This window comes from Streptomyces sp. BA2, from assembly GCF_009769735.1.
Classification (GTDB): domain Bacteria; phylum Actinomycetota; class Actinomycetes; order Streptomycetales; family Streptomycetaceae; genus Streptomyces.
This window is the reverse complement of record NZ_WSRO01000002.1, coordinates 4,087,013-4,201,675: the sequence shown is the minus strand read 5'-3', so window position 1 is coordinate 4,201,675 and position 114,663 is coordinate 4,087,013. Positions and strand designations below refer to the sequence as shown.

The window sequence follows — 114,663 nt, the reverse complement described above, 5'->3', positions numbered from 1 at the left end:
CGGAGCGGTAGGCGAAGCGGAGGCGTTCCTGGCCCGCCGCCGCAGACGCCATCACCGTCAGCGTCTCGGGCGCGATGCTCGCCCCGTCCCCGCTGGTCAGGGGGGTGGTGGCGACCTGGAGGGTCTGGACACGGTGCCGCAGGCGCGAGGGGAGGACCTGTTCGAGTTTCGCCAGGGCTCGGACCGACGCCTCCTCCACGCCCTCCACCGCATGGCCCGCCCCGGCCCGCAGCCCCACCGCGATCGCCACCGCCTCCTCGTCGTCAAGGACGAGCGGCGGCATCGCCTTGCCCGCGACCAGGCGGTAGCCACCGGTCGCGCCCTGGCTCGCCTGCACCGGATAGCCGAGATCCCGCAGCCGGTCGATGTCGCGCCGCACCGTCCGGCGGCTGACGCCGAGCCGCTCCGAGAGCTCCCCGCCGGGCCACTCGCGCGGAGTCTGGAGGAGGGAGAGGAGCTGGAGCAGCCGAGCCGGAGTGTCCGTACCGCCGCCGCTTCTTTCCGAAGCCGTATCCGAAGCCGTACCGGAAGTCGATGTCATGTCTTCAAGCATGCCGCGCATCTAGGACATGTACTGGCCTATATGGCTTCTAGTCTCCTCTCATGACTTTCAGCAACCCCGCCCCAGCACCGACCGGAACGGACCCCGCCGCCGCCGACCGGCGCCGCTGGTTCGCCCTCGCCATCGTGATGACCGCGGCCTTCATGGACCTCGTCGACGTCACCATCGTCAACATCGCGATCCCGTCCATCCAGGAGGACGCAGGCGCCTCGTACAGCCAGATCCAGTGGATCACCGCGGGCTACGCGCTCGCGTTCGCGGCCGGGCTCATCACCGGCGGGCGGCTCGGTGACATCCATGGGCGCAAGCGGATGTTCCTCATAGGCATCGGCGGCTTCACGCTCGCCTCGGCGCTCTGCGGCTTCGCCGCCAACCCGGAGATGCTGGTCGCATCGCGGATCCTGCAGGGCGGTATGGCCGCGATGATGGTGCCGCAGGTCCTTTCGATCGTGCACGCCACCTTCCCCGCGCACGAGCGCGGCAAGGTCTTCGGGCTCTTCGGGATGATCGTGGGGCTCGGCGCCGTATCGGGGCCGCTGCTCGGCGCGCTGCTGACCCAGTGGAACCTGTTCGGGCTCGAATGGCGCCCGATCTTCCTCATCAATCTGCCCGTCGGGATCGCGGGTCTGATCCTGGGCAGCAAGTTCATCACCGAGTCCAAGGCGCCGAAGGCACTCAAGCTCGACCTCGTCGGCGTCGTCCTCGTCACGCTCGGCCTGCTGATGGTGCTCTACCCGCTCACTCGTGGGCAGGAGCTGGACTGGCCGCTGTGGGGTTACGCCATGATGGCGGGCGGATTCGTCGTCTTCGGCGCGCTCGTCGCGTACGAGAAGGCGAAGGCGGCCAAGGACGGTTCGCCGCTCGTGGAGCTGTCCCTGTTCAAGGTGAAGAGCTTCGCAGCGGGCATCGCGGTGCAGACGGTGTTCGGTGTCTCGATGGGCATCTTCTTCCTGGTCTGGACGCTGTACATGCAGGAGGGCCTCGGCTGGAGCGCGCTGCGGGCGGGCACGACCGGGGTGCCGTTCTCGATCGCCGTCTCGGTGGCGGCGGGTATGTCCGTGCAGAAGCTCGTGCCGCGGTTCGGACGCAAGGTGCTGCAGGGCGGCGCGCTCGTCATGGCCACCGGGGTGCTGCTCTACATCTGGGAGGCGGACCGGTACGGCGCGGGCATCGCGTCCTGGCAGATGGCGCTGCCGCTTGCGGTGATGGGTGCGGGGATGGGGTTCATCGTCGCGCCCCTCACGGACGCCATCCTGTCCGACGTGCCGCGTGAGCACTCAGGGTCCGCGTCCGGGCTGCTCAACACCGTGCAGCAGATGGGTACGGCGCTCGGACTCGGCCTGGTCTCCGTGGTGTTCTTCGGTGTGATCGACGAGAAGGCGGCGCGGAGCGAGGTGCCCATGGAGATCGTGGGCGCGTTCCAGAACTCGCTGTGGTGGGTCGTCGGCGTGCTCGTCGTCATCTTCCTGCTGATGTTCGCCCTGCCGAGCAAGCCGCGCCAGCACGTCGAGGGCGGCCGCGAGGACGGCGGCGAGGACGCGGCCGGCGAGGCCGCCGGTGACGAACTCCCCGAGCGGGAGCCCGCGTTGACCTCCTGAGCGCGGGAGGGGCGGGGCGCGGCCCGGGTGGAGCCTAGAGCTCCGCCTGGGCCGCCGTCGTGTCCAGGGATTCGAGTACGGCACCGGGGTTGCCGCCCTTGGTGACGGCGGCCCCGATCTCCTTGCGGATGGCGGCACGGACCGTCGGCCACGAGCGCAGGTTCACCGGCTGGAACTGCGCCTGCGGCATCTGGTCGATGAACCTCCACAGCGGGCGCTGGGCCGCGTCCGCGCGCAGCGCCGCCGACGCGGAGCTGGTCACCGGGAGCGCGGCCTGGCCTCCGCCGTACGCCTTCGCCGACTTGTGGCCGTAGAGATAGCTGAGGAACCTGCCGCACGCGTCGCCGTGGCCGTTCTGCTTGAACGCCATCAGCCAGTCGCTCAGGCCCACCGGCGCCGCGGCCCCGCCCTGCCGGGTCGGGAACGCGGCATGCGCGTAAGGGAACTTGACCTTGTCGGCGGCGCCCATGAGCACCGGGTGCGCGATCAGCATCCCGATGTGTCCGCGCATGAACTGCTCGTACGCGGCCGTCCTGTTGAGCCCCGCCGGGTCCGCGCCCGCGAGCCCCTTGGCCACGAGTTCGTCCCGCAGCCAGGTCAGCGTCCGGACGTTGTTCGCGGTGTGGAAGTCGTAGCCCGCCAGGCCCGCGTAACCGCCTTCGTCCGAGAGCAGCCAGGACAGGGTCTCGTCCTCGGCGGCCTCGGGGCCCAACTGCAGCCCGTACGGCGTCTTCACGCCGATCCCCTTCAGTGCCTGGGCCGCCGATCGCAGCTCGTCCCAGGAGGTGGGGGCGCCGGTGATGCGGGCCTGCTCGAAGAGGGCCTTGTTGTAGAAGAGGCGCGGGGTGCTGGCGAGGAAGGGGATGCCGTACTGGATGTGCTTGACCGACCCCGCCTCGGCGTACGAGCGGGTGAAGTCGGCCTCCGTGCGGATGTCGAAGAGCTCGGAGGCGCCGTAGAGCTGGTCGTCCTCCGCGTAGGGGGCGAAGACGTTCGACTGGGCGATGTCGGGGGCGTTGCCGTCCTTCACCCGGCGGGCGAGTGTCCGGTCCAGCTTGTCGAAGGGGACGCGTTCCAGGGCGATCTTGACGGTGGGGTGCGCCTTCTCGAAGGCGGTGACGAGGCCGCCCCACTGGTCGCCGATGGAGGAGCCGACGCTTTTGTCGTAGCTGGCGACGAGGACCTTGAGGGTGGTGGTGTCGCTGCCGCCGGCCGAGCAGGCGCCGAGGGTGCTCAGGCCTACGCCGAGGCCGGCGGAGTTGGTCAGGAACTGTCGACGACGCACCGGGCTTGCCACCTTCTCGAACGCGCTTGATCTGACTGGGCTCGCTGGTGGCAGATTCTGCCATAGAGGCATGGAGTGCCTTATGTGGGCGGCGCGGCCTGCGCAGCCGGCTGCCCGTAACCTGCAGCGCATGCCCGCAAGTTCACGAAAAGACGCGCCCGATTCGCACGGCTCACCCGATTCGCACGGTTCCTGCGGATCTCTCGGCTCCCTCGGCTCGCTCACCGAGCGCCGCAAGGCGGAGACACGCCTGGACATCGCCCGTACCGCGGCCGCGCTCTTCGTCGAGAACGGGCTGCGGGCCACGCGCGCGGAGGACATCGCCCGCGCTGCGGGCGTCGCGCCGCGCACCTTCTACCGCTACTTCGCGACGAAGGAGGAGGCCGTGGCGCCGCTGTTCACCGCGGGCGCGCAGCAGTGGGCCGAGGCGGTGCGGGGCGCGCCCGCGGGGCTCTCGGTGCGGGACGCGCTGCGGCATGCGGCGGGCAGGGCGCTGGTCCCTGACGCTGACGCTGACGCGGAGGCGCTGGAGTGGGTGCGGGCGCTGCTGCGGATGACGGGGGAGAGTGCGGCTCTGCGGGCAGTGTGGTCGGACGCCTGCCACGCCTCGGAGCGGACGCTGCTCGCCGTCCTGGCGGAACGGGAGGGCCGCCGCGAGGCGGGGGCGCCCTCGCTGGAGCTGCGGCTGGTGGCGGGTGTGGCGAGCGCGGCGGTGCGGGTGGCGGTGGAGACGTGGGCCACCGGCGACGCCCCGGCCGGGGGCACGGGCGGCCCCGCGGCATTGGCGACCCGCTGCATCGAAGCCTTGGAGGGCTTCCGCTGGCCGTAGGGCGGGGCGGGTGCGGCTGTGGGTGCGGGGCCGCGCCGGTATGTCCGTCCTCGCTATCGTCCGGTGGCTGCCGGGTCACTTCGGCACCGGAGCGCCGCGAACCGTGCTCCGGGCAGACATACCGGCACGCCCCCTCGCGTGGGCTGCCGTGTGCGGCTATTCGCTGATCGCTGCGGGGCAATCGGGCGGGTGGGCGGGAAAGCTTGTTCGTTCAGGGGAAGCCGCGGGGCAATCGGGAGGTCCTTGGGCCCGGCAGGGCAGGGGCGGAAGTCCGTTTGTGCCCGGGTCAGGCCCGAGCCTGTTTACTTCGGGGCAACGCAGCCCGTACTCTGCGAGGGAAACAACAGGTTCGGGCATTACTCGGAGGCTGACGGACATGTACGCACCGGAGCGGCAGCAGGAGATCCTGCGGCTCGCACGCGACGGCGGCCGCGTAGACGTCCTGTCGCTGGCCGAGGAGTTCAAGGTCACCGCCGAGACCATCCGGCGCGACCTGAAGGCCCTCGACCGGGCAGGCCTCGTACGCCGCGTGCACGGCGGTGCCATACCGGCCGGACGCCTCGACTTCGAGCCCGACCTCGCGGAGCGGGAAGGCACGTCCGCCGACGAGAAGGACCGCATCGCACGCGCCGCCCTCGCCGAACTCCCGGCGGAAGGAAGCGTCATCCTCGACGCCGGGTCGACCGTCGCACGCCTCGCCGCATCCCTCCCGCTGGAATCGACCTTCACCGTCGTCACCCACGGCCTCCCCACCGCCGCCCGCCTCGCCGACCACCCCGGCATCCAGCTCCACCTCATCGGGGGCCGCGTCCGCAGCCGTACGCGCGCCGCCGTCGACGCGTGGGCGCTGCGGGCGTACGGAGAGATCCGCGCCGACGTCCTCTTCGTCGCGGCGAACGGCTTCTCCGCTCAAGCCGGGCTCACCACCCCCGACCTCGCCGAAGCCGCTGTCAAGCGCGCGGCCATCGGCGCGGCCCGCCGCGTGGTGCTCCTCGCCGACTCCACCAAGCACGGCCAGGAGCACTTCGCCCGCTTCGGCGGCCTCGACGACGTGGACCTGCTGATCACCGACACCGGACTCAGCCCCGAGGACGCCGCGGCGATCGAGAGCGGCGGCACGGAGGTGATCCGGGCATGAGCGAAACCGGCACGGACACGCACGCGGACGCGGCAACACACAGCTCGGCAACGAAACGGTACGTACGCGCATGATCCTCACCGTCACCCCCAACCCCTCCCTCGACCGCACCTACGAGGTCCCCTCGCTGGACCGCGGCGAGGTCATCCGGGCCACCGGTGACCGGATGGACCCGGGCGGCAAGGGCGTCAACGTATCGAGGGCGGTCGCGGCTGCGGGCGCGGCGACGCTCGCCGTCCTGCCGCTCGGCGGCGCCCCCGGCGCGCTCGTCGCCGAGCTCCTCGACGAGCAGGGCATCAAGGTCGCCCCGGTGTGGGTCGCGGGCCAGACCCGCTCCAACATCGCCGTGGCCGAACCGGACGGCACCCTCACCAAAATCAACGCGACCGGACCCGAACTGACGCAGGCGGAGGCCGAGTTGTTGCTCTCTGCCGTGCGCGAGCGTTCCACCGGCGCCGACTGGATCGCCTGCTGCGGCAGCCTGCCCCGGGGGCTCGCCCCTTCCTGGTACGCCGACCTGGTGGCCCGCGCGCACGCCGCCGGCGCCCGCATCGCCCTCGACACCTCGGGCCCGGCCCTGCTCGCCGCCCTCGCCGAACGCCCCGACGTCGTCAAGCCGAACGCCGAGGAGCTCGCCGAAGCGGTGGGCCGCCCCCTGGCGACGGTCGGCGACGCGGTCAAGGCCGCCGAAGAACTGCGGCAGTTGGGCGCGCGGGCCGTGCTCGCCAGCCTCGGCGCGGACGGCCAGCTCCTGGTGGACGACTCGGGCACGTACTTCGCCAGCGCACCGGTCGACGCCGTACGCAGCAACGTCGGCGCCGGTGACTCCTCCCTGGCCGGTTTCCTCATCGCGGGCGGCACCGGCGCCACCGCCCTCGCCTCGGCCGTGGCGCACGGCGCGGCAGCGGTCCAGCTCCCCGGCAGCGCGATGCCGACCCCCTCGGACCTCGCGCCCGACGCGGTCACCGTCACGTCGGAGGCCCCCCTGGACCGCGTACTGACGGAGCCCGCCCCATGAGTTCCCACACCCACCCACATCCCCACGCCCCCGTCCCCACCCCCGCCCTCCGGGCGATACGCGTGCGAAGGAGCCCGCGATGAGCGAGATGATCACCGCGGAACTGGTCGACCTCGAAATCGACCGGTCCGCCGGAACCAAGGAATCGGCGGCCCGTGCCCTCGCCGAGCGCATGGTGGCCCTGGGCCGGGTGACCGATCTGGACGGGTTCCTCGCCGACGTGGCGGCCCGCGAGGCGCAGATGCCGACCGGCCTCGACGGCGGCATCGGCATCCCGCACTGCCGCAGCGCCCACGTCACCGAGCCGACCCTGGCCTTCGGCCGCTCGGCCGACGGCATCGACTTCGGGGCGCCGGACGGGCCCGCCGACCTGATCTTCCTGATCGCCGCTCCGGCCGGTGCGGATGACGCCCACCTGACGATCCTGTCCTCGCTGGCACGGCAGTTGATGGACGAGGAGTTCACGAGCGCGCTGCGGGGTGCCACGGACGCGGAAACGGCAGCGGACTTGATCCGGGGCAACGGACGGGCGGGCGGGGAGAAGTCAGAAACCCCCACCGACCAGCAGCCGGAAAACGACCCCACCCCGGCGGAGCCGTTCCGCATAGTCGCCGTAACGTCCTGCCCCACGGGCATCGCGCACACGTACATGGCCGCGGAGTCCCTCGAAAACGCGGCCCGCGAGGCAGACGTAGAGCTCACGGTCGAGACCCAGGGGTCAGCAGGCTTCACCCGCCTCGACCCGGCGGTCATAGCCTCCGCGGACGCGGTCATCTTCGCCCACGACGTCCCCGTACGGGACAAGGACCGCTTCGCCGGGAAGCCCACGGTCGACGTGGGCGTCAAGGCGGGAATCAACCGCCCCGCGGAACTCATCGCGGAGGTCCGGGCGAAGGCGGCCCGCCGTGAGATCACCTCGGGGGCCAAGGCGAGCCCGGTGGACGACGCGGGCGAGAGCGGTGACGGCTACGGCACCAAGCTGCGCAAGTGGCTGATGTCCGGCGTCAGTTACATGGTCCCCTTCGTCGCCGCCGGCGGCCTCCTCATCGCACTCGGCTTCGCCATCGGCGGCTGGAAGATCGACAAGGCCCCGTCCGTCGCCGAGCACTTCGTGTGGACGGACACCACCAGCTGGGCCGCGCTCCTCTTCCAGATCGGCGGGCTCGCCTTCGCCTTCCTGGTGCCGGTCCTCGCGGGCTACATCGCGTACGGGATGGCCGACCGGCCAGGACTCGTCCCCGGATTCGTCGGCGGCTCCGTCGCCGTCACGATCAACGCGGGCTTCCTGGGCGGTCTCGCGGCGGGTCTGATCGCGGGTGCGGTCGTCATGGGCATCCAGCGCGTGAAGATCCCGGCTGTGCTGCGCGGCATCATGCCCGTGGTCGTGATCCCGCTGATCTCGTCCGCGATCGTCGGCTTCCTGATGTTCCTCGTCATCGGAAAGCCCATCGCGGAGCTGCAGAGCGCGCTCACCGACTGGCTCGAGGGCCTGTCCGGCGCCAACGCCATCATTCTCGGCGTCATCCTCGGCCTGATGATGTGCTTCGACCTCGGTGGCCCGCTGAACAAGGTCGCGTACGCCTTCGCCGTCGGCGGCATCGCCAACCCGACCGAGGGCAGCCTCAAGGTCATGGCCGCGGTGATGGCGGCCGGCATGGTCCCGCCGCTCGCCATGGCCCTCGCCACCACGATCCGCGGCCGCCTCTTCACCAAGACGGAGCGGGAGAACGGCAAGGCGGCCTGGTTCCTGGGCGCCTCCTTCATCACGGAGGGCGCGATCCCGTTCGCCGCGGCCGACCCGCTGCGGGTGATTCCCGCGTCGATGGCGGGCGGCGCGGTCACCGGCGCTCTGTCGATGGCCTTCGGCTGCACGCTGCGGGCCCCGCACGGCGGCATCTTCGTGGTGCCGCTCATCGGGCAGCCGCTGCTTTACCTGGTCGCGATCGTCGCCGGTGTCGGTGTGTCCACCCTGGCGGTCATCCTGCTCAAGGGCGCCCGGAAGACGGCCCCTTCGGAGCGCGGCGCCACGGACGGGGAAGCCGTGACGGAGAAGCGGGTGCCGGCGGCCGTCTGAGTCCGGCCGGGGGTTCGGCCCCTATGAGGGGGGTTGTGCGACATGCGTCACTTCAGGACGTAAGTCCCACAACCCCCCTGTCGTAAGGCCTGGGTCGTGTTGTCTACTGTGCGGCATGTTCCAGAATGTCTCGATCCTCCAGCAGGCAGGCGTGGCCGTCCTGGCCGCGGCGACCGTCGCCTGGGCCGTGGGCCTGGTGCGGGTGATGCGGCGTGATCAGGTCGACGTGGACGTCTGGCGCCGGTCCCAGGCGCTGCGCGCGCTGCCCGCGCAGGCGGGCCCGCCGCGCACGGAGACGGTCGAGCTGACGGCGGACGAGCGGGCCGCCTTCGCGGGCCTCGTGCGACAGTTCGGCGACGGCCGCCGCTGAGGCGGCGCGGCCATCGCCGGCTCTGTACCTACTTCGTACGCCACCTACTTCGTACGCTGCTGCGGAATGCTCCTCGCGCGCTGCTCCATCGCCGCGCGGGCCGCTTCCTCGGTGACGTACACCTCGCAGCGGTGCCGCTTGTCGGGTGTGACCGTGTGCTCGACCTCCCAGAGGCTGAGCTCGCTGCCGTCGAAGAGCAGGAACGCGTGCTCGTAGAGCGAGAAGCAGAGGCGCGCCTCGCCCGCCAGGCAGGGGCGGCCGAAGGCCTGGGTGATCTGGTGCGCGAACGCCGAGCGCAGTAACCGCTCCAGGTCCTCGCCGGGACGGCCCTCGCTCACCGAGTTCTCCGCGCGGCGCAGCAGCCGGCGGCCGTGATCCGCGGAGTCGTCCGGGACGTACGTATGGCGGGGCTCGTGGGTGACCGGGAGCTGGAGCACGACGGGCTGCTCGCAGACGCCGGCAGGGGTGTCGGGTGGGAGCGGCAGGCGCGAGGTGGCGACGCCGGCCTCCTCCTCGTCCGCGTACAGCTCGTACTGGGGGTGGCTGCCGGGGCCGGTGTTGTGCACGAGCTCCCAGAGGGTGAGCGCACCGGCGTCGGCGAGCAGCCACGTGTGCCGGTAGGTCTCGCGGTGCAGGCCCGCGCTGTGGTGCGCGGAGTGCAGCGAACTGTCGTACGCCAGAGCCGAGTCCAGGCGCCCTATCGTCTCGTCCGGCAGGTCGAAGGAGTTCATGGCGCGGCGAAGAAGCCGCTCGAGATGCTCCTGCGGAGAGTGCGAAGACTTCTGCTCGGCGGACTGTGGCTCGCACGCCGTCTCGTACTCGTACGGAACGCTCAAGGTCTCTCCCGGCGTTGCTGCATGTCACCTTGTGAGTGCATACCGTAGCCCCTGGGTCGGACATCATGCCCGGGAACCGGAAAACGTACGAGCCGCACGGCAAGTTCCCGTGCGGCTCGCGGTGTTGGGCCTGGTGAGTGGCCTGGTGAGAGGGTCAGGAGGGTCGGGAAGGGCGGCTGGGATCAGCCCGCGCTGCCGGTAGATCAGCCCGCGCTGCCCGCCGTCCACTCGCTCCAGGACATGTTCCAGCCGTTGAGGCCGTTGTCCGGGGCGATGGTCTCGTCCGGGGAGCCCTTGACCGTCACGATGTCCCCGATGAGGGAGTTGTCGTAGAACCACGCGCCCGGCGTGCTGGAGTCGCCCGCGCCCTGCGCGTCCTGAAGGCCGACGCAGCCGTGGCTGGTGTTGGCGCTGCCGAAGATCGAGGGCGAGCCCCAGTAGTTGCCGTGGATGAAGGTGCCGGAGGACGACAGGCGCATCGCGTGCGGGACGTCCTTGATGTCGTACTCACCGCCGAAGCCGACCGTGTCGCCGTTCATACGGGTCTGCGTGAACTTCTCGGAGATCACCATTTTCCCGTTGTACGTGGGGTTCTCCGGGCTGCCCGCGGAGATCGGGATGGTCTTGATGACCTTGCCGTCGCGCTCGACCGTCATCTTCTTGGCGTTCACGTCGACCGTGGAGACCTGCGCGCGGCCGACGGTGAAGGTGACCGTCTTGTTCTGTACGCCGGTGGCGCCGTCCGCGCCCTTCACGCCCTCCAGGTCGATCTTCATCGTGACCTTGGAGCCGGCCTTCCAGTACTCCTCGGGCCTGAAGTCGAGGCGCTGGTTGCCGAACCAGTGGCCCACGACCTTCTGGCCGCTGTCGGAGGTGACCTTGATGTGCGACTGGACGGACTGCTTCTCGGTGATCGCCTTGTCGAAGTTGAAGGAGACCGGCATGCCGACGCCGACCTTCGTGCCGCCGTCGGGGGTGTAACTGCCGATGAAGCTGTTGGCCTTCGAGACGGTGGTGAAGATCGAGTTCTCGGTGGCTTCCTTGCCCTTGCCGTCCTTGGCGTTGGCCTCGATCTTGTACTTCATGCCGCGCTCCAGCTGGGCCTTGGGCTTCCAGTTGGTGCCGTCGGCGGAGAGCGTGCCGTCGACCGCCGCCCCGGTGGAGACCAGGGTCATCTTCACCTCGGTCAGCTTGCCGCCCTCGACCTTGACGCCGGTGGCGTTGATGGAGGCGCCGGTGGAGCCGTCCTTCGCCGAGATGGTGATGTCGGCGCCCTGGGTCTTGGTCTTGCCGTCCTTGCCGTCGCTGTCGCCGTTCGCGTCGCCGCCGCAGGCCGTGAGGGAGAGCGCACCCACGGCGGCGAGCGCGGTGGCCGGCAGGAGGGTGCGCCGCCGGGGCTTGGCTATGTGCGACGTTGTCACGGGCTGCTCCATCGTTGTGTTTTTGTGCGAAGTGCGTGTTCTGGTCCAGTAAGGGTTAAGAGCGGCCTGCAGGCGGAAAGGTTCCGTCCGCTTGATGTGAGGGCGGGCACATGGACATGGCCCGTCGGCGGCCCAACGGGCTGTGTCCTGGGGCTATTTGTAGCTGTTCTTTCTGGGAATTCCCTTAGGGGTTCCTTTAGGGGCTATTCGTTGTTGGGGAGCTATTTGTTGTAGAGATCGCGGTACGAGGGGAAGCTGCCGCCCGGCGTCTGGACGGACTCCGCGGCCAGGAGCGCCCGGACGATCGCCGCCGTCACCATGTCCGCGCCCGCCGCGAGGATCTCGTTCAGGGCGAGAGGGTTCTGCCCGGCCCCCGGCAGCGGGCGCTCACCGGTCGCGAGGGCGAAGACGGTGTCCCCGTCGTTGAGGAGGTGGACGGGGCGCACGGCGCGTGCCATGCCGTCGTGCGATGTGCCGGCGAGCTTCTGCGCCTGCGCCTTGGTGAGTTCGGCGTCCGTGGCGACCACGGCCAGGGTGGTGTTCAGCGGGGGAGGCCCGTTCCCGGCGGCGGCGGCGGCTTCGGCGAGGCGGCGCGTGGCCTCCTCATGTACCTCGGGGTCGGGGTAGGTCACCCGCCGTCCCTCGAAGTACCGCCCGTACAGGGCGCCCGTCTGCGCATCGACCCCCGAACCCGCCGCGTTCGCCACGACCAGGGCGGCGACCGTGACGCCCGACTCCAGCCTGACGCTCGCGCTGCCGATACCGCCCTTGACCTTGCCGACCACGGCTCCGGTGCCCGCGCCCACGTTCCCCTCCTCGACGGGGGTGAACGGCTCGCTGCCCGCGGCGGCCTCCACCGCGGCACGCCCCGTCGAGGCGTCGGGGCGTGCCGTGAAGTCGCCGCCGCGGCCCAGGTCGAAGACGCAGGCTGCCGGGACCACGGGAACGACGTGGGAGGGATCGGGGCCGACCCGCACGCCGCGGCCCTGCTCCTCCAGCCACGCCATCACGCCGGTCGCGGAGTCCAGGCCGTACGCGCTGCCGCCGGTCAGCACGACGGCCTCGACGCGCTGCACCAGATTGCGGGGGTCGAGGGCGTCGGTCTCACGGGTGCCGGGGCCGCCGCCGCGCACATCCACGGCCGCGACGGCGCCGCCCGCCGGGGCGAGCACGACGGTGGTGCCGGTGAGGTGGCCTTCGTGGGTGAGGGTCGTGTGGCCTACGCGGAGGCCCGATACGTCGGTGAGGGAGTGGGAGGTCATGCCGACTTGCGTATCACGAGGGGGAGTTGCGCGGCTGTCGCCCGGCGCCCATCCGGCTGGTAAGTGTCATGCGCGGCGTCCCATCCGGCTGGTGAGCGTCACGCCGGTCGCGACGGTGGCCGTCGCCACGAGCCCCGCGACCAGGACGGCCCAGCGCCCGGCGAACGTACTCGCCAGGGTCGCCAACGCACTGGCGGGCAGCACGAGTTGCTGCGCGAGGCCCACCTTGTAGTAACGGGAGTGCAGCAGCCAGACGGTGAGGAGATACAACGCCATCGGCACGGTCACGGCCGCGGACGCGGCGAGCGTCGAGATGTGCGCCTTGCCGACGGCCTCCTCGACGGCGACCTCCAGCCCGGCGCCGATCGCGGCGGCCGCGCCGAGGATGACGTAGTGCCCGTATCCCCACAGGAACGCCTGGCGGTTGCTGCGCAGGCGGCCGTGGATGGGGACGACGAAGTAGATCCACCACGCGGCGAAGACCATCAGGAGGCCGCCCGCCGCGATGGGCAGAAGTTCGCCGAGCGCGTCGTTCTCCTCGATGCCGGACTTCACGGCGATGGTCGCCGCCGCGATCGTCTCGCCGAGCACGATGATCGTGAACAGGCCGTACCGCTCCGAGATGTGGTGCGGATGCCAGGCCGTGGTGTAGACGCGCTCCGCGAACACGGGCACGCACATCTCCGCGATGGCCATCACGAGGAACAGCCAGGGGCGTGCGCCCTCGGGCAGGAACAGCAGTCCCGACCAGCCGACCTGACAGAGCAGCACTCCGCCCGCGTACCGCAGAGCCGTGGTGCGCTCGGCGCCCGTGGCCGACTTGGCGACACGCAGCCACTGGGTGGTGAGCGCGACCCGCATGATCAGGTACCCGAGCCAGATCAGCAGGAAGTCGTGCTCCTGGAACCCCTTGGAGACCCCCGCGGCGAACACGAGCACACCGGCGATCTGTACGAGCGTGACGACGCGGTAGAGGACGTCGTCGTTGTCGTACGCCGACGCGAACCACGAGAAGTTGACCCACGCCCAGAACAGCGCGAAGAACACCATCGCGTAATTGAGCACGCCCTCGCCCGGGTGCGCCTCGGCCACGGCGTGCACGAGCTCCACCCCGGCCTGCGCGACCGCCACGACGAAACAGAGGTCGAAGAAGAGCTCCAGCGGAGTCGCGGCCCGATGAGCTTCCTCGCGCCCGCGTGCGCGAAGGGGCCGCACAGTGGCGGATGGGGGAGGTGGTGCTGGTGTCGGCCCGGGGGCCGGTGTGGACGTCATGCGGCCAGCACAGCAGAGGCTTGCGCCGAACCGGGTCCGAAGGCCCTCTGACCTTCGTGTCTTTGGGCTGGACGGCTGATGCCCTACGACTCTGCTCGCCAAGAGCCGCGCACGGGACCGTGGAAATGTCAGGCCCCGGAGCAAGGTCGGGACCCGTAGCGAACTGGGAACCAACATGACATCGCCTGCCGCCCAAGAAACGCGGACCGCGCCAGCGAGCAGTACGTACGACCCCGCGCAGTACCGCCCCGGCAAGACCATCACCGACTGGGAGCCGGAGAACGAGCTCTTCTGGAAGTCCATCGGCAAGAAGGTCGCCGCCCGCAACCTGTGGATCGCCGTCCCCGCGCTCCTGGTCGCGTTCGTCGTCTGGCAGGTGTGGTCGGTCACGGCGACCAACCTCAAGGACGTCGGCTTCGGTTTCTCCACCTCGCAGCTGTTCTGGCTGACGGCCGTCCCCGGCCTCACGGGCGGCACGGCGCGCGTCTTCTACACCTTCCTCGGCCCGATGATCGGCCAGCGCCGCTTCACCGCGCACTCCACGGTCGTCCTGGTCATCCCGCTGATCTGGCTCGGCATCGCGGTGCAGGACCCGAACACCTCGTACGGCGTGATGATCGCCATCGCGGCCCTCTGCGGTGTCGGCGGCGCGAACTTCGCCTCGTCCCTGGCCAACATCGGCTTCTTCTTCCCCAAGCGCGACAAGGGCAACGCCACCGGCATCAACGGCGGCCTCGGCAACCTCGGTGTCTCCGTCGTCCAGCTGGTCACCCCGATCGTCATCACCAGCTCGGTCCTCGCGGTCGGCTCGGCCCAGCACAAGGCGGACGGCACGCCCGTGTGGCTGCAGAACGCCGCGTTCCTGTGGGTGCCCGTCCTGGTGATCCTGGCCGCCGTCGCGTGGTTCGGCCAGAACGACCTGAAGGTCGCGTCGACCCCCTTCAGCCAGCAGAAGATCATCTTCAAGCGCAAGCACAACTGGCTGATGACCTGGCTCTACGTCGGCACGTTCGGTTCCTTCATCGGCTTCGCGGCAGCTCTGCCGATGCTCATCAAGACCACGTTCACGCCGATCGACGCGGCCTACTCCGCGGCCACGTACGCGTGGATGGGCCCGGCCGTGGGCGCGCTCGCCCGCTGGGCAGGCGGCTGGATCGCCGACAAGATCGGCGGCGCCAGGGTCACCATCATCTCGTTCGTCGGCATGGCGCTCTCGATCATCGGCGTCATCAACTTCCTCCCCTCCGGAGGCGACAACGGCAACTTCTGGGGCTTCTTCATCTGCTTCCTGTGCGCGTTCTTCTTCTCGGGCATCGGCAACGGCTCGACGTTCCGCCAGATCCCGGTGATCTTCCGCTCCCAGCACCTGAAGGGCCTGACGGAGGGCACCCCCGCCTACACGAAGGCGCTGAAGCAGTCCGAGATGGAAGCGGGCGCTGTCACCGGCTTCACCTCCGCTATCGCGGCCTACGGCTTCTTCTTCATCCCGGCGATGTTCGCCAACTTCGCGGTCACCAGCGCGATGTGGGGCTTCGTGGCCTTCTACGCCAGCTGTATCGCGGTCTGCTGGTGGTTCTACGCCCGCAAGGGCGCGGAATCCCCGAGCTGACGCCTCGGGCGGCGTGAGCGGTGTGGTCCGGGTGGGCCGAGTGTGGGAGCACTCGGTCCACCCTCCTTTTCCGGTCCCGGCGCTTGTGTGTGGCCATCGCCGCGAAGAAGAGGGACTTTCAGCCCTCGATCCAGGACCATTGCGGGCCTCCTGATCGATCAAACCGGAGTGGAATGGAGGCATAGCGACGAAGCGACACGAAAGGTGCGGGCCATGACTGCCACTCCTGCGGAAGCAACAGTGCACGGCGAGGCATGGGACGGCTTCAAGGGCGGCCTGTGGCGGGACGCCATCGACGTCCGCGACTTCGTGCAGCAGAACTACACCCCGTACGAGGGCGACGACTCCTTTTTGGCAGGGCCGACCGAACGCACCACCCAGGCCTGGCAGAGGCTCCTGTCGATGTTCCCCGCGGAGAACGAGCGCGGCATCCACGACGTCGACGTGAAGACCCCGTCCCGCATCGACGCCTTCGGCCCCGGCTACGTCGACGGAACCGCCGCCGACCACGCGGACCTGATCGTCGGCCTCCAGACAGACGCCCCGCTCAAGCGCGCCATCATGCCGGCCGGCGGCTGGCGGATGGTCGAAAGCGCACTCAACGCCTACGGCTACGAGGCCGACCCCCAGGTCAAGGAGGTCTACACGCACCTCCGCAAGACCCACAACGAAGGTGTCTTCGACGCCTACACGCCCGAGATCCGCGCCTGCCGCTCCTCCGGCATCATCACCGGCCTGCCCGACGCCTACGGCCGAGGCCGCATCATCGGCGACTACCGCCGCGTCGCGCTCTACGGAGTCGACCGCCTCATCGCCGCGAAGGAGGCCGACAAGGCCCAGCTGGGCGAGGAGTGGGCCACCGAGGAGGTCATCCGCGCCCGCGAGGAGACCTCCGAGCAGATCAAGGCCCTGGGCGAGCTGAAAGCCATGGCGATGTCGTACGGCTACGACATCTCGGGCCCCGCCACCACCGGCCGCGAGGCCGTCCAGTGGCTGTACTTCGCCTACCTGGCCGCCGTGAAGGAGCAGAACGGCGCGGCCATGTCGATCGGCCGCATCGACAACTTCCTCGACATCTACCTCCAGCGCGACATCGAGTCCGGCCGCATCACCGAGGCCGAGGCCCAGGAGTTCATCGACGACTTCGTCACCAAGCTCCGCATCGTCCGCTTCCTGCGCACCCCGGAGTACAACGAAGGCTTCTCCGGCGACCCGACCTGGGTCACCTGGTCGATGGCCGGCATCGGCGAGGACGGTCGCCCGCTGGTCTCCCGCACCACGTTCCGCGCCCTGCAGACCCTCTACAACCTGGGCCCCGCCCCCGAGCCGAACCTGACGGTCTTCTGGGCACGCGAACTGCCCAAGGGCTTCAAGGACTTCGCCGCCAAGGTCGCCATCGACACCTCGGCCATCCAGTTCGAGTCCGACGACCTGATGCGACCCAAGTACGGCGACGACACCGCGATCGCCTGCTGTGTGTCGGCGATGGCCGTCGGCAAGCAGATGCAGTTCTTCGGAGCCCGCGTCAACGTCGCCAAGGCCCTGCTCTACGCGATCAACGGCGGCCGCGACGAGAAGACCGGTAAGCGCGTCGTCGAGGGCTTCGAGCCCATCGAGGGCGACTACCTGGACTACGGCACCGTCGTCGAGCGCTACGACGCGATGCTCGGCTGGCTCGGCAAGACGTACGTCCACGCGCTGAACGTCATCCACTACATGCACGACAAGTACGCCTACGAGCGCCTGGAGATGGCGCTGCACGACCAGGAGATCCTGCGCACGATGGCGTGCGGCATCGCGGGCCTGTCCGTGGCCGCCGACTCGCTCTCCGCCATCAAGCACGCCAAGGTCAAGGTCATCCGCGACGAGACGGGCCTCGCCGTCGACTACGAGATCGAGGGCGACTACCCCGCCTACGGCAACAACGACGACCGTGCCGACCACATCGCCCAGCGCATCGTCTCGGACTTCATGGGCAAGATCCGGCAGCACCCGACCTACCGGAACGCGGTGCACACCCAGTCCGTCCTGACGATCACCTCGAACGTCGTCTACGGCAAGAAGACCGGCAACACCCCCGACGGCCGCCGCGCGGGCGAGCCGTTCGCCCCCGGCGCCAACCCGATGAACGGCCGTGACGAGCACGGCTACATCGCCTCCGCGCTGTCGGTCGCCAAGCTCGACTACGACGACGCCGAGGACGGCATCTCGCTCACCAACACGATCACGCCGGACGCCCTGGGCCGCACCCCCGGCGAGAGGATCCAGAACCTCTCCGGAGTCCTCGACGGCTTCATGGCCAGCGACGGCTTCCACATGAACGTCAACGTGCTCGACAAGGCGACCCTTCAGGAGGCCATGGAGCACCCGGAGAACTACCCGCAGCTGACCATCCGGGTCTCCGGCTACGCGGTCAACTTCATCCGCCTGACCCGCGACCAGCAGCTCGACGTCATCAACCGCACCTTCCACGGCTCCCTCTGAGCCCACCAGTTCGGGAGTTCTGCCATGGCTGTCCTGCTCGACACGGTGACCCCGGCGGCCGCGGTCACCCGGCGCCCCGTCACCGGATCCCTCCACTCCTGGGACCTGTCCACCGGCGTCGACGGCCCCGGCACCCGCTTCGTCACGTTCCTCTCGGGGTGCCCGCTGACCTGTCTGTACTGCCACAACCCCGACACCTGGCGGATACGGGACGGCAAGCGGACCACCGCCGACGACGTGATCGCGGAGGCCGCCAAGTACACCAAGTTCATCTCGGCGGCAGGCGGCGGAGCCACCGTCAGCGGCGGCGAACCTCTCCTGCAGCCCGTCTTCACCGGCGAACTGCTGCACCGCCTGAAGCACGAGCTGGGTCTGCACACCGCCCTCGACACCTCCGGCTTCCTCGGCGTGCGCGCCACCGAGGCCCTGCTCCGTGATGTCGACCTCGTGCTCCTCGACATCAAGTCCTGGGACCGCGAGACGTACAAGAAGGTCACCGGGCGTCCGCTGCGGCCCACCCTCGACTTCGCCCGCCGCCTCGCAGGCCTCGGCAAGGACGTCTGGGTGCGCTTCGTCCTCGTCCCCGGCCTCACCGACGACCCGGAGAACGTCGAGGGCGTCGCCCGCTTCGCCGCCTCGCTCGGCAACGTCTCGCGCGTCGACGTGCTGCCCTTCCACAAGCTGGGCGAGGCGAAGTGGGACGCCATCGGCAAGGACTTCACCCTGCGCGACACCACCTCGCCCACCCCCGGACAGGTGGCCGCCGCCAAGGAGATCTTCGCAGCTCAGGGGCTCACGGCTGTCTGACCGCCGCAGCGGCGCCCCACGGACGTACCCTGGATACATGAGCACCGCCCCCGCCCCCGAACCGCGCGATCCGAAGGAATCGGAGACCCCGAAGGGCTCCGAGGCGCCGAAGAAGCCGAAGAGCGCCCTGGTTTTCGACGACCCCCTGTCGCAGCAGTCTTCGGACGACACGGACCGCGGGTGGGGTGAGCGGCCTCCGGTCGGCGGCGACAGCGCCGCCGACCTGGCGCGCTTCCTCGACGAGAAGCCGCCCCACCACTTCTGAGCCCGCTCTACCGCTCGTCGTGCTCGTCGTGCCCCGAGCCGCGCTGCTGAGCAACCAGGGCGTCGCGGATCTCCTTGAGGACCTCCAGCTCCGAGATCTCGATGACCTCCTGCGTGCCCTCCTTCGCGGCCTTCCGCGCGGCCTGCCTCGCCAGATACTTGGCCATGGGCAGCACCATCAGGAAGTAGACGACGGCCGCGGTGATCACGAAGCTGAGGGTCGCGCTGAGGACCGTGCCCCACATGATCGGGATGCCGCTGGTGACCTCCCCCGCGTCGTTCATCTGGCACGGGGCTTTCAGGCACGAGCTGTAGTGATCGAGATCCTTCGTACCGAAGGCACCGACCAGCGGGTTGATGACACCCTTCACCACGGAGTTCACGATGTTCGTGAACGCGGCTCCGATGACCACCGCGACCGCCAGGTCGACGACATTGCCGCGCATCAGGAAGGCCTTGAAGCCCTCCCAGAGACTCGGGTCGTTCTTCTCGCTCACCACGAGGCCTTTCGTTGCAAATGCAGTTCGTGAAACAGACAGCTTCGCAAACTACGTCAGGGCCTGGTAGGACTGTCCAATTGGGTAGCTCGAATGAGCGACTTGACAGGAAGTCAGTGCAGTCGCACACATTGTGAATCAGCACAGCGTCACCGCCAGACGCATGCTCGCACCGGCTCCGGCGAGCCGCGCCGCCGTCGCTCTCGGCACGGAGAGCACGACCAACGCCCCTGCCTCGGCTGCGCTTTCGGCCGTGTCCTCCTGAGGCTCGGGCACCTCGGTCACCCTGGCCCCGGCCGCCACCACCCGCGACGCGGAGCCGTCGGAGGCGACCACATCGACCCGGTCGCCCCGGTGCAGCAGGCGCACGGTTTCCGCGTCCGCGATCCGCACCGGCGCCGTCACGTGTGTGGCGGTCCGACGCTCCCGCTCAGATTCCCGCGAGGGTGCGGCAGCGGCCGCCGGATGCCCCTGCGGCCGCACCCGTTCGGCATCCCGCGGCCCCGCGGCCACCAGCGCGGCCGCGGTCACCGCGAGCCCCGCGGCCATGGCCCGCCGTCTGTGCCGCAGCAGCCTTCGCAGGCGGTGCCGCCCGCCGCGTACCAGTACGGGGGAGAAGTGCGGCACGGGGCACGGCGGGGGAGGAGAAGGGGAGGAGATGTCTGAGGGAACATGCGCCACGGCGGCCACCACCTGCGGAGTCGAGAGAGCTGCGGATCTTGCCTTCCGCTCTCACGATGCAGGCCCGCGCCGAATCCCGCTGGGCCCCGTGCACTACTCCCGAGTTGTGGACAACTCCCTCACCCGAAGGGAAAGTTCCGCCCCTCCCGGCCCCCTCTCGACCCCGGCCCCGCCCCACCTCACGGCAGCCGAATCCCCGGATCCATCCCGCCAAGCGCCCCCGCACACAGACAGTCCCGCTCACCCTCCGCCGGCAGCCCCGCCACCGCGTCGAACAGCACCGTCCGCAGCCGGTCCACATTCGCCGCGAACACCTGGAGCACCTCCTCGTGTGAGACGCCCTCGCCGCTCTCCGCACCCGCGTCCAGGTCCGTGACCAGCGTCAACGACGTGTAGCAGAGCTCCAGTTCACGGGCGAGCACGGCCTCGGGATGGCCGGTCATGCCCACCACCGACCAGCCCTGCGCCGCATGCCAGAGCGATTCGGCACGGGTCGAGAACCGCGGCCCCTCGATCACCACGAGCGTCCCGCCGTCCACCGGCTCCCACTCCCGCCCGCGGGCCGCCTTCAGCGCGGCGCCGCGCCCGGCGGGGCAGTACGGGTCCGCGAGCGACACGTGCACGACGTTCGGAATGCTGCCGTCCGGCAGCGGAAGCCCGTCGAAGTACGTCTGCGTACGCGCCTTCGTGCGGTCCACGAGCTGATCGGGCACCAGCAGCGTCCCGGGCCCGAACTCGGGCCGTAGTCCGCCCACCGCACACGGCCCGAGCACCTGCCGTACGCCCACGGAGCGCAACGCCCACAGGTTGGCGCGGTAGTTGATGCGATGCGGTGGCAGATGGTGTCCGCGGCCGTGCCGGGGCAGGAACGCGACCCGTCGCCCGGCGATGTCACCGACGAAGAGGGAGTCGCTCGGCGCTCCGTAGGGGGTGTCGACCTGGAGCTCGGTCACGTTGTCGAGGAAGGAGTAGAAGCCGGAGCCGCCGATGACACCGATCTCGGCCCGCGTCGCGTTCGCCGTGTTCGCCATGCCGAGCACAGTAGCCGGGCCCGGGAACGCCGAAGACCCCGCTGTCGGAGGACAGCGGGGACCTGGAAGAAAGCGTGTGCGGGGCGGTGCGTCCTAGGCGGCCGACGAGCTCGAAGAGCTGGACGAGCCGGCCGACGACCCGGAGGAGGAGCTGGCCGACTTCGAGTCCGACGACGAGGACGACGAAGCGCCCGCGGAGGACTTGGAGTCCGACGACTTGGCGTCCGAGGACTTCGACGCGTTCGCCGTCGACGGCGTGCTGCTCGACGACGAGCCGCGGCTGTCGTTGCGGTAGAAGCCGGAGCCCTTGAAGACGATGCCGACGGCCGAGAACACCTTCTTGAGGCGTCCGTCGCAGCCGGGGCACACGGTCAAGGCGTCATCGGTGAACTTCTGCACCGCCTCGAGGCCCTCGCCGCATTCGGTGCACTGGTACTGGTACGTCGGCACTTGCTTCCTCCTGGCACTCTCACTCGTTGAGTGCTAACGACGGTCCATAGTGACGTATTCCGCGAGATCAGTCCACCGTGACCGGCTCGCGGTGACCGACGCCACGTGCCACGGTGCGTCCGACGGACCGCGGCACGAGCCGCGAGCGCAGGGTCACGAGCACCGCGAGGGCCAGCGCCGTACCGCCCAGCGGCACCAGGAATCCGGCGCCGTCCCAGAAGTGGTCCTCCAACTGTCCGGCGACCGTGACGGCGGCGGCCTGGCCGAGCGCGACGGCGCCGGTGAGCCAGGTGAACGCCTCGGTCCGGGCTGACGGGTCCACGAGACGGTCGACCAGGGTGTAGCCGGTGATCAGCGCGGGTGCGATGCAGACGCCGACCAGGAGACCGAGTCCGGCGAGCAGCACCACGGAGTGCGCGGCCCACAGCCCGGAGGCCATCAGGGTCAGTGCCGCGTACCCGACGAGGAGGCGGCGCTGCGGGGCGATCTTCCAGGCGATGGCGCCGCAGGCGAGTCCGGAGAGCATGTTGCCCGCCGCGAAGGTGCCGTACAGAACGCCGTTCAGACCGGGTTCGCCGATGGACTCGGTGAAGGCGGCCAGCGAGACCTGCATGCCGCCGAAGACTGCGCCGATGCCCAGGAAGGTCACGATCAGGACCCGCACACCGGGGATGCGCAGCGCCGAGACGTGCTCCACGCGCGCGTGCTCCTCGCGGGAGGCGGGCTTGGGCTGGGTGCTCTTCTGCGCGGCGAACAGCAGGCCGCCGACCAGCGTGAGTCCGGCCTCCGTGAAGAGCCCGGCCGCCGGGTCGATGGTCGTGCACAGCGCGGTCGCGAAGAGCGGGCCGAGGACGAACGTCAGCTCGTCCGTGACCGACTCGAACGCGGCAGCCGTGCCGGCGAGCGGGGAGTCCTGGAGCTTGACGCCCCAGCGGGCCCGCACCATGGGGCTGATCTGCGGCTGCGAGGCGCCGGTGGGCACCGCGGCGACGAAGAGCGCCCACAAGGGGGCGTCCGAGAGCGCGAGCATCGTCAGGGAGAGCACCGACACCGTGTGGATGAGTACGCCCGGCACCAGTACGGCCCGCTGGCCGAACCGGTCGGCGAGCTTGCCGCCGAAGGGGGCGAACACCGCCATGGAGACACCGGTGACGGCCGACACGGCGCCGGCGACGCCGTACGAGCCGGTGGTGTGCTGCACGAGCAGCACGATGGAGATGGTCAGCATCGCGAAGGGCTGTCGTGCCGCGAAGCCGGGCAGGAGAAACGTCCAGGCGCCGCGGGTGCGCAGCAGCTGTCCGTATCCGGGGCGGGAGGTGACCGTGGATGCCACGGCCCGTGCCTTTCTGCCGCCTGGTAGCGCGGCCCCCTTTTTCAGGGCGGCGGCGCCGAGAGCTGTCCTCTTGCGCGGAACTGCGGTAGATGCCGGTTGCCCACTGCGAGGACACGCGGCCGCCATACGGTCGGCGCCAGCTCTGCGTCAGACAGAGTTGGTTCGATCAGTTGGTACAGAAGAAGTGTGCCTTCATCGTACAGGGAACGGAACCCTCAGGCCTGTGAATAACGGAGAATGAGGCACCCGTCACCTGTGATTGCCTCGCTCTTCCGCGTCCTGACCAGCAGTTCCCAGCCATCCAGCCAGCTTTCCGCCCTGTCCGACCGCACGCAGTCGCTTCTCCGCCGCGTCGCGCACCGGGTCGGTCGCGACCACCAGGAGCTCGTCCTCGCGCTGCAGGACGGTCGTGGGCTGCGGCACGAAGGATTCGCCATTGCGAACGATGAGCGTGACCGCCGCCCCCGCGGGCATCCGCAGTTCGCCCACCTCGACGCCGTGCATCCGCGACCCCTTCGGGATCGCCACCGAGAGCAGGTGGCCGCGCAGACGCTCCAGCGGGGCCGACTCGATGCCCAGGTCGGCGGCGCCCGAAGAGTCGCCCAGGTGCAGCGTCCTGGCCAGCCACGGCAGCGTAGGACCCTGGATGAGGGTGTAGACGACGACCAGGACGAAGACGATGTTGAAGATCCGCTCGCTGTCGTCGACGCCGTTCACCATCGGGATCGTGGCCAAGATGATGGGCACGGCTCCGCGCAGTCCGGCCCAGGACATCAGGGCCTTCTCCTGCCAGGGCAGGCGGAACGGCACGAGGCTGATGACGACCCCCAGGGGTCTGGCCACCACGGTCAGGATCAAGCCGATGATGATCGCGGGCCACATGTCGTCGAGCAGGTCGTGCGGGGTGACCAGGAGGCCGAGCAGGACGAACATGCCGATCTGCGCGATCCAGCCGAGCCCTTCGGCGAAGCCCCGGGTGGCGGGCCAGTGCGGCAGCTTCGCGTTGCCGAGGACCATCGAGGCGAGGTAGACGGCGAGGAATCCACTGCCGTGCGCCATGGCTCCGGCCGCGTAGGCGGCGACCGCGATGGCCATCACGGCGATGGGGTAGAGACCCGAAGCGGGCAGCGCCACGTGCCGCAGGCCGTAGGCGCCGAGCCAGCCGACCGCGATGCCGATCGCGGCACCGATCGCAAGCTCCAGGGCGATCTCGCCGATGAGGACGTACCAGTGCTCCACCGGGCCCGCCATGGAGAAGGCCACGACCAGGATCACCACAGGGGCGTCGTTGAACCCCGACTCAGCTTCCAGGATGCCCGTCACGCGCGGCGGCAGCGGCACCTTCCGCAGCACGGAGAAGACCGCCGCCGCGTCCGTCGACGAGACCACCGCGCCGATGATGAGCGCCTGCCGCCACTCGAGGCCGACCAGGTAGTGGGCACCGGCAGCCGTCACGCCGACGCTCACCGCGATGCCGGCGAGCGACAGGACGGCGGCAGCGGGGAGCGCGGGTTTGATCTCTTTCCACTTCGTGCCGAGACCGCCCTCGGCCAGGATCACGACGAGCGCCGCGTAGCCGATGACCTGCGTCAACTCGGCATTGTTGAACGTGACGTTGCCGATGCCGTCCTGGCCGATGGCAACGCCGATGCCGAGGTAGAGGAGCAGGCTGGGGAGCCCACTGCGCGACGAGATGCGGACCGCCGCGACCGCGACGAGCAGGACGAGCGAGCAGATGAGCAGAAGCTGGTTGAGGTCGTGGACAGTCAGGGGCCGTTCCTTCCCGCGCGAGCCAAGTACTTCGTTACCTTACCTAATTGTTAACGCTTCCTTGACGCCTTCGAACACTCATGCGATGCGTCGCGATGCTGTTCCCGACTCCGCGTCCGGGGCCGCGGTGCCCTGCGCCTATGGTTGCTCCAGCGCTCCCACCACCGCCCAGCCAGCCCTGCCGCTCGCGTAAGGACAGCAAGGACAGCGATGCCCTCGAATACCACCGCCTCTTCCGGTCATAAGTCCGGCAAGAAGAAGGGGCGCCGAGCCCGCCTCATCGTGATCGTCCTGGTCCTGGCCATCGTGGCGGGCATCGGTTACGGGGCGTACTGGAGCGTCAGTACGGTGCGTGCCTCCTTCCCGCAGACCAAGGGGACGATCAAGCTCGACGGCCTCTCCGGCCCCGTCGACGTGAAGCGCGACGGCAACGGCATCCCGCAGATCTACGCCGAGTCCGACGCCGATCTGTTCATGGCCCAGGGCTTCGTCCAGGCACAGGACCGGTTCTGGGAGATGGACGTCCGCCGCCATATGACCTCCGGCCGCCTCTCCGAGATGTTCGGCAAGGGTCAAGTAAAGACCGATGAGTTCCTGCGGACGCTCGGTTGGCACCGCGTGGCGCAGAAGGAGTACGACACCAAGCTCTCGCCCGCGACGAAGAAGTACCTCCAGGCGTACTCCAAGGGAGTCAACGCCTACCTGAAGGACAAGAGCGGCAAGGACATCTCCCTGGAGTACGCCGCTCTCGGCTTCACCAACGACTACGAGCCCCAGGAGTGGACCCCCGTCGACTCCGTGGCGTGGCTCAAGGCCATGGCCTGGGACCTGCGCGGCAACATGCAGGACGAGATCGACCGGTCCCTGATGACCAGCCGCCTCGGCCCGTCCCAGATCAAGGACCTGTACCCGGAGTACCCGTACGCCCGGAACAAGCCCATCGTCCAGGAGGGCGCCTACAACAGCGTCACCAAGGAGTACGAGGGCAAGGGCAGCGCGAACAGCCAGTCGCAGACCGGCGGCGCGGCGGGCACGGGCCTCGCGGGCAACGCCCAGGCCCCCGACGGCCTCCAGTCCCAGATGTCGGGCCTCTCCGACATCCTGGACAGCGTCCCGGACGCGGGCCTCGGCCCGAACGGCAACGGCATCGGATCCAACTCCTGGGTGGTCTCCGGCGACCACACGATCTCCGGGAAACCACTGCTCGCCAATGACCCGCACCTGTCACCACAGCTGCCGTCCGTCTGGTACCAGATGGGCCTGCACTGCCGGTCGGTCTCCAAGGACTGCCAGTACGACGTCTCCGGCTACACCTTCGCCGGCATGCCGGGCGTGGTGATCGGCCACAACAAGCAGATCGCCTGGGGCATGACGAACCTGGGCGCGGACGTCACCGACCTCTACCTCGAGAAGTTCGAGGGCGACGGCTACGAGTACGACGACAAGGTGCTGCCCTTCAAGTCGCGCGTGGAGACCATCAAGGTCGCAGGCGGCAAGTCCAAGAAGATCACCGTGCGGGAGACCGGCAACGGACCCCTGCTGTCCGACCGCGACGACGAACTGGTGAAGGTCGGCAAGAAGGCCACCGTCGACAGCGCGGCCCCCGACCGGGGCGACGGCTACGGAGTCTCGCTGCGCTGGACCGCGCTGCAGCCGGGCAAGTCGATGGACGCCGTCTTCGAGCTGAACAAGGCGAAGGACTTCTCCGACTTCCGCAAGGCGGCCTCTTCTTTTGAAGTGCCCTCGCAGAACCTGATCTACGCGGACACCAAGGGCCACATCGGCTACCAGGCACCGGGCAAGATCCCGGTCCGCGGCAAGGGCGACGGCGCGCTTCCCGCGCCCGGCTGGGACTCCGACTACCGCTGGACCGGCTACATCCCGCAGGCCGCGCTGCCCTACGAGTACGACCCGAAGCGCGGTTACATCGTGACCGCCAACCAGGCCGTCATCGACGACAAGTACCCGTACAAGCTCACGTCGGACTGGGGCTACGGTGCGCGCAGCCAGCGCATCACCGACCTGATCCAGTCGAAGATCAAGAACGGTGGGAAGGTCTCCACCGAGGACATGCGCACGATGCAGATGGACAACAGCAGCGAGATCGCCAAGCTGCTCGTGCCCAAGCTGCTCAAGATCGACGTCAAGGACAGCTACGTCCGTGAGGCGCAGAAGCTCCTCGAGGGCTGGGACTACACCCAGGACGCCGACTCGGCGGCAGCCGCGTACTTCAACTCGGTCTGGCGCAACATCCTCAAGCTCTCCATCGGCAACAAGCTGCCCAAGGAGCTGCGGGTCAAGGGCCAGTGCCTGAGCGTCGAGCCGGCCGGGAACACCGGTCCCGCCGACGAGGCCGAGCCGGTGCGTGAGTGCGGCCAGCGGGACTCGGAAACCGCGCAGCCCGACGGCGGCGACCGCTACTACGAAGTGATCCGGTCGATCCTCGACGACGAGGACAACGACTGGTGGAAGTCGCCGAAGACCCGCACGGACGCCGAGACCAAGACCCGTGACCAGCTGTTCGGGCGGGCCATGGAGGACGCGCGCTGGGACCTGACGGCCAAGCTCGGCAAGGACGTCGACACCTGGAGCTGGGGCCGTCTGCACCGGCTGACCCTGAAGAACCAGACCCTGGGCGTCGAAGGCCCCGGCTGGCTCCAGTTCATGCTCAACCGCGGCCCGTTCAAGCTGGGCGGCGGCGAGGCGGCGGTCAACGCCACCGGCTGGAACGCGGCGGGCGGCTACGGAGTGCAGTGGGTGCCGTCGATGCGCATGGTGGTGAACCTCGACGACCTCGACAAGTCGAAGTGGATCAACCTCACCGGTGCTTCGGGGCACGCCTACAACGCGCACTACACCGACCAGACCAGCAAGTGGGTCAAGGGCGAGCTGCTGCCGTGGTCCTTCTCGGAGAACGCCGTGAAGAAGAGCACGAACGACACCCTGGTGCTGCGGCCCTGAGCCGCGTCTGACCAGTACGGAACAGTGAAAGGGCCCTCCACGCGCGCGTGGAGGGCCCTTTCACATACGGATTCACATGCGGAGAGGGTCAGCGGAAGCGGCGTACTCCCGACGGGGTGACGACGGCGTGCACCGGCTTGTCGTGCGCTTCCCGGGGGACGTGCGCGACGACCTCCGTGTCGTACAGGAGCACCACCAGGGCCGGATCGGCCCCGGCCCTCCCGAGCCGGGCCAGCACCCTGTCGTACGACCCGCCGCCGCGTCCAAGGCGCATCCCGCGCGCGTCCACGGCAAGGCCCGGAAGCAGCACGACGTCGGCCGCCAGGACGGCGTCGGGCCCGAGCCGCGCCCCCGAGGGCTCCAAGAGCTGGATCTTTCCCGGGTGTTGGACGTGGGCGAGCGAGCCCTCGCCCTCGTAGGCCGCCCAGTCCAGGTCGTTGTCCTCGAGGAGCACCGGCAGCAGGACCCGCGTCCCGCGCGCGCGGAGGACGTCAAGGAGGGCGTGTGTCCCCGGTTCGCTCCCCACGGAGACGTACGCCGCGACCGTGCGCGCCCCGGCGAGCTCCGGAAGCTCCAATGCGCGGTCGGCGAGAACCGCCGCGGCCTTCTGCGCGTCATCCCTAGTCAACCGGCTTCTCACCGCGAGGAATTCTCCGCGCAACGTGCGCTTGGTTGGCTGATCGGGCGGCTGGTCCGAGCCGGTTTCCTGCATGGTGCGCTCACAAACCCTTCCAGGTGCGCTCATATGAGAACAAAATGTCCGGAGCCACAGATTCCGCACATACTCACCGGTTATGGTTACGGACATGACTGAGTCTCACCCCCCAAGGATCAGCAAGGCTGTCATTCCCGCAGCTGGCCTCGGCACCCGGTTCCTGCCGGCCACCAAGGCCACTCCCAAGGAGATGCTGCCGGTCGTCGACAAGCCGGCGATCCAGTACGTGGTCGAGGAGGCCGCTTCCGCCGGCCTCGACGACGTCCTCATGATCACGGGCCGCAACAAGCGCCCCCTGGAGGACCACTTCGACCGCAACTACGAGCTGGAGTCAGCCCTTCTGAAGAAGGGCGACGAGGCGAGACTGGCGAAGGTCCAGGAGTCCAGTGACCTCGCGACCATGCACTACGTCCGCCAGGGCGATCCCAAGGGACTCGGTCACGCCGTCCTGTGCGCAGCCCCCCACGTCGGCAACGAACCCTTCGCGGTACTCCTCGGCGACGACCTGATCGACCCGCGTGACCCCCTCCTCGCCCGCATGGTCGAGGTCCAGGAGCGGCACGGCGGCAGCGTCATCGCCCTCATGGAGGTCTCCCCGGAGCAGATCCACCTCTACGGCTGCGCGGCCGTGGACGCCACGGACGAGGGCGACGTCGTCAAGGTGACCGGCCTGGTCGAGAAGCCCGACGCGGCGGACGCCCCCAGCAACTACGCCATCATCGGCCGCTATGTCCTTGACCCCCATGTCTTCGACATACTGCGCAAGACCGAGCCGGGCCGCGGCGGCGAGATCCAGCTCACCGACGCACTCCAGCAGCTCGCCGTGGACGAGAAGGTCGGCGGCCCTGTGCACGGCGTCGTCTTCAAGGGCCGCCGCTATGACACCGGCGACCGGGGCGACTATCTGCGTGCCATTGTCAGACTCGCGTGCGAACGTGAAGACCTGGGCCCGGACTTCCAGGCCTGGCTTCGCAGTTACGTGTCCGAGGAGATGTAGCACTTTGAGCAGCAGCGCGACGACCGAAGCCACCGGCCAGGAACACGTCTGGTCGGTGAGCGAGCACCTGGACGACATCCTCGGATCCGTCCGCCCCCTGGAGCCCATCGAGCTCCAACTCCTCGACGCCCAGGGCTGCGTCCTCGTCGAGGACGTCACGGTGCCCGTCTCGCTGCCGCCCTTCGACAACAGCTCCATGGACGGTTACGCGGTCCGGGTCGCCGACATCACGGGCGCGAGCGAGGAGTTCCCCGCCGTCCTGACAGTCATCGGTGACGTGGCCGCGGGCCAGGGCGAGCAGCCCACCGTCGGCGCCGGCCAGGCCGCCCGCATCATGACCGGCGCCCCGCTGCCGCCCGGCGCCGAGGCCGTCGTCCCCGTGGAATGGACCGACGGAGGCCTCGGCGAAGGCCCCGTCTCCGGGATGCGCGCGCACAGCGCCGCCCCCGAAGGAGCCTTCGGTGAGGTCCGCGTGCACCGCCCCGCCGAAGCACGCGCGCACGTGCGGGCGCGTGGCAGCGACGTCCGGGCCGGCGACCGCGCGCTGACCGCGGGCACGGTCCTCGGCGCCCCGCAGATCGCCCTGCTCGCCGCGATCGGCCGCGGCACGGTCACGGTGCGCCCACGCCCCCGCGTGGTCGTCATGTCCACCGGCAGCGAACTGATCCAGCCCGGCGAGGAGTTGGCCAAGGGCCAGATCTACGACTCCAACAGCTTCGCCCTGACCGCCGCGGCCCGGGACGCCGGAGCGATCGCCTACCGCGTGGGCGCGGTCGCCGACGACGCCGAGACACTGCGCTCCACCATCGAGGACCAGCTGATCCGCGCCGACCTCATCGTCACCACGGGCGGCGTCAGCGTCGGCGCGTACGACGTCGTGAAGGAAGCCCTCGAATCCGTGGGATCCGCCGAGGACGGGGTCGAGGACGGCAGCGGCATCGAGTTCCGCAAGCTCGCCATGCAGCCGGGCAAGCCGCAGGGCTTCGGCTCCATCGGCCCCGACCACACCCCGCTGCTCGCACTGCCGGGCAATCCGGTGTCGTCGTACGTCTCCTTCGAGATCTTCGTGCGGCCCGCGGTGCGTGCCCTGATGGGCCTCCCGGATGTCCACCGGCCCACGGCGCGCGCGGAGCTCACCGCCGACAAGGCGCTGACCTCACCCGCGGGGAAGCGGCAGTTCCTGCGCGGGCAGTACGACGCCGACACCGGCAGCGTGCGCCCCGTCGGCGGCGCGGGCTCCCACCTCGTCGCGGCCCTCGCGCACGCGAACGCGCTGATCGTCGTCCCGGAGGACACCGCATCGGTGGAGCCGGGCACCGACGTCGAAGTGGTCCTGCTCGGCTGAAAGGCGCGTCCGCGCGGTACGGTGTCGCGCACATAAACCCCCTCGCGCCGCACCGCGGGAGGGCCCGGACCGGGAGCGCCACAGCACATGAGTAGCCAGCAGCGACTGACGCACATCGATGAGGCGGGCGCCGCCCGCATGGTCGACGTATCCGCGAAGGACGTGACGGCGCGCACCGCCCGCGCCAGTGGCCGCGTCCTGGTCTCGCCCCGCGTGATCGAGCTGTTGCGCGGGGAGGGCGTCCCCAAGGGCGACGCCCTGGCCACCGCGCGGATCGCGGGCATCATGGGCGCCAAGCGCACGCCCGACCTGATCCCGCTCTGCCATCCGCTGGCCGTCTCCGGAGTGAAACTCGACCTCTCCGTGGCGGACGACGCCGTCGAGATCCTCGCCACGGTGAAGACGACGGACCGTACGGGCGTCGAGATGGAGGCGCTCACCGCGGTGACCGTCGCCGCCCTCACGGTGATCGACATGGTCAAGGCCGTCGACAAGGGCGCGGTCATCACGGACGTACGCGTCGAGGAGAAGACCGGCGGCAAGTCCGGGGACTGGAGCCGCGAAGGAGCCGGAGCATGACCGCCTACCGTGCACTCGTCGTCACGGCCTCCAACCGCGCCGCCGCCGGGGTCTACGCCGACCGGGGCGGGCCGATCATCGCCGATGCCCTTGCCGCGCTCGGCTTCGAGGTCGAAGGCCCTCAGGTCGTCCCCGACGGCGACCCCGTCGAGCAGGCCCTGCGCGCCGGAGCCGACGCCGGATTCGACGTGATCCTCACCACAGGCGGCACCGGCATCTCGCCCACCGACCGCACCCCCGAGGCCACCCGCGCCGTCATCGACCACGAGGTGCCGGGCATCCCGGAGGCGATTCGCGCGTATGGCAGGGAGAAGATCCCCACGGCCGTGCTGTCCCGCGGTCTCGCCGGAGTCGCCGGGCGCACGCTCATCGTGAACCTGCCGGGCTCCACCGGCGGAGTACGGGACGGCATCGCCGTCCTTGAGCCCCTCCTTGCGCACGCCGTCGAGCAGCTCCGGGGTGGCGACCACCCAAGACCCCCAGGTGGTGCGAGCTGAACAGCCCTTCCTGGCCCGTCGAGCTGACGGACGGCGACGTCGCCCTCCGTCCGATAAAGATGCGCGACCAGCGGCCCTGGCGTGAGGTCAACCGGCGCAACCGGGACTGGCTGCGCCCCTGGGAGGCGACCATCCCGCCGCCCACGCCCAGCGGCCCGATCGTGCACCGCCCGACGTACCGTCAGATGGTCCGGCATCTGCGCGCCGAGGCGCACGCCGGGCGCATGCTGCCCTTCGTGATCGAGTACCAGGGGCGGCTCGTGGGGCAGTTGACGGTCGCCGGGATCACCTGGGGATCGATGTGCTCGGGCCATGTCGGCTACTGGGTCGACCAGTCGGTCGCGGGCCGCGGCGTGATGCCGACCGCCGTCGCCCTCGCGGTCGACCATTGCTTCCGGTCGGTCGGGCTGCACCGTATCGAGGTCTGTATTCGCCCCGAGAACGGGCCAAGCCGCAGGGTCGTGGAGAAACTCGGATTCCGCGAGGAGGGGCTTCGTCCACGCTATCTCCACATCGACGGCGCCTGGCGTGACCATCTTGTCTTCGCGCTCACCGCGGAAGAGGTACCGGAAGGGTTGCTGCGGCGCTGGCACCAGGCACGACCTCGGAACACCGCGTAAATAGAATAAGTGTTTGAATTTGATCGGTGATCGACCGTCTGGGGCCCGACTTGGTCCCTCCGAGGCATTAATTTCACGGTCCCGGTGGCCTGTTGATCGCATCAGTCACAAAAAAAGTTCGAGATATCAGCCAGATCGTGCGACACACCGGCTCAATTGGCAGATGGCCTCAAGCAAACCCCTCTACCGTGTGAGGCGTGAGCAGCAGCGGCCTCATCTACGCAGTCATCGTCGGGGCCTGGGCCGCCTACTTGGTGCCGATGTGGCTCCGTAGGCAGGACGAGCTCAATGAAGCCCGTCCGACGGAACGCTTCAGCACCGCCATCCGGCTCCTGTCCGGACGTGCGGGGATGGAGCGCCGGTACGCCAAGGACCTGCAAGCGCGCTCGCCTGAAGAGGAGGAGTCGCGCGACCCGGACAACGCCACCGGCTCGGTGGACGTCCGGGCCTTCGTCGCGCCCCCGCATCGACAGGGCGGCCAGGACGAGCGGCCCGAGCCGCAGGGCAAGGCGCAGGTCAAACCCCAGGCGCAGCACCCCCCGGCGAGGCCGCAGGCGCCGCAGCCTCCGGCACGGTCCCAGGCGCAGCCCGCGGCGAAGCCCCCGGCCAAGCCCTCCGTCAAGGCCCAGGTGAACCCCCCGGTCCCGGGCCCGGCGCAGACCCCGACCCCGGCCCCGACCCCGGCGCCGACCCCGGCGCCGTCCGCGGCGCGGTCCCAGCAGTCGCACGCCCGGCGGGCCGCATCGGCGGAAGCCGCCGCGCGCGCCCGGCGCACGAAGGTGCTCGCGCGCCGACGGCGTACGACGGTGATGCTGTTCGTCGCCTTCACGGTCGGCACGGTCGTCGCCGCCGTCGGAGGGCTCGCGTTCCTCTGGGCGCCCGCGGCGCCGGCCGCGCTCCTGAGCGCGTACATCGTGTATCTGCGCGGCCAGGAGCGGCGCCGCTTCACCTACACCATGGACCGGCGCAGGGCCGAGGTCGCCGCGCAGCGGCTGCGGGAACGTCAGCCGCGCAGGCGCGCGCCGGGCGGCGCGGACGCGGTCGCCGACGACGCGGAGGAAGGACCGGGCCCCGAGACGGAGACCGGGCTCTCCGCACTCGCCGCCGACCGCCGCGCCCTGGTTGAGCAGACCGACCACGCGGAGTGGGTGGACCAGCAGCGTGAGCGGCAGCGCCGCCCCGGGCACGGCGACAGCTGGGACCCGGTGCCGGTGCCCCTGCCGACGTACGTGACCGCGCCGGTCGCCCCGCGGGCCACCGGTGACGTCGACTTGGGCGCACCCGACGCCTGGAGCTCGGCGCGGTCGAGCTCCGTCGGGTCCACCGCCGACGAGGCGCGGGGCGAGACGGACGGCAGCGAGTACACCGACTACGCCGACTACGCCGAGGGCACGGAAGGTGCCGAGGGCGCCGATGGTGTGGACGGAGGCGGTGGCCGCAGTGACGCACGGCGGGCCGCTTCCGCGCGCCGGGCGCGCGAACGCGGACGTACGCCCCTCTTCGATCAGTACGAGGACGGGGAGCGGCCGCGGGCCGCCAACGAGTGAGGCCTGACCAGCGAGGGACCGGTCAGGAACGGATTTCCAAGCACCCGGATCGGGATGCTAGAGTTTCACTCGTTGCAAGGGCCTGTGGCGCAGTCTGGTAGCGCACCTCGTTCGCATCGAGGGGGTCTGGGGTTCAAATCCCCACAGGTCCACTGCACATGAGATCCCGTCCAGTTCATCGAACTGGGCGGGATCTTTGCTGTGCCTCAGAATGAAGCATTGGAGGGCTACAGGGCTTTCACGTAGCAGCGGCTCAGGTCCTCGAAGCGGTAGTGGCCGAACTTCGCGGGGGCCGGGGTGTAGCCGGTCGACGTGTAGAGGGCTATGGCCTCCGGCTGCTTCGTGCCCGTCTCCAGGACCATGCGCGTCCGTCCCGCCGCCCTCGCGTCGTCCTCCAGGGCCGCCAGTATGCGGCGGGCCAGGCCGAGGCCGCGGGCCTCCGGGGTGACGTACATGCGCTTGATCTCGGCGTCGCCGTGCGCGTAACCCTCGTCGTTCTCCTCGTGACCGCGCCAGCCGCCGGTGGCCACCGGGGTGCCGTTCTCGTCGTACGCGACGAGGTAGAAACCGCGCGGTGCCGCGAACATGGCCGGGTCGAGGGGTGTGACGTCGCCCTCGTCGCCGTACCGCTCCGCGTACTCGAGCTGGACGCGGTCGTTGAGCTTGACCGCGTCGGGGTGGTCGAAGGAGGTGGGGCGCAGCTCGATGGCTGCCCGCTGCGATCGCTGCGACGGCGACTGGACACTCGACTGGATACTCATGCGAATCATCGTACTTCTATGCGTAGGTGTGCCGGTATCCATTAAGTGTGCCGGTATCGTTCCGGGATGCTCCAAGTGACCAGTGTGAATGTGAACGGGCTGCGCGCCGCCGCCAAGAAGGGCTTCGTCGAGTGGCTCGCCGAGACCTCGTCCGACGTGCTCTGCCTCCAGGAGGTGCGGGCCGAGCCCCAGCAGCTGCCGGAGGAGGTGCGGGCCCCCGAGGGGTGGCACGTCACACACGCGCCGGCCGCCGCCAAGGGGCGCGCGGGCGTCTCCCTCTATACGCGCCGTGAGCCGGATCGCGTGCAGGTCGGATTCGGGTCGGAGGAGTTCGACGGCAGCGGGCGCTACGTCGAGGCCGATCTGCCCGGCGTCACGGTCGCGAGCCTGTATCTGCCCTCGGGCGAGGTCGGCACGGAGCGGCAGGACGAGAAGGTCCGCTTCATGGGGGAGTTCCTCACGTACCTGAAGGAGCTCAAGCAGCGGGCCGCCGCCGAGGGGCGCCAGGTCGTGGTCTGCGGCGACTGGAACATCGCCCATCAGGAGGCCGACCTCAAGAACTGGAAGGGCAACAAGAAGAACTCGGGCTTCCTGCCCGAGGAGCGTGCCTGGCTCAGTGAGGTCTTCGAGGGGGATGCCGGTTACGTCGACGTGGTGCGGGCGCTGCATCCCGACGTCGAGGGCCCCTACTCCTGGTGGTCCTACCGGGGGCGTGCCTTCGACAACGACACGGGCTGGCGGATCGACTACCACGTGGCGACGCCGGGCCTCGCCGAGCGCGCGGTCAAGGGCTTCGTGGAGCGGGCGGCCGCTCATGATCAGCGGTGGTCGGACCATGCACCCGTCACGGTGGTCTACGACATGTGATGCCGCGCGGCGCCATGGCATGTTGCGAGCGCGTACCTGACAATGTCTCAACTGTCAGCCGTGTGGGGGTAACTTCATGTCCGGTATGTCGAGACCGTCTCGTCGAGGTGTGCTGCTCGGGGCTCTGGGCGCGGGAATCGGGGCGGGGCTGCCGATGGCGGCCGCGCCACCGGCCGGAGCTGCCGGTGGCGCCGGAGCTGCCGGTCCCGCCGGAGGGGTTCCCCGGGGGACGCCGCCCGTGCTCCTCACCGAGCAGGCGACCCAGCAGATCCTCGTACTCGATCCGAAGCGCAGGGTCTGGGACCCGCGGGAGAAACCGTCCGTCGTGCGGTGGGCGTTCTCGCCTCGGGAGCGTGAGGGGTACGAGGATCTCCGGCCCGATGACAGCTTCGTGTATCCGAGTGAGTCGAAGGTGCGCAGACACAAGAAGCGTACGTACGTCCTGACCACCGCGTCCTTCGGCTTCGTGGCCGTCGTCGACTACCCGTCGGGGAAGCGGTATTGGGGTGCGGCGATCGGGGCCGGCGACGACCTCTTCAATCCGCACAGCGCGGAGATCCTGCCGGACGGCAATGTCGCGGTGGCGTGCAGCACGGGCGCGATGGTCAGGCTGTACGCGGCGTCCCAGGGGCCGCGTGCGTCGCGGTACGCGGAGGTGGAGCTGAAGGGGGCGCACGGGCTGCACTGGGACGGTGCGCGTGAGGTGCTGTGGGCCATCGGTGACGATGAGTTGGTGACGTATGAGGTGGGCGGCACGCGGGCCAGGCCCACGCTGCGGCTCCGTTCCTCGGTCGGGCTCCCGGTCGGTACGCCGGGCAAGACCCCTGGCGGCCATGACCTCTTCCCCGTGGCCGGGCGCCCCGGGCGGCTCTGGGTGACGACGAACGCGGCCGTCTTCCAGTACGACATCCGGGGCGGGGCCTTCGTGCAGGACTTCGCAGGGGCCGGGGACATCTCCCGTAAGTCGGTGAAGGGGGTCGGCAATGATCCGCGTACGGGGCAGGTCATCTCCACCGTGCCGGAAGGTGGTCTTGAGGAGACCTGGTGGACCACGAGGGTGAGCGTCCATCGGCCCGCCGGGGAGTATGAGCTGGTCAACGGCGGGATCTATAAGGCCCGTTGGTTCCTGCCGAGGTAGGGCGGGCGGGTGCGTGGGGGCTGAGGTCGTGCCTCCGGCGGTTTCTTCCCCGATCCCGACCCTTCCCGAAACTGGGGCTCCGCCCCAGACCCCGTACAAGATGTCCTCAAACGCCGGACGGGCTGCATGCTCCCAGCCGGGCTAAATATCCTCAGGCTTCTCCGAAGCCAAGCGGCGGTCAAGCGCCATCGACAGTTCCGCCTCCACCACGCTCTTCGCGAGCGGGCGCAGGCGGTCGATGCTGACGTCGCCCGCCTCGGCGGGTGTGTGCGTGCGGATGATCGTGATGAACAACTCGGCCAGTGCGTCCGCGTGTTCGCGTACGCGCTGGCCCGCCTCCAGGACCGCGGACAGGGGGATGCCCTCGCGGACCAGGGCCGATGAGACGTCCAGGAGGCGGCGGCTCACGTGGACGATCTCGTCGCCGTCCGTGCCGAGGTAGCCGAGGTCCAGGGCCGCGGCGAGGTTCTCGGGGGTGACCTCGCCCGCGAAGCGGTCGGCCAGTTCCTCTGGGGTCAGGCGGACCGGGGTCTCCTCGGTGGGTTCGCCGATGCCGAGGAGTTCGCCGACGTCGCGGCCGTTCTCGAAGGCCTCCGCGAGTTCCGCGATGCCGCTCAGGGTGTGGCCGCGCTCCAGGAGCGCGGCGATCGTCCGCAGCCTGGCCAGATGATGGTCGTCGTACCAGGCGATGCGGCCCTCGCGGCGGGGCGGCGGGATCAGGCCGCGCTCACGGTAGAAGCGCACGGTGCGCACCGTGATGCCGGCCGCCTTGGCCAGCTCCTCCATGCGGTACTCGCGTGTCTCTGCCACGGCAGCAGCCTATGTGCTGCCGGATCGTGCGGGCGTTCGCGGTGTTCGCTCTGTCCTACCGGCGGTAACTCCGTACGCCGAACCCCTACCCATCAGTACGCGGCTGTTCTACTCTCCCAATTGCGCCAGTGGTCACTGGCAGAGTCGTGAAGCAGTTCGGGAGGCGGCGGCATGGCCGAGGACGAGCGCCAGCAGGAGCGCGAGCGGGGGCGCGAGCGGAGGCGCGAGCGGAGGCGCGAGCAAGGCGGCGAGCGCGAGGGTGGACGCGAACACGTGCGGGTGGCGGTGATCGGGTCCGGGTTCGGCGGGCTCGGCGCCGCGGTCCGGCTGCGACGGGAAGGCGTCACCGACTTCGTCGTCCTGGAGCGGGCCGGTGCCGTGGGCGGCACCTGGCGGGACAACAGCTATCCGGGCTGCGCGTGCGACGTGCCCTCGCATCTGTACTCGTTCTCCTTCGCCCCCAACCCCGACTGGCCGCGCACCTTCTCGGGCCAGGAGAAGATCCAGGAGTACCTGGAGGAGGTCGCCGACACTTTCCGCCTCCGCTCGCACATCCGCCTCAACACCGAGGTGAAGCTGATGCGTTGGGACGCGGACGAGCTGTGGTGGGAGATCGAGACCAGCAACGGCACCCTCACCGCCGACATCGTCGTCTCCGCCACCGGACCGCTCTCCGACCCCAAGCTCCCGGACATCCCCGGCCTCGACACCTTCGAGGGCAAGGTCTTCCACTCCGCACGCTGGGACCACGACTACGACCTGCGCGGCAAGCGCGTCGCGATGATCGGCACCGGCGCCTCCGCCATCCAGATCGTGCCCGCGATCCAGCGCGAGGTCGGCAAGCTGACCCTCTTCCAGCGCACCCCGCCCTGGGTGATGCCGCGCATGGACCGCGCCATCAGCAAGGCCGAGCGCTGGGTGCACCGCCAGCTGCCGTTCACCACGCACGCCCGGCGCGGAATCCTTTGGGGCATACGGGAGTTGCAGGTCCAGGCGTTCACCAAGCGGCCCAACGAGCTGGGCGCGGTCGAACTGCTCGCCAAGCGGAACATCGCGCGCGCCATCAAGGATCCGGCGCTGCGGGCCAAGCTGACACCGTCGTACCGCATCGGCTGCAAGCGGATCCTGCTCTCCAACACCTACTACCCGGCGCTCGCGCAGCCCAATGTCGACGTCGTCGCGAGCGGGCTCAGCGGGGTGCGCGGCAACACCGTGATCGCCGCGGACGGCACCGAGACCGAGGTCGACGCGATCATCTTCGGTACGGGATTCCATGTGACGGACATGCCGATCGCCGAACGCGTGGTGGGCGCCGACGGCGTGACGATGATGGAGACCTGGAAGGACGGCATGAAGTCGCTGCGCGGCGCGACCGCCGCCGGATTCCCCAATTTCATGACGGTCATCGGCCCGAACACGGGTCTCGGGAACTCCTCGATGATCCTGATGATCGAGTCCCAGCTGAACTATCTCGCCGACTATGTACGGCAGTTGGACGTTCTCGGCGGCCGGGCCGCGCTCGCCGTGCGGACGAGCGCCGTGCACGCCTGGAACGACAAGGTGCAGGAGCGCATGAAGCGCACTGTGTGGAACACCGGCGGCTGCAACAGCTGGTACCTCGACGAGAACGGCGTGAACACGACGATCTGGCCGGGCACGACGTCCGAGTTCCGCAACGCCACGCGGCGGGTCGATCTCGCCGAGTACGAGGTGGTGCGGCCGCCCAAGGCGCGTGTGGACGAGGCGGCACCGAAGTCCCGTAAGACGAAGAAGGCCGAGGCAGCGGCATGAGCAGGCTGACGCATGTGACGACCGGGCCGTTCGCGCCGCCCGCGGCCGCGCGGGAGCTGACCGTCGTGTCGGCGGACGGCGCGCGGCTGCACGCCGAGGTGCACGGTCCCGATGGGGCGCCCGCGGTGGTGCTCGCGCACGGGTGGACGTGCTCGACCGCCTTCTGGGCGGCGCAGATACGTGACCTGGCCGTCGACCACCGGGTGATCGCGTACGACCAGCGGGGCCACGGGCGCAGTGTCGCGCCGGCGGGGGCGGAGGGGTACAGCACGACTGCCCTCGCCGATGACTTGGAGGCGGTGCTCGCGGCGACCCTTGAGCCCGGGGAGAGGGCCGTGGTCGCCGGGCACTCCATGGGCGGCATGACGATCATGGCGGCGAGTACGCGTCCGGGGTTCCGGGAGCACGCGGCCGCCGTCCTGCTGTGCAGCACCGGGAGTGCGGGGCTCGTCGCCGCGTCGACCGTGGTGCCGCTGCGGGCCGGGCGGATCCGGACGCGGCTGACGCGGTCGGTGCTCGGGGCGAAGGCGCCGCTCGGGCCGGTCACGCCTATGGCCCGCCGGGCCCTCAAGTACGCCACGATGGGCCCGGGTTCGCCCCCGGAGCGGGTCGAGGTGTGCGCGCGGATCGTGCACGGCTGCCCGAGGGTGGTGCGTTACCGCTGGTCGCACGTCCTCGACGAGCTCGCACTCGACGCGGGCGTCCTGGAGCTGAACGTGCCGACCGCGATCATCGCGGGCACCGCCGACCGGATGACGCCCGTCACGCTCGCGCGGCGCCTGGCCCAGATGCTGCCGGACTCGCTCGGCCTCACCGAGCTGCCCGGGATCGGTCACATGACGCCGGTCGAGGCGCCGGAGACGGTCACCGAGGGGATCAGGAACCTCGTGCAGAAGTACGTACGCGTGGACGATCAGCAGGTCCAGGGGCTCGAAGGGAGCAGCGCATGAGCAAGGTCAGCCTTGAGGGTCAGGTCGCGGTCGTCACCGGGGCGGCGCGGGGCGTGGGGGAACTGCTCGCGCGGAAGCTGTCGGCGCGGGGCGCCAAGGTCGCCCTTGTCGGCCTGGAGCCGGACGAGTTGAAGCAGGTGGCGGGGCGGCTGCACACCGAGGCCGAGGCCTGGCATGCGGACGTCACGGATCACGTCGCGATGGCCCGGGTGGCCCAGGAGGTCAAGGAGCGGTTCGGGAAGGTCGACATCGTCGTCGCCAACGCGGGCGTCGCCAACGGCGGTCCTTTCGTCGAGTCCGACCCCGAGGCGTGGCGCCGGGTGATCGAGGTCAACCTCATCGGCAGCGCGGTGACGGGGCGGGCGTTCCTGCCGGTCCTGATGGAGAGCCGTGGCTATCTCCTGCAGATCGCCTCGCTCGCGGCGATCACGCCGGCGCCGATGATGACGGCGTACTGCGCTTCGAAGTCGGGCGTCGAGGCGTACGCGCACTGTCTGCGGGCCGAGGTCGGCTACAAGGGCGTGAAGGTGGGCGTCGGTTACCTGTCGTGGACGGATACGGACATGGTGCGGGGCGCGGACCAGGACGACGTGATGCGGGAGTTGCGGCAGCGCCTGCCGTGGCCGTCCAACAAGACGTACCCGCTGGGTCCTGCCGTCGACCGGATCGTCGCCGGGATCGAGAGGCGGTCGAGTCACGTGTACGCGCAGTGGTGGCTGCGGGGTATGCAGGGCATCCGGGGCTACCTGCCGGGGATCATCGGCTCGGTCGGGCAGCGCGAGATGCGGAGGTTCGAACCCCGGCTGGGGTCGGTCTCCACGGGGCTGGTGGGGGCGGGGGGCTCCGCCGACGAACAGGCCCGTACCCGGGGGTAGTTGCCACCTGGCGGTGGGGGCCTGCCGGGGGGGCGTCTGCCCCACCGTGGGGCGGCCCCTGTCCCGCTGCTCCGCGACGGATCTTTCCCACCCACCCACCCGATTGCCCTGCGGTGTGAGGGGTTGGTGGGGGGGCTGGTTGTCCCGCGAGGTAATGGGCGGGTGGGTGGGAGTGATCCGCCGCGACGGACGCACCGGCCGGGTCCGGTGAATCTTGACCGTTTGCCTTTGAAGTTGAATCAGGGGGGCTGTGGTTCATCAGAGTCATAGCCAGATGTCTCCCGCTTCTTGATCGTGCATGCCTCGTTGGCATGTCCGGTGACTGAGCTGCTCCTGGGTCGCTCAGTCCGTCCACGGCAGCGTTGGCTTCCCCACGCCGCTGACGAGAAAAAGGAGACCTTGCCATGCGTCGGATCCACTCCCTCGCCGTCGCCGCGGCCGCCTTGGCCTCGGCTCTCGGGGCGGTACCCGCAGCGACCGCCACCCCCGCCGCGACCGAAGCCCCCACGGTGATCAGCAGCCGCGCGGCCTACGACTGCACCCCCGGACACTTCTGTATCTACAGTGAGCCGAATGGCGAGGGGATGCTCTGTCAGTGGTCGCAGCCCAGTACGGCGGAGACCGCTGCCAACTGTCCCTTCATTAATTGGGGACAGAACGTCGGCTCGGTCCGGAACGCAACCGGGCACCTCGTGCAGTACTACAAGCAGGCCAACTACCGCACACCCGCCGGGCCCATCCCACACGGTGCGGGCGGCAATCTGGAAGGCAGCTACCAGATCCGTTCCTTCAAGCCTCTGTAGGACCCAAAGGGTGCTCGAACGCGGTCTGATCTGGGCTGGTCTTGCGGAACCGGCGCGGTGTTAAGCCTTTGGTGGCGGTGGAGTTTCCGAGCTGTGGAGCTGTCGTTAGCCACGGTGCAGTGAGACCCAGGTGCCTGATGTCTGGACATCGGATTGCTCCCTGGGTGACCGTGTGTTGCCGAAGAATGGAAACCCCCGTATGAAGCATCTGAAGGTTGCAGCCGCCCTCGTCGGTACCCTCGCGGTAGCTGCTGCTGTGGCTCCCGCCGTCGCTGCGGAGCCGCGGCCGCCACTCGACGGGCTCGTCCAGTCGGCGAGCCCGACGGACGGTGCCAACCCCTTCGGCGACCTGGCCGACTCGGGCGGCATGCCGTCCACCGGCGCTGTGCTCGGCATGCTGCCCACCTCTTAAGAGCCTGTCTTTGCACCCCTGCCTGCGTCCCGACGTCCTGTAGGGCGCCGACGGTACGGCGGAGCCCCGGCCGTCATCTCGGCGGCCGGGGCTCCGCCGAACATCAGACGGTGTCCTCCATGTAGTAGAAGTCGTCGCCGTGGTTGTTGGTGATTTCACAGAAGGGGTGGGGGGTGCACTCGGCGGCGGGCTTGGCCTGGGTCGCGGTGGCTACGGTGTGGCTGGTGGCGAAGGCCGCCGTGGGGGCGGCCACGGTCAGGGCGGCGGCGGACAGAGCCGCTGCCACGATGGCGGTGCGTACACGCTGGAACCTCCAGGTGGAGTCGTGGTAGGGACGCTCACAGCCGTTTCCCCTCAGCCAGTTCACTACCGGAAATGCATCCAAAAGGCCTGGGACACCACGTAGCGAGCGGGCGGGCGTGCCGGATACCGGGGTTAAAACAACTGCATTGGCCCACGCAGCCCCCCGGCGCCCCCCGCCCCACGCAAAAGTGGAGCCCCCGGCGTCCCAGGGGCCCCACTGGTCAAAGCTCAGCGCAGCGTCAGGCGTCGTAGTCCTGGTTGAACTTGTCCTGCTGCTCCTGCGCCGCCCGCTGTGCCTCGTCGGGGGACTTCGCGGAACGCTCCCGCGACTCCTCCTGGGCCTGCTGGCCGCGCTCCCGCGCGTCGTCACGGGCCTGCGAGGCGCGCTCGCTCGCCTCGTCCTTCTCGCTGCCCATGGCGCCCTTCGCCTTGCCGGCGAGGTCGTTGGCCTTGTCCTGGAACTGGTCCTTGATGCCCATGCGGGTTCACTCCTAGAGGGTGAGGTTGGAAGGGCCTCGACCAGACTTACATGAGGGCACATTCCTCGCATTTCGATCAATGACGGCCAGTGACGGACCCCGAAAGGGCCCGCGCTACTAGCCCCGCGCCGCTAGCCCCGCCCCGCTACCCCCGCGGCGGCAGCTTCGGCCGATGGCGGTCCGGGACGGCATCCAGGCCCGGTGGTTCCGCCGCCGGCTGCCGTTCCAGGAGGTCGAGCGCCACCCCCACCGCGTCGTCGAGCTGGGCGTGCCGCCCCTCCGCCCAGTCCAGGGGCGTGCGGAGCACCTCCAGGTCCGGGGTCACGCCGTGGTTCTCCACGGACCAGCCGTACTCGTCGAACCACCCCGCGTTCATCGGCACCGTGATGACCGTCCCGTCACCAAGGACGTGCCGCCCGGTCATCCCCACCACGCCGCCCCACGTGCGCTGGCCCACCACGGGGCCGAGGCCGAGCAGCTTGAAGGCCGCCGTGATCATGTCGCCGTCCGAGGACGTCGCCTCGTCGGCGAGGGCCACCACCGGGCCCCGGGGCGCGTTCGACGCGTACGACACCGGCTGGGCGTTCCGCGTCAGGTCCCAGCCCAGGATCTTGCGCGTCAGCTTCTCGACCACCAGCTCGCTGATGTGCCCGCCCGCGTTGCCGCGTACGTCCACGAGCAGGGCCGGGAGCGAGACCTCCAGGCGCAGGTCGCGGTTGAACTGCGCCCATCCCGAGCCTCCCATGTCGGGGATGTGCAGGTAGCCGCACTTGCCCCCGCTCAACTCCCGTACCACCTCCCGGCGTTTGGCCACCCAGTCCTGGTAGCGCAGGGGGCGTTCATTGATGAGGGGGACGATCGCCACCCTCCTCGGTCTGCCTTCCCCCTCCGCCGGCTGGAACGTCAGCTCCACCGTCGTGCCGCCCGCGGCCGCCAGCAGCGGGAAGGGGCCCGTCACCGGGTCCACGGGGCGGCCGTCGATGTGGGTGAGGACCGCGCCCTCGCGGATGCCCGCGCCCGCCAGCGGTGAGCGTGCCTTGGAGTCGGACGAGTCGCCGGGAAGGATCCGCTTGACCATCCAACTGCCGTCCCGGCAGACGAGGTTGGCGCCGAGCAGGCCCATCGCCCGCTGGTAGTGCGGTGGCCCTTCGTTGCGGCGGGCGGCGGAGACGTACGCGTGGGACGTGCCCAGTTCGCCGAGGACCTCGCGGAGCAGGTCCGCGAACTCGTCGGGGGACGCGACCCGTTCCACCAGCGGCCGGTACTGGTCCAGGATCGCGGGCCAGTCGATGCCGCACATGTGCGGCTCCCAGAAGTAGGCCCGGATGAGGCGGCCCGCCTCGTCGTAGGACTGGCGCCACTCGGCCGCCGGGTCGACCTCGTGCAGGATGCGGCGCAGGTCGATCCAGGTGGTCGTGTCGCCGTCGCCGGACTCCGTCGAGGGCACCGCGCGCAGGTCGCCCTCGTCGACCACCACGAGCCGCGAGCCGTCGCCGCTGATCGCGAACCAGTCGAGGTGGTCGACCAGTTCGGACTTCTTGCCCTTGGTGATGTTGAAGTACTCCAGGGTGGGGCGTCCCGAGGTGTCCGCCGGGTTGGCGAACGTCTCGCCGAGCGCGCCCGAGATCGGCCAGCGCATCCAGACAAGGCCGCCGCCGCTGACCGGGTGGAGGGCCGAGTACTTGGACGCCGAGACCGGGAAGGGCGTCACCCTGCTCTCCAGGCCCTCCACCTCGACGATGGCGGAGCCGGCCGGTGAGAGGCCGTCGGCCGGGTCGAGGCCGCCCGCCGCCGGGCGGCCGTCGGGGGAGAGGGCGAAGGGGGACGGGGTCGCCGACGACAGGGGGACGAGGTAGGGGCGGCAGCCGAGCGGGAAGGACAGGTCGCCGGTGTGCACGTCGTAGACCGGGTCGAAGCCGCGCCAGGAGAGGAAGGCGAGATAGCGGCCGTCGCTGGTGAAGACCGGGTTCTCGTCCTCGAAGCGGCCGTTGGTGACGTCGACGATGATGCGGCAGGCGGGCCCCTCGATGCGGGCCATCTTGATGTGGCGCAGGGAGCGGCCGATGCCGGGGTGGGACCAGGTCAGCCATGCGCCGTCCGGCGAGAACGCCAGGTCACGCACCGGGCCGTTGACGGAGCGGATCAGCTCCGTCACCTCGCCGTCGCCCTCCTCGGCCGCGTCGATCAGGAGGAGCCGCCCGTCGTTCGACGCGATCGCGAGCCGTTCGCCCTCGGGATCGGAGATCATCTCCAAAACCCGGCCCAGCTGCCCCTGGGCCAGTCTGCGCGGCGCGCGGTCGCCGCTGGCGCGCGGCAGATAGGCGATCTCGACGGCGTCCTCGCCCTCCGCGTCGGTGACGTAGGCGACCTGCCCGCCCTTGCCGAGCATCTCCGGGAGCCGGACGCGCACGCCCGGGGTGTCCGTGATGGTGCGGGCGGGCCCGTCCCGGTGCGTGAGCCAGTACAGGCTGCCGCGTACGACGACGGCGCTGGCCCGGCCCGTCGTGTCCACGGAGATCGAGTCGAGGTGCTGCGCGGCGGGCACCTGGTAGATCCGCCGTCCGGCGCGCGGCCCGCCGAGCCGCACGTCGAGGCGGCGCGGCTCGGAGTCGGCGGACAGGTCGTCCACCAGCCAGACGTCGCCCGCGCACTGGTAGACGACGCGCGCGCCGTCACTGGAGGCGTGCCGGGCGTAGAACGCGTCGTGATCGGTGTGCCGTCGCAGGTCGGAGCCGTCCGGCAGACAGGAGTAGAGGTTGCCGACGCCCTCGTGGTCGGAGAGGAAGGCGATCCTGCCGTCCACGAACATCGGGGCGTCCAGATGCCCGTCGAGGTCGGGCAGGATCTGCTCGCCGTGCATCCACAGGCGGCCCATCGCCCCGCCCCGGTAGCGCTTCCAGGCGGCGGGCTCGTGCGGCGGCTTCCCGGTCAGGAGGAGCGTCTTGCGTTCGCCGTCGATGTCGTTGACCGCGATGTCGTACACCGGCCCCCAGGGCAGCTTGCCGCCGGGCGATCCGTCGGTCGGCACGCTGTAGGCCCAGCAGAAGTACGAGAAGGGCTGGCCGTGCGAGGAGACGGCGAGGATGTCGCCGTCGGGGGACCAGCCGCAGACCCGGGTGTCCGTGCTGCCCCAGTAGGTGAGGCGCCGGGCCGGGCCGCCGTCGACCGGGGCGAGGTGGATCTCCGGGTCGAGGCTGCGCCATGTCGTGTACGCGATGTGGCGGCCGTCCGGTGAGAAGCGCGGATGGCTCACCTTGGTCCGGTCGACGGTCACCCGCCAGGCCCGGCCGGCGGGGGCACCGTCCGGGCTCAGGGGCGCCACCCAGAGGTCGTCCTCGGCCGCGAAACAGAGGCGGTCGCCGCTGAGGTGCGGAAATCGCAGGTAGGCGTGGTCAGCATGGGCTTCATCGCGCGCGTCGGTCACTTCACCATGCTTTTCCGCTGCGGGGGGCGCGGCAACTCGTACAGGGGGTGGCGAGGTGAAGGGAGCGCGTGACGCAGCACACGTACGAAACGGTTTCGTTTCGTTAAGCCCCCGGGTACAGTCATGGCGTACGGAACGGTTTCGGCAAGGGTTCGACGAGGAGCGGAGGGATCATGGCTGAGGCGGCGACGGTGCGGCGCAGCCGGATCACACCCGAGCGCGAGGCCGAGCTCTACGCGGCCGTGCTCGACCTGCTCCGCGAAGTCGGGTACGAAGCGCTCACGATGGACGCCATCGCGGCCCGCACGAGATCCAGCAAGGCGACCCTCTACCGCCAGTGGGGGAGCAAGCCCGAGCTGATCGCCAGGGCCCTGCGGCACAACAAGCCGGTGTCCATCGAGGACATCGACACGGGGTCCCTGCGCGGAGACCTGCTCGAAACCGCGAACCGTTCGGACGACTGCCAGATGGAGCGGGACGCCGCGCTGATGCGGAGCCTGTTCCACGCCATCCACGGAAATCCCGAACTCCACCAGGCGCTGCGGCAGTTGCTCATCGAGCCGGAGATCACCGGTCTGAACGCGATGCTGCGCAGGGCCGTCGAGCGGGGCGAAGTGGCCCCGGACAACCCCGCGTTGGGCTACGTCATCCACATGATGGTCGGCGGCTTCGTCGCCCGTGACCTGATCGAGGACCGCACGGTCGACCGTGAGTTCCTCCGTTCCTACATCGACGCCGTGATCCTCCCCGCTCTCGGCGTCTGACCCGGCCCCTTCACAGGACCACACCTCCCTCCTGACGCGACCGCTCACGTCGTCGGGCTGATCCCCCCTGCCCTGTAGACACCACGACCTGACCGGGAGTACGCCTCCGTGGCCACTTTCCTCTACAAACTAGGCCGACTCGCCTTCAGGCGGCGGCACTTCGTCGCCCTGATATGGGTGGCGCTCCTGACGCTCGCCGGAGTCGGCGCCGCGTCCGCGCCCACCGCCGCGTCCAGCTCCTTCTCCATTCCGGGGACGGAGGCCCAGAAGGCCTTCGACCTGCTCGAAGAGCGTGTGCCCGAAGCCAGCGCCGACGGCGCGAGTGCCCGTGTCGTCTTCAAGGCGCCGGACGGCGAGAAGGTCACGGACCCGGGCAACAAGTCCGAGATCGAGAAGACCGTCGCCGCGCTCAAGTCCGGTTCGAGCGAGGTGGCCAGGGCCGACAGCCCCTTCCGGACCAAGACGGTCAGCAAGGACGGCTCCACGGCGTACGCGTCGGTGTCGTACAAGGTCACCTCGATGGAGCTGACCGACGAGAGCCGTGACGCCCTGGAGAAGACGACCGACCAGGCGCGGGAGTCCGGGCTCACGGTCGAGGTCGGCGGCGACGCGCTGCAGGCGATGCCCGAGACCGGGGCCACCGAGATCATCGGCATCGCGGTCGCGGCCGTCGTCCTCGTCATCACCTTCGGCTCGCTGATCGCGGCCGGACTGCCCCTGCTGACCGCGCTGATCGGCGTGGGCATCGGTGTCTCCTCGATCACCGCGCTCGCCAGCGCGCTCGATCTGGGGACGACCACCTCGACGCTCGCCATGATGATCGGCCTCGCGGTCGGCATCGACTACGCGCTCTTCATCGTCTCCCGCTACCGCGGCGAACTCGCCGACGGACGGGACCGCGAGGACGCGGCGGGCCGCGCCGTGGGGACGGCTGGTTCGGCCGTGGTCTTCGCCGGGCTCACCGTGGTCATCGCCCTTGTCGGGCTCGCCGTGGTGAACATCCCGATGCTCACCAAGATGGGCTTCGCGGCGGCCGGCACGGTGGTCATCGCCGTGCTCATCGCGCTCACCCTGATCCCGGCGCTGCTCGGTTACGCGGGCAAGAAGGTCAAGCCCACGGGCGACAAGAGCAAGGTGCTCGGCGGCGGCGGGAAGAAGCCGGCCGCTGAGGAGAAGGCGCCGAAGGACAACCTCGGCACCCGCTGGGCCCGCTTCGTCGTCCGCCGTCCGCTCACAGTCCTGCTCGTCGGTGTCATCGGCCTCGGCGCGGCCGCGCTGCCCGTCTCCTCCCTCGAACTGGGCCTCCCGGACGACGGCGCACAGCCGACGTCCACGACCCAGCGCAAGGCGTACGACCTGGTCTCCGACGGATTCGGCCCCGGCTTCAACGGCCCGCTGATGACGGTCGCCGACCTCAAGGGGACCGACGACCCGAAGGCCGCCGCCGGGGAGATCACCAAGACGATCTCCGGGCTCGACGACGTCCTCTCGGTCGCCCCGCCGATGATCAACAAGGCGGGCGACACGGCGATCATCAGCGTCGTCCCGTCCTCCAAGCCCAGCGGCATCGAGACCGAGAACCTCGTGCACTCGATCCGCGACGCGGGCGCCGAGATCAAGTCCGACACCGGTGCGAGCGTCATGGTCACCGGCACGACGGCCATGAACATCGACGTCTCCGAGAAGCTGAACGACGCCCTGCTGCCCTACCTGGCACTCGTCGTCGGCCTGGCCTTCCTGCTCCTGATCGTCGTCTTCCGCTCGATCCTGGTCCCGCTCAAGGCGGCGCTCGGCTTCCTGCTCTCGGTCCTCGCGGCCCTGGGCGCGGTCGTCGCGGTCTTCCAGTGGGGCTGGCTCGGCTCGCTCTTCGGCGTCGAGCAGACCGGCCCGATCATGAGCATGATGCCGATCTTCATGGTGGGCGTCGTCTTCGGCCTCGCGATGGACTACGAGGTGTTCCTCGTGACGCGCATGCGAGAGGCGTACGTCCACGGGGAGCGGCCCGGCCAGGCGATCGTGACCGGCTTCCGGCACGGGGCACGCGTGGTCTCGGCGGCGGCGGTCATCATGATCGCGGTCTTCGCGGGCTTCATCGGTTCGTCGGAGCAGATGGTGAAGATGATCGGCTTCGGTCTCGCGATCGCTGTCTTCTTCGACGCGTTCATCGTGCGCATGGCGCTGGTCCCGGCGGTGCTCGCGCTGCTGGGCAGGAAGGCGTGGTGGCTGCCGAAGTGGCTGGACCGCGCGCTGCCGAACGTCGATGTGGAGGGCGAGGGCCTGCGTGACCTCGATGCCTCGGGCACACGGGACGCGGACGAGGACGAGGACCGGGAGCTCGCGCGCGTCTGACCCTCGCGCGGGTCTGACCGGGGTCAGTGGGCCACGGGGGTGGCCGCGTACGTGCGGCGCAGGAAGCGGATCAGTGCCGAAGCGTCGAACTGTACGACCGCCACCCCCTGCGCCGAGTGGAACTCCATGACGGTCTGGACCCGTCCACAGGGCCAGATGTGTACGTCGCCGCTGGTGGCCGGGGCCCGCAGCCCCTGTTCGAGCAGCTGCCTGGCGAAGGTCCACTCGTGGGAACCCTCGTGCGAACCAGGGAGGCCGATCCGCACTGATTGCGGGTCGGCCTCCGGGTCGTACCGGAGGACGGCGGGGACGGTGAGCTGGTCGTCAGGGGAGTCCGTGACGACGTGGGCGCGTGCGTACTGCTCTACTGCGGACATCGCCGAACTCCTCACCATCACGCTCACCATCACGCGCTTTCTGCCCTCTAATGTCCCATATATTCCGATTCCTGCTCCAGGTGTGACCGGGATAACTGGGTAGTCGCTGCTCTTGCAAACCGTTCGCAATAAAGCACTATCATTGAACGGTTCACGAGCGATCCGCTCTGCCTTCCTCTTCCTGTCCTGCCCAGGAGCGCGCGCATGCATGTCCCCGACGGATTCATCAACGCACCCGTCTCCGCCGCCACCGGGATCATCGCCGCCGGCGCGATCGCGGTCAGCCTCCGAGGCGCACGGCGCGAACTGGACGAGCGGACGGCGCCGCTCGCCGGGCTCGTGGCCGCGTTCATCTTCGCCGTACAGATGCTGAACTTCCCCGTCGCCGCCGGGACCAGCGGACATCTGCTCGGCGGGGCCCTCGCCGCGATACTCGTCGGCCCCTATACGGGTGTCCTGTGCGTGTCCGTCGTACTCCTCATGCAGGGCGTTCTCTTCGCCGACGGCGGCCTGACCGCGCTCGGCGTGAACATCACGGACATGGCCATCGTCACGACCGTCGTGGCCTATCTCACCTTCCGCGGCCTGGTGAAAGTGCTTCCCCGCACCCGCCGCTCCATCACCGCCTCCTCCTTCGTCGCCGCACTGATCTCCGTGCCCGCCGCCGCGATCGCCTTCACGTTCCTCTACGCGCTCGGCGGCACCACCGACGTCTCCATCGGCAAGGTCGCCACCGCCATGGTCGGCGTGCACGTCCTCATCGGCATCGGCGAGGCGGCGATCACCGCGCTCACCGTCGGCGCCGTCATCGCCGTCCGCCCCGACCTGGTCCACGGCGCCCGCGGCCTCACCCAGAAGCTCAAGCTCCGCGTCGGCGGCGAACTCGTCGACGTCCCGGAGACGGCCGAGGAGCCCGTCCCCGTGGCCGCGGCGCGCTCGCACCGCAAGGTGTGGATCGCCGGCCTGGTCACCTCCCTCGTCCTCGCGGGCTTCGTCAGCTTCTACGCCTCCGCGAACCCCGACGGCCTGGAGAAGGTCGCGGCCGACAAGGGCATCGACAAGAAGACCGAGGAGCACGCCACCTCCGACTCTCCCCTCGCGGACTACGGCGTCAAGGACATCACCGACACCCGCCTCTCCGGCGGCCTCGCCGGCGTGATCGGCGTCGGCGTCACCGTCGTCGCGGGCTCGGCGGTCTTCTGGGCGCTGCGACGCCGCCGTACGACGGACACGGACCCGGCATCGACGGCATCGGTCACTTCCGCTTCCTCTTCCTCCTCTTCCGCTTCCGAGAACGCCTGACGTGGGCGCGGGCCACGCCCACCGGCTCTACCGGCCCGGCCACTCCCGGGTGCACGCACTGCCTCCGCACACCAAACTGGCGGCGGTCTTCTGCTTCGTGGTCGTCGTGGTCTCGACGCCGCGCGAGGCCATGTGGGCGTTCGGCGGCTACGCGGTGCTGCTCGGCGCGGTGGCGTACGCCTCCCGCGTCCCGCTCCCCTTCCTCCTGAAGAGGCTGCTCATCGAGGTCCCGTTCGTGGCGTTCGCGGTGCTCATGCCGTTCGTGGCGGAGGGCGAGCGGGTCGACGTACTCGGCATGTCCCTGAGCGTGAACGGCCTCTGGGGCGCCTGGAACGTCCTGGCCAAGGGCACGCTAGGCGTAGCGGCATCGGTCCTGCTGGCGTCGACCACCGAACTGCGCGCGCTGCTCCTCGGATTGCAGCGCCTGAAGCTGCCGCCGCTGCTCGTCCAGATCGCCTCGTTCATGATCCGCTACGGCGACGTGATCACGGACGAGATGCGCCGCATGAAGATCGCGCGCGAGTCACGCGGTTTCGAGGCGCGGGGCGTACGGCAGTGGGGCGTCCTCGCGAAGTCCGCGGGCGCGCTCTTCATCCGCTCGTACGAGAGGGGCGAGCGGGTGCATCTGGCGATGGTCAGCCGGGGTTATGCGGGCTCGATGCCGGTGATAGACGAGGTCACGGCCTCGCGCGCGCAGTGGACGTACGCACTGGCCCTCCCGTCCGCCGCTCTAGTCGTCTGCGTGTTGGGATGGACCCTGTGACTGCTGAACTCTCCCTCGAAGTGGCCGGACTGGCCTTCGCCTACCCCGATGGGCACCAGGCGCTCTTCGGCGTCGACATGACGATCGGCCGCGGCGAGCGGGTCGCGCTGCTCGGCCCGAACGGCGCGGGCAAGACGACGCTCGTCCTGCACCTGAACGGCATCCTGACGGGCGGCGCGGGCACGGTCACCGTCGCGGGCCTGCCGGTCGGCAAGAAGCACATGGCGGAGATCAGGCGAAGGGTCGGCATCGTCTTCCAGGACCCCGACGACCAACTCTTCATGCCGACGGTGCGGGAGGACGTGGCGTTCGGCCCGGCGGCGGCAGGGATGCGGGGCCCCGAACTGGAGGCCAGGGTCCAGAAGGCCCTCTCCCAGGTAGGAATGGCGGAGTTCGCGGACCGCCCGCCGCACCACCTCTCCTTCGGACAGCGCAGGCGGGTCGCGGTGGCGACGGTCCTCGCGATGGAGCCGGAGATCCTGGTCCTCGACGAACCGTCCTCGAACCTGGACCCGGCCTCGCGCCGCGAACTGGCGGACATCCTGCGCTCGCTGGACGTGACGGTCCTGATGGTCACACACGACCTCCCCTACGCCCTCGAACTGTGCCCCCGGGCGCTGATCCTGAGCGAGGGCGTGATCGCGGCGGACGGCCCGACGGGGGAGCTGCTGGGCGACGAGGACCTGATGGGGGCGCACCGGCTTGAGCTGCCGTTCGGCTTCGATCCGAAGACGGCTGCAGCGAACGGACGACGGGCGGGCGTAGGGCACGGCACCCCGGGGTGAGGGGTATTGATTAGCGTGGTTGCTGTGGGTGGGTGGCTGAGCGAGCCTCCATCCCGTGTGGGCGTGCGCGGCTCCGGTGGGGGCTGACTTTCGTCGGCTGATCTACGTACGGGCCCAGATTTGCCAACCTCCCTTCCACAGCAGACAACCACCTACGCCGGTACCGCTCCCCCCTCAGCGATAAGACCCCGCCACGTGTGCCAGAGGGCCAAAGGCAGCAGCAACAGGGGTGGGTGGGGCATGCGGGGTGGTGGTGGCGTGCAGGGTGTGGGTGGCGCGCGGGCTGGGCGTGCGGGGCATGCGGGGGTTGTGGCGCGCGGGGCGAGGGCTTCGCGGGTGGGGCCTGGTGGGGCCGGGTGGGGCTCATTGCAGAGAAGTTGCACTTCTTTCCCGCGAAACCCCAGCTCACTGCCGAAGCAGGTGGGATTTTCCTGCAATGGAGGCTCATCGATGCCGAAAGGCGGTCGGGCGACGGCGAGCGATGGTCCGGCGACGAGGAGGGGCGGTCCGTGATGGCGGCTGACTGGCGGCCGGTGGTGAGGGGTGGTTGGTGGCGGTGGCCGAGAGGCGGCCGGTGGCGAGGGATGGTTCGTGGCGGCGGCTGACGGCGTCCGGTGGCGAGGGGCGGTTGGTGACGGCGGCCGGCAGGCGGCCGACGGGGAGGGGTGGTTCGTGATGGCGGCCGCCGGTGGCGAGGGATGGTTCGTGATGAGGGCCGACGGCGGCCGGCGGCGAGGGGTGGTTCGTGGCGGCGGCCGACAGCCTGCCGGTGGCGAGGGGTGGTTCGTGATGGCGGCCGAGCGGCGTCCGGCGGTGAGGGAGGTTCGTGATGGCGGCCGACGGTGTCCGGCGGTGAGGGGCGGTTCGTGACGGCGCCCGGTGGTCCGGCGACGAGGAGGGACGGTCCGTGGTGGCGGTCGACATCCTGCCGGTGGCGAGGGGTGGTTCGTGATGGCGGCCGAGCGGCGTCCGGCGGGGAGGGGTGGTTCGTGGCGGCGGCCGAGAGGCGGCCGGTGGCGAGGGATGGACCGTGACGACAGCTGACCGACAGCGAGGGGTGGTTCGGTGGTGTTGAGCGAGGGGCGGGTGACGGGCGTATCCCTTCGTTGGTGTCGCCGTTGCTGTTGCTGCGTCTTTGGTTTGTTGGTCGCCGCGCTCTGGGGCGGCCTTTGACACCGCCCTCGGGGTGGCCCTGCCCCCGTCGTGTAAACGCCGGTGTCCAACTCCGTGGCCACGTTCGAACATCAGGCGACGAAAGTCAGCCCCCACCGACCCGCGCACACCCACACGGGATGGAGGCTCGCTCAGCCACCCACCCACAGCAACCACGCTAATCAATTCCCCTCACCCAGGGTGCCGATGCCGATGCCGTCCAGTTCGGCTCGGACCGTCTTTCCGATGGGTAGGCGGTCGAGGACCGCCCACCGGTCGGCCAGGGCTTGGACGAGGAGGAGCCCTCGCCCGCCCTCCGCCTCGGCCGGCGCGGTGTCTACGGCTCCTGGCCCGTCGAGGCGACACTCACCGCGCGGGTCCGACACCTCGATCCGGAGGGTGTACGCGTCGAGGCTGAGTCGCACCTCGAAGTCACGGCCGGGGACGCGGCCGTGGGTGGCGGCGTTGGCGGCCAGCTCGGCGACGAGCAGCGCGGCGGTGTCCGAGGCGTCGGAGCCGTACGGGATGCCCCATGCGTTCAGGCGGTGCAGGGCTAGGTGCCGGGCGAGGCGTGCACCACGCGGAGTGGAGCTGAAGCGCTGGACGAACACACGCTCGGTGACGGGGACTTGGGGGGTCTGGCTGGGCGTCATGGCCTCAAAGTGGCCGCCTACGCGTTCGCTTACCAGGTCAGCGGCTAGCACTCTGCGTCAGAGTACTAGTACGGAGAGTGGACAGGGCTGGCAACTGACCGTAACCATGGGCGGGTTGGGAGCGGTACGCGGGGCAGGCGCAACGGAGGTGTCCTCGTATGACGGACGGTGCGGGCGGGTCGCCGGGCTGTAGTGAGCCGGAGGTGTCGGACAGCCTGAGGACGTTCGGCGAGGTCTTCAAGGCCTTCCGTAAACGGGCGGGCCTGACTCAGGAGGAGTTCGCCGAGTCGGTCGGGTACTCGGTTCAGACGGTCGCCAAGATCGAGCAGGGGCGTCGCTTTCCCCAGCCGGACTTCGTGGAGCGGGCGGAGGAGCTTCTGGACGCCTTCGGGGCGCTGCGGGGCGCGGCGCGGCATCTCTCCCGGCAGCCGGGGTTGGCCAGTTGGTTCCGGCAGTGGGCGAAGTGCGAGGCGGAGGCGGTGACATTGTGGACGTACGAGTGCCGGGTGGTCCCGGGGCTCCTTCAAACGGAGGCATACGCGCGGGCAGTGACCGAAAGCGTCCCTCCGGTGAAGGATGAGGACCAGGTCAACCAGCAAGTATCTGCTCGCCTGGAGCGCCAGAAGCTCTTCCAGCGTCGGCCGCCGATCGCGTTCAGCTTCATCATCGAGCAGGCTCTGGTTGAGCGATGCACTGGCGGACCAGAGGCGACGGGGGAGCTGATCGACCATCTGCGGGCTCGGGCAGGGCAGTTCAACGTGGAGCTACAGATCATGCCGACCCGTCAGCCCGACCATGCGGGGTTCGACGGACCGCTACGGCTGGCCGAGACACCGGGTAATCGATGGTTCGGATACTCCGAGGGGCAGCGTGGCGGCCTGCTGGTCGCCGACCCGAAGGAAGTCAGCATCATGCTCCAGCGCTATGCGAAACTGCGTTCACAGGCTCTCAACGCCGAGGACTCCAAGGGCCTGTTGAAGCGGATGCGAGGAGCGCTATGAACACGTCCAATCTGGCCTGGTTCAAGAGCAGCTACAGCGGCTCCGACGGCGACGACTGCGTAGAGGTAGCCCTCTCCTGGCGTAAGTCCAGCTACAGCAGCGGCAGTGAAGGAGACTGCGTCGAGGTGGCTCGCTGTCCCTCGACTGTCCACGTGCGGGACTCCAAGTTGCACCAGAGCCCGCAGTTCGCCGTCCCCGCAGAAGCATGGCGGAGCTTCCTCTCGTACGCCACGCAGGACTGACGCCGCCCCGCCTGCCCGGCCCGCACCGCCCCCCCACTCAACCCGCGTGCAACATCAGCCCAATCCCCGCCACCATCAACCCCGCAGCCACCAACCTCGGCGCCCCGAACTTCTCCTTGAAGAACACCGCCCCTATCCCAGCCCCCACAATGATCGACGACTCCCGCAGCGCCGAGATCGGGGCCAGGTCCGCCTTCGTCTGGGCCCAGAGGACCAGGCCGTACGCCGCCACCGACAGGGCCGCGCCCAGCAGCCCCACCGCCGCGAACGGGCGCAGCCGCCCCACCAGTTCGCCCCGCCAGCGGTACGCCGCGTACACCGGAATCGCGAGGCCCTCCAGAATCATCAGCCACGCGATGTAGCCCATCGATGAGCCGGAGGCGCGGACGCCGAGGCCGTCCACCACCGTGTACGCCGCGATCGAGACGCCCGTGGCAAGCGCCGCGCCGATCGCCGCCCAGTCGGGGCGGCGGCCCGTCCCCCGTATGCCCCAGAGCGCCAATCCCGTCAGGCCCGCGCAGGAGACCGCGACTCCCGCCGCCTGCCAGCCGTCCGGGATCTCGCCCGCGAATATCGCGGCGAGGACGGTGACCACCAGGGGAGCCGTGCCGCGCGCGATCGGGTACGCCTGGCCGAAGTCGCCCAGCTTGAACGACTTCATGAGCAGGGCGTAGTAGCCGATGTGGATCACTGCCGAGATCACCAGGTACGGCCACGCGCCCGCCGCCGGTATCGCCGCGAACGGGGCGATGAGTACGCCGATCAGCAGCCCGCCGCCCGATATCAACGTGAAGCCGACCAGCTTGTCCGTGATGTGGTGCGCGATCGCGTTCCAGCTCGCGTGCGTGACGGCGGCCAGCAGGACCGCCGACGCGACCAGCGGCGTCACTTGTCGAGCTCGCGCACGTCCACCAGGGTGCCGTTCGCGTGGGTGATGAGGTCCTTGGGCGTCATGGGGAAGACCGCGTACGGAGTGCCCGCCGCCGCCCACACCACCTCGTGGTCCAGCAGTGAGCGGTCAGCCAGCACCCGCGTCCGTGTCGCGTGACCGAAGGGCGGTACGCCACCGATGGCGAACCCCGTGGTCTCCCGGACGATGTCCGCCTTCGCGCGCGTCACCTTCTCCGCGCCCAGTTCCCGCCGTACGAGCTCCAGGTCGACCCGCGAGGCGCCGTCCATCAGGACCAGGACCGGGACGCCGTCCGCCGCGAAGATCAGGGACTTGCAGATCTGGCTCAGCTCGCAGCCGATGGCCGCGGCGGCCTCCTGGGCGGTCCGTGTCGCCTCCGGGAAGCGGCGGACCTCGCTGACCAGTTCAGCGAGGCCCAGCTCGTCCAGGGCCGCGGCGAAACGGGGGTGGGCGGGGGAATCTGTAGCGCTCATGCCCGGCACGCTAGCGGTCCGTGTACCGGGCACGCGACCGTGTATCCGTATACCGGACAGCGGGTGCCTTTGACAGTGACTACTGGCCCGCCAGGAACATCGCCCGCACCAGCGGCCCCGCCGAGTCCCCGCCGTGTCCGCCCTCCTGCACCACCGCTCCCGCGGCCAGATCGCCGCGGTACGCCGTGAACCAGCCGTTGGGCTTCTTCTGGCCGTCGACCTCCGCCGAGCCCGTCTTGGCGCCCATGTCGGAGCCGAGCCCGGACATGGGCTTCACCGCGGTCCCGGCGACAGCCGTGTAGTGCATCAGGTCACGCAGCGCCGAAGCCGTCGCGCCCGACATCTTGCGGGGCGCCGTCGCGAGCGTGCGCTTGTCGAGGTCCGGGGAGACCAGGTACGGCTGCTTGAACGTGCCCGACTTCACCGTGGCCGCCACCGACGCCATGTTCAGCGGGCTCATGCGGACCCCGCCCTGGCCGATCAGGGAGGCGCCCATCTGCGCGTCGCTCTGGACAGGGATCGCGCCGTCGAAGGACGGGACACCGATCGACCAGTTGTCGCGGCCGAGGCCGAAGACCTCCTGCGCCTGCTTGGTCAGGGAGTCGTCCTGAAGCTTCTTGGCCTGGCTGATGAAGGCCGTGTTGCAGGACCGCGCGAAGCTCGCGCGGAACGTGCCGTCCTTGATCTCGAACTTGTCGTCGTTCTGGAACTTCCAGCCGCCGTACGTCACGTACTTCGGGCAGGGGTGCTTTTTGTCCACTCCCGCGAGCTTCTTCTCCAGGAGCATGGACGACGTGACGACCTTCATCGTCGAGCCGGGGGCAAGCGAGCCCTGGAACGCGATGTTGAAGCCGGTCGGCTTCGAGTTGGCCGCCGCCAGGATCTCGCCCGTGCTCGGCTTCACCAGGACGACCGCGGCCTGCTTGCGCTTGCCCGTCTCCTTCTCGGCCGCCGCCTGGAGCGTGGCGTCGAAGGTGGTCTTCAGGGTGCCGGGGGTTCCGGGGGTTCCGGGGGAGAGCGTGAGCAGCGTCTTGTCGGGCGTCGCCTTCGCGTCGTCCTTCGTCGTCGCCGACTTCTCGGCGTCCTTCGCGCTGTCCTCGCGTACGACGCGCAGCTCCACGCCCGCCTTGCCGCCGGCCTTGTCGCCGTACTTCTCACGCAGGCTGTCGAGCACCGTGCCGAGCGAGGGGTACTTCTCCTTCGTCAGCTCGTCGCCGTCCCGGTCCACCGCCTTGATCGGCGGATCCCCGGCCTCGCCGGTGACCAGGCGGTCGCCGTTCTTCAGGTCCGGGTGGACGACGGAGGGCTGCCAGCCGACCAGCGTCTTGCCGTCGTGCTTCCGTCGCACGACGCTGAGCTCGGACTCGTACGCGAAGGGCTTGCTGTTTCCCTCGTACGAGACCGTGGACGTGACCGAGAACGGCACCTTCGCGCCCGCCCGCTTGCCCGGCGTCAGCTTCACCTGCGTGAGGTGGGAGTCCTTGGCGTACGCGGTGAGGGCGGTCTTCGCCGCCGTCCGGTCGTCCGTGAGCGCCGCGGCCTTCGCCACGTCGCCCTTCTCCCACGCGGCGAGGAAGTCCTGTGTGGTGGCACGGACCTCGGCGGCCGTCGGCGGGCCCGCGGCCACCGGCTTCTCGTCGACCGTCGGTCCGCCGTCGTCGCCGGACGATCCGCCCATCAGGCTGTACGCGGCGATGCCCACGCCGCACACGACCACGGCGGCGGCGCCGCCGAGCACACCGGGATGCACCTTGGCGCTCTTCACGCCCGGCGTACCCGGTGTGCCGGGAGCGCCCGGCGTGCCCGGAGTACCCGGTGCACTCGGTCTGCCCGTGATGTTCTTGATGCCCTTGCGCTCGCTGGCGCGTCCTCGCTTGCCCACTGACCCTCCGCAGATCCCAGATCACAGAGCCCCCAAGCTCCGCACCGGAAGGCCCCACACTAGGGGGCTTTCATGAAGCCCCCGACCACATGGCTCAACTGCCTGCGGCAAGTACCGCCGCCACGATAGGGCCGGCCGTATCCCCTCCGTGCCCGCCCTCCTGGGCCACCGCCGCGGCCGCCACGTCGCCGCGGTATCCGGTGAACCAGCTGTTGGGCTTCTCCTGACCGTAGACCTCCGCCGATCCCGTCTTCGCGCCGACGCTGCCGCTGAGCCCGGCCATGGCGCGGGCGCCGGTGCCGCTGACCGCCGTGCGGTTCATCATCTGGCGCAGCTGCTGCACCGTGGACGCGGGCAGGCCGCGTGCCTGGGCCAGCTGACGGTCGTCGAGGCCCGGGTCCACGATGACCGGCTGCCGGAAGGCCCCCGTCATCGCGGTCGCCGTGACCGACGCCATGTTGAGCGGGTTCATCTGCACCTTGCCCTGGCCGATGATGGCCTCGGCGCGCTCGCCGCCCGCGGTCGCGGGGACGGTGCCGTCCTGCGTGGGGATGCCCACCTTCCAGTCGAGGCCGAGGCCGAAGCCGTTCTGCGCCTCCTCGGTGAGGGACTCGTCCGTGATGCCGTCCTCGTCGACCAGCTTCACGAACGCGGTGTTGCAGGACCGCGCGAAGCTGTCGGCCAGGGTCGCGTTCTCGTCCGGTGCCAGGCCCGGGAGATTGTCGATCCGCCGGCCCTGCCAGACCGCGGAGTCGGGGCAGGGCGCGGGGCCGCTCGCCTTCGTCACGCCCTTGTCGATGAGCATCGCCGCCGAGACGATCTTCATCGTCGAGCCGGGGGCCAGCTTGCCCTGGAACGCCGCGTTGAACTCGTCCTGCCGGTGGTTGGCCATCGCGAGGACCTCGCCGGAGCTCGGCTGCACGGCGACCACCGAGGAGTTCGCGTGCCGCGACACCGCCTTCTCCGCGGCTCGCTGCGCGGGTGCGCTCAGCGTCGTCCTCAGCTTGCCCGCCTTGCCCTTGGCGAGCGTGAGGAGCGTCTCGGTGCCCGCGGCCTCGTCCGCGTGCTGGACGTAGAGCTCCACGCCGGGGGTGCCGCCCGCCTCGTCGCCGTACTTCGCGCGCAGCTGGTCCAGGACCGGGCCGAGCGAGGGGTAGTCCTTCTTGTCCAGGACCTGACCGTGCCGGTCGACGGCCTGGATGGGGGGCGCGGCGGCCTCGCCGGTCGCCAGGGTGTCGCCCCGCTTCAGGTCCGGGTGGACGACCGAGGGGTCCCAGTCGACGAGCGCGCGCCCGGAGGTCTTGCCACGGACGACGGTCAGCTCGGATTCGTACGCAAAGGGCTTGGTCTTTCCCTTGTACGACACCGTGGCCTCGACCGAGAACGGCACGGTCGTGCCGGTGGCCCTGCCCGGCGTGAGCTTCACCTTCGTCAGGTGGGCGTCCTCGCGGTAGCCGGTCAGGATCTGCGAGGCCACTTCCGCGTTGTTCGTGTAGCGCGAGGCCTTCTCGGCGTCGCCCTCGGCCCACGCGGTGAAGAACGTCTCCGTCGTCTCGCCGATCTCAGCGCTCGTCGGCGGCCCGGTCCGCACCGCCTCGGGGCCCGACGCCGATGAACCGCCGCCCCCCGTCACGCCGTTCACCAAGTTGTACGCGCCGTACCCCGCGCCCCCGACCATGACGGCGAACACCCCACCGACCAGAGTGACCTTTACCCCTTTACGCATGCCGCGTTCCCCTCCCCAGGAGCCCTCCCGAATGAATTCGGGAGGGTCGCTCGCCGAAAACCATAAGCGGCGCGGGGGACGTACGAGGCTGCCGTTATCCGAAGGTGTCCAAGGTGTGTACTACACGCACGTGGCTATACCCACGTATCCAGGAGCATTCTGGCCCGCCAGGAATCGATCGGAATGGCCTGGCCGGTGTAAATCGGCCAGAACCAGATGAAGTTCCAGAGGATCAGGAGCACCAGTACGCCTGATGCCGCGGCCCCCACGACCCGCCGCCGCTCACTGGACCCCGGCGGACCGAGAATCGCGCCGATCATCATCGCCACGGCAAGGCACAGGAACGGCACGAAGACGACCGCGTAGAAGAAGAAGATCGTCCGCTCCTGGTACATGAACCACGGCAGATAACCCGCCGCGATCCCGCACACGATCGCGCCCGCACGCCAGTCCCTGCGGAACACCCACCGCCACAGCACGTAGAGCAGCGCGAAGGCGCCCGCCCACCACAGCATCGGAGTGCCGAGCGCGAGAACCTCGCGGGCGCACTTCTCGGCGGTGCCGGACGGGCAGCCGTCCTTGCCGGGCAGCGGCGACTCGTAGAAGTACGAGACGGGGCGGCCGTCGACGATCCAGCTCCACGGGTTCGACTGGTACGTGTGCGGCGACGAGAGCCCCACGTGGAAGTCGTAGACCGCGTGTTCGTAGTGCCACAGGCTGCGCAGCCAGTCGGGCAGGAACGTCCAGGAGCCGCCCTTGCCGTCCGTGGCCGCCCAGTTGCGGTAGTAGCCGCCCGAGCCGTCGGTCGGGGAGAGGATCCAGCCCAGCCAGGACAGGACGTACGTACCGATCGCGACCGGCACCGTCGAGACGAACGCCGGGAATACGTCCCGCTTCAGGACCGCGCGGTAGGGGCGCTCGGCGCCGGCGACGCGGCGGCTGCCCACGTCCCACAGGACGGTCATCAAGCAGAAGAAGACCATGATGTACAGGCCGTTCCACTTGGTACCGAAGGCGAGCCCCAGGCAGAGACCGGCAGCCCAGCGCCAGGGACGCCACCCCAGGCGCAGCGTCTCGGCGACGTACGCGTCGGGCCGGACCCGGCCGTCCTCGTCGGCCGGAAGCCCGGCCGCGAGCCGTTCGCGCGCCTTGTCACGGTCGATCAGGAAGCAGCCGAACGCGGCGAGCACGAAGAACATCAGGATCTGGTCGAGCAGCGCGGTGCGGCTCATCACGAAGTGCAGCCCGTCCACCGCGAGCAGCGCGCCCGCCAGACAGCCCAGGAACGTCGAGCGGAAGAGGCGCCGCCCGATCCGGCACAGCATCAGGACCGACAGAGTGCCGAGCACCGCCGTCATGAAGCGCCAGCCGAACGGGTCGAAGCCGAAGAGCCACTCGCCGATGCCGATGACGTACTTGCCGACCGGCGGATGCACGACGTACGCGGCGTCCGTGGGGATCGTGACGCCCGAACCCTGCTGCAGGACGGTGTCGTTGACCTTCTCCGGCCAGTTGACCTCGAAGCCCCGGTGGATCAGCGCCCAGGCGTCCTTGGCGTAGTACGTCTCGTCGAATATCACGGCCTTCGGGCTGCCGAGATTCCAGAACCGGGTGAGCCCCGCGACGAGCGTGATCAGCAGCGGGCCGATCCAGCCCGACCACCGGACCAGTTGACCGGCGTAACTCTTCGGCATGCCGATCGACGCCCACAGGCGTGGGCTCGGTTCGGTGTACGCGGGCACGAGCCGGGCCCGGACATCGGCGGTGGGCCCGGTGGGCCGCGCCACGTAGCCGAAGCGGCGCAGCCTGTGCTGCCACGACGGCTGCTGCTCCTCGGCTGCCTGGCCCTGGCGGGTGTCCGGGGAAGACGCGGTACTGGTCACCGCGCCATCGTAGGGAACCCGACTGTGTGAGTCCCGTCCCCCGGCCCCTGCGAGGATGGAACAGTGACAGGAAGCGCTGATTCCCCCGGAACCCTGGTGCTCGCGGGCACCCCCATCGGCGACGTCGCCGACGCACCGCCGCGGCTGGCCGCCGAGCTGGAGTCGGCCGATGTCGTGGCCGCCGAGGACACCCGGCGGCTCCGCAGGCTCACCCAGGCGCTCGGTGTGCAGGTGGGCGGGCGGGTCGTCTCGTACTTCGAGGGCAACGAGACCGCGCGCACACCCGAGCTCGTCGAGGCGCTGGTCGGCGGTGCGCGGGTGCTGCTCGTGACGGACGCCGGGATGCCGTCGGTTTCCGACCCCGGGTACCGGCTCGTCGCCGCCGCCGTGGAGAAGGACATCCGGGTCACGGCCGTGCCGGGTCCTTCCGCCGTGCTCACCGCGCTCGCGCTCTCGGGCCTTCCGGTGGACCGCTTCTGCTTCGAGGGCTTCCTGCCGCGCAAGGCGGGCGAGCGGCTCTCGCGGCTGCGCGAAGTGGCCGAGGACCGTCGCACTCTCGTCTACTTCGAGGCACCGCACCGGATCGACGACACCCTCGTCGCGATGGCCGAGGCGTTCGGCGACGAGCGCAGGGCGGCCGTCTGCCGCGAGCTGACCAAGACGTACGAAGAGGTCAAGCGGGGTTCGCTGAAGGAACTCGCCGAGTGGGCGGCCGACGGCGTACGCGGTGAGATCACCGTCGTCGTCGAGGGCGCACCGGAGAAAAGCCCCGGTGACCTGGGCCCGGATGAGCTGGTGCGCAGGGTGCGGGTGCGCGAGGAGGCGGGGGAGCGACGCAAGGAGGCGATCGCCGCCGTCGCGGCCGAAGCGGGGTTGCCCAAGCGCGACGTATTCGATGCCGTGGTCGCGGCAAAGAATGCGGCTCGGGCCGCCCCATCGGACGGCAAAGGACTATCGTGAAAGGCAAAGTGCGGGCCGTGCACCGGGCCTGAAGGCTAAGGAAAGGCCAAATCGGCTTCAACTGTCGACAGGTCTGATGCGCTCGCTCCGGGAAAGGCGTCCACTGGTCAAAGGGGACGCACCCGTCCCCACGCTTCCGGTCGGGAGGAAAGCCCGGTCGGCAGCGCTTGTCCAGCGGACAAGAGGAGCTGGCATGAGTGAGATCGCCGACACCGGTCACCACACCACGGCGTCCACCGCGATAGACACCGTTCACGAGTCCTACGCCTTCGCCTGCATGAGGTGCGGGCACGGCTGGGAACAGTCGTACGAGATCGAGCATCACGTGGACGGCAAGGGCAAGGAATTCGTGATGTACGTGGCGGACGGCCGGCATGTGCCGTCGCCGCTGACCCGGCCGACGTGCCTCAACTGCGGCGGGCATGTCGTGCGGATCATGCGGGCCGGGCAGGTTTCGTCGGTGCTCGATCTGATGCAGCGGCATCATGCGCCGAGGACGGCGGCGGAACCCTCCGGGGGTGGTGCGACGGAATCCCAGGAATCCCAGGAACCCCACGAGCCCAAGCACCACCACTGGCATCTGTCGGCGCTGCTGCACCCCTTCCACCACCGCAAGGCGGGATGACGTCGGATGACGTCCCTTTCGGAGGGATGACGCTCCCTTCGTAGGGATGACGCTCCCTTCGTAGGATCGGGGCATGCCTTCCAAAGACGCCGACGCCAAGAATGCCGCGCCGCCGCTGCCCGAAGCCCTTCGGGTGGCGGTCGCCGACTCCCACACCCACCTCGACATGCAGTCGGGGACGGTGGACGAGGGGCTCGCCAAGGCTGCGGCGGTGGGGGTGACGACGGTCGTGCAGGTGGGCTGTGACGTGGCGGGTTCGCGCTGGGCCGCAAAGACGGCCGCCGCGTACGAGAGCGTGCACGCCACCGTCGCCCTGCATCCCAACGAGGCGCCGCGCATCGTGCACGGCGACCCCGACGGCTGGTCACGGCAGGGGGCGCGCGAGGCGGGCGGTGACGGCGCGCTCGACGCCGCGCTCGCCGAGATCGACCGCCTTGCCGCGCTGCCGCAGGTCAAGGGCGTGGGCGAGACCGGGCTCGACTACTTCCGCACCGGGCCGGAGGGCAAGGCCGCCCAGGAGCGGTCCTTTCGCGCCCACATCGAGATCGCCAAGCGGCACGGCAAGGCCCTGGTCATCCACGATCGCGAGGCGCACGAGGACGTGCTGCGGGTCCTGAAGGAGGAGGGGGCTCCGGAGCGCACCGTCTTCCACTGTTACTCGGGTGACGCCGCGATGGCCCAAGTCTGCGCGGAACACGGGTACTTCATGTCCTTCGCGGGCAACGTGACGTTCAAGAACGCGCAGGGGCTGCGGGACGCGCTGGCCGTCGCCCCGCTCGAACTCGTACTCGTGGAGACCGACGCGCCCTTCCTCACGCCCGCTCCCTACCGCGGACGGCCTAACGCGCCGTATCTCATTCCGGTCACATTGCGGGCCATGGCCGAGGTGCGGGGGATCGGCGAGGACGCCATGGCCGAGGCGATCTCGGTCAATACGGCGCGTGCATTTGATTACTGAGCGATAACGCCCGTGGTCCTGCAGCCCAGGGCCGCACCGCGACACCGCGTAGTCGTCCCGCTTTGGAGAGTGACGGCCGCTCCGCTAGGTTCTGGTCCGTCTCGCCCGATCCGGACCAGAACGAGAACGCTGGAGCGTCGTCGTGAGTCATGCGCCGCAGTCGTCGCAGCCGCCGCAGTACGAGACGTCTTACAGGGGCGGCACGACCTTTGAGCCCGAGCTTGAGCCCGAGCTTGGACTTGAGGCTGAGCTGGGGCTTGAGGCCGAGCTGGGGCTTGAGGCTGAGCTCGGGCCCGGGGATTACCTTCCCCGGCAGGCCACCGGTTCCGCCCCTGACGGGGGGCGGGCCGAGGCGCGGCGGGCCGCCCGGCGCAAGAAGGCGAAGGGACCGTCGGAGCGGCCCGAGTCGTTGCGGCGGCTGTTGCCGCAGGCGCTGGTCGTCGCCTTCCTCGCGGGCGGCACCTCGGCCTTCGTCGCCAACGACAAGGCCGTGCGGCTGAGTGTCGACGGCGAGTCGCGGACCCTGCACACCTTCGCGGACGACGTCGGCGAGCTGCTTGAGGACGAGGGCGTGGACTTCGGCACGCACGACATCGTGGCGCCGACCGCGAGCACGGCCCTGGCCAGCGGCGACGAGATCGCCGTCCGCTACGGCCGGCCGGTCAAGCTCACCCTCGACGGGCAGCGGCGCGAGGTGTGGACGACGGCGCGCACGGTGGACGGCGCGCTGCGGCAGCTCGGGGTGCGGGCCGAGGGCGCCTATCTGTCCGCCTCGCGGAGCAAGCGGATCGAGCGGGACGGCCTCGATCTCGACGTACGGACCGAGCGCACCGTGACGATCATGGCGGACGGGCGTGAGCGGACCATCCGTACGAACGCGGCGACGGTGCGGGAAGCGGTCGAGGAGTCCGGGATCACCCTGAACGGACAGGACACGACCTCCGTCGCGCCCGGCAGCTTTCCGCGCGACGGGCAGACGGTCACCGTCATGCGGATCTCCGGGCGGAAGGAGGTGCGGGAGGAGCCGATCCCGTTCGACGTGCGGCGGACGGACGATCCCTCGCTGTTCACCGGTACGGAGGTCGTGGAGCGGCAGGGGCAACAGGGGACCCGGCGGGTGACGTACGCGCTGCGGACGGTCAACGGCGTCAAGCAGAAGCCGCGCCGGGTGCGGTCGGAGGTCGTGCGGGAGCCGCAGACGCAGATCGTGAAGGTCGGCACGAAGCAGCGTCCGAACTCGGTGGCGGGGGCGGAGGGCCTGAACTGGGGCTCGCTGGCGCACTGCGAGTCGGGCGGCCGCCCGAACGCGGTGGACCCGTCGGGGACGTACGGGGGCCTGTACCAGTTCGACACACGAACCTGGCAGGGCCTGGGCGGCTCGGGCCGCCCCCAGGACGCTTCCGCGGAGGAACAGACGTACCGCGCGAAGAAGCTGTACGTGCAGCGGGGGGCCAGCCCGTGGCCGCATTGTGGGGGGCGGCTGTAGCGGGGCGCTGCGGGGCAATCGGGAGGGCGGGAAAGCTTGTTCGTGCAGGGGAGGCTGCGGGGTGAACGGGCGGGTGGGTGGGAGAGGCCCGTTCGGGCAGGCAAGGCTGCGGGGCAACCGGCAGCAGACTGGTGAAGGCCCAGGGGCCAGGCGCCGTAACCTTGGGGGGTGAGTAACAGTGAGCCCGGCAGCCTTCTCGGCGCCGCCGACATCCGCGAGCTGGCAGCCGCCCTCGGCGTACGCCCGACAAAGCAGCGCGGCCAGAACTTCGTCATCGACGCCAACACCGTCCGCCGCATCGTCCGCACCGCGGAAGTCGGCCCGCAGGACGTGGTCGTCGAGGTCGGCCCGGGGCTCGGCTCGCTGACCCTGGCTCTCCTCGACACTGCGGACAGCGTGATCGCGGTGGAGATCGACGACGTCCTCGCCAGCGCGCTGCCCGCGACCGTCGAGGCCCGGCGGCCGGCCAAGGCCGGCTCCTTCGCGCTGGTGCACAGCGACGCCATGCTCGTACGCGAGCTGCCGGGCCCCGCCCCGACCGCGCTGGTCGCCAACCTTCCGTACAACGTGGCCGTGCCGGTCCTGCTGCACATGCTCGACACCTTCCCCACCATCGAGCGCACGCTCGTGATGGTGCAGGCCGAGGTCGCCGACCGCCTCGCCGCGGCGCCGGGCTCGAAGGTGTACGGCGTGCCCTCCGTGAAGGCGAACTGGTACGCCGACGTGAAGCGCGCCGGTTCCATCGGGCGCAACGTCTTCTGGCCCGCGCCGAACGTCGACTCGGGTCTCGTCTCGCTCGTGCGGCGCGCCGAGCCGGTCAAGACCACCGCTTCGAAGAAGGAAGTCTTCGCCGTCGTCGACGCCGCCTTCGCCCAGCGCCGCAAGACCCTGCGCGCCGCCCTCGCCGGATGGGCGGGCTCGGCGGCCGAGGCCGAGGCGGCACTCGTCGCCGCCGGAGTCTCGCCGCAGGCGCGCGGCGAGGCGCTGACGGTGGAGGAGTTCGCGCGGATCGCCGAGCACAAGGGGGCCGCTTCGTGAGTGTGACCGTCCGCGTTCCCGCGAAGGTCAATGTCCAGCTCGCCGTAGGCGCCGCGCGCGCGGACGGCTTTCACGACCTCGCCAATGTCTTCCTCGCGGTCGGGCTGTACGACGAGGTCACCGTCACGCCCTCCGAACAGTTGCGCGTGACCTGCTCCGGGCCCGATGCCGCCCAAGTACCCCTGGATCGTACGAACTTGGCGGCGCGGGCCGCTGAACTGCTCGCCGCGCGCCATGGGCGTACGGCCAACGTGCACATCCACATCGCCAAGGACATCCCCGTCGCGGGCGGTATGGCCGGCGGCAGCGCGGACGGCGCGGGCGCCCTCGTGGCCTGCGACGCGCTGTGGGGGACCGAGGCTTCGCGCGACGAACTCCTCGACATCTGCGCCGAGTTGGGCAGCGATGTGCCGTTCAGCCTGGTGGGCGGGGCGGCGCTCGGTACGGGGCGCGGCGAGAAGCTGGAGATCCTGGAGGTCGGCGGGGACTTCCACTGGGTGTTCGCGGTGGCCGACGGAGGGCTCTCCACGCCCGCGGTCTATCGCGAGTTCGACCGGCTGACCCCCGATGCTCCAGCTCCGGAGGCGTCCCCGGCTCTCCTCGACGCCCTGCGCGAGGGTGATGCCGGAGCTCTCGCCGGAGCCGTTGCCAATGATCTTCAGCCCGCTGCCCTGTCTCTCTTCCCCTCGCTCGCCGACACCCTCGCCGCGGGCACCGAGGCAGGCGCGCTGGCCGCGCTGGTCTCCGGATCCGGGCCCACGACGGCGTTCCTGGCCGCGGACGCCGAGTCCGCGCGACGAGTCGCCGAAGCGCTCTCGGCCTCCGGCACCTGCCGCACCGCCCGGGTGGCGGCCTCCCCGGCTCCGGGCGCCACGCTGCTTTAAAGGGGCCGAGGGGTGCAGGTACTCAGACGCGGATCTGAGTACCTGCGCGCTGACGCGGGGCCCGCAGTCCGCGCGACCGTACGTGCATGGGATCAAGCGTTCGCGAACTGGCCGAGAAGACGCCCACCGGGCGCGACCGGTACATCGACCTGCTGCGGGTCGCCTCGCTCGGCACGGTCGTCATCGGCCACTGGCTGATGGCGGCGGTGACCGTCGGGGACGACGGCCGCACCGAGGTCGGCAACCTCCTCGCCGTCGTGCCCGACCTGCAACTGCTCACCTGGGCGCTGCAGATCATGCCGGTGTTCTTCTTCGTCGGCGGCTTCTCGCACGCCCTGTCGTACCGCTCCCTGAGCCGGAAGGCTCCTGAGGGTTCCGTCTACTCGGCGTTCCTGCGGGCACGGCTGCAGCGACTGCTGCGGCCGACGATGGTCTTCATCGGCGTGTGGGGCGCCGCCGCTCTGGCGGTCCAACTCCTCGGCGAGGGCGGGGCGTTGCTGGACGTGACGCTGCGGCTCGTGGCCCAGCCGCTGTGGTTCATAGGCATCTACCTGGCGATGGTGGCGTTCACGCCGCCGCTCCTGAGGCTGCACGAGCGGTACGGGTGGGGCGCGTTCGGCGGCCTGGTGCTCGCCGCGGGTGCGGTGGACGTGGCGCGCTTCGCCTTCGGCGTCCCGTACGTGGAGTTCCTGAACTTCGCCTTCGTGTGGCTCGCGGTGCATCAGCTGGGGTTCCTGCGGGCGGACGGCAGGCTGCGGGTGCGGATGCCTGTGGCCATGGCGGTGGCGGGCCTCGCGGGGGCCGCGGCTCTGGTGGCCTTCGGCCCGTATCCGCTCTCCATGGTGGGAATGCCCGGCGAGCGCGTCTCGAACATGGCACCGCCGACCTTCGCGCTGCTCTGCCACGGGGTGTGGCTGGTGGGCGCGGTGGAGCTGCTGCGGGGCCCGGCGACACGGTGGCTCGCTCGGCCGCGGGTGTGGCGGGGCGTGGTGGCGGCGAACGGGGTCTCGATGACGGCGTTCCTGTGGCACCTGACGGCGATGCTCGGGGTGTACGGAGTGCTGATCGCCGCTGACGTGCCGCTGCCGGAGCCCGCGACCGGGGCGTGGTGGGCGCAGGTTCCGCTGCGGATGGGGGCGGCCGCGGCGCTCACCGCGCTGCTGGTCGCGGCATTCCGCCGCTTCGAAAAGCCGGTAACGGAAAGGGAGTTTACGAGGGCCCCGGGCGCGGGCCCGGTAGCCGCCGCGGGCGTCACGCTCTGCCTCTTCGGGGTGCTCGGACTCTCGATGGTCGGCTTCGGGGGGCTTCTCGAAGGGCGTACGGCGATGCTGATCGCGGTGCGGGTGACGGCGCCGGTGGCGGTGGGGATGGCGCTGGTGGGGTGGCTGCTCGTGGAGCGGGCGCCTACAGCTCGTCGATGGCGGTGAGGTCGATGTCGATGTCGAACGGGACGCTGATCTTGAGGTGGTCGTGGTGGATTCCGGTCAGGGCGTAGGTACCCGAGGGCTGCCCCAATTCGTAGACCTGGATGACCGGGTAGTTGTCCTGGCCCGCCGCCTCGACCAGCCAGTAGTGGCGAATGCCCGCGGCGGCGTACTTCTGGAACTTGGTCGTGCGATCACGCGACTCTGACTCGGGGGACACGACTTCGATGGCGAGTACGACGTCTGAGCCCTGGAAGCGCGTCTGCATCCGTCCAGTCATGGCGCTGGCCTCGATGACCGAGATGTCGGGTTCAGGGCCGTTGCGCTTGTCCAGTACCACCGTCATCTCGCGCGCGACTTTCAGATCCGGCGGCAAGGTGCGGCGTAGTCCCGCCATCAACAGGTCGATCGCGGCGAAGTGGAAGTAGCGCTGCGGACTCACGAAGACCAAGCTCCCGTCGATCAACTCTGTGTGCGGCGGGAGATCAGGCAGCGTGAACAGGTCGTCCACGGTGTAGCCGTTCAGCGGTGGCACAGGCCAGCGGCGCCCGTCTTGCAGGGACTCGGCGGTCATGGTTCCTCCCATGGACGGGATTCTTCGGCCTGCTGCCCACGGTAGCTGCGAATTCTCAGTCGCGTCATCACAAAGAGTGATCACCCCCGCACTCCGGAGCGGGCGATAGCCGCCCCGGCCGGGCGACTACGCTGGAGGTCGATCGATCCCCTTCCCTGGAGCGTTAATGGCCGTCAACCTGGTCAATGTCGAGGCAGTCAGCAAGGTGTACGGCACCCGTGCCCTGCTCGACGGTGTCTCCCTCGGCGTGTCCGAGGGGGACCGGATCGGCGTCGTGGGGCGCAACGGAGACGGGAAGACGACCCTCATCCGCATGCTCGCCAAGCTGGAGGAGGCCGACACCGGGCGGGTCACGCACAACGGCGGGCTTCAGCTCGGCGTGCTGACCCAGCACGACTCGCTGGACCCCGAGGCCACCGTGCGGCACGAGGTCATCGGTGACCTCGCCGATCACGAGTGGGCGGGCAGCGCCAAGATCCGGGACGTGCTCACCGGACTGTTCGGCGGGCTCGACATGCCTGGCTTCCCGCAGGGCCTTGACACCGTCATCGGGCCGCTCTCCGGCGGCGAGCGGCGCCGTATCGCGCTCGCGAAGCTGCTCATCGGCGAGCCCGACCTGATCGTGCTCGACGAGCCGACCAACCACCTGGACGTCGAGGGCATCGCCTGGCTCGCCGAGCACCTGCGCACGCGGCGCTCGGCGCTCGTCTGCGTCACGCACGACCGCTGGTTCCTGGACCAGGTGTGCACGCGCATGTGGGATGTTCAGGGCGGTTCCGTCTTCGAGTACGAGGGCGGGTACTCCGATTACGTCTTCGCCCGTGCCGAGCGTGAGCGCATCGCGGCCACCGAGGAGACCAAGCGCAAGAACCTGATGCGCAAGGAGCTGGCCTGGCTGCGGCGCGGCGCACCCGCCCGTACCAGCAAGCCGCGCTACCGCATCGAGGCCGCCAACGAACTCATCGCCGACGTGCCGCCGCCCCGCGACAGCAGTGAGCTGATGAAGTTCGCGACGTCACGGCTCGGCAAGACCGTCTTCGACCTTGAGGACGTGACCGTCCAGGCCGGGCCCAAGGTGCTGCTCAAGCATCTGACCTGGCAGCTCGGCCCCGGCGACCGCATCGGCCTGGTCGGTGTCAACGGCGCGGGCAAGACCTCGCTGCTGCGGGCGATGGCCGAGGCGCAGCGCTCCGACGGCGACGTACAGCCCGAGGCGGGGCGTGTGGTCGTCGGCAAGACCGTGAAGCTGGCCTATCTGTCGCAGGAAGTCGCCGAACTCTCCCCGACACTGCGGGTGTTGCAGGCCGTGCAGCAGGTGCGTGAGCGGGTCGACCTCGGTAAGGGCCGGGAGATGACCGCGGGGCAGCTCTGCGAGACGTTCGGGTTCAACAAGGAGAAGCAGTGGACGCCCGTCGGAGATCTGTCCGGTGGTGAGCGGCGGCGGCTTCAGCTGCTTCGGCTCCTGATGGACGAGCCGAACGTCCTCTTCCTCGACGAGCCGACGAACGACCTCGACATCGAGACGTTGACCCAGCTCGAAGACGTCCTCGACGGCTGGCCGGGGTCGATGGTCGTGATCTCGCACGACCGGTTCTTCCTGGAGCGGACGACTGACAAGGTCTTCGCCTTGCTCGGCGACGCCACGATGCGCATGCTGCCGCGCGGCATCGACGAGTACCTGGAGCGGCGCAAGCGGATGGCGGACGCGGGCGCCCCCGCGGCTCCTCTCGCCCCCTCCTCCGGGTCCTCCGCACCGGCCGCCCCGCAGAAGACCGTCTCCTCCGCCGATGCCCGCGCCGCGAAGAAGGAACTCCAGAAGATCGAGCGGCAGCTGGACAAGATGTCCACGAAGGAAACCTGGCTGCACGCCCAAATCGCCGATAACGCCACCGACTTCGAAAAGGTGGCGAAACTGGACGCGGAGCTGCGTGAACTCGTCAGCGAGCGCGACGAGTTGGAGATGCGCTGGCTGGAGCTCGCGGAGAGCGCGTAGAGGTCTCGTAACAGACACATCACGGGCCGGTCCTCCCTTGGGAACAGGGGACGGACCGGTCAGTTGTGCTAGTGCCGCAGGGTGATAGAAAGGTCGGCCTGAGCACCACTTGGCGTGCCGAAAAATCAGTGAAGGGGGAAGCGCTGATGACTCAGCCGCCCAACCAGCCGCCGTCCGGCGGTTTCGGAGCTCCGCAGGATCCACAGCAGGGTTCCGCGCCGCAGCCACCGGGCCAGCCACCGCAGATGCCCGGCCAGCCGCCGGCCCCGCCGTCGGGAGCCCCGCAGACCCCGCCCGCGCCGCGGCCCGGCTACGGCTACCCGCAGACTCCGCCCGCGCCCCAGCCGGGTTACGGCTACCCGCAGCAGCCCGGACAGCCCGGACCGTACAACCAGCCCGGACCTTACGGCCAGCCCACGCAGCCCGGTCAGCCGGGTCCCTACGGCCAGCCCACGCAGCCGGGCCCCTACGCCCAGCAGCCTCAGTACGGCTACCCGCAGCAGCAGTTCCCCGGCGGCCCCGGCGCGCCCGGCACCTCGCCCGGCGGCGGTGGCGGCAAGAACCCCTTCAAGGGCAAGCCCGGCCTGATCGTGGCGGCCGTCGCGGCCGCGGCGCTCGTCATCGGCGGCGTCGCCTGGGCGGTCGTCGGCGGTGACGACGGCGGCAAGAAGAAGCCGAGCGCCGGCAAGAGCGACGACCCGAAGGCCAGCGGGTCCGCACCGGTCAACCCGGGCAACGGCGAGGGCGACGGGGAAGAGGAGAAGGAAGACCTCAACGCGGGCCGCCAGCCCGGCGAGTCGAAGGTGCTCTTCTACAAGGAAGCGCCCAAGGTGCCCGGTTCGGGCGCCGACGCCAACGGCATGTGGGTCCAGGGCGACATCGCCGCCAAGGCGGCGTACAAGGAGATCAGCGCCTACAACGTCAACACGGGCGATTCGGCCTGGCCGACGATCAAGTTCCCGCAGAAGATCTGTGGCACGACCCCGCAGGTCACGAAGGACAACAAGATCTTCGTCGCGTACAAGGACGGCCAGAAGGACGACGCCAAGTGCAGCCAGGTTCAGGTCGTCGACCTGAAGACCGGCGACAAGGGCTGGGTCAAGCCGGTCGAGGAGGAGGGCCTCTTCGACATGTCCCTCAACGTCGACCTCTCCATCACCGGCGACACGCTGATGGTCGGCCGCTCCCAGTCCGGCACGGCGCTGCGGGTGAGCGACGGCAAGGAACTCTTCGTGTCCGAGAAGAAGGACGAGGGCACCTGCTTCCCCAGCGGCTTCACCGGCGGGAAGAAGATGCTCCGCGCCCTGTCGTGCGGTGCCGGTTCCTCCACGGAGCACGACGAGCTCCAGCAGATCGACCCGAAGTCCGGCAAGGCCGTGTGGACGAAGAAGTTCCCCAAGGGCTGGCAGATCAGCCGGGTCTACTCCGAGAGCCCGACGATCGTCTACCTCACCAACGAGGACAAGAAGCAGTGGAACATCACCACGCTGAAGCCCAACAGCAGCGACACCCGCTCTGAGGTCGCCGTCGACGAGAAGTTCGCGCCGGAGTGCGGCGGTTCGACGTTCCTCGGCGGCAGTCTGCAGGGCTGCCTGGGCGCGGCGACCGACGACAAGAACCTCTACCTGCCGACCGAGGCGACCTCCGGAGCCAACGAGGTCGTGGCGATCAGTCTCGCCACCGGCAAGGAGGCCTGGCGCGTGAAGTCGCCGCTGGAGGAATCGATGCTGCCGATGAAGATGGACGGCGATTCACTCATCGCCTACGTCAACCCGTCGTACGACTCCGGCGGCCAGGTCGTCTCGATCCCGCTCTCGGGCTCGCACAAGCCGAAGACGCTCCTGAAGAACCCCGAGGGGACCGCCGAGATCGAGAGCGGCTTCTACTCCAAGGACGTCGACTACGTGGACGGCCGCTTCTACATCTCCACCACGCGGCTCTCGGGCAGCGCAAAGGGCCAGGAGAAGCTGATGCTGGCCTACGGCAAGTGATCTTCTCCGCCGGGCAGATGCCCGCGCCCTCTTCGTCGCTCAGTTCATCTCTCGTCCCCAAGGAATCGACGTCATGACCCAGCCGCCCCAGCCGCCCAACGAGCCCCCGCAGGGCGGGTTCGGCGCACCGCAGGACCCCCCGCCCGGCGGTTTCGGCAAGGCCCCCGAGCCGAACAACCCGTCCTACGGCTACCCGCAGACCCCGCCTCCCGCGCAGCCGCCGACACCGCCCGCCCAGCCGCCGACGCCGCCGCAGGGCCAGCCCAACTACGGCTACCCGCAGGCCCCCGGCACCCCGCCCCCCGGCCAGCCCCAGGGCTACGGCTACCCGGGCCAGCCGAACCAGCCGTACAACCAGCCGACGCAGCCGTACGGCCAGCAGGCCCCGTACGGCGCCTACCAGCAGCCCGGCACGATGCCGATGGCCCCGCAGGCAGGCGCTCCCGGCGGCTCGGGCGGTTCGAAGCTCAGCAGCCAGATGAAGATCATCATCGGTGCGGTCGTCGCGATCGCCCTGATCGTCGGCGGCGGCGTCTTCTACGCCTCGACGCAGAAGGACGACACCGAGGCGAGCTCCGAGGGCTCGACCGGCGGCGGCAAGGGCGGCGAAGGGGAGCAGAAGGGCGGCGGTGACGAGCAGGGCCCGAGCGGCCCCGGCACGGAGAAGGTCCCGGCCAACACCAGCGCCACCGTCTCCATGCAGCTCCCGCAGCCCGAGGTCCCCAAGGACGACGTCTGGAGCATCAAGGGCTCCTGGCTCACCGAGGACGTCTACGCCAAGGCGGGCGTCAACAAGATCGTCGGCTACGACCCGTCCGACGGCAAGGAGCTGTGGACGCTGCCGCTGGCCGGCCAGACGTGCGCGGGCTCGCGCGAGGTCACCAAGGACGGCATCGTCGCGGTCGCCTACGAAGAGGGCAAGCGGAAGAAGAAGGGCGACCACCAGACCTGTTCGCAGATCTCCGCGGTCGACCTGAAGAGCGGCAAGAGTCTCTGGACGGAGACCATCGACGAGGGCAGCATGAAGGCCCGCGTCCAGGAGGTCACCATCAGCGGCAGCACCGTCGCGGCCGGTTCCAGCGCCGGTGGCGCGGCCTTCGACCTCACCTCGGGCGACCACCTGTGGGAGCCCACCCCGGGCGAGGAGTGCCAGGACGAGGGCTACGCGGGCGGCGAGCAGCTCGTCGCCGTCCAGAAGTGCGGTGACTACGGCGACGAGAAGCTCAAGGTCCAGCTCCTCGACCCCAAGACCGGCGATTCCAAGTGGACCTACCCGGTGACGCCGGGCGTCGACAACGCCAAGATCATCTCGACCCGCCCGGTCGTCTTCGGCCAGGACACCCAGGAGATCACCGCGAGCGGCGTCACGGACGCCTTCTCGCTCGACGACCAGGGCAAGCTCCGCGCCAAGATCTCGCTGCCCGACGGCAAGTACGACCACGACTGCGAGGTCAACGTCATCTACGCCTGCACCTCGCTGGCCGTCGGCAACGACAAGCTCTACGTCCCCACCCGCCAGCACGACGGCGGCGGCGACGGCTACAGCCAGACGAACGAGATCATCGCGTTCTCGCTGGCCACCGGCAAGACCACGGGTGACCGTGCCGACGCGGGCGAGGACGGCGAGATGTTCCCGATCCGCATGGACGGCGGCAACATCCTGGCGTACAAGGACGCGGGCTACGACAAGGGCGCCCAGGTCGTCTCCATCAACGGCAAGACGATGAAGGAGACCAAGCTCCTTGAGACCCCCGCGGCCGAGTCCGTCGGCAGCGCCATCAGCGGCATGGTCCCGAAATCGAACGAACTCCTTTACACCGACGGCATGCTGTACCTCGGCAAGGAGCTGATCAGCAAGCCGTACTCGAAGGACGAGAAGGAGTACACGGCCCTGGGCTTCGTCGCCCAGTAGGTCTCCTGACCTCCGCGTACGCACCGGACGGCCCCGTTCCCATGAGGAGCGGGGCCGCTGGCGTTTCCCGCGTGCGCCATTCCGTACGCACGTACTCCCTCTCACTCGTATTTGGCCGGGATTTCGGCATTCCGGGCCGCTTATCGCCGGTAGGGGGCGCGCAGCGTCGAACAAGCGTGTAGCTTCCGGGGGATGAGTGGGCGTGGGGCCGGGGGGCCCTTGATCCGTGGGGGATCAGTGGGGACAAGTGGGGGGTTTGCTCTATGGGTGTGCGGCTCATGGTGGTCGACGACCACCGACTGCTCGCCGAGGCACTCGCCTCGGCCCTGAAACTGCGCGGACACCGTGTGCTTGCCGCGGCCGCGCCCGCGGCCGGGGCGGCGGAGCTGGTCATCAGCCGGGCCCCCGAGGTCTGTCTGCTCGGCACGGCGACGCCCGCGGAGCCCGGGATGTTCGATCCGATCGTGAAGATCAAGCGGGAGCGGCCGCAGGTCGCCGTGGTGGTGCTCGGCCCGGTGCCGAACCCGCGCGGCATCGCCGCCGCCTTCGCCGCGGGCGCCTCCGGATACGTACGCCATGACGAGCGCATCGAAGGCGTCGAGCGCGCCATCATGAAGGCGAGAGCCGGCGAGGCGGCCGTCGCGCCGCAGCTGCTCCAGGGCGCCTTCAGCGAGCTGCTCAACCCGGCGGCGCAGCCCGACGACGAGGGGCAGCGGCTGCTTCAGATGCTGACGCCGCGCGAGGTCGAGGTCCTGGTGCGGGTCGCGGACGGCGAGGACACCCGTCTCATCGCCGCCGGGATGGGGATCGCGCCCAGCACGGCGCGCACGCACGTGCAGCGCGTCCTGATGAAACTGGGCGTCGGGTCCCGCCTGGAGGCCGCGGCGCTCGCGGCGCGGACGGGCCTCCTCGACCGTGCGGAACGGCCTTCGCCGGCCTTCACGGACGACCCGGAGACGCCGACGGGGCCCGAGTCACCGGCACAGTGAACTCGGGCCCCACCTCGGGGTGTTACTGGTCTTCTTCGGGTGCCTCGGTGGGCGGCGGAGTGGGGCGCAGCCACAGCCAGCCGAGGAAGAAGAGCCCGAGCGCCAGCATGGCAAGGCCCGTCCAGAGGTTGATGTTGATGTCCTCCGCCTTCTTCATGTCGGCGTCGGACGGGGAGATTCCGGCGATCGTCACGATGATTCCGTAGACGACGAACAGAGCGCCGATGATCCGCCGGATGTCGAAGAGACGGGCCGCCGTGGCGGACTTGCGCTCCAGTGCGGAGACTTCGTGTCGCAGTTCAGACATGTTCTTCCAGACCTCCGATCGGGATTAGAGCGAGTACGGCAGGTAGCAGGCCGCGGCGAGCACGATCGCTCCCCAGCCGAGCAGCGCGGGCTTGCGGTACCACGCGTCGTCGCCCTCGGCCGGTGGTTCGTCGATGCCCGGCGCGGTCGTCCCGTAGACCAGACCGGCCAGTTCGGCCTCCGGCTTGGGGGCGGTGAAGAGCGTGACGACGACCATCACCACGGCGCCGGCGACGAAGCCGACGATCGCCGAGACGAAGTTGGCGCCCTGGTCGGTCGGGATGTCGATGACGCCCTGCTTGTAGATCCAGAAGTAGTTGACCATCGCGGCGGTCGTGCCCGCGAGCAGGCCCCACACACCGGACTTCATGGAGGCGCGCTTCCAGAACATGCCGATGATGAAGACCACGAACATCGGGACGTTGAAGAAGGAGAACAGCGTCTGGAGGTACCCCATGATGTTCGAGAACGACGAGGCGATGAAGGCGGTGCCGATCGAGGCGAGCACCCCGATCGCCGTGATGAGCCGGCCGAAGTTCAGGTAGTAGCCGTCCTCGCGGCCCTTGACCACGTACTTCGCCCAGATGTCGTACGTGAAGACGGTGTTGAAGGACGACACGTTCGCCGCCATGCCCGCCATGAACGCCGCGAGCAGACCGGTCACCGCGATGCCGAGCACGCCGTTGGGCAGCAACTCCTGCATCAGGTAAGGGATCGCGTCGTTGTACGTCAGGTCGGAACCGGCGGTGCCGATCTTCGGGACGAGTACGGCCGCGACCAGGCCCGGGATCATCACCAGGAAGACGATGAATATCTTCGGGAAGGCGGCGATCAGCGGGGTGCGCTTGGCGGCGGAGAGGTTCTTCGCGGACAGGGCGCGCTGCACCTCGGCGAAGTTGGTCGTCCAGTAGCCGAAGGAGAGCACGAAGCCGAGGCCGAGGATGATCGTCAGCCAGTTCGCGCCCAGCGGGTTGGCGTCACCGATGCCGGTGCCGCCCCAGGCGGTCATGAAGTTCTCGCCGTGCGACTTCTCGATCGACCCGCTCAGGCCGTCCCAGCCGCCGACCTTCTTCAGGCCGATGACGCAGATCGGGATGAGCGCGGCGAGGATCACGAAGAACTGGAGGACTTCGTTGTAGATCGCCGAGGAGAGCCCGCCGATCGTGATGTACGCCAGGACGAAGAACCCGGCGACCACGATGGCCACCCACTGCGGCCAGCCCAGGAGCGCCTCGACGACGATCGACAGGGCGTAGAGGTTCACGCCCGCGATGAGTATCGCGGCGAACGCGAAGAGCACCGAGCTCAGCAGGTGCGCCGACTTGTCGAAGCGCTGGAGCAGGAACTCGGGGACCGAGCGGACCTTGCTGCGGTAGTAGAACGGCATCATCACGAGGCCGAGGAAGACCATCGCGGGGATGGCGCCGATCCAGTACCAGTGGACGACCGCGACGCCGTACTGGGCGCCGGTCGCCGCCATGCCCAGGATCTCGGTGGCGCCGAGGTTCGCGGCGACGAACGCGAGGCCGGTGACCCAGGCGGGCAGGGAGCGGCCCGAGAGGAAGAAGTCGAGGCTGGTCTTCACGGAGCGCCGGGCGGCGAAGCCGATGCCGAGGACCACGGCGAAGTAGATCGCGAGGATCGCGTAGTCGAGGCCGTTGGTGGGCAGCCGAAGCCCCTCGGCCAGGGTCTGTGTGGGGGACTGCATGGGGAACTCGCTTCGTTGCGCGAACTGATCAGACCGGAACCTACGCCCCTCACTTCAATAACTGAAGACTTCTGTTGGTGTTCTTTGTTGGATTGTGATCGGACGCATAGCCGTCGCTCAAGGGGGCTTGTTGGCGCCACGTTCCAGCCGCGGCATTGACGATGCTGTTGCCTTGTGATTTGTTATGTGCGGTTATGTTGGGTGGGTGTTGGTGAGGAGCCCCGGACGTGAAGAAGACCTCGACCCGTCTCGCAGACGGTCGTGAGCTCATCTACTACGACTCGCGCGACGACGCGGTGCGCGACGCCATCGACCGGAGGCCCCTGGACCCCATCTCCACCACATCGGAGATCCGCCGAGACCCGCTCCTGGGCGACGCCGTCGCCATCGCGTCGCACCGCCAGGGCCGCACGTACCACCCGCCGGCCGACGAGTGCCCGCTCTGCCCCTCCGAGGGCGACCGTCTGAGCGAGGTCCCCGACTCCTCGTACGACGTGGTCGTCTTCGAGAACCGCTTCCCCTCGCTGGCCGGGGACGCCGGACGCTGCGAGGTCGTCTGCTTCACCTCCGACCACGACTCGTCCTTCGCCGACCTCACCGAGGCACAGGCGGGCCTCGTCCTGGACGCCTGGACGGACAGGACCGCCGAGCTCTCGCACCTCCCCTCCGTCGAGCAGGTGTTCTGCTTCGAGAACCGCGGCGCCGAGATCGGCGTGACCCTGGGCCACCCGCACGGGCAGATCTACGCCTATCCCTTCGTCACCCCGCGTACGTCCCTGATGCTGAGGTCGCTCGCCGCGCACAAGGAGGCGACGGGCGGCCGCAACCTCTTCGACGACGTCGTGGCCGAGGAGTCGGCGGGGGAGCGGGTGGTCCTTGACGCCGAGCACTGGGTGGCGTTCGTCCCCTACTCCGCGCACTGGCCCTACGAGGTGCACCTCTACCCCAAGCGCCGGGTGCCGGACCTGCTGGGGCTCGACGAGGCCGCGCGCACAGAGTTTCCCCAGGTCTATCTGGAACTGTTGAGGCGCTTCGACCGGATCTTCGGTGAAGAGGGTCAGCTCACGCCGTACATCGCCGCCTGGCACCAGGCGCCCTTCGGCGCACTGGACGGACATGACGGGGTCAACCGGGACGACTTCGCACTCCACCTCGAGCTTTTCACCATTCGCCGCACTTCGGGCAAGCTGAAGTTCCTCGCGGGTTCCGAATCCGGCATGAGCGTGTTCATCAACGACGTGCCGCCGGAAGCCGCGGCCCAGCGACTGCGAGAGGTAGCGAGTTCATGAGCGGTAAGTACCTGGTCACCGGCGGGGCGGGCTATGTGGGAAGCGTGGTGGCCCAGCATCTGATCGAGGCCGGGCACGAGGTGACCGTCCTCGACAACCTCTCGACCGGCTTCCGCGAGGGCGTCCCGGCCGGCGCCACGTTCATCGAGGGCGACATCCGTGATGCCGCCAAGTGGCTGGACTCCTCCTACGACGCCGTGTTGCACTTCGCCGCCTTCTCGCAGGTCGGCGAGTCCGTCGTGAAGCCCGAGAAGTACTGGGACAACAACGTCGGCGGCACGATGGCGCTGCTGGCCGCGATGCGTTCCTCCGATGTCCGCAAGCTGGTGTTCTCCTCCACCGCCGCGACGTACGGCGAACCGGTCAGCACCCCCATCACGGAGACCGACCCGACGGCCCCCACGTCTCCGTACGGCGCCTCGAAGCTCGCCGTCGACCACATGATCACCGGCGAGGCCACCGCCCACGGCCTGGGCGCGGTGTCGCTGCGCTACTTCAACGTGGCGGGCGCGTACGGCGCCTACGGCGAGCGGCACGACCCGGAGTCGCACCTGATCCCCCTCGTCCTCCAGGTCGCGCAGGGCCGTCGCGAGGCGATCAACGTCTTCGGCGACGACTACCCGACCCCGGACGGCACCTGCGTCCGCGACTACATCCACGTCGCCGACCTCGCCCAGGCGCACCTCCTCGCCGTCGAGGCCGCCACCTCCGGCGAGCACCTGATCTGCAACCTCGGCAACGGCAACGGCTTCTCCGTGCGCGAGGTCATCGAAACCGTCCGCCAGGTCACCGGGCACCCGATCCCCGAGGTCATGGCCCCGCGCCGGGGCGGCGACCCCGCGGTCCTCGTCGCGTCCGCGGCCACCGCGCGGGAGCGGCTCGGCTGGAATCCGTCCCGCGCGGACCTCGCGGGCATCGTCGCCGACGCGTGGGCGTTCGCCCAGCGCTGACCGGGTCAACAGGGGTTAAGGGGTAACTGATGGACGTAGCGGGGCAGTTCGCGGAGCTGTACGGGTACGAGCCGACGGGGGTCTGGTCGGCACCTGGCCGGGTCAACCTCATCGGCGAGTACACGGACTTCAACGAGGGCTTCGTGATGCCGCTCGCGCTGCCGCACACCGCGGTGGCGGCGGTGGCGCGGCGCACCGACGGAGTCCTGCGGCTCCACTCGGCGGACATCGACGCTCCGGTCGCCGAGCTGCGGGTCGACGACCTGACACCCCTCGCGCTGACTGCCCGGGGGGCCGGGCAGGGCGGCTGGGCCGCCTACCCGGCGGGCGTGGTGTGGGCGCTGCGGGAAGCGGGCCACGCGGTCTCCGGGGGTGCCGACATCCACCTCGCCTCGACCGTGCCGACGGGGGCGGGCCTGTCCTCGTCGGCGGCCCTGGAGGTCGTCACGGCACTTGCCCTGAACGACCTGTGCGAACTCGGCCTGACCGCCCCTGAGTTGGCGGTCCTGTCCCAGCGCGCCGAGAACGCCTTCGTGGGCGTGCCGTGCGGCGTGATGGACCAGATGGCCTCGGCGTGCGCCACCGAGGGCCACGCCCTGCACCTGGACTGCCGGGACCTCTCGATACGCCAGGTCCCCTTCGACCTCGCGGCACAGGGCCTCCAGCTCCTGGTGGTCGACACCCGGGTCAAGCACGAGCTGGGCGACGGGGCGTACGCCGAGCGGCGGGCCGGCTGCGAGGAGGGCGCGCGACAGCTGGGCGTGACCCACCTCAGGGACGTTCCGTACGCCGAACTCCCCTCCGCCCTGGCCAAACTGACGGACGAGAAGATCCGCCGCTACGTACGCCACGTCGTCTCGGACGACCACCGGGTGGAGCAGGTCATCGGCCTGCTGGACGCGGGGGAGGTGCGGGCGATCGGCCCAGTCCTGACCGAGGGCCACGCATCCCTGAGGGACGATCTCCGCATCTCCTGCGAGGAGTTGGACCTGGTGGTGACCTCCGCGAACACGGCGGGCGCGATCGGCGCACGCATGACGGGCGGCGGCTTCGGCGGCTCGGCGATCGTCCTGGTGGAGGAGGCGGACGCGGACCCGGTGACGAAGTCGATCCTGGAGGCCTTCACTACAGCGGGCTTCACGGCACCACGGGTGTTCCCGGCGGTTCCTTCGGCGGGGGCACGCCGGGAGAGGTGACTTACCCCGGCCCCCGGCCCCCCACCTGCTCGCCTACCCCAGCCGCTTCGTAAGGGTGAACTCCTTCGCGCCCTGCGGATAGTCGGGGATCACCGACACCACCTCGTAGCCCTGGCCCCGATAGAACCCCGGTGCCTGGAAGTCCCACGTCTCCACGCGGGAGTTGAGGCATTCGCGCTCCTCGCGCGCGATGCGTTCCGCCTCGGCGAGCAGTTGGGCGCCGAGGCCCGCGCCCTGGTGCTTCGTGCTGACCCAGAGGTAGTTCACGTGGAGCCAGCGGCCCCAGGTGTGTCCGGCGAGGCCGCCGACGAGGCCCTCCGTGCGTTCCAGGAGCCAGACCGCCAGCGGTATTTCACGATCCTGCGGGGTGTCCCGCAGTGCGCGGATCACCGGTGACGCCCGCGTGTTCGCGTCCTCGAGTCCGGCGAGGAGCAGAGCGAACCGCTCTTTGTCGACTCCTGTCTCAATACGAAACATACGGCTCACCATAAACGCGCTGGCCAGTCAGTTCTGTAAATTACCTTCCGCTCCTGCCGTGCGGCCCTACTCTGAGTGGCAGTGCCGGTGGGGGCCGGCACTGATCAGGGGGCGAGACAGTCGGGTACGACACCCGGCGTGGGGGTGGCAGTCACAGCTCGGCGGCGGCCGTGCGACTGCGGCGACCCCCGTTCCGGGTGTCGTGCCCGCACCGTACGTCCTCCGACGGGTATCCCCTGCTCTCCGAGGAGAGCTTGGGGGAGGGGGTTTCAGTGGTTCGTATCCGAGTCCTGGTCGTCGACGACCATCGCATCTTCGCGGAGTCGCTCGCGGCGGCTCTGGCGGCGGAGCCCGACGTCGACGTGTCCGCGGCGGGCAGCGGCCCGGCCGCACTGCGCTGCCTGGAGCGGGCGATAGCCGAGGGGCGCAGGTACGACGTGCTGCTCGTCGACGCCGACCTGGGCGCGTCCGCCAGCGCCGTGCAGGGCGTGCGGCCCGCGCCTTCGGTGCAGGAGGGCAACGCGGACGGCCTGGTGGACGGCATATCCCTGGTTGCCGGGGTCCGTTCGGGCCAGCCGATGGTCCGCACGGTCGTGCTCGCCGAGAAGGACGACCCGCGCAGGGCCGCCCTCGCGCTGCAGGCCGGCGCGTCGGGCTGGGTCGCCAAGGACTGCTCGCTGTCCCGGCTCCTGACGGTCATACGGGGGGTGTTGCGGGAAGAGACCCATCTGCCGCCCGCGCTGCTCACCGGCGTCCTGCGTGAGTTGACCGCCGCGCGCAAGCACCGCACGGAATCCGAGCGCCTGGTGGAGTCGCTGACCCCGCGCGAGCGCGAGGTCCTTCGCTGCATGGTGGCGGGCCTTGGCAGGAAGGCCGTGGCCGAGCGCCTCTTCCTCTCCCCGCACACGGTGCGTACGCACATGCAGAACGTCCTGGGGAAGCTGGGCGTCCACTCCACGCTCGCGGCCGTCGCGCTGGCGCGCAGGGCAGGAGTGGGTCCTGTCGACCTAGCCGGGGATGTTGTCGAACGGGGCGGTCAACTGGCGTAGCAGCCCGGCCAGTTCGCCGCGCTGCCCGCGGGAGAGCTCGGCGAGGATCGCCCGCTCCTGCTTGAGGAGTCCGGCGAGGGCCTGGTCCGCGCGGTCCTGCCCTTCCTCCGTCAGCCGCACAAGCACGCCACGCCGGTCGCTCGGATCGGGCAGCCGCTCGACGAGGCCCTTCTTCGCGAGCCGGTCGATGCGGTTGGTCATCGTGCCGGACGTGACCAGGGTCTGGGTGAGGAGCTGCCCGGGGGAGAGCTGATAGGGCGCGCCCGCGCGCCGCAGCGACGTCAGTACGTCGAACTCCCACGGCTCCAGATTGTGCTCGGAGAACGCGAGCCGCCGGGCCCTGTCGAGGTGCCGCGCGAGCCTGCTGACGCGGCTGAGCACCTCGAGTGGTTCCACGTCGAGGTCAGGGCGCTCCCGGCGCCATGCCGCGACCAGACGGTCGACCTCGTCCTCCATGTCGATCAGTGTAGGGGGTCTGTCGACGTGAAGTCTCTTGACGTCAAGATACTTGGGGTTGAGGATGGCGGTACGACGTGCGTATGGCGCCGGTACGAAGGTGGTGTGACGCCGGTACGACGCCTGCGCGAAGGCAGTACGACGCCGAGGTCAGCGCCGCGACCCGAGGAGGCCCCCATGACCGCCGCCCCCAGCAGCAGCCCCGCCCCCACCTGGGACCCAGGCCAGTACCTGCGCCACTCCGGCCACCGCGCCCGCCCCTTCGTCGACCTGCTGGCCCGCGTCCCCGAACTGCCCGCCACCGACGGCCGCCGCCCGCCGCGCATCGCGGACCTGGGCTGCGGCCCCGGCAACGTCACGCGTCTGCTGGCCGAACGCTGGCCGAGGGCGCACGTCACCGGCTACGACAACTCGCCCCAGATGCTGGAGCAGGCGGAGCGCCTGGCGGGACCCACGTCCGGCGGCGGCCGCCTGGACTTCGCCGCGGCGGACGCGGGGGACTGGGCGCCGCCCGAGGGGACGTACGACCTGATCCTGTCCAACGCGACCCTCCAGTGGGTGCCGGGCCACCCGGACTCCTTCCCCGCCTGGATCGCGGCGCTGACCCCTGGCGGCACGTTCGCCTTCCAGGTCCCCGGCAACTTCGACGCCCCGAGCCACGTCCTGATGCGCGAGCTGAGCGAGTCCGAGCGGTGGCGGGGCCGGCTCGGGGGGCGGCTGCGCCACGCGGACGCGGTGCTCTCGCCGACGGCCTATCTGGAACGCCTTGTCCCGCTGGGGTGTGAGGTGGACGCGTGGGAGACGACGTATCTGCACCTCCTTGAGGGGGAGGACCCGGTCCTGGACTGGGTGAAGGGAACGGGCCTGCGGCCTGTGCTGACGGCTTTGGCGGACGACCCGGAGGCGAGGGAGACGTTCCTCTCCGAGTACGGGGAACTGCTCCGCAAGGCGTACCCGGCAGGGCCGCGGGGCACGGTCTTCCCCTTCCGCAGGGTCTTCGCCGTGGCCCGGCGGACCACGTGACGCTGGTCGCCGTCGACCACGTCCAGCTCGCCGCGCCGCCCGGCAGTGAGGTGGCCCTGCGGGCGTACTACGTCGACGTGCTCGGCATGAAGGAGATCGCCAAGCCCCCGGCGCTTGCCGCGCGCGGCGGGTGCTGGTTCCGCGCGGGGGCGGTGGAGCTGCACCTGGGCGTGGAGGCGGGCTTCCGTCCGGCGCGCAAGGCGCACCCCGGGCTGCGGGTGCGGAACATCTCGGCGTACGCCGAGCGGCTGGCCGCCCGGGGCGCGGAGATCGTCTGGGACGACGCCCTGCCGGGCCACCGCCGCTTCTACTCGAAGGACACGGTGGGCAACCGCCTGGAGTTCCTGGAGCGGAAGCCCCCCACCCAGCCCTGACCGCCGCTTCGCGGCCGAAGCCCCCACTCACCCGATCACCCGGCAGTGCCCGATGCTTTCCGTCCGTCTTGACCTGAACCGCCGCTTCGCGGCGGATGTTTCCCACCCGCCCACCCGATCACCCCGTGGCGTCAGATGCTTAGGGGCCACCCCCCACCAGCCTGCGAGCCCGCTGCTGGGCGATCGGGTGGGTGGGTGGGTGGGGAGTAGTTCTGCTCGGGGGGTTGTGCCGTCACCTGCGCAGGGGGACCCACTGCGGGGCAATCGGGTGGGTGGGCGGGAAACATCCGCCGCGAAGCGGCGGTCTCGGAGGGTGCGGGTGCCGCAGGGCGCCCGGCGAGGCCTTGCGGCGTGGGGCGGGGGTGCCTCCAGGGGGTCCGCAGCCGGGGTCCGCACCCCGGGGTTCGAAGCCCCGGCGTGCAGGTGTTCGCCCTGGGGCGTCAGCTCTTCCTGTGCCCTATCAACCGCGGCTTCGGCTCAAGCCCGTCCAAGCCGTGCCACGCCAGGTTCACCAGATGCGCCGCCACCTCCGCCTTCTTCGGCTTGCGCACATCCAGCCACCACTGGCCCGTCAACGCCACCATGCCGACCAGCGCCTGGGCGTAGAGCGGGGCCAGCTTCTGGTCGAAGCCCCGCGTCTTGAACTCCTGGCCCAGGATGTCCTCCACCTGCGTCGCGATGTCCGAGATCAACGAGGCGAACGTGCCCGTCGACTGCGCCACCGGCGAATCGCGGACCAGGATGCGGAAACCGTCCGTGTACGTCTCGATGTAGTCCAGGAGGGCGAACGCCGCCTGCTCCAGGAGTTCACGCGGATGGCCCGCCGTCAGCGCCCCCGTCACGCCGTCGAGCAGCGCCCGCATCTCGCGGTCCACCACCACCGCGTACAGACCCTCCTTGCCGCCGAAGTGCTCGTACACGACAGGCTTGGAGACCCCGGCCTTCGCCGCGATCTCCTCCACCGACGTGCCCTCGAAGCCCTTGGCGGCGAAGAGCGTGCGGCCGATGTCCAGCAACTGCTCCCGGCGCTCGGCACCCGTCATCCGGGTCCGGCGCGCCCGCCGGGGCTGCTTCTCTTTGCTGGAAGAACTGGAATTGCTGGAGTCGGTCGCCACGTCGTCAATCATGCCGGGCCGACGGTCTTCTGCTTCCGGCGGGAGTCGATACGGGACTCCGACGGCCAGCGCACATCCGTCGCCCACCCCAGCTGCTCGCACCAGCGGATGATCCGGGCCGACGAGTCGACCTGGCCACGCAGCACACCGTGCCGCGCCGACGTCGGATCGGCGTGGTGGAGGTTGTGCCAGGACTCACCGCAGGACAGGACCGCGAGCCACCACACGTTGCCGGAGCGGTCACGCGACTTGAACGGGCGCTTGCCCACCGCGTGACAGATCGAGTTGATCGACCACGTCACGTGGTGCAGCAGCGCCACCCGCACCAGCGAGCCCCAGAAGAACGCCGTGAAAGCGCCCCACCACGACATCGTCACAAGACCACCGACCAGCGGCGGAATCGCGAGCGACACGATCGTCCAGAGCAGGAACTGGCGGGAGATCCTGCGGAGCGCCGGGTCCTTGATCAGATCCGGCGCGTACTTCTCCTGCGACGTCTGCTCCTCATCGAACATCCAGCCGATGTGCGCCCACCACAGCCCCTTCATCAGGGCCGGAACCGTCTCGCCGAAGCGCCACGGAGAGTGCGGGTCGCCCTCCGCGTCGGAGAACTTGTGATGCTTTCGGTGGTCCGCCACCCAGCGGACCAGCGGGCCCTCCACCGCCATCGAACCCGCCACGGCCAGCGCGATCCGCAGCGGACGCTTCGCCTTGAAGGAGCCATGCGTGAAATAGCGGTGGAAACCGATCGTGATGCCGTGGCAGCCCAGGTAGTACATGAACACCAGCAGGCCGAGGTCGAGCCAGCTCACCCCCCAGCCCCAGGCCAGCGGCACCGCCGCGACCAGGGCGAGGAACGGGACGGTGATGAACAGCAGCAGAGCCATCTGCTCGAGCGACCGTTTCTGCTCACCGCCCAGCGTCGCCGAGGGGGTGGAAGACGGTGAAGGGGCGTCGTCGGTCGTCGATCGCGAAGCGTCTTCGATCACATCGGTGTCGGAATACGCATCGGAAGATGTGGTCATGGGCACGTCCCCTGTGGGGTCGAGGGTTGAGGGTCACGGCGCGGGTGCGGCGGGCGCACGATCACGGGTCTCGCGTTATCTACGGTCCCGTAACCTACGGCGACGTAAGTATGGCAGCGCGGAACCCGGCGGCAAGAGGCCGACAGTCCGTGCCGCGATGTGACACCTATCCTTGGAAACGGTCGGACAGCGCGGTCCGCTCTCTCTAGTTCCCCCGGACACGGATTCCTATCCAACCGGGGACCCCTCCCAGACCTGACGTGCTTCAACACTGCAAGGAGCCGCACCTGTGAGCAGTGCCGACGACCAGACCACCACAGCCAGCACCGAGCTGCGCGCCGACATCCGCCGCCTCGGCGACCTGCTGGGCGAGACCCTCGTACGTCAGGAGGGCTCAGAGCTCCTCGAACTGGTCGAGAAGGTCCGCCGCCTGACCCGCGAGGACGGCGAGGCCGCAGCACGCCTGCTCGGTGGCACCGAACTGGAGACCGCGGCCAAGCTGGTCCGCGCCTTCTCCACGTACTTCCACCTCGCCAACGTGACCGAGCAGGTCCACCGCGGGCGCGAGCTGCGCGCCCGCCGGGCCGCCGAGGGCGGGCTCCTGTCCCGTACCGCCGACCGGCTCAAGGACGCCGACCCCGAGCACCTGCGCCAGACCGTGGAGCACCTGAACGTGCGCCCCGTCTTCACCGCGCACCCCACCGAGGCCGCCCGCCGCTCCGTCCTCAACAAGCTGCGCCGCATCGCCGAGCTCCTGGAGACCCCGGTCATCGAGTCCGACCGGCGCCGCCACGACACCCGCCTCGCCGAGAGCATCGACCTGGTGTGGCAGACCGACGAGCTGCGCGTCGTCCGTCCGGAACCCGCGGACGAGGCCCGCAACGCCATCTACTACCTCGACGAGCTGCACGCCGGCGCCGTCGGGGACGTACTGGAAGACCTCACCGCCGAGCTCGAGCGTGTCGGCGTCCAGCTGCCCGAAGGCACCCGGCCGCTCACCTTCGGCACCTGGATCGGCGGCGACCGCGACGGCAACCCGAACGTGACGCCCGCCGTCACCTGGGACGTCCTGATCCTCCAGCACGAGCACGGCATCAACGACGCCCTCGCCCTAGTCGACGAGCTGCGCGGCTTCCTCTCCAACTCCATCCGCTACACCGGAGCCACCGAGGAACTCAAGGCCTCCCTCCAGCTCGACCTGGAGCGGCTCCCCGAGATCAGCCCCCGCTACAAGCGGCTGAACTCCGAGGAGCCCTACCGCCTCAAGGCCACCTGCATCCGGCAGAAGCTGGAGAACACCAAGGAACGCCTGGCCCGCGGCACCGCCCACGAGGACGGCCGCGACTACCTCGGCACCGGTGAGCTGATTCACGACCTCACCCTGGTCCAGTCGTCGCTGCGCGCGCACAAGGGCGCCCTGTTCGCCGACGGCCGGATGAACCGCACCATCCGTACGCTCGCCGCCTTCGGCCTCCAGCTCGCCACCATGGACGTACGAGAGCACGCCGACGCCCACCACCACGCGCTCGGTCAGCTCTTCGACCGCCTGGGCGAGGAGTCCTGGCGGTACGTGGACATGCCGCGCGAGTACCGGCAGAAGCTGCTCGCCAAGGAGCTGCGCTCCCGGCGTCCGCTCGGGCCGTCCCCGGCGCCGGTCGACGCCGCAGGTGAGAAGACCCTGGGTGTCTTCCTGACGGTCAAGAAGGCCCTCGAAGTCTTCGGGCCCGAGGTCATCGAGTCGTACATCATCTCCATGTGCCAGGGCGCCGACGACGTCTTCGCGGCGGCCGTCCTCGCCCGCGAGGCCGGCCTCATCGACCTGCACGCCGGCTGGGCGAAGATCGGCATCGTGCCGCTCCTGGAGACGACGGACGAGCTGCGCGCCGCCGACGTCATCCTCGACGAGATGCTCGCCGACCCGTCCTACCGTCGTCTGGTGGCCCTCCGCGGTGACGTCCAGGAGGTCATGCTCGGCTACTCGGACTCCTCCAAGTTCGGCGGCATCACCACCTCGCAGTGGGAGATCCACCGGGCCCAGAGGCGGCTGCGTGACGTCGCGCACCGCTACGGAGTGCGGCTGCGGCTCTTCCACGGCCGCGGCGGAACGGTGGGGCGTGGCGGCGGCCCGTCCCACGACGCGATCCTCGCGCAGCCCTGGGGCACGCTCGAGGGCGAGATCAAGGTGACCGAGCAGGGCGAGGTCATCTCCGACAAGTACCTCGTGCCGTCGCTGGCCCGCGAGAACCTGGAGCTGACGGTCGCCGCGACGCTCCAGGCCTCCGCCCTGCACACGGCTCCCCGCCAGTCGGACGAGGCCCTGGCCCGCTGGGACGCGGCCATGGACGTCGTCTCCGACGCCGCGCACTCCGCCTACCGGCGGCTCGTCGAGGACCCGGACCTGCCGACGTACTTCCTCGCCTCGACGCCGGTGGACCAGCTCGCCGACCTGCACCTGGGCTCGCGGCCCTCCCGCCGCCCCGGCTCGGGCGTCTCGCTCGACGGCCTGCGCGCCATCCCGTGGGTCTTCGGCTGGACCCAGTCGCGGCAGATCGTGCCGGGCTGGTTCGGCGTCGGCTCCGGCCTCAAGGCGCTGCGCGAGGCCGGTCTCGACACCGTCCTCGGCGAGATGCAGGAGCACTGGCACTTCTTCCGGAACTTCCTCTCGAACGTCGAGATGACCCTGGCGAAGACCGACCTGCGGATCGCCCGCCACTACGTGGACACGCTCGTCCCCGACGAGCTGAAGCACGTCTTCGACATGATCGAGGCGGAGCACGCCCTGACGGTCCAGGAAGTCCTGCGGATCACCGGCGGCGAGGAACTGCTCGACTCCCACCCGGAGCTCCAGCAGACCTTCAGCATCCGTGACGCCTACCTGGACCCGATCTCGTACCTCCAGGTCGCGCTGCTCAAGCGCCAGCGGGACGCGGCTGCCGCGGGTGAGGAAGCGGATCCGCTGCTGGGCCGGGCACTGCTTCTCACCGTCAACGGGGTGGCGGCGGGGTTGCGGAACACGGGGTGATTTTTGCTGGCGGGGGCGCCTCTGCCTGGCGGGGGCGCCCTGCCTGGCTGGGGCGCTGCCCTGCGCTGCACTGCCCTGCCGGGGCTGGGGCTCGGTGCCTTGGCCTTCGGCCGGATTTTCCCGCCGCTGCGCGGCGGATCTCTCCCACCCACCCACCCGTTTGCCCGGCGTCGAGTTGTTCGGGGAGTGCTTTGTTCGCCGCTGCGCGGCGGTTTCCTGAGCCGCTCGATGCTGGGTGATCGGGTGGGTGGGTGGGGAGATCGCCGCGTAGCGGCGGGCTGCATCTTGTGCGGTGGGGTTCCCGATCACCCGCCGGGTGATCGGGTGGGTGGGTGGGGTCATCGCCGCGTAGCGGCGGAGTGAGGGGTGCGGGGGGCCTGCCCGCAGTCTGGGCCGCGGGGTGGTCCGCCGCGCAGCGGCGGCCCTAGTGGACGCAGGGCTTTGCAGCGCTAGAACGTCAGTGTGGCGAACGACGCCGTCAGGAGCGCGCCGCCCGCCAGGGCCAAGGCCCACGCCACGCGCGGCAGGCGCAGGCCCCCGGCCACCACCACCGAGGCCAGCAGCAACGCGCCGCCCAGCGGCAGCCACGCGTGGAGGAACCCGGGGCCACCCGTACGTACGACCTCGTCGGAGCCGGGCTTCACCGCCACCGGGATCCGCGACCCCTTCTCCTCCGCGATCGAGCGGTCGATCACGACCTCATCGCGCGGCTCGAAGCCGGCGGTCGAGGGAACATACGAACCGAAGCAGTCGTCCGAGGAACACCGCGCCACCCGCATCGTGCCCCGCTCACGCTCATCGGTGAGCATCACGTGCTGCGCCGTGTCCCAGGACGCCCAGAAACCCGCGACAAGCAGCAGCGCCGCGAGCCCGCCCATCGCCGTCCGGCGTACGAGAAGCACGAGAGGCAGCGCATTCATGGCGGCGATCCTTGGCCATGGCGCTGCGTTGAGTCAACAGCTCACCGCTCAGGAGTTGTACGAACTCTGCGCCCGCTCCAACCCGTCGATCACCAGCGCCTCCGCCGCATCCGCCGCCCGGTCCACGAAGTACCCGAGCTCCTTGCGCTCCGCCGACGCGAAGTCCTTCAGGACGAAGTCCGCCACCTGCATCCGCCCCGGCGGACGCCCGATCCCGAACCGCACCCGGTGGTAGTCCGGGCCCATCGCCTTCGTCATCGACTTCAGACCGTTGTGGCCGTTGTCGCCACCGCCCAGCTTCAGCCGCAGCGTGCCGTAATCGATGTCCAGCTCGTCGTGGACAGCGACGATGTTCGCCGTCGGGACCTTGTAGAAGTCGCGCAGCGCCGTCACCGGACCACCCGACACGTTCATGTACGACATCGGCTTCGCCACGACCACCCGGCGGCTCGCAGGGCCCGCGGGACCGATCCGGCCCTCCAACACCTGCGCCTGCGCACGCCCGCTCCGCTTGAACGAGCCACCGATCCGCTCCGCGAGAAGATCGGCCACCATGAAGCCCACGTTGTGCCGGTTCATGGCGTACCCAGGGCCTGGATTGCCCAGACCCACGATCAGCCAGGGCGCGCCGGGGTCCGTCGTCATCTGCATGTCTCCTTCATAGCCCAACCGCCGCCCCGCGCAGGAGCGCGGAGCGGCGGTTGGCAAAGTCGAACTCAAGCGAACGCGTTCGAGGCTCAGGCCTCGGCGGCGTCACCCTCACCCTCGGTCTCGGCAGCGGCCTCCTCGGCCTGCGCGGCCAGGACCTGCAGGACGACGGTGTCCTCGTCGACGGCCAGGGTCGTGCCCGCGGGCAGCGTGATGTCCTTGGCGAGGATGGTCGCACCGGCCTCGAGACCGGCGATGGAGACGGTGACCGACTCCGGGATGTGCGTGGCCTCGGCCTCGACGGGCAGCGCGTTCAGCACGTGCTCGAGCAGGTTGCCGCCCGGGGCGAGCTCACCCTCGGTGTGGACGTAGATGTCGACGTTGACCTTCTCGCCCTTGCGGACAAGGAGCAGGTCGACGTGCTCGAGGATGCCGATGCGCACGGCGTCACGCTGGACGGCCTTCGGGATGACCAGCTGGCTCTTGCCCTCGATGTCCAGGTTGATCAGGACGTTCGGGGTCTTCAGCGCCATCAGCGTGCCGTGGTGCGGCAGCGTGATGTGGATGGGGTCATCGCCGTGGCCGTAGACAACGGCGGGCAGCTTGTCGGCGCGACGCAGACGGCGGGCGGCGCCCTTGCCGAACTCGCTGCGGAGCTCGGCGCTGATCTTTACCTCGGACATGTGCACTCCTCGTAAAAGCGGTGACGGAAGAAAGTCAGTCACCCGGCCACGACTGGCGGCCTGCTACGAAGAGCGCGTCGATAACGGACAGCCGTACCTCAAATGAGTACGGCCTCCCTCGCCGAGCAACTCCGTGAGTCTACCCGGCGGGGGAGGCCGCCTCAAAGTCGATCAATCCACCACGTCGGTCGATCTACGACAACTACGCCTGCTCGTCGAAGAGGCTCGTCACCGAACCGTCCTCGAAGACCTCACGCACCGCGTTCGCGATGGTCGGCGCGATCGAGAGCACCGTGATCTTGTCCAGCTCCAGGTCGCCCGGGTCGGGCAGCGTGTCCGTGAACACGAACTCACTCACCTTGGAGTTCTTCAGACGGTCCGCGGCCGGACCGGAAAGCACACCGTGCGTCGCCGTCACGATGACGTCCTCCGCACCGTGCGCGAACAGCGCGTCCGCGGCGGCGCAGATCGTGCCACCCGTGTCGATCATGTCGTCGACCAGGACACAGACGCGGCCCTCCACGTCACCGACGACCTCGTGCACGGTGACCTGATTGGCGACGTCCTTGTCACGGCGCTTGTGCACGATCGCGAGCGGGGCGCCAAGACGGTCGCACCAGCGGTCGGCGACACGCACACGGCCGGCGTCGGGGGAGACCACGGTCAGCTTCGAACGGTCGACCTTCGCGCCCACGTAGTCCGCGAGGACCGGCAGCGCGAACAGATGGTCGACCGGGCCGTCGAAGAAGCCCTGGATCTGGTCCGTGTGCAGGTCGACCGTGAGGATGCGGTCCGCGCCCGCCGTCTTCATCAGGTCCGCCACCAGACGGGCCGAGATCGGCTCACGGCCGCGGTGCTTCTTGTCCTGGCGCGCGTAGCCGTAGAACGGCACGATCACGGTGATAGAGCGGGCCGACGCACGCTTCAGCGCGTCGATCATGATCAACTGCTCCATGATCCACTTGTTGATCGGAGCCGTGTGGCTCTGGATCAAGAAGCAGTCCGCACCACGAGCCGACTCCTGATACCGCACATAGATCTCGCCATTGGCGAAATCGAAAGCCTTCGTCGGCACGATGCCGACACCCAGCTTGTGTGCGACCTCCTCGGCCAACTCGGGGTGGGCGCGGCCGGAGAAGAGCATCAACTTCTTCTCGCCGGTCGTCTTGATCCCGGTCACAGCACTAGTCTCCTCAGACGAGTTCTTCCCGCTGCCGTCCTCGCACGCCCCGGAAAAACACAGTCCGAAGCGCTGAGCCGGCCGAAATGGTGTGCATCTATCACGGTACGCGTTGTACGACGCACCTGTTTCCGGTCAGCTTCCGCTTGCCGAATTCCTGGACTCCCCGGACGCCGCCTCCGCCGCCCTCGCAGCCGCGCTCCCCGGACGCTTGCGCGCCACCCAACCCTCGATATTCCGCTGCTGGCCACGGGCCACAGCCAGCGAACCCGCCGGAACATCCTTCGTGATGACCGAACCCGCCGCCGTATAAGCACCGTCCCCAACAGTGACAGGAGCCACAAACATGTTGTCCGAACCGGTCTTGCAGTGCGACCCCACCGTCGTGTGGTGCTTCGCCTCACCGTCGTAATTCACAAATACGCTCGCAGCACCGATGTTGGTGAAATCACCGATCGTCGCATCACCCACGTACGACAGATGCGGGACCTTCGAACCCTCACCGATCGACGCGTTCTTCATCTCCACATACGTACCGGCCTTGGCCTTCACACCGAGCCGGGTGCCCGGCCGCAGATACGCGTACGGACCGACGCTCGCCTGCTCCCCGACCTCCGAGTCGTACGCCACCGTGTTGTCCACCCGGGCGCCCGCACCCACCCTGGTGTTCGTCAGGCGGGTGTTGGGCCCGACCTCCGCGCCCTCGCCGAGATGCGTGACGCCGTGGAGCTGCGTGCCGGGGTGCACCAGCGCGTCCTGCTCGTACGTCACCGTCGCGTCGAACCACGTCGACGCCGGGTCCACCACCGTCACACCCGCCAGCATCGCCTCGGTGAGCAACCGGTCGTTCAAGGTGCGCCGGGCCTCGGCCAGTTGAACGCGGTTGTTGATCCCCGCGATCTCCTCATGATCGAGGGCGACAGCCGCACCCACCCGATGCCCCGCCTCCCGCAGGATCCCCAGAACATCGGTCAGGTACTCCTCACCCTGACTGTTGTCCGTACGCACCTTGCCCAACGCCTTCGCGAGCAGCTGCCCATCGAACGCGAACACACCGGAGTTGATCTCACGGATCAGGCGCTGCGTCTCAGTGGCGTCCTTGTGCTCCACGATCGCGGTCACCGCACCGCTCTCGCCGTCCCGCACGATCCGGCCGTAACCGGTCGCGTCCGGCACCTCGGCGGTCAGCACGGTGACGGCGTTGCCGTCGCCCGTGTGCGTCTCGGCCAGCTTCTGCAGGGTCGCGCCCGTCAGCAGCGGGGTGTCACCACAGACGACGATGACGGTCCCGTCCACGGCCCCGCCGAGCTCGTCCAGACCGATACGGACCGCGTGGCCCGTGCCCTTCTGCTCGCTCTGGTACGCCGTGCGCACGTCCGGGGCGATCGTCCCCAGATGCGCGATGACCTGCTCACGGGCGAACCCGACCACGGTGACGAGCCGCTCCGGGCTCAGCGCGTACGCGGCTTCGAGCACATGCCCGATGAGGGAACGGCCACAGATCTCATGCAGGACCTTGGGAGTGGCCGACTTCATACGGGTGCCCTCACCCGCTGCAAGGACGACGACGGCTGCCGGGCTGTTGGCGCTCACGGGGGTGCCCTTCGGCTTCGGATGTGCGGGGATTGGACATCCGCAGGATACCGGGGCGTTGTGGGGCGGAAATGAGGGCGGGTCCTGACCGTGCGGTCAGGACCCGAACGTTGGCTCCCCCGCCAGGGCTCGAACCTGGAATACGGCAGTCAAAGTGCCGGGTGTTGCCAATTACACCACAGGGGATGGCGGGAGCAGCCTACGCGGTATGCCGCTTGGCCTCCACCACCATGCCAGACCACCAGCCTTCGATGCGACGGTACAAATCGGCTCCTTGCTTGACTCGTACGACCAGGCAACCCCGGTAGTTCTCGCCTACGTTCTTCCGGACCGTTCTCGGGTTGTGCTTCTTGATCGTTGTCTTCTGGAACGAAGAAGCGTCGATGCCGACCAGGTCTGCCCAGTACTGCTTGGCGCCCTCTATGTCCGCCGTCATGTGGATCATGACCCGGTACTGCAGGCGCTCGGGCGCGACATCGAGCAATCTCAGCCAGGCCAGGTAGAGCTGGATGACGCCTGGGTCACTGTTGACGAAGGTGACGTTTTCGCGGCGGTCGTACGGCTTGTCCTTCGTGCCTTCCGCCCAGTACAGAGCGACCCCGGCGAACATGAGTTCGCGTGCCGACATGTTCTCCATCTGCTGGCGCGCGGCTTCCTTCACGCGCTGCCGCTCCTCGTCCCGCACCGTGAGTTCGTGCTCCCACCGTTTCCGCGCCGCCAGCTTCGCCTGCTCTGACGGATCGCGCCGCTCCGGCTTCGGGAGATCCCGCACCCACAGTGAGATCGACCCCTTCGAGCACCCCAGCTCCACCTGGATCTGGTCGTAGGTCATGCCCTGGAGCCGCAGCTCCCGGGCCCGTTCCCGTAGGTCGTCCTTCGCGTTCGGGCGCTTCGTCCACTCCGGGGCCGGTTCGCCCTCCAGGAGGCGGTTCAGGATGTCGTTGTTGTCCACGAGGAGGCGGTCGCGGATCTGGCGGCGGCTCAGTCCCTCCCGCCGCAGCGCGATTGCCCGCTCCCGCAACCCTTCGAAGTCGGCGTACTTCCCCCGGCGATCCGTGATTTCTGTCATGCGACGACCCTTGTCCGGAATGCGGACGTCCGGCAGAGATTCGGGAGCGGTTCAACAGTTCGAGGGAATTCGGGCCGTTTCGTTTCGCGACGGTCAGCGCATGCGTTCGATCACCGAGCCGGAAACTCGCCGGAAAAGGAGGGCTTGTCGCCCGTAGGCTGGAAGGCATGACCACGACGGGGGAGAACCACAGAGCGGCCGTGAACGGGCCGTGGTGGTGGGAGCGGCGGCGTAGTGCCGTGCTGGATGTGGGGCTTGCGCTGGCCTCGGCGGCGGAGTGCGGGGCCGAGGGGATCACGTTCGCGGGGGACACGGGGATTCCCACGGGGGTGGGGATCGCGTTCGGGGTGCTGGCGGGGGCTTCGCTGGTGTTGCGGCGGCGGTGGCCGATCGCCGTGGTGCTCATTTCGATTGCGATCACGCCCGCGCAGATGGGGATCTTCCTGACCGTGGTCGGGCTTTACACGCTGGCCGCGTCCGAGTTGCCTCGGCGGATCATCGGGTCCCTTGCCGGGATGTCCTTGCTCGGGACGCTCATCGTGACGCTCGTGCGGACTCGGCAGGACATGGAGAGCGGGGAGCTGGGGTTCGCGGAGGGGTTCATACCGTTCATCGCGATCACCACGTCCATCGGGCTGACCGCGCCGCCGATCCTGCTCGGGCTGTATATCGGGGCTCGGCGGCGGCTGATGGAGAGTCTGCGGGAGCGGGCGGACAGCCTGAAGGGTGAGTTGCAGCTGCTGGCCGAGCGGGCCGAGGAGCGGGCGGAGTGGGCGCGTAATGAGGAGCGGACGCGGATCGCGCGGGAGATGCATGACGTCGTCGCGCATCGGGTGAGTCTGATGGTGGTGCATGCTGCTGCTTTGCAGGCTGTCGCCCGGAAAGATCCTGAGAAGGCTGTCAAGAATGCCGCTCTCGTGGGTGACATGGGGCGGCAGGCTCTGACGGAGTTGCGCGAGATGCTGGGTGTGCTGCGGACCGGGGAGGCTCCGCCTGCCGCGGGGGGTCGGCACGGGTCGGTGTCCGATGCGGTGCCGTTGGCCGCTGTGGGGTTCGCCGCTGCTGCTGCCGCCTCGCGTGCGGTGGACGAGGACGGGCCGTGTCTGGCGGAGCTCGATGAGCTGGTGGGGCAGTCGCGGGCGGCGGGGATGGCGGTGGATCTCTCCGTGGAGGGTGACTCCCGTGCGTATGCGGCGGACGTGGAGCAGACCGCGTACCGGGTGGTTCAGGAGGCGTTGACGAACGTGCACAAGCACGCGGCGGGCGCCAAGACGTACGTCCGGCTCGCGCATCGCGGTGCGGAGATCGCGATGCAGGTGGAGAACGAGCCGCCGCCGGAGGTGGGTCCCGGGGATGCTCGGCTGCCGAGTGGGGGCAATGGCCTGGTGGGCATGAAGGAGCGGGTCACCGCGCTGGGCGGTGTTTTCGTGTCGGGGCCGACGGACGCGGGTGGTTTCCGGGTGTCGGCGGTGCTGCCTGCGGCTGTCGCCGGGGCCTGAGCGCTTCCCTCCCCGGTCGGCTGTGCCGCGCCCTGCCGCCGGGGCCTGAGCGCTCCCCCCCCGGGTTGGCTGTGCCGCGCCCTGCCACCGGGGTGCCTGCGGCTGGCTGTCTGCCGGGCGTGTGCTGCCGCCGGGGTGCCTGCGGCTCGCTGTCTGCGGGCGTGTGCTGGCATGTGGTGCTTGCGGCCGGGTGTCTGCGGGCGCGTGCTGGCGTGTGGCGTCTGCCGCCGGGTGTCTGCGGGCGCGTCGTGGGTGGTCGTGCCTGCGCGGCGGTGGGGCGGATGTCGCTGGTCCGTGCTTTGCCTGCGCGGGCGGTGGGGCAGGTGTCGCTGGCTCGTGCTTTGCCCGGGCGGCGGTGGGGCGGATGTCGTAGGTCCGTGTTTTGCCTGCGCGGCGGTGGGGCGGGTGTCGTAGGTCCGTGTTTTGCCTGCGCGGGCGGTGGGGCAGGTGTCGCTGGCTCGTGCTTTGCCCGGGCGGCGGTGGGGCGGATGTCGCAGGTCCGTGCTTTGCCTGAGCGGCGGTGGGGCAGGTGTCGCTGGCTCGTGCCTCGCCCGGGCGGCGGTGGGGCGGATGTCGCGGCCCCGCGTTTCGCCTGCGCGGCGGTGGGGCAGATGTCGCTGGCCCGTGCTTTGCCTGAGCGGCGGTGGGGCAGATGTCGCTGGCCCGTGCCTTGCCTGAGCGGCGGTGGGGCGGATGTCGTAGGTCCGTGCTTTGCCTGCGCGGGCGGTGGGGCAGGTGTCGCTGGCTCGTGCCTCGCCCGCGCGGCGGAGGCGGCGGATGTCGCAGCCCCCGCGCGCCCGCGCCCGGGGCGGTGGGCTCAGCCTGCCTTCAGTCGTTCCGGCTGCGTTCCTGAGGCCAGGGTGGCCAGGGCCTCGTCGATGTGGGAGCCCAGGTACCAGTCGCCGCTGTGGTCGAGGCTGTAGACGCGGCCTTCCGCGTCGATGGCCAGGAGGGCCTGGGTCTCCGTCTCCTCTCCTATGGGGCAGACCTCGGTGTCGAGGGCGCGGCCGAGGTCGCCGAGGGTGCGGGCCAGGTGGAGGCCGTAGAGGGGGTCGAGGTGGACGGTGGCGGGCGCTATGTGGCGGCCGGGGCCCTGCGGGGTGATGTGCAGTCCGCCGAACTCGGCCCATGCCTCGACGGCGGCGGGGAAGACGGCGTGCCGGTGCCCCGCGGGTGAGGTGTGGCGGCGCAGGACGTCGGCCCAGATCTCGGCCTGCTTTATGTCCCAGCGTCCTGGGGTCCAGCCGGCCGCGCGCAGGGCGGCGTCGACGGGGACGGGGAAGCGGGGGGACGCGGCGGTCGGCTGGGTGGGGTTCTCGGTGTGCTGGTCCGTGTGCATGTGCGGCTGCCCTCGTTGCGGTTCGCGGTTCGCGGCTCGGTGGTGGGGATCAGGATTCCGGTGTGGCGGGTTCCACGATCCGTACGCCGAAGTGCGCTGTGAGGGCGGTGCAGGAGCGGCAGGGGCGGGCGAAGCCGCCGTGCAGGGGGTCGCCGTCCTCGCGGATGCGGCGGGTGGTGAGCTTGGCGTGCTTGAGGGCCTTGCGGGCCTCGCCGTTGGTCATCGGTTTTCGTGCCGCGCGTTTGGAGCGGCTGCCGTCGGCTGCCGTGAGGTGGCGCGAGATGAGGATGGCTTCGGCGCACCGCCCGGTGAAGCGTTCGCGCTGGCCGCTTGTGAGGGTGTCGAGGAAGTCCTGTACGAGTGGGTGCAGAGCGGGAGGTTCTTCACCGCGGCCCGCGGTGCAGGTGAGGGTCGCGCCGCGGACGGAGAGTGCGGCGGCGACGGTGGGGAGTATGCCGTCGCGGCGCTGGCGCAGTGTGGGCGCGTGCGCGGACGTGTTGCTCCAGCCGACGCGTGGATCTCCCGCGTCGGCGGGGTTCTCGGCGGTCGCCGTGGGTGCCGTCGTGCCTGTCGTGCGGCCGGCCGTACTGGTCTGTGCCGTGTGCATGGTGGTGCTTCCCTCCCCGCAACTCGCGGTTGTGACCGCGTGTGCCACGCCCCCGCGTTGCGGGGACAGCCTGCCAAATGGGGCGGGTGGTGCGGAAGCTGGGGCGCCGCGACACGCCTGGCTTTCGTCGCACGGTGACGGTCCGGTGGCTGCTGGTCATGGAACCGGAGGCCCGGTGACCGGTGTCGTCCTTACGCATAGGCTGTCGACATCCGCAGACCGCGGAACGCAGGACGAAGTACGCAAATCCGCGCAAGCGACATTGACGCACAGCGATCCGCAGAACCATTAACAGTGCCGCAGGGGGCAACCGCCATGACGACAGGTCGGCTGGGGCAGCAGGCCGCACCGCCGAACGCGGCCTACGCCGGGCAGGTCGTGCACTTCCCGGATCCGGTCCGGGCCACGCGCCATCCCAGAGGTGTGCGCGTGGACGAGCACGGCTATCCGGACTTCTCGGCCTACGCGCGTGCGGCCGCTGAGATCGCCGAGCCCCCGGAGGGTTTCGGCGTCGACGAGCTGCGCCTGACGGACTATGTCTCCGCGAACGCGGCGATGGCCGCGGCGGACCATGAGTTGTGGGACACGATCCCGCCGGTGGCGACCCCGCACGGCTGGACCTGGCACCACGTGCCGGGCGGCAGGCGTCTTGAGCTGGTCCCGGTGGAGGTGAAGGCGCTCCTGCGTCATCACGGCGGGCTCGCCACGACGCCGGTGGACCAGAACAAGAGGGGCACGCGCCCGCTCCAGGAGACCCGCCCGGCGCATCTCGCGCTGCCGAAGTCGGCGGTCGCGGTGAGCGAGCAGGAGGTTCTCGGCGCCGAGGAGGAGCTGGGTTACCGGCTGCCCGGTGCCTACCGTTCCTTCCTGAAGGCGGCGGGCGGCTGCGCGCCGGTCGGCACGGCCCTTGACGCGGAGCTCGGTCTCCTGATCGACCAGCCGTTCTTCACGGTGCGGGACGAGGCCGCGGTCAACGACCTGGTGTACGTGAACAAGTGCCTGCGCGACCATCTCACCAAGGACTACCTGGCAGTTGGCTTCGTGCAGGGCGGCATTCTCGCCGTGAAGGTCAAGGGCGATCTGATCGGTTCGGTGTGGTTCTGCGCGTACGACGACGCACGGGACGTCTCGGAAACGGCCGCCTGGCAGCCCGCCGAGCGGGTGCAGCGGCTGCTGCTTCCGTGCGGTGACGACTTCGACGCTTTCTTGTCCCGACTCGCGGGGAATCCGCCGGAGTTGGAGACCGTGGCGAACCTGATGGTGGACGGCGGCTTCGCGCGCGCCGTCCCGGTGGGGGAGTGACTTGGCGATGGTGACCTTCGCGCAGGCGCAGGAGCGCGCCGAGGAGTGGATCAACGGCGATGTGCCCGGATACCAGCATCGTGAGGTGCGGGTACGGGAGTTCGAGCTCGGTTTCGTCGTGTGGGCGGAGGACCGTGAGAACGGCCCGGTGTCCGACGGCGGCCGTCAGCGGCTCGTCATCGCGCGGGACAGCGGCGACGCCACGCTCTGGCCGGGTCTTCCGGTCGGTGAGGTGATCCGCCGGTACGAGGAGGAGTACGGCGCCCTGGATGCGGCGCCGGAGGACGCGGCGCCGGCTCCGCCGGAGCGGGTGGACCTGAATCAGACGTCGTTCCTGTTGAGCCCTCCGGAGTGGCTCCAGGAGGCGGCGGACAAGCTGGGTATCCCGGATCGCAGGGCGGAGTCCGCGGGTGCGGGGGCGGCTGCGGCTGCGGGTGCGTCCGCCGGGTCGGATGCGTCGTCGGTGCCGTCGGCGCCTGCCGCGCCTGTTGCTCCCGCCGCGCCTGTGGCTCCTGCCGCGTCCGCCGCCCCCGAAGCGCCCGGTGGCGGTACGCCGTGGCCCGCGGCCGGGGCGTCGAGTGCGCCTGCCGGGGACACGCCGTGGGCCGGTACGGACACCAACGCGGAGTCCGGCGACGACCGTTCGGTGCCTGCGCCCGCGACGGTGTTCGCGCCGCCGCTGGTCGGCGGTGACGATGACGACACTCCGCCGCCCGGTGTGGCGCCGGAGGCCAAGACCGCGCTGATGCACGGCGGCAGCGGCCTTCCGTCGACGACGGTGGCGCCCGCGCTCGACGGCCCGAACCTGCCGCCGCCTCCGGGCGCCGGTGCTTCCGGTGCTCCCGGTGCGCAGCCCCCGGCCGCTCCCGGGCCGAACCTGCCCCCGCCGCCCGCCGGCGCCGCGGTGAACATGCCGCCGCCTCCGGGCGTGAGCGCTCCGGCCCCGTCCACGTACGGCTATCCGCAGGGTTCCGCTCCCGGCGCGGTGCCGCCCGGCGCCGGGGACATCGCCGACGCCGCGACCAGCAAGGCGCAGGGGCCGCCGCGCGGTGCGCGTGGCAGCGGTGCGAGTACGCCGCCGCCGCCCAGCGCCCCGGGGACTCCCGGTGTGCCGCAGGGCAGTACGCCGCCGCCGTCCGGCCCCGGTGCTCCGGGCACCCCGGCGGGCGGTTACGTCCCGACGCAGCTCGTATCGGCGCTCGGCCCCGAGGGACCTCAGCCGCCCGCGGCTCCGAACGCCCCGCAGCCTCCCGGTGCGCCGAACGCTCCCGGCACCCCGCCTCCCGGCGGCGGTGTCCACCACGCGGCGACGATGCTGGCGGACCCGAGCCTTGGTGGGCCTGGCGGGATCAAGCCGCCGGGTGCGCCGGGTGCGCCGCAGCCTCCCGGTCCGCCCGGTGCTCCGGGTACGCCTCCCGGTGGTGTGCACCATGCGGCGACGATGCTGGCGGACCCGAGCCTTGGTGGGCCTGGCGGGATCAAGCCGCCGGGCGCTCCGGGTGCTCCTGGTGCCCCGCAGCCTCCCGGTCCGCCCGGCGCTCCTGGTGCTCCTGGTGCTCCGGGTGTTGGTGCGCCGCAGCCTCCTGGGGCTCCCGGCACTCCCGGTGCTCCCGGCGGTGGCGTCCACCACGCCGCGACCATGCTGGCCGGGCCCGCGGTCGGTGGTCCCGGCGCGCCCATGCCGCCGCAGGCTCCGGGCGCTCCGGGTGCTCCCGGCATGCCGCCGCCCGCGCCGGGGCAGCCCGCTCCCGGCCAGCCCTACGGCTATCCGCAGCCGCCCACAGGGCAGCCGACCGTCGGCCCCGGCTACCAGGCCGTACTCCGCTACCGCGCGCAGGACGGCTCCGAGCAGCAGCTCATCCGCCGCTCGGCGCCCGGTACGCCGCACCCGGAGTGGCAGATCCTGCACGAGCTGCGCGGCATGAACGTGCCGCCGCAGCAGGTGCTCGAACTCCACACGGAGCTGGAGTCCTGCGAGCTGCCCGGCGCGTACTGCGCCCGCATGATCCGTGAGACGTGGCCGCAGGCACGGATCACGAGCATCGCCCCGTACGGCAGGGACCACGGGTCCCGGCAGGGCGGCATGCAGCAGCTCATCGCGCACCAGGCCGAGTTGCACCAGGTCGCGGACGGTCCCGCGCGTCCCGCGCCGGTGCGCGCGCCGCTGCCGCAGGTGCAGCCCGCGCCGCCGATTCCGCCGGAGGATGTGGCGCAGGAGCTGGTGGGCGCTTTCGGGCCCGGCATCTTCCGCTTCGACCAGCGGGCGGTTTCCCGGCAGGGCGTGCCCGATCTCGTGGCGCACACGCTCGTCGTGGCGGGCCTGCCCGTCGACTTCGGTCCGTTCTTCTGGGCGCAGGCCCAGCCGGGCCGTCCGGTGCCGACGCTTGCCGAGACGGCGCAGGAGCGTGGGGTGCAGCCGGCGTCGGACGCCGGTTCGTACCTCGTCATGGGCAGTGACTTCGGCCGCGCGATCTGCGTCCAGTACGGCACGGCGAACATCGTGGCCGTGCCCGTGGAGGCGGGTCCCGGCGGGGCTTCGGTGCCGCCGCAGTTCGTGAACACGGGCCTGCCGGAGTTCGCGCGCTGCCTCGCGCTGCTTGGCCGCATGTGGCGACTGCGGTATGGGTTGAACCAGGAGCAGGCGGGCCGCTGGACGGTCGACTTCCAGGGGCAGCTGGCCGCGCTGGATCCTGCGGCGTTGGCTTCGCCGGAGAGCTGGTGGTCGGTGCTCCTTGAGCAGATGTGGGACGGATTGCTCTGAGTCCGCCCCTGCCGGGGCGACGTAGGCACTCAAGGCGCTCGACCCCCTGCGCGGCGGTCGGGCGCCTTGTGCGTTCCTGTGTCGCCGCGGGTTTGCTCCTGTGCCGCCGGCGGGTGCGTTCTTGTGCCACCGTGGGTGCCTTCCCTGTGCCGCCGCTTCGCGGCGGATCTTTCCCGCCCACCCACCCGAGCACCCCGGGGTAATCGGGTGGGTGGGCGGGAGACATCCGCCGCGAAGCGGCGGGCTTGGTGCGGTCATCGAGGCCATGCGCGCCCCGCTGCGGAGGAGCGGCTCCCCTGTTTCCGACTTCCGGCAGGAATAGCGCATCCTTGAGCGGATGAGATGCGCGGAGTGTCGCGTTATGAGCGCTTCCGCTTGATCCATCAAGATGTGCGCCAATCGCGTAATACGCGCGTGGTGTGTCGGAGGAGGGATTCAAGGATGAGCAGCGGTTCTACGGCGTCGGAGCACGGCTTCGTCTCCGTGCGCGGACGTGGCTACCGTCCCGAGCAGGTGGACGCGTACGCCCTCGATCTTTCCCAGGACCGCGACGGCGCGTGGGAACGTGCCGCCCGGCTCACCGTCCTCGCCAAGGAGATGGAGGCGGAGGCGGAACGGCTGCGGGACGTGGTCGCGCGGCTCGCCCCTCAGACGTACGAGACGCTGAGCGAGCGCGCGCGGAACATCCTCGCCCTCGGCGAGGCGGAGGCCGCGGCCGTACGGGAGTCGGCCGAGGCCGACGCGCGGCGCACGACGGAGGCGGCCGAGGCGCAGGCGCGTGAGGTCCGTGACGCCGCCCGTGCGTACGCCGACGAGATCCTCGGCGAGGCCGATGAGCGCGCCCGGCAGCGGCTGCTCGCCTGCCGTGCGACCGCGGACGAGTCGCGGATCGCGGCCCGCCGTGACGTGAAGGAGTGGCGGGGCGAGGCACTCGCCGCGCTGCGGGAGATGCGGCAGCGCAGTGCGGCGCTCCTGGAGGAGCAGGAGAAGGAGCACGCCGAGCGCTGGGAGGCCGCCGAGCGGGAGATCGCCCTGCGGGAGGCCGAGGCGGAGGCTCACGAGGCTTCGCTCGTGGCCGCCGCCGAGGCCGGTCTGTCCGAGGCCAAGCGTGCCTTTGCCGAGGCGGAGGAGTCCGCACGGCACGGGCAGGAGGACGCGGAGGCGCGGGGTGCGGAGCTGGTCGCTGCCGCGGGGGTTCGGGAGGAAGGGATCGCCCGGGAGACCGAGCGGATGCTGCGGGAGCACGGGGAGGAGTGGGACGAGGTGCGGGCGCACATGGAGCATGTGCGGAGCAGTCTCGCTGCGCTTACTGGGCGGGTGTCCTAGGCCGCCGCTTCGCGGCGGATTTTTTCCCGCCCACCCACCCGTTTGCCCCGCGTCGGTTACCTCTTCGTCGCTCCCGCCAGAATCCAGCCCTCCACCGCCTCGTACCGTCTGCGCTGTTCCTCCGACTCCCTCGGGCCCGATGACACCGTGCCGAGCCAGCCCAGGAGGAAGCCGAGGGGGATCGAGGCCAGGCCTGTGGTGGTGAAGGGGAACCAGTTGAAGTCGTGGTTCGGGAACGCCGAAGTGGGAGCGCCCGAGACCAGGTTGGTGCCCGTCATGAGGATGATGGAGCCGAGGGTGCCGCCGATCAGGGTCCACAGGAGGCCCCTGCGGGTGTAGCGGCGCCAGAAGAGGCTGTAGACGAGCGCCGGGGCCAGGGCCGACGCGCCCAGGCAGAAGGAGAGGGTGACCAGCGGCTGCAGGTTGTGGTGCTGAACCATGACCGCCAGGGCGATCGCCAAGCCCCCTATGGCCAGCGCCGACACACGGGCCAGTGTCATCTCGCGGCGCGGGGTCAGCTCCTTGCGGAGGTGCAGGTGCGCGAAGACGTCGTGTGCGAGGGAGTTGGCGCAGGCGAGGATCATCCCCGCCACGGACGCGAGCAGCGTCAGGAAGATCGCCGTGGTGACCGTCGTGAAGATGAGGGTCTCGAACGTCGAGGCGTTCGCGCCGAACACCGCCTTGGAGCCCAGGAGATAGGCCGTGTTGCCCTGCGGGTCCGCCTTCGCGATCGCCGCCCGTCCGATCATCGCCGTCGCGCCGAAGCCGACGATCGCGATGATGAGGACGAAGAGCGCCACCGATGACACCGCCCAGGACATCGAGCGGCGTATCTCGGGTGCGCTGCGCGCCGTATACATGCGCATCGTGACGTGGGGGAGGCACGCGCCGCCCAGTACGACCGTGAGTTCCGAACTGATCATGTCCAGACGGGGGTTGGGTCCTCCCGAGAACTGTAGCCCGGACTGGAGGAAGGCCGGGCCGAGCCCGCTGCCCTTCTCGGCGGCGGCGAGGAGCGCGCCGAAGTCCCAGTCGAAGCGGCGCAGGATCAGGGCGGCGATGACCACTCCGGAGCCGAGCAGCATCACGATCTTCAGGATCTGGATGAGGGCGGTGCCTTTCATGCCGCCGATCGCCGCGTAGCTGATCATGAGAGCGCCGAGTGCGACGACGCATCCTGTCTTCACGCCCTCGCCGGAGAACCCGAGGATGAAGGAGAGGAGGTCGCCCGCGCCCGCCAGCTGCACCAGCATGAGGGGGATGAGCGCGGCCAGTGTCGCCGCGCACGCGGTGATGCGTACGGCGCGGCCGGGCATCCTGCGTGCCAGTACGTCGCCCATGGTGAACTGGCCCGCGTTGCGCAGGGGTTCGGCGAGCAGGAACATCAGCAGCATCAGGGACAGGGCCGTACTCAGGGCGAGGACGACACCGTCGTACCCGAGGAGCGCGATGATTCCGCCGGTGCCGAGCACGGTCGCCGCCGAGATGTAGTCCCCCGCGATGGCCAGGCCGTTGCGCATGGGCGAGAGGGCGCCGTAGCCGGTGTAGAACTCGCCGAGGTTGTCGCGGTCGGGGCCCGTCATCACGCACAGGAGCAGCGTCAGGGTGACGACGGCGGTGAACGCCACCAGGGACATGGCCTGTGCCGAGTCGGCGGCCAGGGTGATGCCGGGGCTCATCGGCGGGATGTCCGGGCTCATCGCTTGGCCTCCAACTCCGCCAGTTTGCGCAGCCGTTCGGCCATGGGGTCGACCCTGCGGCGGGCTGTGAACTCGTACAGCGCTATGGCGAGCAGGGTGACGGGCACCTGGCACAGGCCGAGCAGCAGGCCGGTGGAGAGGCCGCCGGAGACCGTGTCCGTCATCAGGGACGGCGCGAAGGCGGACAGGATCAGGAAGAGCGTGAAGTAGCCGAGGGCCGTGAGGGTGGCGACGCGGCGCTGCCAGCGGTAGGCGCTGCGCAGACGGCGCAGGTCGCTGTGGCGGCCGAGTGCGGGGTGGCGGGGGAGTCTTGGGGGCGGTGGGGGAGGCGGGGGCGCGACGGGCTGCCAGGGGTAGGTGGGGTAGGAGGGGGAGGAGTCGTGGGGACGGTAAGCGTGTTGGGGGTGCTGGGGGTGCTGGGAGTGCTGGGAGTGCTGGGAGTGCTGGGAGTGTGGGGGGTGCTGGGAGCGGTCGGGGTGGTGGGGCTGGTGAGGGTGGGACATCCCGGTTCTCCTTGCGCGGCGTCGGTCCGGTGCGGGACCGCAGGGAGCGAGAGGTGAGGATCGAGCACGCTACTGGTAAGTAGCGCGGCCGCGAAGGGTTTTGCGCATACTGGTTGGTCGGTCTATTCGGCCGGTCTGTTCGTACGGCCTTCACGCGGGGCAAGTTCGGTCTTCGCCCCGCTCTCCAGGGCTCCCACCTCCCCGTTCTCCGGGGTCTCCGCCCCGATTACCGGAAAGCGCCGAGGGGCCAGGAACACCAGAACGAGGAGTGCGACAACCGCCGCGCACCCCGCCCCCACGTACACCGTGTCGACCGCCGAGTCGACCGCGCGCCGCAGTCGTTCGGGGTCGGCGACCGCGCCGGGGTCCTCAAGCGCGTGGGCCACCGAGTCCAGCGAGCCCGCGCCGCCGAGGCGCGAGGTGAGGACGGAGTTGGCGATCGCGCCGAAGAGCGCCGCGCCCAGGGTCTGGCCTATCTGGCGGCAGAAGAGGATGGACGCGGTGGCCGTGCCGCGCTCCGACCAGCCGACGGTGGACTGCACCCCGACGATCAGCGGCAGTTGGAAGAGACCGAGTGCCGCGCCGAGAAGCAGCATGATCAGCGCCGGCTGCCAGGCCTGCCCCGGGTAGGGCAGGAGGGGGAACGCGAAGAGGAAGAGGGCGGCACCGCCGATGCCGATGAGCGCCGTGTCGCGAAAGCCGAGCCTGCGGTAGACGTGCTGGCTCAGGGCGGCGGAGACCGGCCAGCTCAGGGTCATCACGGAGAGCACGAACCCGGCGGCGATCGGCGCGAGGCCGAGCACGGACTGGGCGTACGTCGGCAGGAAGACGGTGGGCGCGACCATCAGGAGGCCGAGCGCGCCCAGGGCGAGGTTGACCGCGGCGATGGTGCGCCTGCGCCAGACCCAGCCGGGGATGATCGGCTCCGCGGCGCGCCGCTCGATGACCACGACGGCCCCGGCGAGCAGCAGCCCGCCCGCGAACAGCGCGAGCGACGGCGCGGAGATCCAGCCCCAGGCGACGCCGCCCTGCACGAGCGCGGTGAGCAGTACGCCGCCGCAGGCGAAGACCGCGAACGCGCCCGCCCAGTCGGTGCGCCCGCGGGTGGCTTCCTCGCGCTCCGGTTCGTGGAGGTGGCGCACGATCAGCCAGAGGGCCACCGCCCCGATGGGCAGGTTGATCAGGAAGATCCAGCGCCAGTCGGCGTACGCGGCGATCAGGCCGCCGAGCGCGGGGCCCGCGATCGCCGACGCGGCCCACACGGTGGACAACTTCGCCTGGATCTTCGGGCGTTCCTTGAGGGGGTAGAGGTCGGCGGCGAGTGTCTGCACCGTCCCCTGGAGCGCGCCGCCGCCCAGGCCCTGGACGACGCGGAAGGCGATGAGCGCGCCCATGTTCCAGGCCACGGCGCACAGGGCCGAGCCGATCAGGAAGAGGATGCTGCCCGCGATGAGGACGGGCTTGCGGCCGAAGGTGTCGGAGAGCTTGCCGTAGATGGGCAGGGTGACGGTGACGGCGAGCAGATAGCCGGAGAAGAGCCAGGAGAAGACGGAGAAGCCGCCGAGGTCGCCGACGATCTGCGGGATGGCCGTCGAGACGATCGTGGAGTCCAGGGCGGCGAGCGCCATGGCGAGCATGAGGGCGGCTACGACGGGGCCGCGCCGCCGTGTGTCGTGCGTGGCCGAAGGTATGCCGCCCACCAAGATTCCTTCCCCCTGCATCTAATTGCTTCCGGCCACCTTCTCACCCGGGTGGGCCGCGGGGGCAGGGGTGGACAGATCCCGGCAGGTGGGCCGGTGTCCGCTCGGCAGGAGGGTGGAGCAACCCCGAGAACGACTCCACCGGCGGGTGGAGATCCCCTAGGGGAACCTCCGTACTACGGACCGGGGAGCGTTCGTACTGCTGGAGGACGAGAAGGCCCCGGCGGCTTCTTAGATTGGCTTTATGCCGACGGGGCGGGCAGGGGAGCACTTCGGAACGGACCGGGGGAGCGCCTCGGGTCGGACCAGCCACACCTTCGGGGGTGGGGTTTTCCCCAGCAAAAGACTGCGCTGGGCACCAGCGCGCAGGGGCCGTCGGACGACCAGACTCTTTATGCGTAGCGAACACACCTGAGCACACCTGATCTACCGCGTAACCGACTTAGGAGACTTACCGTGACATCGGCTGTAACCATTCCCAGGCACGGGGGCACTGGAGGGCGTACGGCCGTGGTGGCACGGGCGCGCCAGGTCGTGAAGGCGTACGGATCGGGGGAGACCCGGGTCGTGGCGCTCGACGAGATCGACGTGGACATCGCCCGCGGGCAGTTCACCGCGATCATGGGTCCCTCCGGCTCGGGCAAGTCGACCCTGATGCACTGCCTCGCGGGCCTGGACACCGTGTCCTCCGGGCAGATCTACCTCGACGAGACCGAGATCACCGGCCTGAAGGACAAGAAGCTCACGCAGCTGCGCCGGGACCGGATCGGCTTCATCTTCCAGGCGTTCAACCTCCTGCCCACGCTCAACGCCATCGAGAACATCACGCTCCCGATGGACATCGCGGGCCGCAAGCCCGACCGCGCCTGGCTGGACCAGGTCGTGGAGACCGTCGGTCTCGCGGGCCGCCTCAAGCACCGCCCGACCGAGCTCTCCGGCGGCCAGCAGCAGCGCGTCGCCGTGGCCCGCGCCCTTGCCGCGCGCCCGGAGATCATCTTCGGTGACGAGCCGACCGGAAACCTCGACTCCCGTGCGGGGGCTGAGGTGTTGGGCTTCCTGCGCAAGTCGGTGACCGAGCTCGGCCAGACCATCGTGATGGTCACGCACGACCCGGTGGCGGCCTCGTACGCGGACCGGGTGCTCTATCTCGCGGACGGCCGGATCGTCGACGAGATGTACGCGCCGACCGCGGATTCCGTCCTCGACCGCATGAAGGACTTCGACGCGCGGGGGCGTACGTCATGACCGTCCTCAAGACCTCGATGCGCAACTTCTTCGCGCACAAGGGCCGTATGGCGCTCTCCGCCGTGGCCGTGGTCCTGTCGGTGGCGTTCGTCTGCGGCACGCTCGTCTTCTCCGACACGATGAACACGACGTTCGACAAGCTCTTCGCCGCGACGTCCGCCGACGTCACCGTCACCAACAAGAACGCCGAGGACACGGGCGAGACGCCCGACAGCGGCAGGCCCGAGTCGATCCCCGCCTCGGTCGTCGACCAGGCGAAGAAGGCTGAGGGCGCGAAGTCCGCGGAGGGCGCGGTCAGCAGCACCGCCGTCACCGTCGTCAACTCCGAGAAGAAGAACGTGGGTCCGACCGGCGGTGGCCCCACCATCGCGGGCAACTGGACGCACAACGACCTGCGTTCGATGGACATCACCTCCGGGCACGCCCCGCGCGGACCCACCGACGTGATGGTCGACGCCGACACCGCCGACAAGCACCACCTCAAGATCGGCGACGAGCTGCGCACCATCGCCGTCTCCGGCGACCACACCGCCAAGATCTCCGGCATAGCCACCTTCAAGGTGACCAACCCCGGTGCCGCGATCGTCTACTTCGACACCGCGACGGCGCAGCGCGAACTCCTCGGCGCCACCGGCAAGTTCACGCATGTCAACGTGGCCGCCGAGCAGGGCGTCAGTGACGCGGTCCTCAAGCGGAACGTCGGCGAGTCCATGGGCGCGGACGCCGCCGCGTACAAGGTCAAGACCCAGCAGGAGACGTCGGACGACAGCCGCAAGAGCGTCAGTGGCTTCCTCGACGTGATGAAGTACGCGATGCTCGGCTTCGCCGGGATCGCCTTCCTCGTCGGCATCTTCCTCATCATCAACACCTTCTCGATGCTGGTCGCCCAGCGCACCCGCGAGATCGGCCTGATGCGGGCCATCGGATCGAGCCGAAAGCAGGTCAACCGCTCCGTGCTCGTCGAGGCGCTGCTGCTCGGCGTCATCGGCTCGGTCCTCGGTGTCGGCGCGGGCGTCGGGCTCGCCGTCGGCCTGATGCAGCTGATGTCCGGCATGGGCATGGAACTGTCCACGCAGGACCTCACGGTCAAGTGGACAACTCCCGTGGTGGGCATGGTTCTCGGCATCGTCGTCACCGTCCTCGCCGCCTACCTCCCCGCCCGGCGCGCCGCCAAGGTCTCCCCGATGGCCGCCCTGCGCGACGCGGGAACACCGGCCGACGGCAAGGCGAGCGCCCTGCGCGCGGTCATCGGCCTGGTCCTCACCGGTGCGGGCGGCTTCGGCCTCTACACCGCGTCCCAGGCGGACAAGGCGAGCGAGGGCTCGCTCTTCCTCGGCGGTGGCGTGGTCCTCACCCTGATCGGCTTCGTCGTCATCGGCCCGGTCCTCGCCAACGGCGTGGTCCGCGTCATCAGCGCCGTACTGCTGCGGTGGTTCGGCCCTGTGGGGCGCATGGCCGAGCGCAACGCCCTGCGCAACCCGCGCCGCACCGGCGCCACGGGCGCGGCCCTGATGATCGGCCTCGCCCTGGTCGCCTGCCTCTCGGTGGTCGGCTCCTCGATGGTCGCATCGGCCACGGACGAGCTCGACAAGTCGGTCGGCGCGGACTTCATCATCCAGTCCGACAACGGCCAGGCGATCACCCCGAAGGCCGCGAAGTCCCTGGAGAAGGCCGACCACATCGCCCACATCACCCAGTACAAGGACGTCAAGGCCGACCTGACCGCCCCGAACGGCAAGACCGCCAAGGGCGTGGGCCTGAGCGCCGCCGACGCGACGTACGCCGAGGACCTGCGCAGCGAGACCGTCGCCGGCAAGCTCGCCGACGCCTACAAGCCGGACTCCATGTCGGTCGGCGATGACTTCGCCAAGGACCACGGCCTGAGCGTCGGCGACAAGGTGAAGCTCGCCTTCGACCACGGCAGGACGGGCGAGATCACGGTCCGGGCCATCACGTCGAGCGAGGCCACGATCGACTCCGGCGCGATGTACGTGAACATCTCGACCGCCGCGAAGTACGTGCCCGCCGACCGGATGCCGCCGAACGAGATCATGTTCGCCAAGGCGGAGAAGGGCCAGCAGGACGCGGCGTACACGTCGCTGAAGGCGGCCATGTCCGACTACCCGCAGTACAAGGTCATGGACCAGACCGACTTCAAGCAGACGCTGAAGGACCAGGTCGGCCAGATGCTGAACATGGTCTACGGCCTGCTCGGTCTCGCGATCATCGTCGCGATCCTGGGCGTGGTGAACACCCTCGCCCTCTCTGTGGTCGAGCGGACCCGTGAGATCGGCCTGATGCGGGCGATCGGCCTCTCGCGCCGCCAGCTGCGCCGCATGATCCGCATGGAGTCGGTGGTCATCGCCCTCTTCGGCGCGCTGCTCGGCCTCGGCCTGGGCATGGGCTGGGGTGCGACGGCCCAGCAGCTCCTGGCCCTGGAGGGCCTGAAGGTCCTGGAGATCCCCTGGCCGACGATCATCACGGTCTTCATCGGCTCGGCCTTCGTGGGCCTGTTCGCGGCGCTCGTCCCCGCCTTCAGGGCGGGCCGGATGAACGTCCTGAACGCGATCGCTACCGAATAGCTCCCGCTACGGGGGTGCGGGGGCGCTCCCGCTGGGGGGCGCAGGGGAATGGCTCGGCTCTGGTGGAATTCCACCGGAGCCGAGCCATTGTCCGGCCCTCAAGGTGCGGAGGCGTACCGTCAGTCGCTCGATCGGGTAACGAGAGCGTCGGCGACGTACTCTGGGCACCCCCGACCCGTCCGGCGTGCTCGGTCGGATTCAGCCCGTCGAGAGCGCCCGCCTGGGGCGGAGCCCCTGGACGGCCAGCGGCTCTCCGCCGTGAGTCGTACGCTGGAGGCCCCCCGGCCCGTCACTCGTGTCGGGCGGTTCGCGTTGCCCACCCCTCGGACCTCGGACGGGATTCCCCTTCATGAGCCTGCACGGACTCCTCGACGCCGTCGTCAAGGACGCGGCCCTCGCCGAAGCGGTCAAGGCCGCAGGCGACGGCAACCGCATGCACGTCGACCTGGTCGGCC

At 69.9% G+C, this 114,663-nt stretch carries 99 protein-coding genes and 2 tRNA genes (2 of these 101 only partly in view); 57 read left to right on the top strand and 44 right to left on the bottom strand.

Going from position 1 to position 114,663, the window contains the following annotated elements:
- Nucleotides 1-541 carry the 5' portion of a helix-turn-helix transcriptional regulator gene (locus tag E5671_RS21465; protein WP_160505582.1) on the bottom strand. The gene continues 476 nt to the left of window position 1, outside the view, so the window shows 541 of its 1,017 coding nt (coding positions 1-541); its start codon is at nt 539-541; the stop codon falls past the left edge of the window.
- A gap of 62 nt (nt 542-603) precedes the next feature.
- On the opposite strand from E5671_RS21465, the gene E5671_RS21460 reads away from it, so the two are divergent.
- Nucleotides 604-2,160 carry an MFS transporter gene (locus tag E5671_RS21460; protein WP_160505581.1) on the top strand — a complete coding sequence of 519 codons (1,557 nt, stop codon included), beginning with the start codon at nt 604-606 and terminating at the stop codon, nt 2,158-2,160.
- A 34-nt stretch (nt 2,161-2,194) separates the two neighbouring features.
- Here E5671_RS21460 and E5671_RS21455 read toward each other — a convergent pair whose 3' ends face one another.
- Entirely contained in the window at nt 2,195-3,445 is a 1,251-nt protein-coding gene (locus E5671_RS21455) for an extracellular solute-binding protein (RefSeq protein ID WP_336605811.1), read from the bottom strand.
- Between the two features lie 130 nt (nt 3,446-3,575).
- Between E5671_RS21455 and E5671_RS21450 the strand changes: the two genes are divergently transcribed.
- The 5 genes from E5671_RS21450 (at nt 3,576) to E5671_RS21430 (ending at nt 8,874) form a co-directional block, all read left to right on the top strand.
- A complete protein-coding gene (locus E5671_RS21450) occupies nt 3,576-4,274 on the top strand; it encodes a TetR/AcrR family transcriptional regulator (protein ID WP_160505579.1) in 699 nt (232 codons plus the stop codon).
- Nucleotides 4,275-4,650: 376 nt separating this feature from the next.
- Nucleotides 4,651-5,412: a DeoR/GlpR family DNA-binding transcription regulator gene (locus E5671_RS21445; protein WP_160505578.1), complete on the top strand. Its 762-nt coding sequence runs from the start codon at nt 4,651-4,653 to the stop codon at nt 5,410-5,412.
- Nucleotides 5,413-5,482: 70 nt separating this feature from the next.
- Nucleotides 5,483-6,430, top strand: a complete 948-nt coding sequence (pfkB, locus tag E5671_RS21440; protein ID WP_160505577.1) for a 1-phosphofructokinase — start codon at nt 5,483-5,485, stop codon at nt 6,428-6,430.
- Between the two features lie 79 nt (nt 6,431-6,509).
- Complete coding sequence (locus tag E5671_RS21435) at nt 6,510-8,504, top strand: PTS fructose transporter subunit IIABC (protein ID WP_160505576.1); 1,995 nt, start codon at nt 6,510-6,512, stop codon at nt 8,502-8,504.
- 115 nt (nt 8,505-8,619) lie between these two features.
- Entirely contained in the window at nt 8,620-8,874 is a 255-nt protein-coding gene (locus E5671_RS21430) for a hypothetical protein (protein ID WP_160505575.1), read from the top strand.
- Nucleotides 8,875-8,918: 44 nt separating this feature from the next.
- On the opposite strand, the gene E5671_RS21425 is transcribed toward E5671_RS21430, so the two are convergent.
- From E5671_RS21425 to E5671_RS21410, 4 genes are all read right to left on the bottom strand, one after another.
- Complete coding sequence (locus E5671_RS21425) at nt 8,919-9,710, bottom strand: DUF6227 family protein (RefSeq protein ID WP_160505574.1); 792 nt, start codon at nt 9,708-9,710, stop codon at nt 8,919-8,921.
- A 203-nt stretch (nt 9,711-9,913) separates the two neighbouring features.
- The gene (locus E5671_RS21420) at nt 9,914-11,143 is read right to left on the bottom strand and encodes a L,D-transpeptidase family protein (RefSeq protein ID WP_202121205.1); all 1,230 of its coding nucleotides are present in this window, start codon (nt 11,141-11,143) and stop codon (nt 9,914-9,916) included.
- A 209-nt stretch (nt 11,144-11,352) separates the two neighbouring features.
- A complete protein-coding gene (locus E5671_RS21415; protein WP_160505572.1) occupies nt 11,353-12,393 on the bottom strand; it encodes a P1 family peptidase in 1,041 nt (346 codons plus the stop codon).
- 66 nt (nt 12,394-12,459) lie between these two features.
- On the bottom strand, nt 12,460-13,665 hold the full coding sequence (locus E5671_RS21410; RefSeq protein WP_160505571.1) for a low temperature requirement protein A: 1,206 nt from the start codon (nt 13,663-13,665) through the stop codon (nt 12,460-12,462).
- Between the two features lie 175 nt (nt 13,666-13,840).
- On the opposite strand from E5671_RS21410, the gene E5671_RS21405 reads away from it, so the two are divergent.
- The 4 genes from E5671_RS21405 to E5671_RS21390 all read left to right on the top strand — a co-directional run bounded on the left by E5671_RS21405 (nt 13,841) and on the right by E5671_RS21390 (nt 18,830).
- Nucleotides 13,841-15,274 carry a NarK family nitrate/nitrite MFS transporter gene (locus E5671_RS21405; protein ID WP_160505570.1) on the top strand — a complete coding sequence of 478 codons (1,434 nt, stop codon included), beginning with the start codon at nt 13,841-13,843 and terminating at the stop codon, nt 15,272-15,274.
- A gap of 213 nt (nt 15,275-15,487) precedes the next feature.
- Nucleotides 15,488-17,758 (top strand): formate C-acetyltransferase, encoded by a 2,271-nt coding sequence (gene pflB, locus E5671_RS21400; RefSeq protein WP_160505569.1) that lies wholly within the window; start codon nt 15,488-15,490, stop codon nt 17,756-17,758.
- Between the two features lie 24 nt (nt 17,759-17,782).
- Nucleotides 17,783-18,565 (top strand): pyruvate formate-lyase-activating protein, encoded by a 783-nt coding sequence (gene pflA, locus E5671_RS21395; protein WP_160505568.1) that lies wholly within the window; start codon nt 17,783-17,785, stop codon nt 18,563-18,565.
- A gap of 37 nt (nt 18,566-18,602) precedes the next feature.
- On the top strand, nt 18,603-18,830 hold the full coding sequence (locus E5671_RS21390; RefSeq protein WP_160505567.1) for a hypothetical protein: 228 nt from the start codon (nt 18,603-18,605) through the stop codon (nt 18,828-18,830).
- 7 nt (nt 18,831-18,837) lie between these two features.
- Here E5671_RS21390 and mscL read toward each other — a convergent pair whose 3' ends face one another.
- From mscL to E5671_RS21360, 6 genes are all read right to left on the bottom strand, one after another.
- Entirely contained in the window at nt 18,838-19,326 is a 489-nt protein-coding gene (mscL, locus tag E5671_RS21385) for a large conductance mechanosensitive channel protein MscL (protein ID WP_336605810.1), read from the bottom strand.
- A 138-nt stretch (nt 19,327-19,464) separates the two neighbouring features.
- Entirely contained in the window at nt 19,465-19,953 is a 489-nt protein-coding gene (locus E5671_RS21380; protein WP_443032670.1) for a hypothetical protein, read from the bottom strand.
- Nucleotides 19,954-20,186: 233 nt separating this feature from the next.
- Complete coding sequence (locus tag E5671_RS21375; protein ID WP_160505565.1) at nt 20,187-21,038, bottom strand: S-methyl-5'-thioadenosine phosphorylase; 852 nt, start codon at nt 21,036-21,038, stop codon at nt 20,187-20,189.
- A 93-nt stretch (nt 21,039-21,131) separates the two neighbouring features.
- The gene (locus E5671_RS21370; RefSeq protein ID WP_160505564.1) at nt 21,132-21,488 is read right to left on the bottom strand and encodes an FmdB family zinc ribbon protein; all 357 of its coding nucleotides are present in this window, start codon (nt 21,486-21,488) and stop codon (nt 21,132-21,134) included.
- A 67-nt stretch (nt 21,489-21,555) separates the two neighbouring features.
- A complete protein-coding gene (locus E5671_RS21365) occupies nt 21,556-22,821 on the bottom strand; it encodes an MFS transporter (RefSeq protein ID WP_160505563.1) in 1,266 nt (421 codons plus the stop codon).
- A gap of 249 nt (nt 22,822-23,070) precedes the next feature.
- Nucleotides 23,071-24,591, bottom strand: coding sequence for a potassium/proton antiporter (locus E5671_RS21360; RefSeq protein ID WP_160510325.1), 1,521 nt, complete (start codon nt 24,589-24,591; stop codon nt 23,071-23,073).
- 210 nt (nt 24,592-24,801) lie between these two features.
- Between E5671_RS21360 and E5671_RS21355 the strand changes: the two genes are divergently transcribed.
- Nucleotides 24,802-27,552, top strand: coding sequence for a penicillin acylase family protein (locus E5671_RS21355; RefSeq protein ID WP_160505562.1), 2,751 nt, complete (start codon nt 24,802-24,804; stop codon nt 27,550-27,552).
- Nucleotides 27,553-27,640: 88 nt separating this feature from the next.
- Here E5671_RS21355 and E5671_RS21350 read toward each other — a convergent pair whose 3' ends face one another.
- Nucleotides 27,641-28,264 carry a 5-formyltetrahydrofolate cyclo-ligase gene (locus tag E5671_RS21350; RefSeq protein ID WP_160505561.1) on the bottom strand — a complete coding sequence of 208 codons (624 nt, stop codon included), beginning with the start codon at nt 28,262-28,264 and terminating at the stop codon, nt 27,641-27,643.
- Between the two features lie 94 nt (nt 28,265-28,358).
- Between E5671_RS21350 and galU the strand changes: the two genes are divergently transcribed.
- The 7 genes from galU to E5671_RS21315 all read left to right on the top strand — a co-directional run bounded on the left by galU (nt 28,359) and on the right by E5671_RS21315 (nt 34,004).
- On the top strand, nt 28,359-29,264 hold the full coding sequence (gene galU, locus E5671_RS21345; RefSeq protein ID WP_160505560.1) for a UTP--glucose-1-phosphate uridylyltransferase GalU: 906 nt from the start codon (nt 28,359-28,361) through the stop codon (nt 29,262-29,264).
- A gap of 4 nt (nt 29,265-29,268) precedes the next feature.
- Complete coding sequence (glp, locus tag E5671_RS21340; protein WP_237330210.1) at nt 29,269-30,609, top strand: molybdotransferase-like divisome protein Glp; 1,341 nt, start codon at nt 29,269-29,271, stop codon at nt 30,607-30,609.
- An 87-nt stretch (nt 30,610-30,696) separates the two neighbouring features.
- Entirely contained in the window at nt 30,697-31,188 is a 492-nt protein-coding gene (moaC, locus tag E5671_RS21335) for a cyclic pyranopterin monophosphate synthase MoaC (RefSeq protein ID WP_160505558.1), read from the top strand.
- Nucleotides 31,185-31,685 carry a MogA/MoaB family molybdenum cofactor biosynthesis protein gene (locus tag E5671_RS21330; RefSeq protein WP_160505557.1) on the top strand — a complete coding sequence of 167 codons (501 nt, stop codon included), beginning with the start codon at nt 31,185-31,187 and terminating at the stop codon, nt 31,683-31,685. Before moaC ends, E5671_RS21330 begins: the two co-directional genes overlap by 4 nt.
- Nucleotides 31,682-32,305, top strand: coding sequence for a GNAT family N-acetyltransferase (locus E5671_RS21325; protein WP_272902883.1), 624 nt, complete (start codon nt 31,682-31,684; stop codon nt 32,303-32,305). Before E5671_RS21330 ends, E5671_RS21325 begins: the two co-directional genes overlap by 4 nt.
- 197 nt (nt 32,306-32,502) lie before the next feature.
- Nucleotides 32,503-33,852, top strand: coding sequence for a divisome protein SepX/GlpR (gene sepX / locus E5671_RS21320; RefSeq protein WP_160505555.1), 1,350 nt, complete (start codon nt 32,503-32,505; stop codon nt 33,850-33,852).
- A 78-nt stretch (nt 33,853-33,930) separates the two neighbouring features.
- A tRNA-Ala gene (locus E5671_RS21315) sits at nt 33,931-34,004 on the top strand.
- Nucleotides 34,005-34,079: 75 nt separating this feature from the next.
- On the opposite strand, the gene E5671_RS21310 is transcribed toward E5671_RS21315, so the two are convergent.
- On the bottom strand, nt 34,080-34,613 hold the full coding sequence (locus E5671_RS21310; protein ID WP_202121203.1) for a GNAT family N-acetyltransferase: 534 nt from the start codon (nt 34,611-34,613) through the stop codon (nt 34,080-34,082).
- Nucleotides 34,614-34,679: 66 nt separating this feature from the next.
- On the opposite strand from E5671_RS21310, the gene E5671_RS21305 reads away from it, so the two are divergent.
- Both E5671_RS21305 and E5671_RS21300 read left to right on the top strand, forming a co-directional pair.
- Nucleotides 34,680-35,480: an exodeoxyribonuclease III gene (locus E5671_RS21305; protein ID WP_160505554.1), complete on the top strand. Its 801-nt coding sequence runs from the start codon at nt 34,680-34,682 to the stop codon at nt 35,478-35,480.
- Nucleotides 35,481-35,565: 85 nt separating this feature from the next.
- Nucleotides 35,566-36,618: a DUF6528 family protein gene (locus E5671_RS21300; protein ID WP_237330209.1), complete on the top strand. Its 1,053-nt coding sequence runs from the start codon at nt 35,566-35,568 to the stop codon at nt 36,616-36,618.
- 141 nt (nt 36,619-36,759) lie between these two features.
- Here the strand turns inward: E5671_RS21300 and E5671_RS21295 are convergent, their stop codons facing one another.
- Nucleotides 36,760-37,428: a MerR family transcriptional regulator gene (locus E5671_RS21295; RefSeq protein ID WP_160505552.1), complete on the bottom strand. Its 669-nt coding sequence runs from the start codon at nt 37,426-37,428 to the stop codon at nt 36,760-36,762.
- Between the two features lie 171 nt (nt 37,429-37,599).
- On the opposite strand from E5671_RS21295, the gene E5671_RS21290 reads away from it, so the two are divergent.
- The 5 genes from E5671_RS21290 to E5671_RS21270 all read left to right on the top strand — a co-directional run bounded on the left by E5671_RS21290 (nt 37,600) and on the right by E5671_RS21270 (nt 42,259).
- Complete coding sequence (locus E5671_RS21290) at nt 37,600-39,219, top strand: flavin-containing monooxygenase (protein WP_160505551.1); 1,620 nt, start codon at nt 37,600-37,602, stop codon at nt 39,217-39,219.
- Complete coding sequence (locus E5671_RS21285; RefSeq protein WP_160505550.1) at nt 39,216-40,169, top strand: alpha/beta fold hydrolase; 954 nt, start codon at nt 39,216-39,218, stop codon at nt 40,167-40,169. Before E5671_RS21290 ends, E5671_RS21285 begins: the two co-directional genes overlap by 4 nt.
- Nucleotides 40,166-41,044 (top strand): SDR family oxidoreductase, encoded by an 879-nt coding sequence (locus E5671_RS21280; protein WP_160505549.1) that lies wholly within the window; start codon nt 40,166-40,168, stop codon nt 41,042-41,044. Before E5671_RS21285 ends, E5671_RS21280 begins: the two co-directional genes overlap by 4 nt.
- Before the next feature lie 404 nt (nt 41,045-41,448).
- Nucleotides 41,449-41,847, top strand: coding sequence for a peptidase inhibitor family I36 protein (locus tag E5671_RS21275; RefSeq protein WP_160505548.1), 399 nt, complete (start codon nt 41,449-41,451; stop codon nt 41,845-41,847).
- A gap of 199 nt (nt 41,848-42,046) precedes the next feature.
- Nucleotides 42,047-42,259 carry a hypothetical protein gene (locus E5671_RS21270; RefSeq protein ID WP_160505547.1) on the top strand — a complete coding sequence of 71 codons (213 nt, stop codon included), beginning with the start codon at nt 42,047-42,049 and terminating at the stop codon, nt 42,257-42,259.
- Nucleotides 42,260-42,362: 103 nt separating this feature from the next.
- Here the strand turns inward: E5671_RS21270 and E5671_RS21265 are convergent, their stop codons facing one another.
- From E5671_RS21265 to E5671_RS21255, 3 genes are all read right to left on the bottom strand, one after another.
- Entirely contained in the window at nt 42,363-42,545 is a 183-nt protein-coding gene (locus E5671_RS21265; protein ID WP_160505546.1) for a hypothetical protein, read from the bottom strand.
- A 256-nt stretch (nt 42,546-42,801) separates the two neighbouring features.
- On the bottom strand, nt 42,802-43,041 hold the full coding sequence (locus E5671_RS21260) for a hypothetical protein (RefSeq protein WP_160505545.1): 240 nt from the start codon (nt 43,039-43,041) through the stop codon (nt 42,802-42,804).
- A 145-nt stretch (nt 43,042-43,186) separates the two neighbouring features.
- Nucleotides 43,187-46,465, bottom strand: a complete 3,279-nt coding sequence (locus tag E5671_RS21255; RefSeq protein ID WP_160505544.1) for a S41 family peptidase — start codon at nt 46,463-46,465, stop codon at nt 43,187-43,189.
- Between the two features lie 191 nt (nt 46,466-46,656).
- Between E5671_RS21255 and E5671_RS21250 the strand changes: the two genes are divergently transcribed.
- Both E5671_RS21250 and E5671_RS21245 read left to right on the top strand, forming a co-directional pair.
- Nucleotides 46,657-47,229, top strand: coding sequence for a TetR/AcrR family transcriptional regulator C-terminal ligand-binding domain-containing protein (locus E5671_RS21250; protein ID WP_160510323.1), 573 nt, complete (start codon nt 46,657-46,659; stop codon nt 47,227-47,229).
- Between the two features lie 108 nt (nt 47,230-47,337).
- Entirely contained in the window at nt 47,338-49,578 is a 2,241-nt protein-coding gene (locus E5671_RS21245) for an MMPL family transporter (protein ID WP_160505543.1), read from the top strand.
- 23 nt (nt 49,579-49,601) lie between these two features.
- Here the strand turns inward: E5671_RS21245 and E5671_RS21240 are convergent, their stop codons facing one another.
- Entirely contained in the window at nt 49,602-49,955 is a 354-nt protein-coding gene (locus E5671_RS21240; RefSeq protein WP_160505542.1) for an SsgA family sporulation/cell division regulator, read from the bottom strand.
- A gap of 204 nt (nt 49,956-50,159) precedes the next feature.
- Between E5671_RS21240 and E5671_RS21235 the strand changes: the two genes are divergently transcribed.
- The 3 genes from E5671_RS21235 to E5671_RS21225 are packed head-to-tail and all read left to right on the top strand — an operon-like array spanning nt 50,160 to nt 52,805.
- The gene (locus E5671_RS21235; RefSeq protein WP_160505541.1) at nt 50,160-51,257 is read left to right on the top strand and encodes an energy-coupling factor ABC transporter permease; all 1,098 of its coding nucleotides are present in this window, start codon (nt 50,160-50,162) and stop codon (nt 51,255-51,257) included.
- A gap of 1 nt (nt 51,258) precedes the next feature.
- Nucleotides 51,259-52,020: a cobalt ECF transporter T component CbiQ gene (cbiQ, locus tag E5671_RS21230; RefSeq protein WP_160505540.1), complete on the top strand. Its 762-nt coding sequence runs from the start codon at nt 51,259-51,261 to the stop codon at nt 52,018-52,020.
- Nucleotides 52,008-52,805, top strand: coding sequence for an energy-coupling factor ABC transporter ATP-binding protein (locus E5671_RS21225; RefSeq protein ID WP_160505539.1), 798 nt, complete (start codon nt 52,008-52,010; stop codon nt 52,803-52,805). Before cbiQ ends, E5671_RS21225 begins: the two co-directional genes overlap by 13 nt.
- A gap of 1,334 nt (nt 52,806-54,139) precedes the next feature.
- Here E5671_RS21225 and E5671_RS21220 read toward each other — a convergent pair.
- On the bottom strand, nt 54,140-54,610 hold the full coding sequence (locus tag E5671_RS21220) for an ATP-binding protein (protein ID WP_160505538.1): 471 nt from the start codon (nt 54,608-54,610) through the stop codon (nt 54,140-54,142).
- Between the two features lie 158 nt (nt 54,611-54,768).
- Here E5671_RS21220 and E5671_RS21215 point away from each other — a divergent pair, with 158 nt between their 5' ends.
- Nucleotides 54,769-55,611: a helix-turn-helix domain-containing protein gene (locus E5671_RS21215; protein ID WP_160505537.1), complete on the top strand. Its 843-nt coding sequence runs from the start codon at nt 54,769-54,771 to the stop codon at nt 55,609-55,611.
- A complete protein-coding gene (locus E5671_RS21210; protein WP_160505536.1) occupies nt 55,608-55,853 on the top strand; it encodes a DUF397 domain-containing protein in 246 nt (81 codons plus the stop codon). The genes E5671_RS21215 and E5671_RS21210 overlap by 4 nt, the downstream gene beginning before the upstream one ends.
- Nucleotides 55,854-55,890: 37 nt before the next feature.
- Here the strand turns inward: E5671_RS21210 and E5671_RS21205 are convergent, their stop codons facing one another.
- The 5 genes from E5671_RS21205 to E5671_RS21185 all read right to left on the bottom strand — a co-directional run bounded on the left by E5671_RS21205 (nt 55,891) and on the right by E5671_RS21185 (nt 62,727).
- Nucleotides 55,891-56,742 (bottom strand): EamA family transporter, encoded by an 852-nt coding sequence (locus E5671_RS21205; protein WP_160505535.1) that lies wholly within the window; start codon nt 56,740-56,742, stop codon nt 55,891-55,893.
- The gene (locus E5671_RS21200) at nt 56,739-57,236 is read right to left on the bottom strand and encodes a YbaK/EbsC family protein (RefSeq protein ID WP_160505534.1); all 498 of its coding nucleotides are present in this window, start codon (nt 57,234-57,236) and stop codon (nt 56,739-56,741) included. The genes E5671_RS21205 and E5671_RS21200 overlap by 4 nt, the downstream gene beginning before the upstream one ends.
- Nucleotides 57,237-57,315: 79 nt before the next feature.
- Entirely contained in the window at nt 57,316-59,118 is a 1,803-nt protein-coding gene (locus E5671_RS21195; RefSeq protein ID WP_443032669.1) for a penicillin-binding transpeptidase domain-containing protein, read from the bottom strand.
- Nucleotides 59,119-59,212: 94 nt separating this feature from the next.
- Entirely contained in the window at nt 59,213-60,844 is a 1,632-nt protein-coding gene (locus tag E5671_RS21190) for a penicillin-binding transpeptidase domain-containing protein (protein ID WP_160505533.1), read from the bottom strand.
- A 134-nt stretch (nt 60,845-60,978) separates the two neighbouring features.
- Nucleotides 60,979-62,727, bottom strand: coding sequence for a phospholipid carrier-dependent glycosyltransferase (locus tag E5671_RS21185; protein WP_160505532.1), 1,749 nt, complete (start codon nt 62,725-62,727; stop codon nt 60,979-60,981).
- Nucleotides 62,728-62,790: 63 nt separating this feature from the next.
- Here E5671_RS21185 and rsmI point away from each other — a divergent pair, with 63 nt between their 5' ends.
- The 7 genes from rsmI to E5671_RS21150 all read left to right on the top strand — a co-directional run bounded on the left by rsmI (nt 62,791) and on the right by E5671_RS21150 (nt 70,105).
- Nucleotides 62,791-63,687, top strand: a complete 897-nt coding sequence (rsmI, locus tag E5671_RS21180; protein WP_160505531.1) for a 16S rRNA (cytidine(1402)-2'-O)-methyltransferase — start codon at nt 62,791-62,793, stop codon at nt 63,685-63,687.
- 193 nt (nt 63,688-63,880) lie between these two features.
- Entirely contained in the window at nt 63,881-64,312 is a 432-nt protein-coding gene (locus tag E5671_RS21175; RefSeq protein ID WP_160505530.1) for a hypothetical protein, read from the top strand.
- Between the two features lie 73 nt (nt 64,313-64,385).
- Nucleotides 64,386-65,270, top strand: coding sequence for a TatD family hydrolase (locus E5671_RS21170; RefSeq protein ID WP_160505529.1), 885 nt, complete (start codon nt 64,386-64,388; stop codon nt 65,268-65,270).
- A 142-nt stretch (nt 65,271-65,412) separates the two neighbouring features.
- Complete coding sequence (locus E5671_RS21165) at nt 65,413-66,756, top strand: ubiquitin-like domain-containing protein (RefSeq protein ID WP_443032668.1); 1,344 nt, start codon at nt 65,413-65,415, stop codon at nt 66,754-66,756.
- A gap of 168 nt (nt 66,757-66,924) precedes the next feature.
- Nucleotides 66,925-67,794 (top strand): 16S rRNA (adenine(1518)-N(6)/adenine(1519)-N(6))-dimethyltransferase RsmA, encoded by an 870-nt coding sequence (gene rsmA, locus E5671_RS21160; RefSeq protein ID WP_160505528.1) that lies wholly within the window; start codon nt 66,925-66,927, stop codon nt 67,792-67,794.
- Complete coding sequence (locus E5671_RS21155; RefSeq protein ID WP_160505527.1) at nt 67,791-68,678, top strand: 4-(cytidine 5'-diphospho)-2-C-methyl-D-erythritol kinase; 888 nt, start codon at nt 67,791-67,793, stop codon at nt 68,676-68,678. Before rsmA ends, E5671_RS21155 begins: the two co-directional genes overlap by 4 nt.
- A gap of 86 nt (nt 68,679-68,764) precedes the next feature.
- Nucleotides 68,765-70,105: an acyltransferase family protein gene (locus tag E5671_RS21150; RefSeq protein ID WP_160505526.1), complete on the top strand. Its 1,341-nt coding sequence runs from the start codon at nt 68,765-68,767 to the stop codon at nt 70,103-70,105.
- Here the strand turns inward: E5671_RS21150 and E5671_RS21145 are convergent.
- Nucleotides 70,083-70,676: a Uma2 family endonuclease gene (locus E5671_RS21145; protein ID WP_160505525.1), complete on the bottom strand. Its 594-nt coding sequence runs from the start codon at nt 70,674-70,676 to the stop codon at nt 70,083-70,085. The two genes, E5671_RS21150 and E5671_RS21145, sit on opposite strands and share 23 nt — an antisense overlap.
- A gap of 166 nt (nt 70,677-70,842) precedes the next feature.
- Here E5671_RS21145 and E5671_RS21140 point away from each other — a divergent pair, with 166 nt between their 5' ends.
- The 4 genes from E5671_RS21140 to E5671_RS21125 all read left to right on the top strand — a co-directional run bounded on the left by E5671_RS21140 (nt 70,843) and on the right by E5671_RS21125 (nt 77,561).
- Entirely contained in the window at nt 70,843-72,669 is a 1,827-nt protein-coding gene (locus tag E5671_RS21140; protein ID WP_160505524.1) for an ABC-F family ATP-binding cassette domain-containing protein, read from the top strand.
- A gap of 146 nt (nt 72,670-72,815) precedes the next feature.
- A complete protein-coding gene (locus E5671_RS21135) occupies nt 72,816-74,660 on the top strand; it encodes an outer membrane protein assembly factor BamB family protein (RefSeq protein ID WP_160505523.1) in 1,845 nt (614 codons plus the stop codon).
- A 73-nt stretch (nt 74,661-74,733) separates the two neighbouring features.
- A complete protein-coding gene (locus E5671_RS21130; protein WP_160505522.1) occupies nt 74,734-76,572 on the top strand; it encodes an outer membrane protein assembly factor BamB family protein in 1,839 nt (612 codons plus the stop codon).
- A gap of 263 nt (nt 76,573-76,835) precedes the next feature.
- Complete coding sequence (locus tag E5671_RS21125; RefSeq protein WP_237330208.1) at nt 76,836-77,561, top strand: helix-turn-helix transcriptional regulator; 726 nt, start codon at nt 76,836-76,838, stop codon at nt 77,559-77,561.
- 22 nt (nt 77,562-77,583) lie between these two features.
- Here the strand turns inward: E5671_RS21125 and E5671_RS21120 are convergent, their stop codons facing one another.
- Both E5671_RS21120 and E5671_RS21115 read right to left on the bottom strand, forming a co-directional pair.
- Nucleotides 77,584-77,868: a hypothetical protein gene (locus E5671_RS21120; protein WP_160505521.1), complete on the bottom strand. Its 285-nt coding sequence runs from the start codon at nt 77,866-77,868 to the stop codon at nt 77,584-77,586.
- A 24-nt stretch (nt 77,869-77,892) separates the two neighbouring features.
- Nucleotides 77,893-79,575, bottom strand: coding sequence for a sodium:solute symporter family protein (locus E5671_RS21115; protein WP_160505520.1), 1,683 nt, complete (start codon nt 79,573-79,575; stop codon nt 77,893-77,895).
- Nucleotides 79,576-79,802: 227 nt separating this feature from the next.
- Between E5671_RS21115 and galT the strand changes: the two genes are divergently transcribed.
- From galT to galK, 3 genes are read left to right on the top strand one after another with little or no spacing between them, the layout of a single operon-like run.
- Entirely contained in the window at nt 79,803-80,864 is a 1,062-nt protein-coding gene (gene galT / locus E5671_RS21110; protein WP_160505519.1) for a galactose-1-phosphate uridylyltransferase, read from the top strand.
- Complete coding sequence (gene galE, locus E5671_RS21105; RefSeq protein ID WP_160505518.1) at nt 80,861-81,814, top strand: UDP-glucose 4-epimerase GalE; 954 nt, start codon at nt 80,861-80,863, stop codon at nt 81,812-81,814. Before galT ends, galE begins: the two co-directional genes overlap by 4 nt.
- A gap of 29 nt (nt 81,815-81,843) precedes the next feature.
- The gene (gene galK, locus E5671_RS21100) at nt 81,844-83,010 is read left to right on the top strand and encodes a galactokinase (protein WP_160505517.1); all 1,167 of its coding nucleotides are present in this window, start codon (nt 81,844-81,846) and stop codon (nt 83,008-83,010) included.
- Nucleotides 83,011-83,043: 33 nt separating this feature from the next.
- Here the strand turns inward: galK and E5671_RS21095 are convergent, their stop codons facing one another.
- The gene (locus tag E5671_RS21095; protein ID WP_160505516.1) at nt 83,044-83,499 is read right to left on the bottom strand and encodes a GNAT family N-acetyltransferase; all 456 of its coding nucleotides are present in this window, start codon (nt 83,497-83,499) and stop codon (nt 83,044-83,046) included.
- 260 nt (nt 83,500-83,759) lie between these two features.
- On the opposite strand from E5671_RS21095, the gene E5671_RS21090 reads away from it, so the two are divergent.
- Nucleotides 83,760-84,536, top strand: a complete 777-nt coding sequence (locus E5671_RS21090; protein ID WP_160505515.1) for a LuxR C-terminal-related transcriptional regulator — start codon at nt 83,760-83,762, stop codon at nt 84,534-84,536.
- Here the strand turns inward: E5671_RS21090 and E5671_RS21085 are convergent.
- On the bottom strand, nt 84,495-84,992 hold the full coding sequence (locus E5671_RS21085; RefSeq protein ID WP_160505514.1) for a MarR family winged helix-turn-helix transcriptional regulator: 498 nt from the start codon (nt 84,990-84,992) through the stop codon (nt 84,495-84,497). The two genes, E5671_RS21090 and E5671_RS21085, sit on opposite strands and share 42 nt — an antisense overlap.
- Before the next feature lie 177 nt (nt 84,993-85,169).
- On the opposite strand from E5671_RS21085, the gene E5671_RS21080 reads away from it, so the two are divergent.
- Both E5671_RS21080 and E5671_RS21075 read left to right on the top strand, forming a co-directional pair.
- Entirely contained in the window at nt 85,170-86,015 is an 846-nt protein-coding gene (locus tag E5671_RS21080; protein WP_160505513.1) for a trans-aconitate 2-methyltransferase, read from the top strand.
- A complete protein-coding gene (locus E5671_RS21075) occupies nt 86,012-86,389 on the top strand; it encodes a VOC family protein (protein ID WP_336605808.1) in 378 nt (125 codons plus the stop codon). Before E5671_RS21080 ends, E5671_RS21075 begins: the two co-directional genes overlap by 4 nt.
- Nucleotides 86,390-86,829: 440 nt before the next feature.
- Here E5671_RS21075 and E5671_RS21070 read toward each other — a convergent pair whose 3' ends face one another.
- Together E5671_RS21070 and E5671_RS21065 are read right to left on the bottom strand one after the other, a co-directional pair.
- The gene (locus tag E5671_RS21070) at nt 86,830-87,516 is read right to left on the bottom strand and encodes a TetR/AcrR family transcriptional regulator (RefSeq protein ID WP_160505512.1); all 687 of its coding nucleotides are present in this window, start codon (nt 87,514-87,516) and stop codon (nt 86,830-86,832) included.
- Entirely contained in the window at nt 87,513-88,529 is a 1,017-nt protein-coding gene (locus E5671_RS21065) for an acyl-CoA desaturase (RefSeq protein ID WP_160505511.1), read from the bottom strand. The genes E5671_RS21070 and E5671_RS21065 overlap by 4 nt, the downstream gene beginning before the upstream one ends.
- A 289-nt stretch (nt 88,530-88,818) precedes the next feature.
- On the opposite strand from E5671_RS21065, the gene ppc reads away from it, so the two are divergent.
- Nucleotides 88,819-91,551 carry a phosphoenolpyruvate carboxylase gene (ppc, locus tag E5671_RS21060; protein ID WP_160505510.1) on the top strand — a complete coding sequence of 911 codons (2,733 nt, stop codon included), beginning with the start codon at nt 88,819-88,821 and terminating at the stop codon, nt 91,549-91,551.
- A 449-nt stretch (nt 91,552-92,000) separates the two neighbouring features.
- Here the strand turns inward: ppc and E5671_RS21055 are convergent, their stop codons facing one another.
- The 7 genes from E5671_RS21055 to E5671_RS21025 form a co-directional block, all read right to left on the bottom strand.
- The gene (locus E5671_RS21055) at nt 92,001-92,471 is read right to left on the bottom strand and encodes a hypothetical protein (protein ID WP_202121201.1); all 471 of its coding nucleotides are present in this window, start codon (nt 92,469-92,471) and stop codon (nt 92,001-92,003) included.
- A 48-nt stretch (nt 92,472-92,519) separates the two neighbouring features.
- Nucleotides 92,520-93,122 (bottom strand): aminoacyl-tRNA hydrolase, encoded by a 603-nt coding sequence (gene pth, locus E5671_RS21050; RefSeq protein WP_160505509.1) that lies wholly within the window; start codon nt 93,120-93,122, stop codon nt 92,520-92,522.
- An 86-nt stretch (nt 93,123-93,208) separates the two neighbouring features.
- Entirely contained in the window at nt 93,209-93,802 is a 594-nt protein-coding gene (locus E5671_RS21045; protein WP_160505508.1) for a 50S ribosomal protein L25/general stress protein Ctc, read from the bottom strand.
- Between the two features lie 202 nt (nt 93,803-94,004).
- Nucleotides 94,005-94,982, bottom strand: coding sequence for a ribose-phosphate diphosphokinase (locus E5671_RS21040; protein WP_160505507.1), 978 nt, complete (start codon nt 94,980-94,982; stop codon nt 94,005-94,007).
- Between the two features lie 135 nt (nt 94,983-95,117).
- On the bottom strand, nt 95,118-96,575 hold the full coding sequence (gene glmU / locus E5671_RS21035; RefSeq protein ID WP_160505506.1) for a bifunctional UDP-N-acetylglucosamine diphosphorylase/glucosamine-1-phosphate N-acetyltransferase GlmU: 1,458 nt from the start codon (nt 96,573-96,575) through the stop codon (nt 95,118-95,120).
- Between the two features lie 111 nt (nt 96,576-96,686).
- Nucleotides 96,687-96,761: transfer RNA gene (locus E5671_RS21030), tRNA-Gln, on the bottom strand.
- Nucleotides 96,762-96,774: 13 nt separating this feature from the next.
- Nucleotides 96,775-97,644: a hypothetical protein gene (locus E5671_RS21025; protein WP_160505505.1), complete on the bottom strand. Its 870-nt coding sequence runs from the start codon at nt 97,642-97,644 to the stop codon at nt 96,775-96,777.
- A 167-nt stretch (nt 97,645-97,811) separates the two neighbouring features.
- Between E5671_RS21025 and E5671_RS21020 the strand changes: the two genes are divergently transcribed.
- Nucleotides 97,812-99,143: a sensor histidine kinase gene (locus E5671_RS21020; protein WP_160505504.1), complete on the top strand. Its 1,332-nt coding sequence runs from the start codon at nt 97,812-97,814 to the stop codon at nt 99,141-99,143.
- Nucleotides 99,144-99,960: 817 nt separating this feature from the next.
- On the opposite strand, the gene E5671_RS21015 is transcribed toward E5671_RS21020, so the two are convergent.
- Together E5671_RS21015 and E5671_RS21010 are read right to left on the bottom strand one after the other, a co-directional pair.
- Entirely contained in the window at nt 99,961-100,482 is a 522-nt protein-coding gene (locus E5671_RS21015) for an SUKH-3 domain-containing protein (RefSeq protein ID WP_160505503.1), read from the bottom strand.
- Nucleotides 100,483-100,531: 49 nt separating this feature from the next.
- Complete coding sequence (locus E5671_RS21010; RefSeq protein ID WP_160505502.1) at nt 100,532-101,089, bottom strand: YwqJ-related putative deaminase; 558 nt, start codon at nt 101,087-101,089, stop codon at nt 100,532-100,534.
- Nucleotides 101,090-101,404: 315 nt separating this feature from the next.
- Here E5671_RS21010 and E5671_RS21005 point away from each other — a divergent pair, with 315 nt between their 5' ends.
- The 3 genes from E5671_RS21005 to E5671_RS20995 all read left to right on the top strand — a co-directional run bounded on the left by E5671_RS21005 (nt 101,405) and on the right by E5671_RS20995 (nt 106,478).
- Nucleotides 101,405-102,391: an SMI1/KNR4 family protein gene (locus E5671_RS21005; protein WP_160505501.1), complete on the top strand. Its 987-nt coding sequence runs from the start codon at nt 101,405-101,407 to the stop codon at nt 102,389-102,391.
- Nucleotides 102,392-102,398: 7 nt separating this feature from the next.
- Entirely contained in the window at nt 102,399-105,152 is a 2,754-nt protein-coding gene (locus E5671_RS21000) for an SUKH-4 family immunity protein (RefSeq protein ID WP_160505500.1), read from the top strand.
- Nucleotides 105,153-105,593: 441 nt separating this feature from the next.
- The gene (locus tag E5671_RS20995) at nt 105,594-106,478 is read left to right on the top strand and encodes a cellulose-binding protein (RefSeq protein ID WP_160505499.1); all 885 of its coding nucleotides are present in this window, start codon (nt 105,594-105,596) and stop codon (nt 106,476-106,478) included.
- A gap of 56 nt (nt 106,479-106,534) precedes the next feature.
- On the opposite strand, the gene E5671_RS20990 is transcribed toward E5671_RS20995, so the two are convergent.
- The 3 genes from E5671_RS20990 to E5671_RS20980 form a co-directional block, all read right to left on the bottom strand.
- Nucleotides 106,535-108,178 (bottom strand): sodium/solute symporter, encoded by a 1,644-nt coding sequence (locus E5671_RS20990; protein ID WP_237330207.1) that lies wholly within the window; start codon nt 108,176-108,178, stop codon nt 106,535-106,537.
- Entirely contained in the window at nt 108,175-108,681 is a 507-nt protein-coding gene (locus tag E5671_RS20985; protein ID WP_160505498.1) for a DUF485 domain-containing protein, read from the bottom strand. Before E5671_RS20985 ends, E5671_RS20990 begins: the two co-directional genes overlap by 4 nt.
- A gap of 122 nt (nt 108,682-108,803) precedes the next feature.
- Nucleotides 108,804-110,402 carry an MFS transporter gene (locus E5671_RS20980; RefSeq protein ID WP_160505497.1) on the bottom strand — a complete coding sequence of 533 codons (1,599 nt, stop codon included), beginning with the start codon at nt 110,400-110,402 and terminating at the stop codon, nt 108,804-108,806.
- A 435-nt stretch (nt 110,403-110,837) separates the two neighbouring features.
- Between E5671_RS20980 and E5671_RS20975 the strand changes: the two genes are divergently transcribed.
- The 3 genes from E5671_RS20975 to mfd form a co-directional block, all read left to right on the top strand.
- A complete protein-coding gene (locus E5671_RS20975; RefSeq protein ID WP_160505496.1) occupies nt 110,838-111,626 on the top strand; it encodes an ATP-binding cassette domain-containing protein in 789 nt (262 codons plus the stop codon).
- A complete protein-coding gene (locus E5671_RS20970) occupies nt 111,623-114,208 on the top strand; it encodes an ABC transporter permease (RefSeq protein ID WP_160505495.1) in 2,586 nt (861 codons plus the stop codon). Before E5671_RS20975 ends, E5671_RS20970 begins: the two co-directional genes overlap by 4 nt.
- 349 nt (nt 114,209-114,557) lie before the next feature.
- On the top strand, nt 114,558-114,663 hold the start of the coding sequence (gene mfd, locus E5671_RS20965; RefSeq protein WP_160505494.1) for a transcription-repair coupling factor. It continues 3,425 nt past the right edge of the window; only the first 106 of its 3,531 coding nucleotides appear in the window; the start codon lies at nt 114,558-114,560; the stop codon falls past the right edge of the window.

Excerpts from the sequence above, each read along its gene's own strand:
- E5671_RS21460 (WP_160505581.1), top strand. The coding sequence starts at position 604 with ATGACTTTCAGCAACCCCGCCCCAGCACCGACCGGAACGGACCCCGCC.
- E5671_RS21450 (WP_160505579.1), top strand. The coding sequence starts at position 3,576 with ATGCCCGCAAGTTCACGAAAAGACGCGCCCGATTCGCACGGCTCACCC.
- E5671_RS21445 (WP_160505578.1), top strand. The coding sequence starts at position 4,651 with ATGTACGCACCGGAGCGGCAGCAGGAGATCCTGCGGCTCGCACGCGAC.
- pfkB (WP_160505577.1), top strand. The coding sequence starts at position 5,483 with ATGATCCTCACCGTCACCCCCAACCCCTCCCTCGACCGCACCTACGAG.
- E5671_RS21435 (WP_160505576.1), top strand. The coding sequence starts at position 6,510 with ATGAGCGAGATGATCACCGCGGAACTGGTCGACCTCGAAATCGACCGG.
- E5671_RS21430 (WP_160505575.1), top strand. The coding sequence starts at position 8,620 with ATGTTCCAGAATGTCTCGATCCTCCAGCAGGCAGGCGTGGCCGTCCTG.
- E5671_RS21420 (WP_202121205.1), bottom strand. The coding sequence starts at position 11,143 with ATGGAGCAGCCCGTGACAACGTCGCACATAGCCAAGCCCCGGCGGCGC.
- E5671_RS21415 (WP_160505572.1), bottom strand. The coding sequence starts at position 12,393 with ATGACCTCCCACTCCCTCACCGACGTATCGGGCCTCCGCGTAGGCCAC.
- E5671_RS21410 (WP_160505571.1), bottom strand. The coding sequence starts at position 13,665 with ATGACGTCCACACCGGCCCCCGGGCCGACACCAGCACCACCTCCCCCA.
- E5671_RS21405 (WP_160505570.1), top strand. The coding sequence starts at position 13,841 with ATGACATCGCCTGCCGCCCAAGAAACGCGGACCGCGCCAGCGAGCAGT.
- pflB (WP_160505569.1), top strand. The coding sequence starts at position 15,488 with ATGACTGCCACTCCTGCGGAAGCAACAGTGCACGGCGAGGCATGGGAC.
- pflA (WP_160505568.1), top strand. The coding sequence starts at position 17,783 with ATGGCTGTCCTGCTCGACACGGTGACCCCGGCGGCCGCGGTCACCCGG.
- E5671_RS21390 (WP_160505567.1), top strand. The coding sequence starts at position 18,603 with ATGAGCACCGCCCCCGCCCCCGAACCGCGCGATCCGAAGGAATCGGAG.
- E5671_RS21375 (WP_160505565.1), bottom strand. The coding sequence starts at position 21,038 with ATGGCGAACACGGCGAACGCGACGCGGGCCGAGATCGGTGTCATCGGC.
- E5671_RS21355 (WP_160505562.1), top strand. The coding sequence starts at position 24,802 with ATGCCCTCGAATACCACCGCCTCTTCCGGTCATAAGTCCGGCAAGAAG.
- E5671_RS21350 (WP_160505561.1), bottom strand. The coding sequence starts at position 28,264 with ATGCAGGAAACCGGCTCGGACCAGCCGCCCGATCAGCCAACCAAGCGC.
- galU (WP_160505560.1), top strand. The coding sequence starts at position 28,359 with ATGACTGAGTCTCACCCCCCAAGGATCAGCAAGGCTGTCATTCCCGCA.
- moaC (WP_160505558.1), top strand. The coding sequence starts at position 30,697 with ATGAGTAGCCAGCAGCGACTGACGCACATCGATGAGGCGGGCGCCGCC.
- E5671_RS21330 (WP_160505557.1), top strand. The coding sequence starts at position 31,185 with ATGACCGCCTACCGTGCACTCGTCGTCACGGCCTCCAACCGCGCCGCC.
- E5671_RS21310 (WP_202121203.1), bottom strand. The coding sequence starts at position 34,613 with ATGAGTATCCAGTCGAGTGTCCAGTCGCCGTCGCAGCGATCGCAGCGG.
- E5671_RS21305 (WP_160505554.1), top strand. The coding sequence starts at position 34,680 with ATGCTCCAAGTGACCAGTGTGAATGTGAACGGGCTGCGCGCCGCCGCC.
- E5671_RS21300 (WP_237330209.1), top strand. The coding sequence starts at position 35,566 with ATGTCGAGACCGTCTCGTCGAGGTGTGCTGCTCGGGGCTCTGGGCGCG.
- E5671_RS21290 (WP_160505551.1), top strand. The coding sequence starts at position 37,600 with ATGGCCGAGGACGAGCGCCAGCAGGAGCGCGAGCGGGGGCGCGAGCGG.
- E5671_RS21285 (WP_160505550.1), top strand. The coding sequence starts at position 39,216 with ATGAGCAGGCTGACGCATGTGACGACCGGGCCGTTCGCGCCGCCCGCG.
- E5671_RS21280 (WP_160505549.1), top strand. The coding sequence starts at position 40,166 with ATGAGCAAGGTCAGCCTTGAGGGTCAGGTCGCGGTCGTCACCGGGGCG.
- E5671_RS21275 (WP_160505548.1), top strand. The coding sequence starts at position 41,449 with ATGCGTCGGATCCACTCCCTCGCCGTCGCCGCGGCCGCCTTGGCCTCG.
- E5671_RS21270 (WP_160505547.1), top strand. The coding sequence starts at position 42,047 with ATGAAGCATCTGAAGGTTGCAGCCGCCCTCGTCGGTACCCTCGCGGTA.
- E5671_RS21260 (WP_160505545.1), bottom strand. The coding sequence starts at position 43,041 with ATGGGCATCAAGGACCAGTTCCAGGACAAGGCCAACGACCTCGCCGGC.
- E5671_RS21240 (WP_160505542.1), bottom strand. The coding sequence starts at position 49,955 with ATGTCCGCAGTAGAGCAGTACGCACGCGCCCACGTCGTCACGGACTCC.
- E5671_RS21235 (WP_160505541.1), top strand. The coding sequence starts at position 50,160 with ATGCATGTCCCCGACGGATTCATCAACGCACCCGTCTCCGCCGCCACC.
- E5671_RS21225 (WP_160505539.1), top strand. The coding sequence starts at position 52,008 with ATGGACCCTGTGACTGCTGAACTCTCCCTCGAAGTGGCCGGACTGGCC.
- E5671_RS21220 (WP_160505538.1), bottom strand. The coding sequence starts at position 54,610 with ATGACGCCCAGCCAGACCCCCCAAGTCCCCGTCACCGAGCGTGTGTTC.
- E5671_RS21215 (WP_160505537.1), top strand. The coding sequence starts at position 54,769 with ATGACGGACGGTGCGGGCGGGTCGCCGGGCTGTAGTGAGCCGGAGGTG.
- E5671_RS21210 (WP_160505536.1), top strand. The coding sequence starts at position 55,608 with ATGAACACGTCCAATCTGGCCTGGTTCAAGAGCAGCTACAGCGGCTCC.
- E5671_RS21200 (WP_160505534.1), bottom strand. The coding sequence starts at position 57,236 with ATGAGCGCTACAGATTCCCCCGCCCACCCCCGTTTCGCCGCGGCCCTG.
- E5671_RS21190 (WP_160505533.1), bottom strand. The coding sequence starts at position 60,844 with ATGCGTAAAGGGGTAAAGGTCACTCTGGTCGGTGGGGTGTTCGCCGTC.
- E5671_RS21175 (WP_160505530.1), top strand. The coding sequence starts at position 63,881 with ATGAGTGAGATCGCCGACACCGGTCACCACACCACGGCGTCCACCGCG.
- E5671_RS21170 (WP_160505529.1), top strand. The coding sequence starts at position 64,386 with ATGCCTTCCAAAGACGCCGACGCCAAGAATGCCGCGCCGCCGCTGCCC.
- E5671_RS21150 (WP_160505526.1), top strand. The coding sequence starts at position 68,765 with ATGGGATCAAGCGTTCGCGAACTGGCCGAGAAGACGCCCACCGGGCGC.
- E5671_RS21145 (WP_160505525.1), bottom strand. The coding sequence starts at position 70,676 with ATGACCGCCGAGTCCCTGCAAGACGGGCGCCGCTGGCCTGTGCCACCG.
- E5671_RS21140 (WP_160505524.1), top strand. The coding sequence starts at position 70,843 with ATGGCCGTCAACCTGGTCAATGTCGAGGCAGTCAGCAAGGTGTACGGC.
- E5671_RS21135 (WP_160505523.1), top strand. The coding sequence starts at position 72,816 with ATGACTCAGCCGCCCAACCAGCCGCCGTCCGGCGGTTTCGGAGCTCCG.
- E5671_RS21130 (WP_160505522.1), top strand. The coding sequence starts at position 74,734 with ATGACCCAGCCGCCCCAGCCGCCCAACGAGCCCCCGCAGGGCGGGTTC.
- E5671_RS21125 (WP_237330208.1), top strand. The coding sequence starts at position 76,836 with ATGGGTGTGCGGCTCATGGTGGTCGACGACCACCGACTGCTCGCCGAG.
- E5671_RS21120 (WP_160505521.1), bottom strand. The coding sequence starts at position 77,868 with ATGTCTGAACTGCGACACGAAGTCTCCGCACTGGAGCGCAAGTCCGCC.
- E5671_RS21115 (WP_160505520.1), bottom strand. The coding sequence starts at position 79,575 with ATGCAGTCCCCCACACAGACCCTGGCCGAGGGGCTTCGGCTGCCCACC.
- galE (WP_160505518.1), top strand. The coding sequence starts at position 80,861 with ATGAGCGGTAAGTACCTGGTCACCGGCGGGGCGGGCTATGTGGGAAGC.
- galK (WP_160505517.1), top strand. The coding sequence starts at position 81,844 with ATGGACGTAGCGGGGCAGTTCGCGGAGCTGTACGGGTACGAGCCGACG.
- E5671_RS21095 (WP_160505516.1), bottom strand. The coding sequence starts at position 83,499 with ATGGTGAGCCGTATGTTTCGTATTGAGACAGGAGTCGACAAAGAGCGG.
- E5671_RS21085 (WP_160505514.1), bottom strand. The coding sequence starts at position 84,992 with ATGGAGGACGAGGTCGACCGTCTGGTCGCGGCATGGCGCCGGGAGCGC.
- E5671_RS21080 (WP_160505513.1), top strand. The coding sequence starts at position 85,170 with ATGACCGCCGCCCCCAGCAGCAGCCCCGCCCCCACCTGGGACCCAGGC.
- E5671_RS21070 (WP_160505512.1), bottom strand. The coding sequence starts at position 87,516 with ATGATTGACGACGTGGCGACCGACTCCAGCAATTCCAGTTCTTCCAGC.
- E5671_RS21065 (WP_160505511.1), bottom strand. The coding sequence starts at position 88,529 with ATGACCACATCTTCCGATGCGTATTCCGACACCGATGTGATCGAAGAC.
- E5671_RS21055 (WP_202121201.1), bottom strand. The coding sequence starts at position 92,471 with ATGAATGCGCTGCCTCTCGTGCTTCTCGTACGCCGGACGGCGATGGGC.
- pth (WP_160505509.1), bottom strand. The coding sequence starts at position 93,122 with ATGCAGATGACGACGGACCCCGGCGCGCCCTGGCTGATCGTGGGTCTG.
- E5671_RS21045 (WP_160505508.1), bottom strand. The coding sequence starts at position 93,802 with ATGTCCGAGGTAAAGATCAGCGCCGAGCTCCGCAGCGAGTTCGGCAAG.
- E5671_RS21025 (WP_160505505.1), bottom strand. The coding sequence starts at position 97,644 with ATGACAGAAATCACGGATCGCCGGGGGAAGTACGCCGACTTCGAAGGG.
- E5671_RS21020 (WP_160505504.1), top strand. The coding sequence starts at position 97,812 with ATGACCACGACGGGGGAGAACCACAGAGCGGCCGTGAACGGGCCGTGG.
- E5671_RS21015 (WP_160505503.1), bottom strand. The coding sequence starts at position 100,482 with ATGCACACGGACCAGCACACCGAGAACCCCACCCAGCCGACCGCCGCG.
- E5671_RS21010 (WP_160505502.1), bottom strand. The coding sequence starts at position 101,089 with ATGCACACGGCACAGACCAGTACGGCCGGCCGCACGACAGGCACGACG.
- E5671_RS21005 (WP_160505501.1), top strand. The coding sequence starts at position 101,405 with ATGACGACAGGTCGGCTGGGGCAGCAGGCCGCACCGCCGAACGCGGCC.
- E5671_RS21000 (WP_160505500.1), top strand. The coding sequence starts at position 102,399 with ATGGTGACCTTCGCGCAGGCGCAGGAGCGCGCCGAGGAGTGGATCAAC.
- E5671_RS20995 (WP_160505499.1), top strand. The coding sequence starts at position 105,594 with ATGAGCAGCGGTTCTACGGCGTCGGAGCACGGCTTCGTCTCCGTGCGC.
- E5671_RS20990 (WP_237330207.1), bottom strand. The coding sequence starts at position 108,178 with ATGAGCCCGGACATCCCGCCGATGAGCCCCGGCATCACCCTGGCCGCC.
- E5671_RS20985 (WP_160505498.1), bottom strand. The coding sequence starts at position 108,681 with ATGTCCCACCCTCACCAGCCCCACCACCCCGACCGCTCCCAGCACCCC.
- E5671_RS20980 (WP_160505497.1), bottom strand. The coding sequence starts at position 110,402 with ATGCAGGGGGAAGGAATCTTGGTGGGCGGCATACCTTCGGCCACGCAC.
- E5671_RS20970 (WP_160505495.1), top strand. The coding sequence starts at position 111,623 with ATGACCGTCCTCAAGACCTCGATGCGCAACTTCTTCGCGCACAAGGGC.